88 protein-coding genes, 2 pseudogenes and 1 riboswitch (2 of these 91 cut by a window edge) are annotated in these 115,343 nt (G+C 71.4%); of the genes and pseudogenes, 42 read left to right on the plus strand and 48 right to left on the minus strand.

Going from position 1 to position 115,343, the window contains the following annotated elements:
• Positions 1 to 1,428, minus strand: partial view of a DEAD/DEAH box helicase gene (locus tag ACFV9D_RS04525; protein ID WP_385140769.1) — the 5' portion only. 1,146 nt of this gene lie to the left of the window's left edge; the window shows 1,428 of its 2,574 coding nt (coding positions 1–1,428); its start codon is at positions 1,426 to 1,428; its stop codon lies beyond the left edge, outside the window.
• Between the two features lie 71 nt (positions 1,429 to 1,499).
• On the opposite strand from ACFV9D_RS04525, the gene ACFV9D_RS04530 reads away from it, so the two are divergent.
• Complete coding sequence (locus tag ACFV9D_RS04530) at positions 1,500 to 2,291, plus strand: metal-dependent hydrolase (protein ID WP_385140772.1); 792 nt, start codon at positions 1,500 to 1,502, stop codon at positions 2,289 to 2,291.
• Positions 2,292 to 2,382: 91 nt separating this feature from the next.
• Here ACFV9D_RS04530 and ACFV9D_RS04535 read toward each other — a convergent pair whose 3' ends face one another.
• The gene (locus ACFV9D_RS04535) at positions 2,383 to 3,132 is read right to left on the minus strand and encodes a TetR/AcrR family transcriptional regulator (RefSeq protein ID WP_385140775.1); all 750 of its coding nucleotides are present in this window, start codon (positions 3,130 to 3,132) and stop codon (positions 2,383 to 2,385) included.
• A 117-nt stretch (positions 3,133 to 3,249) separates the two neighbouring features.
• On the opposite strand from ACFV9D_RS04535, the gene ACFV9D_RS04540 reads away from it, so the two are divergent.
• Positions 3,250 to 3,957, plus strand: coding sequence for an NAD(P)-dependent oxidoreductase (locus ACFV9D_RS04540; RefSeq protein ID WP_385140778.1), 708 nt, complete (start codon positions 3,250 to 3,252; stop codon positions 3,955 to 3,957).
• A 62-nt stretch (positions 3,958 to 4,019) separates the two neighbouring features.
• Here the strand turns inward: ACFV9D_RS04540 and ACFV9D_RS04545 are convergent, their stop codons facing one another.
• Both ACFV9D_RS04545 and ACFV9D_RS04550 read right to left on the minus strand, forming a co-directional pair.
• A complete protein-coding gene (locus ACFV9D_RS04545) occupies positions 4,020 to 5,801 on the minus strand; it encodes an ABC transporter ATP-binding protein (RefSeq protein ID WP_385140781.1) in 1,782 nt (593 codons plus the stop codon).
• The gene (locus tag ACFV9D_RS04550) at positions 5,798 to 7,600 is read right to left on the minus strand and encodes an ABC transporter transmembrane domain-containing protein (RefSeq protein WP_385140784.1); all 1,803 of its coding nucleotides are present in this window, start codon (positions 7,598 to 7,600) and stop codon (positions 5,798 to 5,800) included. Before ACFV9D_RS04550 ends, ACFV9D_RS04545 begins: the two co-directional genes overlap by 4 nt.
• A 166-nt stretch (positions 7,601 to 7,766) precedes the next feature.
• On the opposite strand from ACFV9D_RS04550, the gene ACFV9D_RS04555 reads away from it, so the two are divergent.
• Together ACFV9D_RS04555 and ACFV9D_RS04560 are read left to right on the plus strand one after the other, a co-directional pair.
• Positions 7,767 to 9,371, plus strand: coding sequence for a peptide-N4-asparagine amidase (locus tag ACFV9D_RS04555; RefSeq protein WP_385140787.1), 1,605 nt, complete (start codon positions 7,767 to 7,769; stop codon positions 9,369 to 9,371).
• A 171-nt stretch (positions 9,372 to 9,542) separates the two neighbouring features.
• Entirely contained in the window at positions 9,543 to 10,943 is a 1,401-nt protein-coding gene (locus tag ACFV9D_RS04560) for a cation:dicarboxylate symporter family transporter (protein ID WP_385140790.1), read from the plus strand.
• A 46-nt stretch (positions 10,944 to 10,989) separates the two neighbouring features.
• On the opposite strand, the gene ACFV9D_RS04565 is transcribed toward ACFV9D_RS04560, so the two are convergent.
• The 3 genes from ACFV9D_RS04565 to ACFV9D_RS04575 all read right to left on the minus strand — a co-directional run bounded on the left by ACFV9D_RS04565 (position 10,990) and on the right by ACFV9D_RS04575 (position 16,019).
• Positions 10,990 to 12,426, minus strand: a complete 1,437-nt coding sequence (locus ACFV9D_RS04565; protein WP_385140793.1) for a Gfo/Idh/MocA family protein — start codon at positions 12,424 to 12,426, stop codon at positions 10,990 to 10,992.
• A gap of 170 nt (positions 12,427 to 12,596) precedes the next feature.
• Positions 12,597 to 15,521: an FAD-binding and (Fe-S)-binding domain-containing protein gene (locus tag ACFV9D_RS04570; protein ID WP_385140796.1), complete on the minus strand. Its 2,925-nt coding sequence runs from the start codon at positions 15,519 to 15,521 to the stop codon at positions 12,597 to 12,599.
• Between the two features lie 36 nt (positions 15,522 to 15,557).
• Positions 15,558 to 16,019, minus strand: coding sequence for a MarR family winged helix-turn-helix transcriptional regulator (locus ACFV9D_RS04575; protein ID WP_385140798.1), 462 nt, complete (start codon positions 16,017 to 16,019; stop codon positions 15,558 to 15,560).
• A gap of 95 nt (positions 16,020 to 16,114) precedes the next feature.
• Between ACFV9D_RS04575 and ACFV9D_RS04580 the strand changes: the two genes are divergently transcribed.
• The gene (locus tag ACFV9D_RS04580; RefSeq protein WP_385140801.1) at positions 16,115 to 17,950 is read left to right on the plus strand and encodes an ABC transporter ATP-binding protein; all 1,836 of its coding nucleotides are present in this window, start codon (positions 16,115 to 16,117) and stop codon (positions 17,948 to 17,950) included.
• 331 nt (positions 17,951 to 18,281) lie between these two features.
• Positions 18,282 to 19,148 carry an endolytic transglycosylase MltG gene (gene mltG, locus ACFV9D_RS04585; RefSeq protein ID WP_385140804.1) on the plus strand — a complete coding sequence of 289 codons (867 nt, stop codon included), beginning with the start codon at positions 18,282 to 18,284 and terminating at the stop codon, positions 19,146 to 19,148.
• A gap of 4 nt (positions 19,149 to 19,152) precedes the next feature.
• Here the strand turns inward: mltG and ACFV9D_RS04590 are convergent, their stop codons facing one another.
• The 5 genes from ACFV9D_RS04590 to ACFV9D_RS04610 form a co-directional block, all read right to left on the minus strand.
• Positions 19,153 to 20,241 carry an NAD(P)-binding domain-containing protein gene (locus ACFV9D_RS04590; RefSeq protein WP_385140806.1) on the minus strand — a complete coding sequence of 363 codons (1,089 nt, stop codon included), beginning with the start codon at positions 20,239 to 20,241 and terminating at the stop codon, positions 19,153 to 19,155.
• Positions 20,242 to 20,315: 74 nt separating this feature from the next.
• On the minus strand, positions 20,316 to 21,527 hold the full coding sequence (locus tag ACFV9D_RS04595) for an LLM class flavin-dependent oxidoreductase (RefSeq protein ID WP_385140809.1): 1,212 nt from the start codon (positions 21,525 to 21,527) through the stop codon (positions 20,316 to 20,318).
• Positions 21,527 to 22,552, minus strand: a complete 1,026-nt coding sequence (locus tag ACFV9D_RS04600) for an ABC transporter substrate-binding protein (protein ID WP_385140811.1) — start codon at positions 22,550 to 22,552, stop codon at positions 21,527 to 21,529. The genes ACFV9D_RS04595 and ACFV9D_RS04600 overlap by 1 nt, the downstream gene beginning before the upstream one ends.
• Before the next feature lie 18 nt (positions 22,553 to 22,570).
• A complete protein-coding gene (locus ACFV9D_RS04605; RefSeq protein WP_385140813.1) occupies positions 22,571 to 23,305 on the minus strand; it encodes an ABC transporter ATP-binding protein in 735 nt (244 codons plus the stop codon).
• Positions 23,278 to 24,141, minus strand: a complete 864-nt coding sequence (locus ACFV9D_RS04610) for an ABC transporter permease (protein ID WP_385140816.1) — start codon at positions 24,139 to 24,141, stop codon at positions 23,278 to 23,280. The genes ACFV9D_RS04605 and ACFV9D_RS04610 overlap by 28 nt, the downstream gene beginning before the upstream one ends.
• A 280-nt stretch (positions 24,142 to 24,421) precedes the next feature.
• Here ACFV9D_RS04610 and ACFV9D_RS04615 point away from each other — a divergent pair, with 280 nt between their 5' ends.
• Positions 24,422 to 24,838 (plus strand): YjbQ family protein, encoded by a 417-nt coding sequence (locus ACFV9D_RS04615; RefSeq protein WP_385140818.1) that lies wholly within the window; start codon positions 24,422 to 24,424, stop codon positions 24,836 to 24,838.
• A gap of 71 nt (positions 24,839 to 24,909) precedes the next feature.
• On the opposite strand, the gene ACFV9D_RS04620 is transcribed toward ACFV9D_RS04615, so the two are convergent.
• On the minus strand, positions 24,910 to 26,841 hold the full coding sequence (locus ACFV9D_RS04620; RefSeq protein WP_385140821.1) for a right-handed parallel beta-helix repeat-containing protein: 1,932 nt from the start codon (positions 26,839 to 26,841) through the stop codon (positions 24,910 to 24,912).
• Positions 26,842 to 27,163: 322 nt separating this feature from the next.
• On the opposite strand from ACFV9D_RS04620, the gene ACFV9D_RS04625 reads away from it, so the two are divergent.
• From ACFV9D_RS04625 to ACFV9D_RS04640, 4 genes are all read left to right on the plus strand, one after another.
• The gene (locus tag ACFV9D_RS04625) at positions 27,164 to 27,469 is read left to right on the plus strand and encodes an ATP-binding protein (protein WP_385140824.1); all 306 of its coding nucleotides are present in this window, start codon (positions 27,164 to 27,166) and stop codon (positions 27,467 to 27,469) included.
• 101 nt (positions 27,470 to 27,570) lie between these two features.
• The gene (locus ACFV9D_RS04630; protein WP_385141528.1) at positions 27,571 to 28,080 is read left to right on the plus strand and encodes a SixA phosphatase family protein; all 510 of its coding nucleotides are present in this window, start codon (positions 27,571 to 27,573) and stop codon (positions 28,078 to 28,080) included.
• Positions 28,081 to 28,157: 77 nt separating this feature from the next.
• The gene (gene polX, locus ACFV9D_RS04635) at positions 28,158 to 29,897 is read left to right on the plus strand and encodes a DNA polymerase/3'-5' exonuclease PolX (protein WP_385140827.1); all 1,740 of its coding nucleotides are present in this window, start codon (positions 28,158 to 28,160) and stop codon (positions 29,895 to 29,897) included.
• Between the two features lie 304 nt (positions 29,898 to 30,201).
• Entirely contained in the window at positions 30,202 to 32,100 is a 1,899-nt protein-coding gene (locus ACFV9D_RS04640) for an FHA domain-containing protein (protein ID WP_385140829.1), read from the plus strand.
• 43 nt (positions 32,101 to 32,143) lie between these two features.
• Here ACFV9D_RS04640 and ACFV9D_RS04645 read toward each other — a convergent pair whose 3' ends face one another.
• Both ACFV9D_RS04645 and ACFV9D_RS04650 read right to left on the minus strand, forming a co-directional pair.
• Positions 32,144 to 37,264: a tetratricopeptide repeat protein gene (locus ACFV9D_RS04645; RefSeq protein ID WP_385140832.1), complete on the minus strand. Its 5,121-nt coding sequence runs from the start codon at positions 37,262 to 37,264 to the stop codon at positions 32,144 to 32,146.
• On the minus strand, positions 37,261 to 37,767 hold the full coding sequence (locus ACFV9D_RS04650; RefSeq protein WP_385140835.1) for a hypothetical protein: 507 nt from the start codon (positions 37,765 to 37,767) through the stop codon (positions 37,261 to 37,263). Before ACFV9D_RS04650 ends, ACFV9D_RS04645 begins: the two co-directional genes overlap by 4 nt.
• 264 nt (positions 37,768 to 38,031) lie before the next feature.
• Between ACFV9D_RS04650 and ACFV9D_RS04655 the strand changes: the two genes are divergently transcribed.
• Complete coding sequence (locus ACFV9D_RS04655) at positions 38,032 to 38,970, plus strand: tetratricopeptide repeat protein (RefSeq protein ID WP_385141531.1); 939 nt, start codon at positions 38,032 to 38,034, stop codon at positions 38,968 to 38,970.
• Between the two features lie 113 nt (positions 38,971 to 39,083).
• Here the strand turns inward: ACFV9D_RS04655 and ACFV9D_RS04660 are convergent, their stop codons facing one another.
• The 3 genes from ACFV9D_RS04660 to ACFV9D_RS04670 form a co-directional block, all read right to left on the minus strand.
• Positions 39,084 to 39,740, minus strand: a complete 657-nt coding sequence (locus ACFV9D_RS04660) for a class I SAM-dependent methyltransferase (RefSeq protein ID WP_385140838.1) — start codon at positions 39,738 to 39,740, stop codon at positions 39,084 to 39,086.
• A 111-nt stretch (positions 39,741 to 39,851) separates the two neighbouring features.
• Positions 39,852 to 40,370: a DUF2716 domain-containing protein gene (locus ACFV9D_RS04665; RefSeq protein WP_385140841.1), complete on the minus strand. Its 519-nt coding sequence runs from the start codon at positions 40,368 to 40,370 to the stop codon at positions 39,852 to 39,854.
• A 91-nt stretch (positions 40,371 to 40,461) separates the two neighbouring features.
• Positions 40,462 to 41,022, minus strand: coding sequence for a hypothetical protein (locus tag ACFV9D_RS04670; protein WP_385140843.1), 561 nt, complete (start codon positions 41,020 to 41,022; stop codon positions 40,462 to 40,464).
• A 273-nt stretch (positions 41,023 to 41,295) separates the two neighbouring features.
• Here ACFV9D_RS04670 and ACFV9D_RS04675 point away from each other — a divergent pair, with 273 nt between their 5' ends.
• Positions 41,296 to 43,344, plus strand: coding sequence for an FG-GAP repeat domain-containing protein (locus tag ACFV9D_RS04675; protein WP_385140846.1), 2,049 nt, complete (start codon positions 41,296 to 41,298; stop codon positions 43,342 to 43,344).
• A 139-nt stretch (positions 43,345 to 43,483) separates the two neighbouring features.
• A complete protein-coding gene (locus tag ACFV9D_RS04680) occupies positions 43,484 to 44,227 on the plus strand; it encodes a dienelactone hydrolase family protein (RefSeq protein ID WP_385140849.1) in 744 nt (247 codons plus the stop codon).
• Positions 44,228 to 44,349: 122 nt separating this feature from the next.
• Here ACFV9D_RS04680 and ACFV9D_RS04685 read toward each other — a convergent pair.
• Both ACFV9D_RS04685 and ACFV9D_RS04690 read right to left on the minus strand, forming a co-directional pair.
• Positions 44,350 to 45,914 (minus strand): annotated as a pseudogene (locus tag ACFV9D_RS04685) (DUF4139 domain-containing protein).
• Between the two features lie 8 nt (positions 45,915 to 45,922).
• The gene (locus tag ACFV9D_RS04690) at positions 45,923 to 48,043 is read right to left on the minus strand and encodes a DUF4139 domain-containing protein (protein WP_385140851.1); all 2,121 of its coding nucleotides are present in this window, start codon (positions 48,041 to 48,043) and stop codon (positions 45,923 to 45,925) included.
• A gap of 377 nt (positions 48,044 to 48,420) precedes the next feature.
• Here ACFV9D_RS04690 and ACFV9D_RS04695 point away from each other — a divergent pair, with 377 nt between their 5' ends.
• Positions 48,421 to 50,697, plus strand: coding sequence for an FUSC family protein (locus tag ACFV9D_RS04695; protein ID WP_385140854.1), 2,277 nt, complete (start codon positions 48,421 to 48,423; stop codon positions 50,695 to 50,697).
• Positions 50,698 to 50,771: 74 nt separating this feature from the next.
• Here the strand turns inward: ACFV9D_RS04695 and helR are convergent, their stop codons facing one another.
• On the minus strand, positions 50,772 to 52,940 hold the full coding sequence (gene helR / locus ACFV9D_RS04700; RefSeq protein WP_385140857.1) for an RNA polymerase recycling motor ATPase HelR: 2,169 nt from the start codon (positions 52,938 to 52,940) through the stop codon (positions 50,772 to 50,774).
• 319 nt (positions 52,941 to 53,259) lie between these two features.
• Positions 53,260 to 54,078, minus strand: coding sequence for an SDR family NAD(P)-dependent oxidoreductase (locus tag ACFV9D_RS04705; protein ID WP_385140860.1), 819 nt, complete (start codon positions 54,076 to 54,078; stop codon positions 53,260 to 53,262).
• A gap of 152 nt (positions 54,079 to 54,230) precedes the next feature.
• On the opposite strand from ACFV9D_RS04705, the gene ACFV9D_RS04710 reads away from it, so the two are divergent.
• Positions 54,231 to 55,157: a MurR/RpiR family transcriptional regulator gene (locus ACFV9D_RS04710; RefSeq protein WP_385140863.1), complete on the plus strand. Its 927-nt coding sequence runs from the start codon at positions 54,231 to 54,233 to the stop codon at positions 55,155 to 55,157.
• Positions 55,158 to 55,416: 259 nt separating this feature from the next.
• Here the strand turns inward: ACFV9D_RS04710 and ACFV9D_RS04715 are convergent, their stop codons facing one another.
• A complete protein-coding gene (locus ACFV9D_RS04715; RefSeq protein ID WP_385140865.1) occupies positions 55,417 to 55,818 on the minus strand; it encodes a hypothetical protein in 402 nt (133 codons plus the stop codon).
• 101 nt (positions 55,819 to 55,919) lie between these two features.
• Positions 55,920 to 57,491 carry a polysaccharide lyase family 1 protein gene (locus ACFV9D_RS04720; protein WP_385140867.1) on the minus strand — a complete coding sequence of 524 codons (1,572 nt, stop codon included), beginning with the start codon at positions 57,489 to 57,491 and terminating at the stop codon, positions 55,920 to 55,922.
• Positions 57,492 to 57,856: 365 nt separating this feature from the next.
• Here ACFV9D_RS04720 and ACFV9D_RS04725 point away from each other — a divergent pair, with 365 nt between their 5' ends.
• Positions 57,857 to 59,314 (plus strand): basic amino acid/polyamine antiporter, encoded by a 1,458-nt coding sequence (locus ACFV9D_RS04725; protein WP_385140870.1) that lies wholly within the window; start codon positions 57,857 to 57,859, stop codon positions 59,312 to 59,314.
• A 76-nt stretch (positions 59,315 to 59,390) separates the two neighbouring features.
• A complete protein-coding gene (arcA, locus tag ACFV9D_RS04730; RefSeq protein WP_385140872.1) occupies positions 59,391 to 60,653 on the plus strand; it encodes an arginine deiminase in 1,263 nt (420 codons plus the stop codon).
• 109 nt (positions 60,654 to 60,762) lie between these two features.
• On the opposite strand, the gene ACFV9D_RS04735 is transcribed toward arcA, so the two are convergent.
• The 5 genes from ACFV9D_RS04735 to ACFV9D_RS04755 all read right to left on the minus strand — a co-directional run bounded on the left by ACFV9D_RS04735 (position 60,763) and on the right by ACFV9D_RS04755 (position 66,083).
• On the minus strand, positions 60,763 to 61,509 hold the full coding sequence (locus tag ACFV9D_RS04735; protein WP_385140875.1) for an ABC transporter ATP-binding protein: 747 nt from the start codon (positions 61,507 to 61,509) through the stop codon (positions 60,763 to 60,765).
• A 131-nt stretch (positions 61,510 to 61,640) separates the two neighbouring features.
• The gene (locus ACFV9D_RS04740) at positions 61,641 to 62,627 is read right to left on the minus strand and encodes an ABC transporter ATP-binding protein (RefSeq protein ID WP_385140878.1); all 987 of its coding nucleotides are present in this window, start codon (positions 62,625 to 62,627) and stop codon (positions 61,641 to 61,643) included.
• The gene (locus ACFV9D_RS04745) at positions 62,624 to 63,502 is read right to left on the minus strand and encodes an ABC transporter permease (RefSeq protein WP_385140881.1); all 879 of its coding nucleotides are present in this window, start codon (positions 63,500 to 63,502) and stop codon (positions 62,624 to 62,626) included. Before ACFV9D_RS04745 ends, ACFV9D_RS04740 begins: the two co-directional genes overlap by 4 nt.
• A complete protein-coding gene (locus tag ACFV9D_RS04750; protein ID WP_385140884.1) occupies positions 63,499 to 64,452 on the minus strand; it encodes an ABC transporter permease in 954 nt (317 codons plus the stop codon). Before ACFV9D_RS04750 ends, ACFV9D_RS04745 begins: the two co-directional genes overlap by 4 nt.
• Positions 64,449 to 66,083, minus strand: a complete 1,635-nt coding sequence (locus ACFV9D_RS04755) for an ABC transporter substrate-binding protein (RefSeq protein WP_385140887.1) — start codon at positions 66,081 to 66,083, stop codon at positions 64,449 to 64,451. The genes ACFV9D_RS04750 and ACFV9D_RS04755 overlap by 4 nt, the downstream gene beginning before the upstream one ends.
• Positions 66,084 to 66,213: 130 nt before the next feature.
• Here ACFV9D_RS04755 and ACFV9D_RS04760 point away from each other — a divergent pair, with 130 nt between their 5' ends.
• Positions 66,214 to 67,482: a LacI family DNA-binding transcriptional regulator gene (locus tag ACFV9D_RS04760; protein ID WP_385140890.1), complete on the plus strand. Its 1,269-nt coding sequence runs from the start codon at positions 66,214 to 66,216 to the stop codon at positions 67,480 to 67,482.
• A gap of 2 nt (positions 67,483 to 67,484) precedes the next feature.
• On the opposite strand, the gene ACFV9D_RS04765 is transcribed toward ACFV9D_RS04760, so the two are convergent.
• Positions 67,485 to 69,119, minus strand: coding sequence for an amidohydrolase (locus ACFV9D_RS04765; RefSeq protein ID WP_385140893.1), 1,635 nt, complete (start codon positions 69,117 to 69,119; stop codon positions 67,485 to 67,487).
• A 98-nt stretch (positions 69,120 to 69,217) separates the two neighbouring features.
• Here ACFV9D_RS04765 and ACFV9D_RS04770 point away from each other — a divergent pair, with 98 nt between their 5' ends.
• The gene (locus tag ACFV9D_RS04770; protein ID WP_385140896.1) at positions 69,218 to 69,919 is read left to right on the plus strand and encodes a TetR/AcrR family transcriptional regulator; all 702 of its coding nucleotides are present in this window, start codon (positions 69,218 to 69,220) and stop codon (positions 69,917 to 69,919) included.
• A 141-nt stretch (positions 69,920 to 70,060) separates the two neighbouring features.
• Positions 70,061 to 71,455, plus strand: coding sequence for an NAD(P)/FAD-dependent oxidoreductase (locus ACFV9D_RS04775; protein WP_385140899.1), 1,395 nt, complete (start codon positions 70,061 to 70,063; stop codon positions 71,453 to 71,455).
• Between the two features lie 54 nt (positions 71,456 to 71,509).
• Here the strand turns inward: ACFV9D_RS04775 and ACFV9D_RS04780 are convergent.
• Together ACFV9D_RS04780 and ACFV9D_RS04785 are read right to left on the minus strand one after the other, a co-directional pair.
• Positions 71,510 to 71,974, minus strand: a pseudogene (locus tag ACFV9D_RS04780) (ATP-binding cassette domain-containing protein); the annotation flags it as partial.
• Between the two features lie 153 nt (positions 71,975 to 72,127).
• Positions 72,128 to 73,351, minus strand: coding sequence for an MFS transporter (locus ACFV9D_RS04785; RefSeq protein ID WP_385140901.1), 1,224 nt, complete (start codon positions 73,349 to 73,351; stop codon positions 72,128 to 72,130).
• Between the two features lie 177 nt (positions 73,352 to 73,528).
• Here ACFV9D_RS04785 and ACFV9D_RS04790 point away from each other — a divergent pair, with 177 nt between their 5' ends.
• Positions 73,529 to 74,062 carry a MarR family winged helix-turn-helix transcriptional regulator gene (locus ACFV9D_RS04790; RefSeq protein WP_385140904.1) on the plus strand — a complete coding sequence of 178 codons (534 nt, stop codon included), beginning with the start codon at positions 73,529 to 73,531 and terminating at the stop codon, positions 74,060 to 74,062.
• Between the two features lie 152 nt (positions 74,063 to 74,214).
• Positions 74,215 to 74,703: a DM13 domain-containing protein gene (locus tag ACFV9D_RS04795; protein WP_385140907.1), complete on the plus strand. Its 489-nt coding sequence runs from the start codon at positions 74,215 to 74,217 to the stop codon at positions 74,701 to 74,703.
• 47 nt (positions 74,704 to 74,750) lie between these two features.
• Here the strand turns inward: ACFV9D_RS04795 and ACFV9D_RS04800 are convergent, their stop codons facing one another.
• On the minus strand, positions 74,751 to 75,170 hold the full coding sequence (locus ACFV9D_RS04800) for an arsenate reductase ArsC (RefSeq protein ID WP_385140909.1): 420 nt from the start codon (positions 75,168 to 75,170) through the stop codon (positions 74,751 to 74,753).
• Positions 75,171 to 75,243: 73 nt separating this feature from the next.
• On the opposite strand from ACFV9D_RS04800, the gene ACFV9D_RS04805 reads away from it, so the two are divergent.
• A complete protein-coding gene (locus ACFV9D_RS04805) occupies positions 75,244 to 75,558 on the plus strand; it encodes an ArsR/SmtB family transcription factor (RefSeq protein WP_385140912.1) in 315 nt (104 codons plus the stop codon).
• A gap of 58 nt (positions 75,559 to 75,616) precedes the next feature.
• Positions 75,617 to 76,393 carry an aquaporin gene (locus ACFV9D_RS04810; protein WP_385140915.1) on the plus strand — a complete coding sequence of 259 codons (777 nt, stop codon included), beginning with the start codon at positions 75,617 to 75,619 and terminating at the stop codon, positions 76,391 to 76,393.
• Positions 76,394 to 76,426: 33 nt separating this feature from the next.
• Here the strand turns inward: ACFV9D_RS04810 and ACFV9D_RS04815 are convergent, their stop codons facing one another.
• Positions 76,427 to 76,798, minus strand: coding sequence for an ArsR/SmtB family transcription factor (locus ACFV9D_RS04815; RefSeq protein ID WP_385140918.1), 372 nt, complete (start codon positions 76,796 to 76,798; stop codon positions 76,427 to 76,429).
• 112 nt (positions 76,799 to 76,910) lie between these two features.
• Here ACFV9D_RS04815 and ACFV9D_RS04820 point away from each other — a divergent pair, with 112 nt between their 5' ends.
• Positions 76,911 to 78,272: an NAD(P)-binding domain-containing protein gene (locus ACFV9D_RS04820; RefSeq protein ID WP_385140921.1), complete on the plus strand. Its 1,362-nt coding sequence runs from the start codon at positions 76,911 to 76,913 to the stop codon at positions 78,270 to 78,272.
• A 101-nt stretch (positions 78,273 to 78,373) separates the two neighbouring features.
• Positions 78,374 to 79,102 (plus strand): sortase domain-bontaining protein, encoded by a 729-nt coding sequence (locus ACFV9D_RS04825; protein ID WP_385140924.1) that lies wholly within the window; start codon positions 78,374 to 78,376, stop codon positions 79,100 to 79,102.
• A gap of 86 nt (positions 79,103 to 79,188) precedes the next feature.
• Here ACFV9D_RS04825 and ACFV9D_RS04830 read toward each other — a convergent pair whose 3' ends face one another.
• Complete coding sequence (locus ACFV9D_RS04830; RefSeq protein ID WP_385140927.1) at positions 79,189 to 81,372, minus strand: hypothetical protein; 2,184 nt, start codon at positions 81,370 to 81,372, stop codon at positions 79,189 to 79,191.
• A gap of 111 nt (positions 81,373 to 81,483) precedes the next feature.
• Entirely contained in the window at positions 81,484 to 82,107 is a 624-nt protein-coding gene (locus ACFV9D_RS04835) for a dihydrofolate reductase family protein (RefSeq protein ID WP_385140930.1), read from the minus strand.
• A gap of 286 nt (positions 82,108 to 82,393) precedes the next feature.
• Between ACFV9D_RS04835 and ACFV9D_RS04840 the strand changes: the two genes are divergently transcribed.
• From ACFV9D_RS04840 to ACFV9D_RS04860, 5 genes are all read left to right on the plus strand, one after another.
• Positions 82,394 to 83,839 carry a glyceraldehyde-3-phosphate dehydrogenase gene (locus tag ACFV9D_RS04840; RefSeq protein WP_385140933.1) on the plus strand — a complete coding sequence of 482 codons (1,446 nt, stop codon included), beginning with the start codon at positions 82,394 to 82,396 and terminating at the stop codon, positions 83,837 to 83,839.
• Positions 83,840 to 83,948: 109 nt separating this feature from the next.
• Positions 83,949 to 84,146, plus strand: a riboswitch (cobalamin riboswitch).
• A gap of 11 nt (positions 84,147 to 84,157) precedes the next feature.
• Positions 84,158 to 85,216: an ABC transporter substrate-binding protein gene (locus ACFV9D_RS04845; protein ID WP_385140936.1), complete on the plus strand. Its 1,059-nt coding sequence runs from the start codon at positions 84,158 to 84,160 to the stop codon at positions 85,214 to 85,216.
• The gene (locus ACFV9D_RS04850) at positions 85,213 to 86,226 is read left to right on the plus strand and encodes a FecCD family ABC transporter permease (protein ID WP_385140939.1); all 1,014 of its coding nucleotides are present in this window, start codon (positions 85,213 to 85,215) and stop codon (positions 86,224 to 86,226) included. Before ACFV9D_RS04845 ends, ACFV9D_RS04850 begins: the two co-directional genes overlap by 4 nt.
• Complete coding sequence (locus ACFV9D_RS04855; RefSeq protein ID WP_385140942.1) at positions 86,223 to 87,002, plus strand: ABC transporter ATP-binding protein; 780 nt, start codon at positions 86,223 to 86,225, stop codon at positions 87,000 to 87,002. The genes ACFV9D_RS04850 and ACFV9D_RS04855 overlap by 4 nt, the downstream gene beginning before the upstream one ends.
• 95 nt (positions 87,003 to 87,097) lie before the next feature.
• Positions 87,098 to 90,274 carry a BTAD domain-containing putative transcriptional regulator gene (locus tag ACFV9D_RS04860; protein ID WP_385140945.1) on the plus strand — a complete coding sequence of 1,059 codons (3,177 nt, stop codon included), beginning with the start codon at positions 87,098 to 87,100 and terminating at the stop codon, positions 90,272 to 90,274.
• Positions 90,275 to 90,285: 11 nt separating this feature from the next.
• Here the strand turns inward: ACFV9D_RS04860 and ACFV9D_RS04865 are convergent, their stop codons facing one another.
• Positions 90,286 to 91,338: an ABC transporter ATP-binding protein gene (locus ACFV9D_RS04865; protein ID WP_385140948.1), complete on the minus strand. Its 1,053-nt coding sequence runs from the start codon at positions 91,336 to 91,338 to the stop codon at positions 90,286 to 90,288.
• Between the two features lie 264 nt (positions 91,339 to 91,602).
• Between ACFV9D_RS04865 and ACFV9D_RS04870 the strand changes: the two genes are divergently transcribed.
• From ACFV9D_RS04870 to ACFV9D_RS04885, 4 genes are all read left to right on the plus strand, one after another.
• On the plus strand, positions 91,603 to 93,441 hold the full coding sequence (locus ACFV9D_RS04870) for an APC family permease (protein WP_385140951.1): 1,839 nt from the start codon (positions 91,603 to 91,605) through the stop codon (positions 93,439 to 93,441).
• Between the two features lie 237 nt (positions 93,442 to 93,678).
• Positions 93,679 to 93,900, plus strand: a complete 222-nt coding sequence (locus ACFV9D_RS04875; RefSeq protein WP_385140954.1) for a hypothetical protein — start codon at positions 93,679 to 93,681, stop codon at positions 93,898 to 93,900.
• 75 nt (positions 93,901 to 93,975) lie between these two features.
• A complete protein-coding gene (locus ACFV9D_RS04880; protein ID WP_385140957.1) occupies positions 93,976 to 94,335 on the plus strand; it encodes an ArsR/SmtB family transcription factor in 360 nt (119 codons plus the stop codon).
• A gap of 95 nt (positions 94,336 to 94,430) precedes the next feature.
• On the plus strand, positions 94,431 to 95,786 hold the full coding sequence (locus ACFV9D_RS04885; RefSeq protein WP_385140960.1) for an MFS transporter: 1,356 nt from the start codon (positions 94,431 to 94,433) through the stop codon (positions 95,784 to 95,786).
• On the opposite strand, the gene ACFV9D_RS04890 is transcribed toward ACFV9D_RS04885, so the two are convergent.
• From ACFV9D_RS04890 to ACFV9D_RS04910, 5 genes are read right to left on the minus strand one after another with little or no spacing between them, the layout of a single operon-like run.
• Positions 95,749 to 98,805: an alpha-mannosidase gene (locus ACFV9D_RS04890; RefSeq protein ID WP_385140963.1), complete on the minus strand. Its 3,057-nt coding sequence runs from the start codon at positions 98,803 to 98,805 to the stop codon at positions 95,749 to 95,751. The two genes, ACFV9D_RS04885 and ACFV9D_RS04890, sit on opposite strands and share 38 nt — an antisense overlap.
• Before the next feature lie 34 nt (positions 98,806 to 98,839).
• Positions 98,840 to 100,099: a glycosyl hydrolase gene (locus tag ACFV9D_RS04895; RefSeq protein WP_385140966.1), complete on the minus strand. Its 1,260-nt coding sequence runs from the start codon at positions 100,097 to 100,099 to the stop codon at positions 98,840 to 98,842.
• A 26-nt stretch (positions 100,100 to 100,125) separates the two neighbouring features.
• Positions 100,126 to 100,971, minus strand: a complete 846-nt coding sequence (locus tag ACFV9D_RS04900) for a carbohydrate ABC transporter permease (RefSeq protein ID WP_385140969.1) — start codon at positions 100,969 to 100,971, stop codon at positions 100,126 to 100,128.
• Positions 100,972 to 100,973: 2 nt separating this feature from the next.
• Positions 100,974 to 101,846: a carbohydrate ABC transporter permease gene (locus tag ACFV9D_RS04905; protein WP_385140972.1), complete on the minus strand. Its 873-nt coding sequence runs from the start codon at positions 101,844 to 101,846 to the stop codon at positions 100,974 to 100,976.
• A gap of 57 nt (positions 101,847 to 101,903) precedes the next feature.
• Positions 101,904 to 103,187, minus strand: coding sequence for an ABC transporter substrate-binding protein (locus ACFV9D_RS04910; protein WP_385140975.1), 1,284 nt, complete (start codon positions 103,185 to 103,187; stop codon positions 101,904 to 101,906).
• A 125-nt stretch (positions 103,188 to 103,312) separates the two neighbouring features.
• Here ACFV9D_RS04910 and ACFV9D_RS04915 point away from each other — a divergent pair, with 125 nt between their 5' ends.
• The 4 genes from ACFV9D_RS04915 (at position 103,313) to ACFV9D_RS04930 (ending at position 108,414) form a co-directional block, all read left to right on the plus strand.
• The gene (locus tag ACFV9D_RS04915) at positions 103,313 to 104,344 is read left to right on the plus strand and encodes a LacI family DNA-binding transcriptional regulator (protein ID WP_385140978.1); all 1,032 of its coding nucleotides are present in this window, start codon (positions 103,313 to 103,315) and stop codon (positions 104,342 to 104,344) included.
• Positions 104,345 to 104,515: 171 nt separating this feature from the next.
• Entirely contained in the window at positions 104,516 to 106,945 is a 2,430-nt protein-coding gene (locus tag ACFV9D_RS04920) for a discoidin domain-containing protein (protein ID WP_385140981.1), read from the plus strand.
• Between the two features lie 215 nt (positions 106,946 to 107,160).
• Entirely contained in the window at positions 107,161 to 107,961 is an 801-nt protein-coding gene (locus tag ACFV9D_RS04925) for an HAD-IIA family hydrolase (RefSeq protein ID WP_385140984.1), read from the plus strand.
• Positions 107,962 to 108,069: 108 nt separating this feature from the next.
• Positions 108,070 to 108,414 (plus strand): hypothetical protein, encoded by a 345-nt coding sequence (locus ACFV9D_RS04930; protein ID WP_385140987.1) that lies wholly within the window; start codon positions 108,070 to 108,072, stop codon positions 108,412 to 108,414.
• Between the two features lie 48 nt (positions 108,415 to 108,462).
• Here ACFV9D_RS04930 and ACFV9D_RS04935 read toward each other — a convergent pair whose 3' ends face one another.
• From ACFV9D_RS04935 to ACFV9D_RS04950, 4 genes are all read right to left on the minus strand, one after another.
• Positions 108,463 to 108,915 (minus strand): SRPBCC family protein, encoded by a 453-nt coding sequence (locus ACFV9D_RS04935; RefSeq protein WP_385140990.1) that lies wholly within the window; start codon positions 108,913 to 108,915, stop codon positions 108,463 to 108,465.
• 94 nt (positions 108,916 to 109,009) lie between these two features.
• The gene (locus ACFV9D_RS04940; protein ID WP_385140993.1) at positions 109,010 to 109,630 is read right to left on the minus strand and encodes a DinB family protein; all 621 of its coding nucleotides are present in this window, start codon (positions 109,628 to 109,630) and stop codon (positions 109,010 to 109,012) included.
• A gap of 112 nt (positions 109,631 to 109,742) precedes the next feature.
• Positions 109,743 to 110,447 carry an HAD family hydrolase gene (locus ACFV9D_RS04945; protein ID WP_385140996.1) on the minus strand — a complete coding sequence of 235 codons (705 nt, stop codon included), beginning with the start codon at positions 110,445 to 110,447 and terminating at the stop codon, positions 109,743 to 109,745.
• Positions 110,448 to 110,492: 45 nt separating this feature from the next.
• Positions 110,493 to 110,975, minus strand: a complete 483-nt coding sequence (locus tag ACFV9D_RS04950) for an Lrp/AsnC family transcriptional regulator (protein ID WP_385140998.1) — start codon at positions 110,973 to 110,975, stop codon at positions 110,493 to 110,495.
• Positions 110,976 to 111,284: 309 nt separating this feature from the next.
• Here ACFV9D_RS04950 and ACFV9D_RS04955 point away from each other — a divergent pair, with 309 nt between their 5' ends.
• On the plus strand, positions 111,285 to 112,787 hold the full coding sequence (locus tag ACFV9D_RS04955) for an FUSC family protein (RefSeq protein WP_385141533.1): 1,503 nt from the start codon (positions 111,285 to 111,287) through the stop codon (positions 112,785 to 112,787).
• 110 nt (positions 112,788 to 112,897) lie between these two features.
• Entirely contained in the window at positions 112,898 to 113,947 is a 1,050-nt protein-coding gene (locus ACFV9D_RS04960) for a lactonase family protein (protein WP_385141001.1), read from the plus strand.
• Positions 113,948 to 114,041: 94 nt separating this feature from the next.
• On the opposite strand, the gene ACFV9D_RS04965 is transcribed toward ACFV9D_RS04960, so the two are convergent.
• A complete protein-coding gene (locus ACFV9D_RS04965) occupies positions 114,042 to 114,962 on the minus strand; it encodes a sirohydrochlorin chelatase (RefSeq protein WP_385141004.1) in 921 nt (306 codons plus the stop codon).
• 87 nt (positions 114,963 to 115,049) lie between these two features.
• Positions 115,050 to 115,343 carry the final stretch of an N-acetylglucosamine kinase gene (locus tag ACFV9D_RS04970; protein WP_385141007.1) on the minus strand. The gene runs 678 nt beyond the window's last position, so only the last 294 of its 972 coding nucleotides appear in the window; its start codon lies off the right edge, out of view; its stop codon occupies positions 115,050 to 115,052.

The following is a 115,343-nucleotide window of genomic DNA, read 5'->3' on the forward strand; positions in this document are numbered from 1 at the left end:
CTCGAGGAGCTTGCGCATCGCCTCGAAGGCGTTGCCCGGGCGGGCGATCACCGAGAGCAGCATGATGTTGGTGACCTTGAAGCGCGAGGTCAGCGGCTCCGGCTCGGCGGCGATCAGCTTCTCGAAGGTGGTGTCGCTCCAGGCGACGAAACCCTCCGGAGCCTTCTTGCGGACGACCTTCCGGCGCTTCTTCGGGTCGTCGCCGGCCTTGGCGAGCGCCTTCTCGTTCTCGATGACGTGCTCGGGCGCCTGCGCGACCACGAAACCGGCGGTGTCGAAGCCCGCCCGGCCGGCCCGGCCCGCGATCTGGTGGAACTCCCGCGCGCGCAGCGTGCGCACCCGGTTGCCGTCGTACTTCGTCAGCGCCGTGAACAGCACCGTACGGATGGGGACGTTGACACCCACGCCGAGCGTGTCCGTCCCGCAGATCACCTTCAGCAGGCCCGCCTGCGCCAGCTTCTCGACCAACCGCCGGTACTTCGGCAGCATGCCCGCGTGGTGCACGCCGATGCCGTGGCGGACGAAACGCGAGAGGTTCTGCCCGAACTTGGTGGTGAAGCGGAAGTTGCCGATCAGCTCGGCGATCTTGTCCTTCTCCTCCCGCGTGCACATGTTGATGCTCATCAGCGACTGCGCCCGCTCGACGGCCTGCGCCTGCGTGAAGTGGACGATGTAGACCGGCGCCTGCTTGGTCTCCAGGAGCTCGGTCAGCGTGTCCGTGATCGGGGTGAGCCGGTACTCGTACGAGAGCGGCACCGGCCGGGTCGCCGAGCGGACCACCGAGGTCGGGCGGCCCGTGCGCCGGGTCAGGTCCTTCTCGAACATCGACACGTCGCCGAGCGTCGCCGACATGAGGACGAACTGCGCCTGCGGCAGTTCCAGGATCGGGATCTGCCAGGCCCAGCCGCGGTCCTGCTCCGCGTAGAAGTGGAACTCGTCCATCACGACCTGGCCGATGTCGGCGTGCTTGCCGTCCCGCAGCGCGATGGAGGCCAGCACCTCCGCCGTACAGCAGATGACGGGCGCGTCGGCGTTCACCGACGCGTCGCCGGTCAGCATGCCCACGTTCTCGGTGCCGAAGAGCTTGCACAGGTCGAAGAACTTCTCCGACACCAGCGCCTTGATCGGCGCGGTGTAGAACGTCACCTGGTCATTGGCGAGCGCGGTGAAGTGCGCGCCGGCCGCGACCAGCGACTTTCCCGAGCCGGTAGGGGTCGACAAGATCACGTTCGCACCGGAGACGACCTCGATCAGCGCCTCCTCCTGGGCCGGGTAGAGCGTGATGCCCCGGCCCTCCGCCCATGAGGAGAAAGCCTCGAAGAGGGCGTCGGGGTCGGCGTTCGGCGGCAGCTGATCGATAAGGGTCACGCCCCCATCTTGCCTGGATTCCGCCCGGATGAGGGAACCGGCCATCGGCGTGAAGATCACGGACGATACGCTGCCTTGTCGACCGGTCGTCAACTGAGCGCCGGCGCGGGAGGAATGGGGCGGGAACGACCATGATGGGACCGGCGCACTCGCTGTCCGGAGCGGCGGCCTGGCTGGGCGTCGGAGCGGCGGCCGCGGCCGCCGGTCACCCGATGCCCTGGCCGGTGGTCGTCGTCGGGGCGCTCATCTGCGCGGGCGCGGCGCTCGCCCCGGACCTGGACCACAAGTCCGCGACCATCTCGCGCGCCTTCGGCCCGGTCTCCAAGGGCCTGTGCGAGATCGTCGACAAGCTCTCGTACGCCGTCTACAAGTCCACCCGCTCCACCGCCGACCCCCGCCGGTCGGGCGGGCACCGCACGCTCACCCACACCTGGCTCTGGGCGGTCCTGATCGGCGCCGGAGCCTCGGTCCTGGCCATCACCGGCGGCCGCTGGGCCGTCCTCGCCATCCTCTTCGTCCACCTCGTCCTCGCGGTGGAAGGCCTGCTGTGGCGGGCCGCCCGGATGTCCAGCGACGTCCTGGTCTGGCTGCTCGGCGCCACCAGCGCCTGGATCCTCGCGGGCGTTCTCGACCAGCCGGGCAACGGCTCGGACTGGCTCTTCACCGGCCCCGGCCAGGAGTACCTCTGGCTCGGCCTGCCGATCGTCCTCGGCGCCCTCGTCCACGACATCGGCGACGCGCTGACCGTGTCCGGCTGCCCGATCCTCTGGCCCATCCCGGTGGGCCGCAAGCGGTGGTACCCGGTCGGCCCGCCGAAGGGGATGCGGTTCCGCGCGGGCAGCTGGGTGGAGCTGAAGGTGCTGATGCCGGCGTTCATGCTGCTCGGCGGCGTGGGCGGCGCCTCGGCGCTGGGATACCTCTAGCGGGTGCGGGGCGGGCGGGCCGGGCGGCTTGTCCCAGTCGCTCCGGGGGGCGCCCGCGTCGTCGCTCCGGGGGACGCCCGCGTCACCCCCTTCAGCCGGAGCGGGGGACGCCCAGCGTCGTCACGAGCCGGTTCAGCTCCTCCTGGAAGAGCTTGTCCGGGCTCGCCGTCTGGCGACCCAGATGCCCGTACACCTCCAGGGCCACCAGTCCGTGCAGGTGCCCCCAGACGCGGAGGGCCAGCGCGACACCGGCCGGCGGCAGCTCGGGGAAGGCCGGGCGCACCTTGTCGAGGAGGCCGGCGTCGAAGTCGGACCAGGTGAACGCGCTGTCCCGGTAGAGGGGTTCGGCGAACGGCCAGGCCGCTGCGGCGAGCCCGGCGAGGCCGGTGCACACGCGGCGGGCCGCGTCCGGGGCGGGGCCGCCTTCCGGGGCCTGGTAGCCGGGTACCGGGTCGCCGTAGACGAGCCGGAAGCCCTCGGGGTTGGTCAGGGCCCAGGCGCGGAAGGCGCGGGCCCAGGCCAGGATCCGGGCGGCCGGTTCCTCGGCGGGTGCGTTCGCCCAGGCCGCGTCCACGGCGTCGGCCAGCGCCGCGTACACATCGGCGACGAGGGTGGTGACCAGGTCGTCGCGCGTGGCGAAGTAGCCGTAGATCGCGTTGGCCGTCATGCCCATCTCGCGGGCGATGGCCCGCAGTGTGATGGCGTCCGGCCCGCCCGAGGCCATGAGCCGCAGCGCCGTGTCCTTGATCTCGGCCGTGGTCTCCACCCGCAGTCGCTCACGGCGCCCCCGGCCCGCCGGAGCCGCCGCCGTGTCCGTCCCGGTCCCTGATCTCCCTGTCACGCGGACACTCTACAGCGTCACTTCTCTTCACGGCGTACGGAAAATGCACGGCGTGCACTTCACGGCGTATAGTTTTCGCACGGCGTTACGTCAGAGATGTGATCACAGGGGAGAGTCATGCACATCGGAGTCATCGGAGCGACAGGAACCATCGGCAGCCGCGTCGTCGCGGAAGCCCTGGAGCGCGGGCACCACATCAGGGCGTTCAGCCGCGACGCCACGGCTGCGGCGGTGGACGAGACCCGCGAGAACATCACCTGGGCGAGCCTCGACGTGCTGGACGCCGACGGCATCGCCGCCGTCCTGCCCGGGCTCGACGTTCTCATCAGCGCCTTCCAGCCGGGGAACGCCGCTCAGGACCTCGGGGACACGGTGCGGCGCTCCATCGCCGACGCGACCGTCTACGCCAGAGCGGCGAGGGCCCTGCTGAAGGCGCTGGAGAGCCACCCCAGAACCCGGCTGATCGTGATCGGCGGCGCGGGCAGTCTGGAGGTCGAGCCCGGTGTGGTGCTCGCCGACGCGGAGGAGCGTCTCCACGAGACCCTCGACGCCGTCGGGCTGCCCCGCGCCTACGCGGCGGCGGTCCGCGGCCACCGGGACGCCCTGAACGTCCTGCGCGCCTCGAACCGCCGATGGACCTACTTCAGCCCCGCCGAAGACATCGCCCCCGGTGAGCGCACCGGCCGCTTCCGCGTCGGCGACGACCAGCCGGTCCGTGACGCCGACGGCCGCAGCCGCGTCTCGGCGGAGGACGCGGCCGTGGCCCTGATCGACGAGGCGGAGCTACCCCGCTTCGTCCAGCGCCGCTTCACGATCGGTTACTGAAGGCGGGGCGGGCCGGCCCGACGGGCGCCGACCCGGCCGGTCGGCCCGCCCCGCCCCACTGGTCAGCCGTGCCACGACCGCCACAGCGCCGCGTACGCCCCGTCCGCCGCCACCAGCTCGTCATGGCTGCCCAGCTCGCTGATCCGGCCCTCCTCGACCACCGCGATCACATCCGCGTCGTGCGCGGTGTGCAGCCGGTGGGCGATCGCGACGACCGTACGGCCGTCCAGGACCCGTGCCAGCGAGCGCTCCAGATGGCGCGCCGCCCGTGGGTCCAGGAGCGAGGTCGCCTCGTCGAGGACCAGCGTGTGCGGATCGGCGAGGACCAACCGGGCCAGCGCGATCTGCTGGGCCTGCGCCGGCGTGAGCGCGAGCCCGCCCGAGCCGACCTCGGTGTCCAGTCCCTCGTCCAGCGCCCGCGCCCAGCCGTCCGCGTCGACCGCGCCGAGCGCCGCCCACAGCTCCCCGTCCTCGGCGCCCGTGCGGGCGAGCAGCAGGTTGTCGCGGAGCGAGCCGACGAAGACGTGGTGCTCCTGGTTGACCAGGGCCACGTGCTCGCGGACCCGCTCGGCCGGCATCTTCGCCAGCTCGGCGGCGCCGAGCGTGACCGACCCGGTGCGCGGGGCGTAGATGCCCGCCAGGAGCCGGCCGAGCGTCGACTTGCCCGCGCCGGACGGGCCGACCAGCGCGAGCCGGGTGCCCGGGGCGACGTCCATGGACACCTGGTGCAGCACGTCGACACCCTCCCGGTAGCCGAACCGCACCTCGTCCGCGCGGACCGTCCGGCCCTCGGGCCGTACCTCGCCGTCTCCGGCGTCCGGCTCGATGTCCCGGACGCCGACCAGCCGGGCCAGCGACACCTGGGCGACCTGCAACTCGTCGTACCAGCGCAGGATGATCCCGATCGGCTCCACCAGCATCTGGGCGAGCAGCGCGCCCGTGGTCAGCTGCCCGACGTCGATCCAGCCCTGCAGCACGAACACGCCGCCCAGCATCAGGACACCCGCCAGGACGGTGGTGTGCGTGAGGTTCACGACCGGGAAGAGCACCGAGCGCAGACCCAATGTGTACCGCTCCCACGCGGTCCACTCCGCGATGCGCCGGTCGGAGAGGGAGACACGGCGCACGCCGAGGCGGTGCGCCTCGACCGTCCGGCCCGCGTCGACCGTCTCGGCGAGCGCCGAGGCGACCGCCGCGTATCCGGCGGCCTCCGAGCGGTAGGCCGACGGCGCCCGCTTGAAGTACCAGCGGCAGCCCACGATCAGCAGGGGCGCGGCCAGCACGATCGCCAGCGCCAGGGGCGGCGCGGTCACCGTGAGGCCGCCGATGAGCAGACCGGCCCAGACCACCCCGATCGCCAGCTGGGGTACGGCCTCCCGCATGGCGTTGGCGAGTCGGTCGATGTCCGTGGTGATACGGGACAGCAGGTCGCCGGTCCCGGCCCGTTCCAGTACGCCCGGCGGCAGCCCGACCGACCGTACGAGGAAGTCCTCGCGCAGATCGGCCAGCATCTCCTCGCCCAGGATCGCGCCGCGCAGCCGCACCATCCGCACGAAGAGCGTCTGGATCACGAGCGCGAGCACGAACAGCCCGACGGTGAGCTCCAGATGGAGCTCGCGCGCTCCGTCGGAGAGCCGCTCGACGAGCGAGCCGAGGAGGTACGGACCGACCATCGAGGCGATCACGGCGACCGCGTTGACCCCGACGAGCAGCGCGAACGCCCTGCGATGGCGGCGCAGCAGGTCGCGTACGTAGCCACGTACGGTCGCGGCCGTGCCGACGGGCAGGGTCGTCGCCGACTGCGGGGCCGCCGGGTCGTACGCCGGTGGCGCGAGGCCGATCATGCCGACTCTCCTTCCAGCTCTGCTTCCAGCTTGTCCGCCGACGTGGCTTCCACGGCCTGTTCCTCGTCGGTCTCGCGGGTGACGACGGCCCGGTAGCGCGGCTCGGTGCGCAGGAGGTCCCGGTGCGTGCCGACCGCCACCACCTCGTCGTCGTCGATCAGCACCACCCGGTCGGCCCGGTCGAGGAGCAGCGGCGAGGAGGCCAGCACGACCGTCGTACGGCCCTCGCGCAGCTTCCGCACCCCGGCGGCGACCCGTGCCTCGGTGTGCGAGTCGACCGCCGAGGTCGGCTCGTCGAGCACCAGCACCTCCGGGTCGGTGACCAGGGATCGGGCCAGCGCCAGACGCTGTCGCTGCCCGCCCGACAGGGACCGGCCGCGCTCGGTGATCCTGGTCCGCATCGGATCGCCCCCGGTGTCCACGGAGGCCTGCGCCAGCGCGTCCAGGACGTCGCCGCACTGCGCGCCCTCCAAGGCCGCCTCGGCGCTCACGGCACCGGAGGACGGCACGTCGAGCAGCTCGCGCAGCGTGCCGGAGAGCAGCACCGGATCCTTGTCCTGGACCAGGACGGCGGTACGGGCCGCGGCCAGCTCGAGCTCGTCGAGCGGGACACCGCCGAGCAGGACGGAGGTGTGACCCTCCGCCGGCTCCGCCGGATGGCCGCCGAGCCGGTCCGCGAGCCGTCCCGCCGCGTCCGGGTCGCCGCACACCACCGCCGTGAAGTGGCCCGAGGGCGCGAGCAGTCCGGTCGCCGGGTCGTACAGGTCGCCGCTCGCCGCTCGGTCCTCGCCGGAGACCGTCGTCGTGCGGGACAGTGCCAGCACGCGGGCCGCGCGCTTGGCGGACGGCCGGGAGAAGGAGTACGCCATGGCGATCTCCTCGAAGTGGCGCAGAGGGTGCAGCATCAGCGCCACCGCGCCGTAGACGGTGACCAGTTCACCGACCGCGATGCGGCCGTCGAGGGCGAGCCGCGCGCCGTAGGCCAGCACGCCCACCAGGAGCAGTCCGGGGAGCAGGACCTGGACGGCCGCGATGAGGGCCCACATCCGCGCACTGTGCACGGCCGCGCGGCGCACCTCCTGGGAGGCTGCGCGGTAGCGGCCGAGGAACAGCTCCTCGCCGCCGATGCCGCGAAGCACCCGGAGTCCGGCCACGGTGTCCGAGGCCAGCTCGGTGGCCTTGCCGGCCTTCTCGCGCTGGATGTCCGCCCGTCGGGTGGCGCGGGGGAGCAGGGGCAGCACGGCCAGTGCGAGGACCGGCAGGCCGATCGCGACCACCACGCCGAGGGCCGGCTGGTAGACCACCAGACCGACGCAGACCAGGACCATCGTCAGCGCGGCCGCCGCGAACCGCGACAGCGCCTCGACGAACCAGCCGATCTTCTCGACGTCCGAGGTGGAGACGGCCACGACCTCGCCGGCGGCGACCCGCCGGGTGAGGACCGCGCCCAGCTCCGCCGTCTTGCGCGACAGCAGCTGCTGGACGCGGGCGGCGGCGGTGACCCAGTTGGTGACGGCGGTGCGGTGCAGCATCATGTCGCCGACCGCGATGGCCGCTCCGAGCACGGCGAGCAGTCCGCCCACGAGCGCAAGCCGACCGCCGGAGCGGTCGACGACGGCCTGGACGGCCAGGCCGACGGCGACCGACAGACCGGCGATGCCGAGCTGCAGGAGCAGGCCCCACAGCAGCGCCTTCACCTGTCCGCCGAGTTGGTTGCGGCCGAGCCAGACGAGGAACCGGGTGCCCGAGCGGACATCGGGGACCCCTGGATCGGCGTACGGTAGATCGCGAATCTGCATGGCTTCCCAGGGTCTTCCGGTTTTTCGGCAGATGGCTCAAACCGTGCAAGGTTCGCGTTCCGGGACCGCGGGCGGCAATCGATTTATTCGCATCGGGGCACAGAACGCGCCAAGGTCGACCACCCCCTCTGGACGCCCCGGGTGCCCCGCGCTTCACTCCGGTCCCATGAGACATCAGAAGATCATGAGCATGATCGGCGGCCTCGTCCTGGCCGCCGGAGCGCTGCTCACCGCCCACCCGGCGGGCGCCTGGGCTCCGTACGAGACACCCCCTCCGGAGTTCACGAGCGACTGGCACGACCCGGTCACCGCCGCGCCGCCCGTCGCCAGGCCGGACGCCCCCTCCTGCGAAGTGACCCTCGCCGAGGCGCAGTTCCGCGACTTCACGCCGTACAAGGGGAGTTACTCGCCCCCGAAGGAGTGCGGCACGCGCTGGAGCAAGGTCGTCCTCCGCCTCGAAGGAGAGGTGAAGGGGCGTCAGTACGACCGGCTCGGCCATCTCACCGTCGGCGGCGTGGAGATCTTCCGCACCTCCACGCCCCAGCCCTCGCCCGACGGCATCGCCTGGTCGGTGGAGAAGGACGTCACCCGCTACCGCGACACCCTGAGCCGTCCGCAGCCGGTCGAAATGCTCATCGGCAATGTCGTGAACGAGACGTACACCGGCGTCTTCGACGTCCGGGTCACCCTCACCTTCTACGCGGCCCGGGCGCACGCGAAGCCGGCCGCCGGCACCCCCGACCGGGTGATGCCGCTCGACTCCACGAGCCTGACCACCCCGCGCAACACCGAACGCGTCCTCGCCGAGGTGTACGCGACGGGCTCCGGCGGCGGATGCGAGGAGTACTGGTACCTGACCGTGCCCGACGCGGCACCGTACTCCTGCAAGGCGACCGACGGGCCCTACCGCGAGGTGCAGGTCTCCGTCGACGGACGACTCGCGGGCATCGCCGCCCCCTTCCCGACGGTGTGGACGGGCGGCTGGTCCAACCCCTTCCTCTGGTACGTCACCCCCGGCCCGCGCGCCTTCGACATCCAGCCGATCGTCTACGACCTGACCCCGTTCGCGGGCATCCTCAATGACGGCCGCGCCCACCGGGTCGAGGTGTCGGTCGTCGGCGTTCCCGCGGGGCAGACCGGCTGGAGCACGCCCACCAACATCCTGCTCTGGCAGGACGAGGGCCGCGCCGTGGTCACCGGAGCGCTCGACCGCCACGAGGAGACCGCACCGCGCAACTCCTCGGTGCACACGGCGGGATCCGAGCACCGGCTGGACACCGAGGGCGGGCACGCGCTCACCGTCGCCGGCCATCTGAACACCTCGCACGGCCGCGTCGACACCACGGTCACGCGGACCCTCGCCCACACCTCCGTGCACCGCTGGGCCGAGGGCGAGAACCCGGACGCGCTCACCGCCCGGTGGGCCGACGACGAGACCGTGACCGTCGGGCGCACCAGCACCCGCACCCACCGCACGTACACGATGGACGGCGAGACGACGATCGGCGCGGGTGACCGCCTGCGGACCGTCCTTTCGCTCGGCGACCGCGCCCGCACGGAGGTCGTGCGGGGCGGGAAGCGGCTCTCCTGGTCCGACCTCGATCACAGGTACGCCGGCAATGCCACGTACACCACGGGTGTGCCCCGCGATCAGCGGCACGCGGTCGGGACGACGGCGGAGCGGTACCGACTCTTCGGCTCCGACGGGTGCTACGACCGGAGCGTGAGGACGGCGCAGGGCACGGTCACGGAGGACCGTCTGCGCTGCTGAGCGGCGTGGGCGGGGACTTCATGACGTGAGTGACGGGCGGGTTTGGAGCAAGATCCAAGATTTACCTGGATGTTGCATGGGGTCTTCTGTGGAATACACAGCTCCGCCATAGTGGCGCGCACTGCGGAAGTTCGTTTCCGCATGACAGAAGTCCGCTACGGAGGAGTGCCCGTGCCGCACGCCGCCCCACCAGCACCGCCCGCGCCGTCCCTCGCGCGCCGCGCAGCCCGTCTGCTGCGCACCTCGCTCTTCGCGCAGGTCGCCTGCGCGCTCCTGCTCGGAATCCTCGTCGGGCGGCTGTGGCCCGAGGTCGCCTCGGCCGCCCAGCCGCTCGGCGAGGGATTCATCCGCCTCATCAAGGCGATGATCGCCCCGCTCGTCTTCTGCGTGGTCGTCGCCGGCATCACCAAGGCCGGTGACCTCAAGGCCTTCGGCCGCATCGGGATCAAGGCCCTGATCTGGTTCGAGGTCGCGACCACCGTCGCGCTCGTCTTCGGTCTGCTCGCCGGCAACCTCTTCGGGCCCGGCACCGGGATGAACATCGACCCGGCCACCCTCGACGCCTCCGCCGTCGACGCCAAGACCGGAGGCGGGGAGCTCCCCTCGACCTCCGAGTTCCTGCTGCACTCGCTGCCCGACAGCGCGGTCGGCGCCTTCGCCGAGAACTCGCTGCTCCAGGTGCTCGTCCTGTCCTGCCTGGTCGGCGCCGCGCTGCTGCACCTCGGTCACACCAAGGTGCCGGCCATCCTGCCCGCCGTCGAGCAGGCCCAGGAGGTCGTCTTCGCCGTCGTCGGCTTCATCATGAAGCTCGCCCCGCTCGCGGTCTTCGGCGCCACGGCCCACCTGGTCGGCCAGTACGGACTCGGCGCGCTCTCCACGTACGGCAAGCTGATCGCCGTCTGTTACGGCGTGGCGCTGCTGTTCCTGCTCGTCCTGGCCCTCGCCCTCAAGGCGCTCACCGGGCTCAGCCTCTGGAAGTTCGTCCGCTACACCCGCGAGGAGATGCTGCTCGCCCTCGGCACCGCGTCCAGTGAGACCGTGATGCCGCGCATGATGCAGAAGCTGCGCGCCGCCGGCTGCCGCGACGACGCGGTGGGCCTGGTCCTTCCGACGGGCTACTCGTTCAATCTCGACGGAGCCTCGATCTACCTCTCCATCGGTACGCTCTTCATCGCCCAGGCCGTCGGAGTGGACCTCAGCCTCGGCCAGCAGATCACCGTCGTCCTCGTGCTGATGCTCACCAGCAAGGGCATGGCGGGCGTGCCGGGTTCGGCGTTCCTCGCGCTCTCCGCGACCGCCGCCGCCCTCGGCGTCATCCCGGTCGCGGCCGTGGCCCTGCTGCTCGGCGTCGACCGGATCATGGACGCGATGCGCGTCGCCACGAATCTGCTCGGCAACTGCGTGGCCGTGTTCGTGGTCTCCCGCTGGGAGGGGGCGCTGGACCGGGTGACGGCCAAGGCCGTCCTGAACGGCGAGATCCCCTTCGTACCGGAGCAGGCCGAGGTGTCTGCCAAGGACTCCGCCAAGGACTCCACCGAGGAGTCCGCGGGGGAGCGGCAGCCGGCGAGTTGAGCGACCGCGGGGCCCGGCTGGTGCGAGCCGGGCCCCGCGCCGCCTGTCACGTGGCCGGCTTGACCGAGTCCACGCCGGAGCGGGCCTTCTTCCACTCCCCGCGGGTGAAGTCGGGGATCGCCTGCGGCGCGCCCTTGGCCCTGATCGAGGCGTGGCTGAGCGGCACCGGGGCCGTCCAGGTCGCCGCGTCGTACACGTCGAAGTCGGGGACGAGACCGAGCTGCATGCACTGCATCAGCCGGAAGATCATGATGTAGTCCATGCCGCCGTGGCCGCCGGGCGGATTGGCGTGCTCCTTCCAGAGCCAGTGGTCGAACTCCGCGGCGTACGCGGCGAAGTCGCCCCACTGGTGGCCCTTGTGGTCCGGCTCCAGATAGATCCTGGCCGGATAGTCCTCGAACACCCCCCGGGTGCCGCCGAGGCTGTTGATCCGGCTGTACGGGTGCGGGGTCGAGACGTCGTGCTCCAGCCGGATCACACGGCCCTTCGCCGTCTGCACCAGACTGGTCGTCCGGTCGCTTCCGATGTACGACTCCCGCCAACTCGGGTCGCCCGGCGGCATGTTCTCGGCCCGGTACTCGGCGAGCCCGAGCGCGGGCGTCCCGAAGCTGCTGATGCTCACCACCCGGTCACCGCGGTTGACGTCCATGTAGTTGGCGACCGGACCGAAGCCGTGGTTGGGGTAGAGATCGCCCCGCAGCTGGGTGTGCCAGAGCCGGCGCCAGGGCCCCTCGTAGTACGTGGGCGAGAACAGCAGCTCGCGCAGATCGTGGTTGTACGCCCCCGCGCCGTGCAGCAGATCGCCGAACTTGCCCGCGTGCGCCATCCGCAGGACCCGCATCTCGTTGCGGCCGTAACAGCAGTTCTCCAGCTGCATGCAGTGGCGGCGGGTCTGCTCGGAGAGGTCCACGAGCTTCCACAGGTCCTCGAGCGTCATGGCGATCGGACACTCCACGCCGACGTGCTTGCCGTTCAGCATCGCCGCCCTGGCCATCTCGAAATGGAGGTGCCAAGGGGTGGCCACATAGACGAAGTCCACGTCGGAACGCTTGCAGAGGTTCTCGTAGTCGTCCTCGCCGTGGGTGTACACCGCCGGGGCGGGCTGTCCGGCGGCGACGACCTTGGCGGTCGCCCGCTCTGCCTTCGCCTTGACCGGGTCGCAGACCGCGACCACGCTCACACCGGGGACGGCGAGATAGACGTCGAGCATGCTGTCGCCGCGGTTTCCGAGGCCGAGGATCCCGATGCGGACGGTGGGGCGTCGCTCGAAGGGGACGCCCGCCATGGTGGCGCCGTTGCGCAGGGGCGCCTCGGCGTTCTGCCCGGCGTTCTGCTCCGCGTTCTCGGCGGCGGCCGTGACGGCCCCGGCGGCCTCGGCGGGCCCGGCGCCCAGGGCGCCGAGGCCGATGCCCGCCCCCGCGACGCCGGCCGTGGTCCGAAGGACGGAGCGACGGCTCGGCGGCTGCGGTGCGTTGTCGTTCATGGAACCTCCAGTAGCTGTGGGCACGGCTGGCTCATGAATCCCGCTCAGGACCCTGGCCGTTGAGACTGGTGGTGCGCAAGGGCGCGGATTGGACTCTTGCGACGGGTAGTTGGACTCTTCGCCTCCGCTTCCGCCACCGCTTCGGCGGGGCGCGCGGAGGACGCGGGGCGTCACGGACGCGTCGCGTGCTCCAGGGCCAGGAGCACGTGGTGATAGCTCCGCCCGGTCGCCCGGTCCATACCGATCTCGCACATCCGGTTCGCCGACAGATGCACGTCGAAGGAGCGCGCCGTCACCTCGGCGGCCTCGCGCGCGGTGGCCGAGGCCGTCAGCTCCGGATGGAGCATTCCCCGGTCGCCGGCGAAGGCGCAACAGCCCGCGTCCTCGGGGACCACGACCTCGTCGGCGCAAGCACGGGCCAGCGCCGTCAATTGCTCCTCGTCCCCCAGATGCCGCATCGAGCACGTCGGATGCACCACCGCAGAGCCCACCGCGCGCCGCACATCGAGCCGCGGCAGCAGCTCGTCGGCCGCCCACACCAGGGAGTCCAGGACGGTCAGCTCGGCGTGCAACTCCCGGTTGTCGTCGGTGAGATACGGCACCACCTCGTGGGCGATCCCGAGCGTGCACGAGGAGGCGTCGACGACGAGTGGCAGACGCCCGCCCGCCGTCCAGCCCCAGGCCGCCTCCACGATGCGGTTGGCCATCACCTCGTTGCCGCGCTCGTACCCCTTGGAGTGCCAGATCGTCGCGCAGCACGTCCCGGCCACGTCGTCCGGAATCCACACCGGCTTGCCCGCCCGCGCGGAGAGCGCGACCACCGCCTCGGGGAGCGACGGGCCCGACAGGCCCTCGGGCCCGCCGAAGATACGGTTCACACAGGCCGGGTAGTAGACGGCGACGGCCGCCGGACGGTGGGTCCGGGGGAGACGGCGGGCCGCCGCGCCCGGGATCTCCGGCAGCCACTCCGGTACGAGATCGGGCCGCACCGCCTTGCGCGCCAGGCCGGTCACCGACTCCAGGAGCCGGTCCCCGATCCGGTCCGCCGCGGCGACCGCGAGCCGGGCGGATGCCTCCACGGCGCGGAAGTTCCTGGCCGCGAGCGCCGCGACGCGCTCCTCGCGCCGCGAGTGGCGCTGATGGCGGAAGTCCTTCATCAGTGCACCCGTGTCGATGCCCACGGGGCAGGCCAGCTTGCAGGTGGAGTCGCCGGCACAGGTGTCCACGGCGTCGTAGCCGTACGCCTCCAGCAGGCTCGCCTCCACCGGTGAGCCGTCGCTCTGCCGCATCATCTCCCGCCGTAGCACGATGCGTTGGCGCGGAGTGGTCGTCAGGTCATGGCTGGGACAGGTCGGTTCGCAGAAGCCGCACTCGATGCAGGGATCGGCGATCGCCTCCACCCTCGGAATCGTCTTCAGGCCGCGCAGATGGCCCTGCGGGTCGCGGTCGAGGACGATCCGCGGCGCGAGCACCCCGTCGGGATCGATGACCTCCTTGATCCGCCACATCAGTTCGGTCGCCCTCGGCCCCCACTCCAGCTCCAGGAAGGGCGCGATGTTGCGGCCGGTGGCGTGCTCAGCCTTCAGCGAGCCGTCGAACCGCTCCACGGTCAGCTTGCAGAACTCGTCCATGAACGCCGCGTACCGCTCCACGTCGGCCGGATCGGCGGCGTCGAACGCGAGCAGGAAATGCAGGTTGCCGTGGGCGGCGTGACCGGCCACGGCTGCGTCGAAGCCGTGCCGGGACTGCAGCTCCAAGAGGTCCGCACAGGCCTCGGCGAGCCGGGCCGGCGGTACGGCGAAGTCCTCGGTGATCAGCGTCGTACCCGAGGGGCGCGAGCCGCCCACGGCGGTCACGAACGCCTTGCGGGCCTTCCAGTACCCGGCGATCGTCCCCGGGGCGCGGGTGAAGGCATTGCGCACCGAGGCGACGGGCGCGACCAGCTCCAGACCGTCGAGTACGGCGTCCGCCGCCCGCTCGTACGCCTCCTGCGCGGCCGCGTCCGGCGCGCGGAACTCCACGAGCAGCGCCGCCGTCTCCTTCGGCAGCTCCGCCCAGTCGGCCGGCACGCCTGCGACGCTGACCGAGGCACGCAGTGTGCTGCCGTCCATCAGCTCGACCGCCATCGCCCCGGCGTCGTTGAAGCGCGGCACGGCGGCGGCCGCGGCCGGCAGCGAGGGGAAGAAGAGCAGTGCGGTGGAGACCTGCCGGTCCAGGGGCAGAGTGTCGAAGACGACCTCGGAGATGAAGCCGAACGTGCCCTCCGAGCCGATCATGAGTCCCCGCAGGATCTGCACGGGCGTGGCACCGTCCAGGAAGGCGTCCAGGCGGTAGCCGTTGGTGTTCTTGATGGCGTACTTGGCACGGATGCGGGCGACCAGCTCCGCGTCGGCCTCGATCTCGGCCTTGAGCGCCATCAGGGCTTCGCAGAGGCGGGGCTCGGCGCGCGCGAGCTCCGCGTCCGCCGCCGGGTCGCCGGTGTCGACGACGGTGCCGCTCGGCAGGACGAAGGTGAGGGAGGCGACGGTCCGGTACGAGTTCCGCGTCGTCCCCGCCGTCATGCCGGAGGCGTTGTTGGCGACCACCCCGCCGATCGTGCAGGCGACGGCGCTCGCCGGGTCGGGCCCGAGGACCCGGCCGTGCCGGGCGAGGGCGGCGTTGGCCCGGACGACCGTGGTGCCGGGCCGGATCCGGGCCCGGGCGCCGTCGTCGAGCACCTCGACGCCCACCCAGTGCCGGCGCACGTCGACCAGGATGTCCTCGCCCTGCGCCTGGCCGTTGAGGCTGGTTCCGGCCGCCCGGAACACCACCTCGCGGCCCTTGCCGTGCGCGTACGAGAGGACCGCGGAGATGTCGTCGATGTCCTCCGCCACCACCACGACCTGCGGCACGAACCGGTAGGGGCTGGCGTCGGAGGCGTACCGCACCAGGTCGGAGATCTTGGAGAGCACCTTCTCGGGACCGAGGAGCGCGGTCAGCTCCTCCCGCAGGTGTCGTGGCGTGCCGCGCGACTGGAGATCGGGGACGCGGTCGGGGGCCGGGGTCCGCTCCGTCCTCGGACGCAGGGCCTGCGGGTTCGGCTCCAGCAGTGGCATGTCACGGCTCCCCTCGGCGCTCCCTGCGCCCCTCGGTCAGCAGCGACGCTCCGGCACGTGGTCGACCAGAGCGGACAGCAGACCTCCGAGCACCTCGCGCTGATCGACGGTCAATGGCGCAAGGATGTCCTCTGCGGCCGCCCGACGGGCGCTTCGCAACGCGCGCAGCGTGGCGCGACCCGAGTCGGTGAGCTCGATCCGCACCACCCTGCGGTTGGTCGGATCGGGGACCCGGCGCACCCGGCCCGCGGCCTCGAGACCGTCGACGAGGCTGGTCACGGCCCGGGGGACGACCTCGAGCCGCGCGGCGAGATCCGCCATCCGGGGCGGATGGTCGTAGTGCGCGACCGTGCGCAGCAGCCGAGACTGCGCGGGGGTGATGCCGACCGGCTCCAGCTGCTGTTTCTGGCTGCGCTGCAGGCGTCGGGTCAGGCGCAGCAGCTGCTCGGCGAGAAGGCCGTCGGCGTCGGGTCCGCTCGGACGGTCGGGGGTGTTCATGCCGGAACAATATCAGGACCAGGTTCATTGTGAGTATAGGTAACAATGAGCTATGCTCTGATCGACTTGACTGCTCACACCCCTCGTAGGAGCCCATGCGTCCCCATGAAGAGTCCGACTGGACACCTCCACCGCGCGATCCCGCGCAGCCGAAGGAGCCCGCGCAGATGCGGCGCATCCTCCGGCTCTTCCGTCCGTACCGCGGCCGACTCGCCGTCGTCGGCCTGCTCGTCGGCGCCTCGTCCCTGGTCTCGGTCGCCTCGCCCTTCCTGCTGAAGGAGATCCTCGACACCGCGATCCCGCAGGGCCGCACCGGGCTGCTCAGCCTGCTCGCGCTCGGCATGATCGTCACCGCCGTCATGACGAGCGTCTTCGGCGTGCTCCAGACCCTGATCTCCACCACCGTCGGCCAGCGCGTGATGCACGACCTGCGCACGTCGGTGTACGCCCAGCTGCAGCGGATGCCGCTCGCCTTCTTCACCCGTACGCGCACCGGCGAGGTCCAGTCCCGGATCGCCAACGACATCGGCGGGATGCAGGCGACGGTCACCTCGACCGCCACCTCCCTGGTCTCCAATCTCACCGCCGTCGTCGCGACCGTCGTCGCGATGCTGGCGCTCGACTGGCGTCTCACCCTCGTCTCGCTGCTCCTCCTCCCGGTCTTCGTCTGGATCAGCCGTCGCGTCGGCCGCGAGCGCAAGAAGATCACCACGCAGCGCCAGAAGCAGATGGCCGTCATGGCCGCGACCGTCACCGAGTCGCTCTCCGTCAGCGGCATCCTGCTCGGCCGCACGATGGGCCGCGCCGACTCGCTCACGAAGTCCTTCGCCGAGGAGTCCGAGCGCCTCGTCGACCTCGAAGTGCGCTCCTCCATGGCCGGACGGTGGCGGATGTCCACCATCGGCATCGTCATGGCCGCCATGCCCGCGCTGATCTACTGGGCCGCCGGCCTCGCCCTCCAGACGGGTGGGCCGACGATCTCGCTGGGCACCCTGGTCGCCTTCGTCTCGCTCCAGCAGGGCCTGTTCCGGCCCGCCGTGAGCCTGTTGTCCACGGGCGTCCAGATCCAGAGCTCCCTCGCCCTCTTCCAGCGGATCTTCGAGTACCTCGACCTTCCCGTCGACATCACCGAGTCCGCGAACCCCACCCGACTGGAGAAGATCAGCGGCGAGGTGGCGTTCGAGAGCGTCGAATTCCGCTACGACAGCGAGGCGCCCGGCCGGGCGACGCTCGACTCCCTCGACCTGAAGGTCCCGGCCGGAGGCAGCCTCGCCGTCGTCGGACCCACCGGCTCCGGCAAGTCCACGCTCAGCTATCTGGTGCCCCGGCTCTACGACGTGACCGGCGGACGAGTGCTGCTCGACGGCGTCGACGTCCGCGACCTGGACTTCGACAGCCTCGCCCGGGCCGTCGGCGTCGTCTCCCAGGAGACGTACCTCTTCCACGCCTCCGTCGGCGACAACCTGCGCTTCGCCAAGCCCGACGCCACGGACGAGGAGATCGAGGCCGCCGCCCGCGCCGCCCAGATCCACGACCACATCGCCTCGCTGCCCGAGGGCTACGACACCCTCGTCGGCGAGCGCGGCTACCGCTTCTCGGGCGGTGAGAAGCAGCGCCTGGCGATCGCCCGCACCATCCTGCGGGACCCGCCCGTGCTCATCCTCGACGAGGCGACCAGCGCGCTGGACACCCGTACGGAGCACGCCGTACAGCAGGCCATCGACGCGCTCTCCGCCGGCCGCACCACCATCACCATCGCCCACCGGCTCTCCACCGTCCGGGACGCCGACCAGATCGTGGTCCTCGAAGCCGGCCGGATCGCCGAGCGCGGCACACACGAGGAGCTCCTCGAACGGGACGGCAGATACGCGGCCCTGGTGCGCCGCGACGAACACACGAACGTGGGAGCGGTTGTTCCCCAGAACGTGTGATCGTCTCCGTATTCGTTGCTCAACTCCCTTGTGACGGCTGATGATTACGGTGCGCAAGCGACGGGCTGCAGACCGCGACCGCGCACTTGTCCCACAGATGCACTTGCACAAGGAGAAGCACCACCATGAACGTCATCACCAACCTGCTCGCCGGCGTCTTCCACTTCCTCGGCTGGCTCGTCTGACCCTGGTTCCTTCGGCACTCGCCGTGCCCGGCGCCGTCGGTCCCCCGTCCCAGGGGGCCGGCGGCGCCGCCGTATGGCGGAGCGCACCGTGCGGGCTCCGTGCGGGGCTCCGCGGATTCGCGGGCGACCCGGGTTAGCGTGCGCCCATGACGTACCGGTCCTGGCAGCCCGAACACCGTCGCCGCCGCTCGCGGCTCACCCGCCGGGGCAGATTCGCGCTGCTCCTCGGCGCCACTCTCGCGGTGGCCGCGGCGATCACCGTGCCGCTGCTGCTCCTCGGTGAGGACAAGCGCGCCCCCGAACCCGAGAAGCAGCGGACCCTGCTGATCCCTGAGGGCTGGCGGGCAGGCCAGGTGTACGCGGCCGTCGACCGCACCCTCGGCCTCGCCGAAGGCACCACCCGCAGCGTCGCGACCGCCCCGGCCACCGTGCTCAAGCTGCCCGCGGCCGCAGCGGGAAACCCCGAGGGCTACCTCTTCCCCGCGACGTATCCCGTGGACTCCTCGGCCACCCCCGCGAGCCTGCTGCAGTACATGGTCGACACGGCGGGGAAACGCTTCGGCACCGATCACATCGGCGCGGGCGCCCAGCGCCACGGCCTGAGCGTGCACCAGACGGTGATCATCGCCAGCATCGTGCAGGCCGAGGCAGACACCCCCGAGGACATGGGCAAGGTCGCCCGGGTCGTCCACAACCGCCTCGCCCAAGGCATGGCCCTCCAGATGGACTCGACCCTCAACTACGCCCTGGGGCGTTCCACCGTGGACACCACCCACGAGGACACCAGGATCGACAGCCCCTTCAACACCTACGAGCGCCCCGGGCTGCCGCCCAGTCCGATCGGGAACCCGGGCGAGCAGGCGATGACGGCGTCGATCGCACCGGCGAAGGGCGACTGGCTCTACTTCGTGACCGTACGGCCGGGGGACACCCGCTTCACCGCCGACTACGCCGAACACCAGGCGAACGTCGCGGAGTTCAACGAGAACCGGCGCGCGGCGAAGACTCGGTGATCCTTCAGGCGCTCGGCACGGGTTCCCGCTCCAGGAGGCGTCGGATCTCGGTGACGGCCGCGCGCCCGGCCCGGTTGGCGCCGATCGTGGAGGCGGAAGGCCCGTACCCGACCAGATGGACGCGCTCGTCCCGTACCGCCCGTGTCCCCTCCACGCGTATGCCGCCGCCCGGTTCACGCAGCTTCAGCGGGGCCAGGTGGTCGATCGCGGCACGGAAGCCGGTCGCCCAGAGGATCACATCCGCGTCGAGGGTCCGGCCGTTGTCCCAGGCCACGCCGGTCGGGGTGATGCGGTCGAACATGGGGTTGCGGTCCAGGACGCCCCGCTTCCGGGCGCTCCGGATCGCGTCGGTGAGCGGGAGACCGGTGACGGAGACGACGGACTGCGGCGGCAGCCCCCGCCGTACGCGCTCCTCGACCATGGCGACGGCCGCACGGCCCTCCATCTCACCGAAGGGACCCTCGCGGTAGACGGGCTCGCGCCGGGTCACCCAGGTCGTCTCCGCCGCTACGTCAGCGATCTCCATCAGGTGCTGGGTCCCGGAGGCGCCACCGCCGACCACGATCACCCGCTGACCGGCGAACTCCTCGGGGCCCGGGTAGTTCGCGGTGTGCAGCTGGCGGCCGCGGAAGGTCTCCTGGCCCTGGTAGCGGGGCCAGAAGGGCCTGTCCCAGGTGCCGGTCGCGTTGATCAGGGCGCGCGTGGCGTACGTCCCCTCCGAGGTCTCGACGAGGAGCCGGCCGTCGCTCTCGCCCTCGCGGACGGCGCTGACCTCCACCGGCCGGTGCACGCGCAGGTCGAAGCGCTCCTCGTACGCCGTGAAGTACTCGCCGATCACCTGGGAGGAGGGCCGGCGGTCGTCGGCGCCGGTCAGCTCCATCCCGGGCAGCGCGTGCATCCCGTGGACCTTGCCGTAGGTGAGGGAGGGCCAGCGGAACTGCCAGGCGCCGCCGGGGCGCGGGGCGTGATCCAGCACGACGAAGTCCCGGTCCGGCTCCAGGCCGGTGCGCCGCAGATGGTAGGCGGCGGAGAGCCCCGCCTGCCCTGCACCGATGACGACGACGTCCACATCTCGTACCCCGAAATCGTTCACGATTCCACTAACTGTGGTGGGGCCCGAGATCTTCCCGGGCCCCACCTCTCACACCGGTCCGCCCCTGCGACCGGCTACCGCCCGCCGCCCACAAGCAGCGGGGCTCCGCCGGGCGCGGAGGCCGGACGGCCGTTGGCGGCCGGGACTCCGAGCAGTGGCGATGCGGGGTTCCTTGCCAGCAGCCCGCGCGCCGCGAGCTCCGGGGTGACGCCCTCCCCGAACCAGTACGCCTCCTCCAGATGCGGGTACCCGGAGAGCACGAAGTGCTCCACGCCCAGGTCGTGGTACTCCTCGATCCGGTCGGCGACATCGGCATGACTGCCCACCAGCGCCGTGCCGGCCCCGCCCCGTACGAGCCCCACACCCGCCCACAGGTTCGGCGAGATCTCCAGCTTGTCGCGCTCCAGCGAACCGCCGCCGTGCAGCGCCAGCATCCGCTGCTGACCGACCGACTCGCTCCGGCCGAGCGTCGCCTGGGCCGCGGCGATCGTCTCCGGGTCCAGATCGGCGAGCAGCCGGTCCGCCGCCGCCCACGCCTCGCGCGAGGAGTCCCGCGAGATCGTGTGCAGCCGGATGCCGAACCGCACCTCGCGTCCGCGCTCCTCGGCGAGCCGCCGGATCCAGTCGATCTTCTCCTTGACCTGCCACGGCGGCTCGCCCCAGGTCAGATACACGTCCGCGTGCTCGGCCGCGACCGGCCCGGCCGCCGCCGACGACCCGCCGAAGAAGATCTCCGGCAGCGGGTCCGGCGGCAGCGCGGTGAGCGCGCCCCCCACCTGGTAGTGCGTGCCGGCGAAGTCGTACGGCCGCCCGCTCCACGCGCCCCGGACCACCTTCAGGAACTCGGCCGTCCGCTCGTAGCGCCGGTCATGGTCCAGATGGTCGCCGAAGCGGCGCTGCTCCACCGAGTCGCCGCCGGTCACCACGTTGAGCAGCAGTCGGCCGCGAGTGATCCGCTGGTACGTGGCCGCCATCTGCGCCGCCAGGACCGGCGAGACGACCCCGGGGCGGAACGCCACGAGGAACTTCAGCCGCTCGGTGTGCTGCGCGAGCGCCACCGTCGTCAGCCAGGCGTCCTCGCACCAGGTGCCGGTGGGCGTCAGCACGGCCTCGAAGCCCAACTGCTCCGCCGCCTTGGCGATCTGTGTCAGGTACTCGATGTCGGGAGCGCGTACCCCGCTCACGGTCCCGGACCGGGTGATACCGCCGTCGGTGTAGGCGTGCCGGTCGACGAGCGTGCGGCCGTCACCGCCGGTCGGCAGGAACCAGTGCAGATGGACGGTCATCAGGAGGAGCCCTTTCCGTAGCTACGCGCCGGGGTGGTGGACGGCGGCAGGTTCTTGTCGAAGCGGTTGTCGACGTAGTCGGCGAAGTCGAACGTCCGTGGAATCAGCTTGAGTTCGGCGAAGGTGTCGACGATCTCCTGCTCGGAGGCGATGGCCTCCTTGTCGATCGCGACCGGGATCCGGGTGCCGTTGCTGCGCTTCACGGCGGCGAGCGCCACCTCGTACGGCAGCCCCGTCTCCTTCGCCCAGACCTTCGCCCACGCGTCCGGGTGCGCGTAGACCCAGTCCTGCGCGCGGCGCAGCCGCTCGATGTAGTCGCCGATCGCGGCGGCCTTCTCCTTGTCGGCGAGCGCGGCGGGCGCGGCGACCTGGAAGCCGAGACCGTTGACCACACCCCGGCCGTCCGTGAGGACGCGGGCCTTGCCGCTCGCGAGGACCTGCGAGGTGTACGGGTCCCAGACCGCCCAGGCGTCGACCTTGCCGCTGGTGAACGCGGCGAGCGCGTCCGCGGGCTGGAGCAGGCTGACCTTGATGTCGGCGAGGGTGAGCCCGACCCGCTTCAGCGAGGCGATCAGTTGGAAGTGTGCGGAGCTTCCCTGGGCGACGGCGACCGTCCGGCCCTTCAGATCCTCGGGCTTGCGCAGCGGGGAGTCCTCGGCGACGAGGATCGCCTCGCCGGCCGCATCCCCGTGTGTGGCCGCGACCACGGTGATCTTCGAATCGGCGCCGGCGGCGAAGACGGGTGGCGTGTTGCCGACGGAGCCGATGTCGACGGCCTTGGCGTTCACGGCCTCGAGAAGGGGTGGGCCGGAGGTGAAGGTCGACCATTTGATGCGGTACGACAGGTCGTCGAGTTCACCCGCGGCGCGCAGGACGGCCTCCGCGCCGCCCTTCTGGTCGCCGACGTCGAGCACCAGGGAGCCCTTGCCGTCGGTGTCGGTCGCGGCGGACGAAGGGGAGGAGCAGGCAGAGGCGAGGAGGGCGAGCGGGAGGAGCAGGACAGCGGGCAGGAGAGAACGGTTCATGGGGTCGAGGTCTCCGTGTCAGGCGGCGTGCTGGACGGTGGAAGTGCTGTCGTCGACGCCGAGTTCGGCGAGGAGGCGGGAGCGCAGGGCGGCGAAGCCGGGGTCACCGGGAGAGCGGGGACGGTCGAGGGCGACGGGTGTGTCGTACGCGATGACGCCGTCGCGCATCACCAGCGCGCGGTCCGCGAGCTGCAGCGCCTCGTCGACGTCGTGCGTGACGAGCAGCACCGCGCAGCCGCGCCGCTGCCACAACTCGGCGACCAGGCGCTGCGCCTTGATCCGGGTGAGCGCGTCGAGCGCCCCGAACGGCTCGTCGAGCAGCAGAAGGTCGGGTTCACGGACGAGCGCCCGGGCGAGGGAGGCCCGTTGGGCCTCGCCGCCGGAGAGGGTCTTGGGCCACGCGCCCGACCGGTGACTGAGCCCGACCTCCTCCAACGCGCGCTCGGCGACGGCCCGTTCGGGCCTTCCGGGCAGCCCGAGGAGGACGTTGCGCCACACCCGCTTCCAGGGCATGAGACGGGGCGCCTGGAAGGCGACGGCCCGGCGCTTGGGGACGAGGACGGTCCCGGAGATCTCCCGGTCGAGCCCGGCAAGGACCCGCAGCAGCGTGGACTTGCCGCAGCCGCTGTGCCCGAGGAGCGCGGTGAACTCCCCGGCCCGCAGGGTCAGATCGAGCCGGTCGATGACCGGGCGCCCGTCGAAGGAACGGCTCAGTCCCTGGACGGTCACTGCCCGGTGAAGGTCGGTCGCCATTGCAGCAGCAGCCTTTCGAGAGTGCGGACGACGGCGTCGGCGAGGAGGCCGAGGAAGGCGTAGACGACGAGGCAGACCACGATGACGTCGGTACGGAAGAACTCCCGCGCCTGGTTCATGAGGAAGCCGATGCCGGCGTCGGCGTTGATGGACTCGCCGAAGACGAGCGCGAGCCAGGCGGTCGCGAGCGAGTACCGCAGTCCGGTCATCGCGCCCGGCAAAGCCCCGGGCAGCACCACGTGCCGCACGAGCCCCCAGCGCCCGAGCCCCAACGACTCGCCCGCCTCGACCAGTTGGGCATCGACGCCGCGGATCCCGGCGTACACGTTCAAGTACAGATGGAAGGCGACACCGAGCGCGATCAGCGCCACCTTCGGTGCCTCGCCGATCCCCAGCCAGATGATGAACAGCGGAATGAGTCCCACCCAGGGAACGGTCCGCAGCATCTGCACGGTCGCGTCGACGAGATCCTCACCGAGCCGCGAGAGCCCGGAGACCAGCGCCAACGAAACGCCGATCGCGCCACCCAACAGCAGCCCCACGGCGACGCGTTGGAGCGACACGCCCATGGCGTGGGGCAAGGTGCCGTCGACGACCAGGTCTCCGCCGGCCCGGGCGATGGTCCCGGGGGAGGCGAGTACGTCGGCCGGCAGGACCCCGGCCGAACTGAGCACCTGCCAGACGGCGAGCAGAAGCAGCGGCCCGACCGCTCGGCGCAGCCAGCGGGGCACGGCGGATCGCCGGGAGCCGGCGCGGGAGGCGGGCGCAATCTCCTCGAGCTCTGAAATAGGAGAAATATCCGTCAGGGATTCGGGTGGGGCATGATCGACCGTCATGAAGGAACTCCGGGGGAGGGAGGAAGACACGCCTCAGCGACCGTGAGCGCGCCGAGGGCGCGCGGACACGGGTGTCAGCGCAGGAAGATCAGAGGTGAGAGGGCGTCAGCAGCCGCGACGACACGCGGCGGAGGCCACCCGCAGCAGGTCGATGTGACCGCGCGTGGTGAGCAGGGCTGTACGCAACATGGCGCGAACGTAGCGACTCGTTCCGGTGGCGGTCAAAGGTGTCTCGGAGCGTGGACGCGCAATCCCGCGGTACGAACGGCAGGATGCCCCCATGGCATTCACCACCACGATCCTCACCCTCACCACAGGCGCCACCGAAACGGTCACTGACCTGACCTCGGCCTGCACCGACTTCCTCACCCGCGCGGCCCCGGGCACCGACGGCCTGCTCAACCTCTTCGTCCCGCACGCCACGGCCGGCCTGGCGATCCTCGAAACGGGCGCGGGCAGCGACACCGACCTCCTGTCCGCCCTCCACCACATCCTCCCGGCCGACGACCGCTGGCAGCACCGCCACGGCTCCCCGGGCCACGGCCGCGACCACGTCCTCCCGGCCCTGGTCCCGCCACACGTCACGCTGCCGGTGATCGCGGGGCGGCTGGAGCTGGGGTCCTGGCAGTCGATCTGCCTGGTGGACACGAACAAGGACAACCCGGAGCGTCAGGTGCGGCTGAGTTTCCTGGGCTGATCAGGGGGCGACGCGCCCCCTCGTGCACCCGCCCGCCCGGTCGGCAGACCGGGCGGGTGAGGGCGGTCCGGTCAGGCCGTGCCCAGGTGGAGGTCGTCGCAGTGGGCCGTGCCGCTGCCCGCGCGGAGGTAGCAGTAGACCGTCGCGGTCGTCGCCGTCGGGCCCGTGGTGAAGGTGACACTGCTGGGCTGGTAGGCGGTGTCGGTGGTGGAGGGGGCGCGCAGTTCCGGGTTGCCGTGGTTCTTGACGCCGAGCGCCACCTCGTTGCCCGCGCCGGACACCTTGGTCCATCCGGCCAGCACGTACGTGGTGTTCGGCTGGACCGCGACCACCTGCTCCACGGAGGCGGGCGCCGGTCCGACACGGGCGGAGTAGCTGCCGGTGCGTGCGTTGCCGGTGGTGGCGGAGGCCGAGTTGTAGGCGGTCCACGGGGTGAGGGCGGCGGACTCGAAGCCGGGGTTGGTGAGCAGGTTCGGGTGGGCGCAGCTGCCGTCGTGGAAGGCCTCGGCCTGGTGGGCGCCGACGTCCGGGCGGCACTGCTGCGGGAGGCCACCGCCGTAGTAGTCCTTGCCGCCGTTGCCCGCGACCCGCACGCCCGCCTTGTGGGCCGGGGAGCCCGCACCGAGGTGGACGTCGCCGGTGGCGGGGGCGGCCAGCAGCGGGTCGGCGGTGATCTTGCCGGGGTCGGCCGGCTCGTTGGCTGCGTGGTAACCGTGGAAGACGTTGTGCTGCCAGCTGTGGTCGGATGCGGTGTAACTGAAGCCGCCGGTCCCGTAGTTGGCGAAGACGTTGTTGGACCAGCCCACCTTCGTCCCGGCGATGGTCTGCTCGACGATCTTCGCGGTCGAGCCGGACGGGAAGTAGAAGGTGTTGTTGTAGAAGTGGGCGCCGTCCTCGCCCGCCGCGAGCAGCACGCGGGAGCGGTCGTTGACGCTCACGTTGTAGCGCACGACGGTGCCGGTGGACTTGGAGCCCGCCCCGCACTTCCCGCAGAGGAGCATGAAGCCGCCCTCGTTGTCGTGGCTGTAGTTGTACTGGAAGAGCGCGTTCTGCACGCCGAAGTCGGAGTCGAAGGCCATCCCGTCGTTGCCGCTGGGGCGGCGGACCTTGTAGACCTCGTTGTACTGGATGACGGGGTAGTCGCTGTTGATCGTCCAGATGCCCGCGTTGTTGCCCGCCGAGCGCATCCAGATGTCGTACGCGGTGTTCCGCTCGACCAGCCCGCGGTGGGTGACGCGCAGCACGATGCCGTCGCCGCCGATGTCGTGGATGATGTTGCCGCGGAAGACGACGTCGGTGGAGGCGAGCCAGTTGCGGGTGGAGGCGCAGCCGTCGCCGGTGCCGTAGATCGCGCGGCACATCTGGCTGGATGTCGTGGTCAGGCCCTCGCGGTCGACGCGGTAGATCTCGTTGTTCTCGACGAGCACGTCGTCGAACCGGGTGGGCACCGCGGTGCCGGAGACCCGTATCTGGATGCCGTTGGAGCGCTTGGAGTCGTCGCCGGAGACGTCGTGGACGTAGAGGCCGGAGAGCACGTAGTGGTGGCCGGTGCCGAAGTTCTCCAGCTCGACGAGGACGCCGTTGCGCTCGGCCTTGGTGGCGCTGGTGTTGGTGACCTCCAGGTCGCGGACCTCCCAGTGCTCCACGTTGTACAGGTGCACCGCCGCGTAGACCTGTCCCTGCCCGGCGATCACCGGCCGCGCGCCGCCGCTGCCGTAGGCCCCGGCCGTGACCGGGGAGCCGGCGGTACCGGAGCCCTTGGGCTTCAACTGCCCGGCACAGGTGGCGCCGCGCTTGAACAGGAGCTGATCGCCGGGCGCGAAGGTATGGGCGTTGACCGAACCGAGGCCGTTCCAGGGCGAGGCGCTGCTGCCCGAGCCGTTGGCTGCCGCCGAGCAGTCCACGTAGTACGCGGTGGCTGCGGGGGCAGCTGCTGCCGGGGTGACGAGCGCGAGAGCGGAGGCCGCCAGGGCCATGACGATCAGGTGTATCAGCCGTCTCAAGTGTGGGTCCTCGGTGGGTAGTTGACGTGGGCGAAGGGGGTACCGTGCGCCTCGGCGGTGATCGCATCGGTCAGCCGGACGCCGACTGCCCTGCCGACGGAATTCGTTCTCCAGAGTCACGGGGGGCGATGCCGGGTTCGGCCACCGCGCGGGTGAGCGTCCGGCGTACCAGCTCGACCGCCCTCGCCCGCCGTCACCGTCATCCCTTCATCTGACTGGGAACCAGTCAGTTTGTTTGTGCCGGGACTGTAGGGCTGGAGTCGTGGGTCGTCAACGTTGAGGGAAAGGGCTTACTGCCGTGTGGGGACGGTGGCCTGACCACATGGCCGCCCTGCTCCTGACCGAGGTGGTCTCCAACGCGGTGCGCCACTCCAGCGGGGCCGCCATCGAGGTCGCTGTCGGTTACGACCGGTCCGCCGGTGTGATCACGGGCGCCGTCTTCGACGCCGATCCCTGCATGGGCGGAGGCGCTCGATCGAGCCGGCCCGAGACGGTCGACGAGGGAGCGGACATGGAGAGGGAGACCGGGCGTGGCCTGGACCTCCTGGACTCGGTCGCCGGCGCCTGGGGCGTGGCGACGGTGGGCGGACGGGGCAAGTGGGTGTGGTTCCAGGTCCCTGCGGCGTGAAGGGCCTCGGCTCGGCAGGCGGAGCCGCGTACCGTTGAACGAGTGGAGCACCCTCGCGAAAGAGACCGCCCGCGCCGTTCCGGAGGCGCCGGGTGAGCCCGCTGCGGCGGCTGGTCGTCCTGCGGCACGCCAAGAGCGCGTGGCCCGAGGGCGTGCCCGACCATGACCGCCCCCTGGGGCCGCGCGGCCTGCGCGACGCTCCCGCGGCCGGCCGCTGGCTGGTGGATGCCGCGTGCCTGCCCGAACTCGTCCTGTGCTCCACCGCCCGGCGGGCCCGCGCGACCTGGGAGCTGGCCGCCGCCGAAATGGACGGCACGCCGCGCACGCGTCACGAGGATCGCATCTACGCGGCGGACTGCCACAGCCTTCTCGACGTCGTACACGAAGTGCCGCCCGACGTCGGGACGCTGCTGTTGGTCGGACACAACCCGGGCCTGCAGGACCTGATCCTGCTGCTTGCCGGCGAGACCCTCGGCGACGCATTGCAGCGCGCGCAGACCAAGTTCCCCACCTCGGCCATCGCCGTGCTGACACGGCCCGGCGCATGGTCTGCGTTCGAGCCGGGCACCGCGCTCCTGACCGACCTCGCCGTCCCGCGCGGACAGCGGTGAACCGGCCCGAGGACGGGTGAGGCGACGGCGCGAACGCCCGGCATGCCTGTCCGGCGCGCGCGGGGCACCCTGGAGGCATGGCCCGAGCCAACGACCAGGTCGAGGCGCTGCTCCAGGAGTACGCCGACCTCATCGCGATCCGGGGCGGGGAGTCCTTCAAGGCGCGCGCCTACGAGAAGGCCGCACGTGCCGTCGCGGGCCACCCGCAGGACGTCTCGAAACTGGACGCGAAGGGGCTGCTCGAGATTCCGAACGTCGGCAAGTCCGTCGCCGACAAGATCGTGGAGTATCTGCGGACCGGCCGCATGTCCGTCGTCGACGAGGCCCGGACGTCCGTGCCGGTCGGAGTGCGCGAGCTGATCGCGATTCCCGGGCTCGGGCCGCGCAAGGCCATGATCCTCTACGAGGAGCTGGGCGTCACCACCGTCGACCAGCTGATCGACGCCATCCACCAGGAACGGCTGCGCGACCTGAAGGGCTTCGGGGAGCGGACCGAGGAGAACATCCTCCACGGCATCTCCGTCCTGCAGAAGGCCGGCGAGGGTCGGATCCTCGTCAGCGCCGCCATGGACGTCGCGGAGCAGCTCGTCGCGGAACTGTCGGACATCCGCGGCTGCGTCCGGTGCACGTACGCGGGTTCCCTGCGCCGTATGAGGGAGACCATCGGCGACATCGACATCCTGGTGGCGGCGCGCCGGTCGGCCCCGTTCATGGATGCCCTCGCCGCCCATCCGCACACGGCCGAGGTCATCGCGCACGGTGAGAAGAAGACCTCCGTACGGACCGTCACGGGCCTGCAAGTGGACCTACGGGTCCTTCCCCCGGCCTCCTGGGGCGCGGGACTGCAGTACTTCACCGGCTCCAAGGCGCACAACATCCGCACGCGCGAACTCGCGGTGCGGCAAGGCCTCAAGCTGTCCGAGTACGGGCTCTTCGACGCCGAGAGCGGCGAGAGCATCACGTCCGAGACGGAAGAAGCGATCTACGAGAGGCTCGGACTGCCCTGGATCCCGCCGACGCTGCGCGAGGACCGCGGCGAGATCGCGGCCGGGCTGCGCGGCGAACTCCCCGAGCTCGTGACGGAGAAGGACATCCGCGGCGATCTGCACACCCACACCGACCTCACCGACGGGCTGGCCCCGCTGGAGGACATGGTCGCCGCCGCTGCCGCCCGCGGATACGCCTACTACGCCGTCACCGACCACGCCCCGAACCTGTCCATGCAGCGCATGACCAGCGAGAAGATCCTCGCCCAGCGCGAGCAGGTCCGCGCACTCGACGGCGCGCACCGCAGGATGCGGCTGCTGCACGGCACGGAACTCAACATCGGCCCGGACGGCTCCCTGGACTGGCCCGACGAGTTCCTCGCGGACTTCGACATCTGCGTGGCCTCGGTCCACTCCCATTTCAACCAGAGCAGGCGGGAACTCACCCGTCGTCTGATCCGCGCCTGCGAGAACCCGCACGTCTCCGTGATCGGCCATCCCACGACCCGCCGGATCGGCAAACGCCCGGGCATCGACGCCGACTTCGACGCGGTCTTCAAGGCCTGCGCACGGGCGGGCACCGCTCTGGAGATCAACGCGCATCCCGAGCGGCTCGACCTGTGCGACGAGGACATCCTGCGCGCGAAACAGTACGGGGTGAAGTTCGCCGTGAACTCCGACGCGCACGCCACCACGCATCTGCCGTACATGCGCTACGGGGTGGCCACGGCCCAGCGCGGCTGGCTGACGACGGACGACGTCATCAACACGTGGCCGGTGACGAAGCTGCGCCGGTTCCTGGGCAAGAGGGGCCTGCGCAGTAAGGCCTGAAGCGTGACGCCCGCCAGTGGGTTCGGCGCATATGCCTTCCGCATTCGTTGTCACACGAATTCATTCCTGCCGCATTCCTTACATCTGACCCAGCAGCCCCCGATCGGACCTGCGCTGTTACATCTTCACGGAATGGGCACCGTGTGATGATCAGTCGGTCCGAACGACTTCTCATCGGCCTCACGGCAGGATTAAGATTGCTCTGCGTGCCGGTCGACTCGCGGTGTGTGATGCAGGTGCTGTTGTCTGGTGACCGGTTTCGCATGTCGTCATCGGATCCGTGACTCATGGAATTGGGTGACCCATGCCTCCTCGGCTCGTTGGCCATCAAGGCTCTCTGGCAGGACAGCAGTTCCCGATCGGCGCCACACCGGTAACCCTGGGCCGCAATGGCGACAACAGTGTGGTGATCACGGTGGGGAACGTCTCACGCTTTCACGCCGAGGTGCGTCGCGAGCGCCACGGATTCGTGCTGTACGACAGCGGCAGCAGTAATGGAACGCGGGTCAACGGGGCGCGTGTGACATCACATGAACTGCAGCCCGGAGATCTCATCGAGATAGGAACCGAGACCTTCCGATTCGAAGCGGCCGACGCGATGGAGACCATCCTCGACCTCTCCGTGCTGGCGCCGCTCACTCCCTCCAAGGCGACCCTGGCGGCAGGGCCCGTGCTGAACGTCACGGTCTCGGGTGGCGGCCCCGTCGGCCTGAGTTTCGCGCTGCTGCTCGAACACCTCATGGGGCCTCGCGTGGCCATCACCGTGTACGACGGTCGGTGGGTTCAGGACGGGGCGAAGGTCGTCTGGAAGAGCGAAGGACAGGGCAACGTCAGGCGGCAGCAGGTCGTCACCGTGCAGAGCCGCCAGTACTTGAACCTCCCCCAAGAGGTGCAGGAACGGCTGTTCCGCGGCGATGCCTACTCCGAAATGTGGCCGGTCGGCCCCGATTCGCTCCGTGGGTACAACCCGAGGAATCTGCGGATCGCCTACATCGAGGACACTCTCCTCGCATTGGCGAACGAAAAGCCGGACCGGATCCGGCTGGTGCCCACCGCGTTCGACCCGGCCGAGTACCACAAGGCCGAGGCGAAGGATCACGTGCTCGCCATCTGCGAGGGAGGCCGCTCCCGTACGCGGGAGTATTTCACCGACAAGTTCGGTACGGCCGACAAGTCCATCTACTCGCTGCACGGTCAGCACATTCAGGATGTCGTCCTGGGCCTGCGCGTCAAATCGACTCTGACGGACCCCATGACCGTCCTGTTGACCGTGGCTCAGAACCGCTTCCTCCTCAACGCCCTTCGCGGCGAGGGGTTTCTGAACATGCGGCTCACCGACGCCGAGGCCGCGGAAGTGGTCGGCATCGATCCGGTCCGGCACGTGTTCGAGGATTGCATCGCCTCACGACCGTGCGTCATGGGGCGGGACGATCACGGCGACTTCCAGTGCTCCACGCACAGCACGCTCTTCCTGCCCGCCATGGTCAGGGGTTCGGCCCTGTGGAAGCGGGTGTTGGAGGGGCTGGCGCTGTTCGGAGTCGCCGAGGGGGACCTGAGCGCCGTCACGGCCTTCCGTCTCGACATGGTGCAGCGGCCCAGGTTCACCACCCGGCTGCGCTCGGCCACGTCGACCGCCCCGGGGACGTACGGCTTCCTGCTCGGCGACGCCGCCAACGCCATCCACTTCTGGCCGGGACGCGGGCTCAACAGCGGACTGGGCTCTGCCATCTCGCTGGCCCGGTCCCTCAACGGCGCATGGACCGGCAGGCCGTTCCGAGACGCCGACTTCGCCCGCCACGAAGCAGCCATGTCCATGCTCCAGTACCGGCACAAGAGCCGAGCCTGGAACACGATGATCACCACCGACGAGAACGGCGTCAGCTGCGCGATCAAGGAGAAGATCGCACAGAGCATCGAAGAGTCGGAAGGGATGGAGCTGGACAGGAAGGCGGACACCGACGCGCTCATGGAACGGCTGCGGGGAATCCGTGACAGGTTGGCATCACGCGTTCCCGGCATGCCTGACGACTCGACTCTCCGGAACCACCTGGAGACACTCAACTCCGGCACCCTGCGCACCCTGTTGGAGAGCGGAGCGTGGGACACCCTGATCGTCGGGGGCGAAGAGGTGGACATCGACATCTTCTACCAACAGGACTCGCAGGCCACGACCGTCCCCACGAAGACCCCCGCCGCGAAGTGATGACGGAAGCCCGGCCAGGCTCCCAGTAGGGCGTTGAAGCGCCCTAGCTGTCGCTGCGCCCCAGCGCGCGGAGTGCCTTACGCCGGTGGCTCAGGGCGAGCTCCATCGCGTCCGGGCTGCCGGCGTCGCGGAAGTGGTCGGCTGCCTGCCGATTGACCGTGACGGCCTCCTCGTACCGCCCCACATCCACCAGGAGGCCGCCGAGGAGGAGCAGAGCCATGCCCTCTCCTTCGCCGTCCGCGGTCTCCCGGCAGATCTCCAGGTACCGCTCGAACGCGGGAACGGAGTGCTCGTACTGCCGGAGATCAACGGTGACGATGCCGAGCCGGAACAGCGCCTGACCTTCGTTGGCGCGGTCCCGTCGGGCGCGGAACAGTTCCGCGGCGCGCCGGTAGGCGGGGACGGCGTCCGCGGATCGCCCCATCTTCTCCAGTACCTGGCCGAGGTGGAAGTGGACCTGGCACTCCCGGTCGCGGTCGTCGGTTCGGGGATAGACGGTGGCGGCCCGCCGGAAGGCGATGACGGCCTCCTCGTTCCGGTCCAGTGCTCGTAACGCGCGGCAGAGGTTGAGGAGCGCGGATCCCTCCAGGTCGGGGAGGTCGAGTTCCTTGAAAAGGTCGGCAGTGCGCTGGTACGCGGCGATGGCCTCCGCGAACCGGCCCTCGTCGATGAAACCCTCGCCCAGGCGGTAGAGGGCCAGCCCTTCGCCGCGTTGGTCGCCCGACTCCCGGGAACGGACGGCCGCCTGCTGCACGGCGGCGACGGACTCCGCCTTCCGCCCCGCCGCGAAGAGGGCGCTGCCGAGATGGCGCAGGGCTTCGGCCTCGCCGCGGCCGTCGCCGGTCCCGCGTAAGAGCTCGACGGCCTGCGTACAGAGGGCGATGGCCTTCCGGGGCATTCCCTGCCCGTTCAGGCCGCGCCCGATGACGGTGAGCGCGTGGGCCTCCCGGGGGCGGTCGCCGGACCGCCGGTGGATCTCGGCGGCTCGCCGGCCGGCGGCGACGGCTTCCGCGTGCCGCCCCAACCGGACCAGAGATTCACCGAGTTCGCCGCACGCCGCTCCTTCGCCCGGTACGTCACCCGCAGCACGGAACGCGGTGACGGCCCGCTCGCGGGCGGCGACGGACTCCTCGACGCGCCCCAGCTCCATCAGCACCGACCCGAGCCGGTCGAGCAATTCGCCCTCGCGGCCCCGGTCGCCGGCCTCGCGGTAGCCGGAAGCGGCCTGCTCGCAGACGGGTACGGCCTCGGCGTACCTGCCCTCGTACACGAGGACGAGGGAGAGGCTGTGCAGCGCGGTCCGCTCGCTGCCGCGGTCGCCGATCTCCCGGCAGATCAGGAGCTCCTGCTGGTACGCGGTGATCGCCTCGGCGGTCCGGTGCACCTGGAAGAGATGGGTGCCGAGGACGTGCAGCACCACGCGCTCGCGCTCGCGGTTGCCCGCCCTGCGGTAACCGGCGGCGGCCTGTTCGCAGGCGGTGACGGCCTCCTCGAGCCGCCCCGCCCTGGCCAGGGCCTCGCTGCGGTTGGAAAGCGCATTGGCCTCGCGCTCGTGGTCGCCGGTCTCCCGCAGGAGTGCGGCGGCCTTCCCACAGGCGGTGGCGGCCTCCGCGTAACGGCTCGTCTCCGTCCAGGCGTTGCCGAGGTTGATCAGCGCCGAGGCCTCGCCGGTGCGGTCGCCGACCTCGCGGAAGAGAGCGGCGGCCTGCTGCGTGGCGGTGACCGCCTCGTCGTAGCGCCGCGTACGCAACAGGACGGCGCCCAGCCGGCCGCGCACCCGGGCTTCCTTGCCGCGGTCGCCGGTCTCGTGGAAGAGCGTGGCCGAACGCTGGTAGGCGCTGATGGCCTCGTCGAGCCGGTCCGTCTCGTACAGGGCGTCGGCCAGATTGCTGAGGGAGTCCGCTTCGCGGTGGTGATTGCCGTTCTCGCGGTAGATGGCCGCTGCCTGCTGCGTGGGGACGATGGACTCCTCGTATCGCCCCTGACTGAGAAGTGCGTTGCCGAGGTTGTGGAGCGGTGGCCCCTCAGGGCTGCCGTCGCCGGTCTCGTCGGAGAGAGCGGAGGCACGCCGACTGACCTCGGCGGCCTCGGCGAACCGCCGGGCGACCGTCAGCGCATTGCTCAGGTTCGTGAGCACCGCTGCTTCGAGGTGCCGCTCGCCGGTGCCCCGGAAGGTGGCCGCGGCCCGTTCACAGGCGGCGATGGCCTCGTCCGAGCGGCCCTCGTAGGCCAGGGCGGTGCCGAGGTTGGTCAACGCGGCGCCTTCCAGGCTGCGGTCACCGGTCCGGCGGAAATGGCCGGCGGCTCGCTCGAAGAGGGCGGCCGCGTCCTGGTACCGCCGCATGCCGATCAGCGCGTGGCCCGATTCGAGGAGCAGCTCCGCCGCGCGACGGCGGTCACCGTTGTCGACATGGACGGCAGCGGCCCGCTCCACGGCCGTGACGGCTTCCTCGAAGCGCCCGAGACGGGCCAGGGTCCCGCCCACCTTGCCCAACGATGAAGCCAGATCAGTGAGTTCGGTCCCGGAGGATGTGTCGGTCAGCTGCCGGTACAGCTCGGTCGCCTCGCGCGTAGCGGCCAGGGCCTCCTCTCGGATCCTGCTCGGGGCCCGTGCCAGTCGGTTGCGCACGTCAGCGTGCTCGGGGAGGTCGACGGTGGGGTGGGCGAGCGCCAGCTGCCGGTACAGGTCGTCGGCTTCCCGCGTGACCGCCAGGGCCCGTTCCTCATGGCCCAGGGCGAGGAGCCGGGTGCCGAGGTTGTTGAGGACTCTGGCGAGATCGAGGCAGTGGGCGGCGAAGTCGGCCTCGGCCAGCCGCCGTTGGATCACCACCGCCTCCTCGGCCGGGGCGAGGGCCTCCTCCCCACGGCCCAGGTCCGCGAGGAACGTCCCGAGGTTGATCAGCGCCGTCGTCAGGTCGGGTTGGTGGGCGGCGGGGTTGGCCTCCGCAAGCTGCCTGTACAGGTCGGTGGCCACCTCCGTGACCTCGAGGCCCTCCTCGGAGCGGCCCGAAGCGCGCAGCGCCGCCCCGAGGTTGGCGAGGGACATCGCGAAGTGATGCCGCTCGGCGTCGGGGTCGGCGTCGGACAGGCGCCGGTACAGTTCGGCCGCCTCCTCACTGGCGGCCAGGCCCTCATCGGAGCGGCCCGCGTCGATCAGGCGCAGGCCCAGGTTGCTGAGCAGCCCGGCCAGCTCGGGGCGGTACCCGGGGTCGGCTTCGGACAGACGCCGGTACAGCTCTGCCGCCTCCTGTGTCACGGCCAGGGCCTCCTCACGCCGGCCGTGTCGCGACAGCCGGTTGCCGAGCCCCGTCAACGAGTCCGCCAGGCGGTCCTGGTGGGCGGCGGGGTCGGCGTCGGCCAGGCGGCGGCTGATCGCCACGGACTCCTCGGCGTGGAACAGCGACTCCTCCCAGCGGCCCGCGGCGGACAGCCGGTCGCCCAGTACGCCAAGGGAGTTCGCCAGATGGGCAAGGTGGCCGGGGTTGCTCGCGGCGAGCTCACGGTGCAGGCGCACGGCCTCCTCGGCGGGGGCGACCGCCTGCTCCCGGCGGCCCGCATTGGCCCGTCGCCACGCCAACGTGCCGTACAGCCACGCACGTTGGCCAAGGTCCGTGGTCGCGGCCAGCCGGTGCGCGATCAGCGTCTCGACGACGGCGAGGATCCCGTTGTCCAGGTCCACGTGGCGGCCCGAGGGCAGCTGCGACTCGACCGCTTCCAACACCGCGAGCAGGTCCGGGTCGATGCCCTCCTCGGCCCCGCCGCCCGCGTCGGCGAGAGCGGCGAGCGTGGTCAGGGCGGGGCTGCCCGCGGCGATCGCGAGGCCGGGCTCGGCGCGCAGCAAGGGGTAGAGGACCCGCTCGCCGATGTGGGCCCAGCGGCCGGCGGCGGAGGCCAGGAACGTCACGGCCCGCGGGGCCACGGCGGTCGTCAGTTCGCCGCCCAACAGGGTGGCCGGGACACCGCTCGCCCACGGGTCGGGGTCATACGCGCTGATGTCGTGCCCGGGGGTGAGCAGGCCGAGGAAGTCCTCGGCGAGCCGGTCGGGGTAGAGCGGCTCCAGAACCAGTTCGCGGTCGGAGGGCGGGTAGCAGAACCGGTGGTCGAGGAGGAGTTCCTGCGGGTGGCCCGGCAGGTCGAGGGCGCGCAGCGCTTGCGTACCGGTGTCGTGGCTCACCGCTCCGGTGAGGGCGGCGGTGAACACCGTCCTGGCCATGACCGCCGGCCGGGTCCGGTAGTCCTGCCCGTGCCCACCGGCGTCGAAAAGCCGCTGCCACGCCCGGTATTCGCGGTCCAGCAGGTACGCCGACAGCTCGTGCGGCTCCGCGAGGGACAGCCGCTCACCGCGCGTGTGGGCGTCGACGGAGACCAGGGCGGCCATGTGGACGTTCAGCGTCAAGCCGAAGTCGCGGCGGTCCAGGGAAGCGGGTGGTTCGACGCTTGCGGTGTCCGGCAGGTCGTACAGGTCGCGCGCTCCGTAGCGGTCGCGAGCGGCGGTGAACATCCGCTGCCGGTCCGCGTCCAGGGAGGGGAGGAGCAGGTCACCGATGGCCGCGCGACGGTCGGCGAGCTCACCGCGCAGGGCCGCGAACCAGCGGACCGTGCGGCCGATCAGGAGGACGCGCGTGGGTCGCTGCTGGTGCAGGACGGGTTCAGACAGCAGGCGCTCCAACTCGCTGTGCGCCCAGCGGTCGGCGTAGTCGACGACGAGCAGCACGCCGGCCCCCTCGGTGGGCGGGGCGGCCACGGGGCCGGGGGTCGCGGCACCGCCTCGGAAACCCGCCTGCAGGACCTGCCAGCGCTCGGCCTCCGGCAGGTCCGGGCTCCGGGACCGTTCGGCGAACTCCATGGCGAGCCGGGTCTTGCCCTGCCCGCCCGGACCGTGGAGCAGCAGCACCGAAAGCCGCGCGTCCTGGGCGTCCCGCCACTGCCGCAGCCGCTCCAGTTCGGGTTTCCGGCCGACAAAGGGGACGACGTGGCTACGAGCGTCGAGGAGGCGACTGGGCTGCGCCATCAGCCACGCGGTGTCCGGGGTGGCAGGGGCGGGTAACGCCTCGATCGTGGGCAGCCGCGTCCCGTAGTAGTGGTTGACGGTCGCGGTTGCGTTCGGGCCCTGCGCCGCCGCCGAGCCGGCGGCGAGATGCTGTTCGTAGCGTGGCTCGGTCAAGATTCACCAGTGGGAGCCGGGGCGGGTGAACTGCCGGTCGCGTAATGGTGGTTGTTGATGGTCACGCTTGCCCCCGGGCCCTGTGCGCCCGCACCACCGTTGTGGATCACCTGGCTGTAGACGCCGCCGGTCTCCGTCCGGCGCAGCGCCCTCACGAGGGCGCGGATCTCCCCGTCGGCGCGGGGCTGCCCGGCGATCAGTTCGCGCAGCAGCCCCTCGTACTCGGCCGAGCGATCGGCGTTCGCCTCCAGGACCGCCGCGAGCCGCGCCGCCCAGTCGCCGTGCGCCGCTCCCAGGACCGACTCGTCGCCCCGCTCGTAGGCGCTGAGTACGGTCTCACGCGCCTGATCCAACTCCGCCTCGGCACTCGCACCTTCGTCGTCCCGGCCGAGCCCGAGCAGGCGGACGAAGCCCCGCTTGGTGTGCCCCCAGGCGTCCGTCGTCATCGCGGTGACGAGCGTGGTCGCGGCGGTGGCGGCGACAGCCGCGACAGCGGGATCCAAGACGGTCTCCTTCTCCAGAGGCACTCGACCACTCCGAGAGCACAAGTGTGCCATTGGGCCGCCGTTCATGGCTTCGTTCACTGCAAGCGGTGTGAGCGGGGCTGTCCAGGATGCTTCCGACGCCGCAACCACTCCTGCCACACAAGAGCACGGCAGGGTGTCCGGCGAGCCATGGGGGCGGGCCGACGGCGCCTGCCGGACCAGGGATACCCTCGGGCGGTGTCGAATCGAGCGATAGCAGCTGAAGTGGGTCTCGCGCGGGTGATGGCGCACTGCGGGGGCAGCCCGGCGGCAGCCGTGCACCATCTGGCGAGTGCCATCGCCTCCGCGCCTGAGGATCCCGAGCCATATGCGGTGCTGGCCGAGTTGTGGCGGGAGAAGCAGTCGGAGCTGGCCGAGGTCGTTCGGGACGCCGACTCCTTGAGGGCGGTACTGGCGCAGTCGTACGTCAGATTCCTCGACGGCGACATGGACGGCGCGGCGCTGGCGATCGGATCGGTCACGGGTGTGCAACCGGGCATCGCATGGGCCAAAGCCCCCTGGTTCGGCGATGAACGATTTCTCGGTGCGGTGAGTGCTGACGCGCTGGCCGAGGCCGCCATGCGGACGATGGACTATGGCCATGGTCTGGACACCGAATCCATGCGGGAAGGGTTCCAGCCCTGGTTCCAAGCCATCGACGTGGTCTCCGCCCGCGAGCCGTTGCCGGAGGCGTTGGCCAAGATGGCGATCCTGCTGCGGGCATGCGGTCTCATCGATGCGTCGTTCGCCCTCTGCGACCAGGCGGACGTCGTTGAGCGGAGCATGCTGACGGAAGTCGTGCGAGCGGGTACGTGGCGCAAGCTGGGTGATCCTCAACAGACCGCGGCGGCGTTCGAGCGCGCTCTGGCCCTCGACCCGGCCAACTGGTCGCTCTATCTCGACCTGGCCGACGTGCACGCCGAGCAGGGCGACTTCACCGCCGCCGTCCGGCTCATCGATCAGGGAATGAAGCACGAGCCGACTGAGCTGACACTTCGCGCGGCCGGGGCCGCGTACCGGGCGCGGCTCACCGGCTCACCTGCCGACCTGAGCGAACTCATCGAACTGGCGCGGCAGCTGCCGAACGACTCGTACCGGGGCCTGCTGATCGACCACGCATGCGCGGGTCCCGCGCTGCCTGCCGAACTCGTGGCTGAGGCCCGCCGCATCCAGAACAGCTGAGCTGGTCAGCACCCCGAAGCCCACCCGAACTGGGCACTCATCGCCACCCCGCCCCGGCGTCTGACCCGCAAAAGCCCCCGCACCGACACGTGGTCGAAGGAGCCACCGGCTACTCAGGGCTGATTCCATACAAGCGTATAGCGCCAGAACAATCGTCGTCGCAGCCGCGCGCCGGGGAGGACGGCTCTGGCTTCACGGACGATGTCGTCAAAGGTCATGTCCGCTGAGCGAGTGCGGGCCGTCATGGAGACGGGCCGCGGTGAGGGGCGGCCCTGGTTCTTCAGCCAGCCCATGGCAGCGTTGGCCGGAATGGCGACAACGCCGAGCAGGTGGTCCACAGGGGTCTGGGCGCGGGACAGGCCGACGATCACCAGGGTCCCTCCCGGAGCCAGATGACGGCGGAAACGGGTGAGCGCCTGGGCGAACGGCATGTGGTGGATCGTGGCGACGCACGTGATGACGTCGTAGGAGCCGGCAGGGAACTCGGTTCTTGCATCCGCCACGCTGAAGGTCACGGGAAGCGCAGTAGAACTCAGCTTCTGGGCTTGAGAGGTGATCACTGGATCGGAATCGACAGCCTTCACGGCGTCGGCTCGTCCAGCCAAGAGCCTTGCAAGATCACCGCTGCCGGAACCGACGTCCAGGGCGCGTTCGAAGCGCCTCGGCAGCTGACGCAGGATCCAGCGATGGTAGTGAGCGTTGTGGTCCCAGGGATATGCAGCGTTGAACCGTTCAAGAGCCCGCAGAACACGAGACGACAAGATCTTCATCGCTCCAGTCCATCAAGTCCCTGCGGCAGGCACACCCTGTTCTGGAACAAAGATCAACCGCTCCCGGCTGCCGGACGCAGCCCAAGGAAGCGAGTTGAAAAACACCTACTCTCAGGTGGGATCAACTGCCTTGCCGGCCCGGCGGATCGGAGGCCCCAGAACCTTGTCGACCTCCGTTGATACGGCATCGAGAAGATTCTCACCGAACAGGCAGAGGGACTCTTCCCAAGGGTGCCCAAAGCTGCCCATGCGGAAGTCTTCCGAAAGGTAGATGTAGTAGTCCCCGTCGGGGTACGGGCTCAGTGGCCAAGCCGGTCGCCCAGGGCCGCCGACCTCCTGTGGGACAAAGCGGTACGACGTGTGCTGCCAGTCGAGCGCGAACAGCGCGCCCTGCGGGCGGACGCAGGCGGCCAGCCCCTGCTGGACCACCTCGACCAGGCGGTCCAGACGCTCGTCACTCGGATCGTCGTCCAGCGCAGCAAGGCTCCAGGTGGCCGACTCGACGGGCTCCTTGATGGCCGGCCACGTGAAGGAACTCATACTCGGCCGGAAGCTGAACTCCTCGTAGAAGCAGTCCCAGACGCGTCGGTACTCAGCCTCTGGCAACGCGACCACGGGTTCCTCCATCATCCGTCGATCCTATCGACCTCCTGAGGAAGGATCGCTGCTGGATCGTCGGCGGAGGTCTCACGACCGTGCGGCAGTGCCGGCCAGCGGGTAGTCAGGAGGGGTATCGCTGCGGTTCCACAGCCGTGAGCAGGCACTCGCGGTCGTCTGCGCTGATCAGTCCGTCCGGAAGAGTCTCGTCCTCCAACAACGCGTGCAGGGCAGAAGCGTGTGCGGCGAAGGCGGCCCTGCACCACTCGCGTTCCGGGTGGTCGCAGTCCTTCCCGAAGAGCAGCACCTGGCGTTCGTCGTCGGCGTCGACGGGCTGAGACAGCTCCGCGGCAACGACCAAGAGGTCAACCAGGCCGGGCCGCACCGCGATGTCAGGGACGGCTGCCAGACGGATCAGGAAGGGCAGGGCCGCCGGCATCGCCGCGCTCACGTGGAAGACGCTGTTCAGCAAGACATTGTCCAGCACGGGCAGGGCCTTGGGGCCGGCTACCTCATCCAGGAGACCGCGGAGCAGGACCGGAATCCCGGCAGGGCACCCGGGAATCTGTGACCAGTCGACATCGGCGCAGCCCAGCAGCGCGGGGTGGTCGCATGCAGCTCGCTCCATCTGCGGATATTCGCGGAGGAACCGAGCGACGGCAGCCTCATTGACCGCCGCATCCATCACACACATCTCTCTGTCCCTGCCCCTGCTCCCACCACATGGCCCCTAACGGCGTCCGCAGAGCGGAACTCTTCCCAGGACGGGCGTCGAGCGCAAGCGCCAAGGCCAGAAGCGCGGCGGCGGACGGGCCTTCTCCTCCATCGAGGACTGCCCGCCGCGAAGACGCGTGACCCGTGAAGCTACTGTGCCCTTCTGTTTCCAAGATCTTTGAGTAGGAGTGCGCGAAGAATGCTTATACGGAGACGCCGTGGTCGTCTCGCGGGAGCTCTCGTGATGGCCGTGGCGCTGCTGGGCGGGCTGCCGCAGTCGGCCGGTGCCGCGCCAGTGTCGAACGGCTCGGTCGTTTCGGCCACGGTCACCCCGCTTCTGGTCGCCGACGAGACCGACTGGGCCATGGCATCCACCGAGTCGGGACCCGTTGCGGAGGACCAGAGGACTCGGTTCGCGCAGGACATCGCCGCGGCCGAAGGTGCCGGCGTGCGGAGTGTGGGGCTCTCCAGCGTCCTCGGGGATCTGAACGTCACGGCTCGGCCCCTGTGCCATCAGACCAACGCCGCAGGCGCCGAGGGTTTCTGCTGGAACGACGCCTACGGCGACGACAGCAAGTTGTTCTACACGCCTCAGGGAATCACCGGGTCCGGTGAGTCGCGCGACAACGAGCGCCTCGTGGGTGGCCGACGGATCCTGGTCACCAGCTGGCACAGCGACGAGGATCACTCGAGCGGCGCCGACCAGCTGATGCGCGTCACCTTCGCCGACGTCACCGTACCGACGAACGTGACCTACCGTCATGTCCTGCTGGTGACGCCGACCGCGTCGGGATTCGCGGCGCTGCCTGGTCACGCCGACTCGGTCACGTGGTACCAGAACTACCTCTACGTCTCCAACGCCGGCGGGCTGGCGGTGTTCGACCTCACCAAGTTCTGGGTCACGGACGAGAGCGGGGGCGGCGTCGGCGCGTCGAACGGGAAGTACCACGCGGCCTGGCACAAGTACGCGCTGCCGCAGATCGACCGGTACCACTACATTCCGCCCACGCCGAAGAACTTCTGCGGCCATTTCAACGGGTACCCGCCGTGCTTCGCCGGGGCATCGTTGGATGACAGCGGCCCCGTTCCGGTTCTTGTCACCACCGAGGTGAACGGGGTCAAGAAGAGCCAACAGCAGACGTTCGCCGACAGTCAGGTGGTCGTGCGCTGGCCACTGGACAGGACCACTGGGCTGCCGTCGCTGAACGAGAAGCACGAGCTCCGCCCGGAGGCTGCCTTCACCTCGACGGTCAGTGGCGCCCAGGGCATCGCCATGAACCGCGGCCGATTCGTTGTCTCGGCGCCGTGCCCCGAATTCGTCGAGGGCGGGGAAAACATCCCCAGCTGCCTCTACCACGCGTGGCCCGGGGAACCGGTGCGCCTGTGGACCCGTACGGGCATCAACAACCAGAACGTCTCGTACTGGCCCGCGACGGACGACCTCTGGACGGTCAACGAATACCCGACCGGGCGTGTGGTCTTCCACATCCCGTGGCCCAGGCCCGACGTTCCCCTGCGGTCCCTCACCGGCACGTGGGGTGATCTCAGCGGCGACCAGCTGCCCGATCTGCTCGGGATCCGCCCCCACGCCTCACCGCTGGGCGGGACCGGCAACGGCGACCTCGTCCTCTACCCCGGCGCGCCCGACGGCGTGGGCACGCGCACGTCCATCGGGACGGGCTGGAACTCGATACGGCTGATGGCGGGTGTGGGGGACCTGAACGCCGACGGTCGGCCCGACGTCCTCGCGGTCGAGGACGTCACGGGTGATCTGTGGCTCTACCCTGGCGCCCCGGGCGGCCTGGGAGCCCGTGTCAAGCTTTCCACGGGCTGGAACGTCGTGCAGACGATGACCGGAGTCGGCGACCTCAATGCGGACGGCCTCCCCGACCTCATGGCGATCTGGACGGACGGAACGGCCCGCCTCTACCCCGGCCGGTCCGGAGGCCTCGGCGCCAGCACTCCGATCGGGACGGGCTGGAACTCGATGCGGCTGGTGACGGGTGTGGGGGACCTGAACGCCGATGGCCGGCCCGACGTCCTCGCGGTCGAGAACGTCACCGGTGATCTGTGGCTCTACCCTGGCGCCACGGGCGGCCTCGGGGCCCGCGTCAAGCTCTCCACGGGCTGGAACGTCGTGCAGACCATGGCCGGAGTCGGCGACCTGACTGCGGACGGCCTTCCCGACCTCGTGGCCATCTGGACGGACGGAACCGCCCGCCTCTACCCCGGCCGACCCGGAGGCCTCGGCGCCGGCACCCCGGTCGACCTGGGCTGGAGCGGTGGCCTCTAGATGACCGGATTCATGTCCCGCAGCATGGGGACTGAGTCATGGTGGACGAGGATGCCACCCACCGGCCCCAACACCCCCTTGTTCTGCCGACGGTGAAGACCGGCCCGGCCGGGCTCGACCATCATTACAGTCCAGTTTCATGACGACTGTTACCACGCGCACGGTCGAATACCCGGCCGACGGCCTCACGATGATCGGGCACCTCGCACTCCCCGCCGGTGTCGACCGCCGACCCGCAGTCCTGATCGGGCCCGAGGGGCCGGGCCTGAACGACTTCCAGCGCCGCCGGGCCGATGCCCTCGCCGAACTCGGGTACGTGGCGTTTGCGTTCGACCTCCACGGCGGGCGTTGGTTCACCGACCCACAGGAGATGTTGGCGCGCGTGACCCCGCTGCTCGCCGACCCCGACCGGATGCGGGGTATGGGCCACGCGGCACTCGATGTGCTGCGTGCCGAACCGCGGACCGACCCCGACCGGATCGCCGCCATCGGCTACGGCACCGGGGGCGCGATCGCGCTGGAACTCGGGCGCGACGGCGTCGACCTGCGTGCGATCGGGACGGTCAACGCACTGACCACGGGCCGACCGGGCGAGGCGGCGCGCATCCGTTGCCCCGTGTGGGCCGGGGTCGGATCCGAGGATCCGATCATGCCCGCTGAGCAACGGGACGCCTTCGCCGCCGAGATGCAGGCCGCGGGCGTCGACTGGCGCCTCGTGGTCTACGGCGGTGCCCTGCACGCCTTCCACCACCCGCCGGTCGACCAGACCGTGCTCCCCGGCATCGGCCACCACCCGCAGCACGCGCAGCGGGCCTGGCGCGACATCGTCGACCTGCTCGCCGAGTGCCTGCCAGGGGCAGTTGTCGGTCGTGAGTCCCACTGAGCCCGAGGTCGATCGCTCCAGGCCGGCCTGCTGTGTCGTCCCACAGGGACGACCCTGAGCGTCAGGTGCGGTTGATGGTCGTCGGGTAGCGGTAGCGGTCGCGGGCGGCCGCCGCACCGGGTTCAGAGGCCCGTGACCTTGGCGGTCGCCGAGAGTTCGTAGACCAGGGTGATCGTGCGGCGGCCGCCCGGCGGGAGGGGGACGTTCCAGTGGGCGATGCCCTCGGGGTCGACGGCGGCGGGTGGTGGGGAGCAGGCGTCCTTGTGGAGGCGGACTTCGACCGCCGAGACCTCGGAGACGGGGATCCGCTCCCGGAGGGTGACCATGCGCTCGTCGTGCTCCCCGGGGGCGGAGAAGCGGGACAGGTGCAGGCGTACCGTGCGGGTGACCACGGTCCGTTGGGTGATGCCGGTGGTGTCGCGGGACTCCTCGGCCTGGCGGACCACCCCGTAGTCGTCGCAGCTGCCGAAGGCCAGCTCGACGGGGGCGCCGAGCGCGGTGAAGTCCAGGGTGCCGCGGCCGCTGAATCCGCTGCCGCGGACCAGGTCCACGGGGCCGGCGAGGAGTACGTGGCCGGACTCGTTGTCGAACCGCACGACCTGGGTGACCAGGGGGAGAGTTCCGGTGAGCAGGCGTACTCACTGCGTGCGGCCGTGGTGAACGCGGAGAGCCGCACTCGGTGGGCGCGGCCGTCGCCCGGCACCGAGACCGGGGCGGGGGAGCTCAGCACCCGTGCCTCGCCGCCGTCGTCCACTCCCGGCAGGCCGAGCACCGGGGCCGGGCCGAGAGCGCCGATCTCCTCCTCGCGCAGCTCGACGTCGACCGTACGGCGCTCTGCCGGGGAGCGGTCCTCGAGCGTCAGTCGGTCCTCGCCCAGCCGTGGCGGATCGCTTGCCTGCGCCGAGCGGGCCGTCGACAAGGTCAGCCGTACGTTCGACCAGTCCTCACCGGTGCGCTGCCAGACCACCGCGTCGGTCTCCAGTGTCAGGGAGTCCCCGTCGAGCACGGCCCGGTACGCGGGCCGCCACAGCGCACACGGGGTGAGGTGACTCAGGCGCAGCCCGACCGGACCGGCAGCCGTGGCCTCCACGGTCAACTCGACATGGCCGACCAGCTCGGCGGGCTCCTCCTCGGACAGGGCAACGGCCCGGTGGGCCGCCGCGAGTTCGGCGGTCACGGCAGCCGACCGGGCCTCCACCGAACGGAGTTGCTCGCTGTACGTGTCGCGCTCCTCGTCCGCCCGGTCCAGTTCACGGGCCCAGCGGGGCCGTTCGGACTCCCCGGAGCCGGCGCCCTCGCCGATCTCCCGCAGCAGATCGGCGGCGAGGCGGCCCAGCAGGTCGAGGCGCGCACGCAGCCGGTCGCGTCGCCGGACCAGCGCCAGTTGCTCCTCCTCGAGGGCGTGGATGCGCAGGCGCAGGGCGGAGTCGTCGTCGGCGTCCGGCAGCGGTCCGCGCGGCGTCCAGCTGCGGACGATCCGTACGTCGAGCACGGTCGCGCGGTGCTCGGCGGTCAGTTCGGCATGGAGGGTCCGGTCGACGGCAAGCGCGCTGACCGGGCCGAGACGCAGCCGCTGGACCCCGGCCTCCAGGTCGAGCACGGCGGCGCGCTCGACGTGGGCGCGGTCCTCGAGGCAGGTGACGGCGGTGACGGGGAGGGCGATCGGCTCGGTGGGGGCCGTGGACATGGCGGGTGTCAGCTCCTGCGGTTGCCGCCGACCAGGGCCTTGCCGGTCGGGATGCGGATCTCGTAGCCGCCGTCGAGGGCGGCGGTGACGCCTGCGGGCAGCTCCAGTCGCCAGACGCGGGTGCCCGGCGCATGGCGATCGGGGCCCGTGCCTTCCCCGGGCGCCCTCCAGTCGGCCCGTTCCTCGATCCGGACGTCCGGATCGGAGGTCACCGGCACCCGCTCGCGGACTTCGACGGTGACGGGCCTCGCGAGCCGGTTGGCCAGCTCCACGTGGACGCGGTGGTCGAGCACGGTGGTGTTGTTGCGCAGGCCCGAGGTCGACTCGTGCAGGTTCGTACGGCGGGTGACCCGGATGCCCTCGGCAGGCCCGAGCCCCACCCGGCGGACACCGCCGGGGGCGAGCGTGGGCAGCGCGGCGGTCAGCAGGTAGTCGTCGTCGACGGTGACCTCCACCGGGCCGGCCAGGAGGGCCTGGTCGGTGGCGTTGGAGAGCACCAGCGTCGCGTACACGGTCTGCTCCACGGACGGAACGCAGAGGTACTCGGTGCGCACGCCGACCGGGATCTCGCCCACGGTGACGGTGTGCCAGGTGCCGTCGGACGGGATGTCTGCGCGGGCGGCGGCATCGAAGCGGTGGTCGAACGAACCCGCCGACTCGCGCGGCCGCACGGCCTGTCCGGGCAGCGGCAGCGCGGCCACCGCTTCGGCGCGGCGGCGGTACTCGGCCGCCATCGGGTCCAAGGGCGAGCCGGGGAACAGCCGGCCCCTGCGACTGCCTTGCTCGTCCGGGCCGCACAGGACGAGGGCGGCGTAGTCGAGTTCGGCGCCGCTCGGCTGCGGTGGACCGGACGACGGAGGAGGGGGTGGCGGTGGCGGCGCAGCCGCGCCGGGAGCAGCGGGGGCCATGGGGGTCGGGGCACCCGCGAACCCACCGCCGGCACGCGGCCTGGCACCCGGTCGTGCCCCGCCCGGCTGCGCGGGGGCGGGCATCGCGGGGGCGGGCATCGCGCTGCGGACGTCCGCCGAGGGAGCGCCGTACGTGCCGCCGGGCACCGGGAGCGCGGCCGGCGGAGAGCCGTAGCCCTGCGGTGCCGACGGCAGCGGCGGTGGGGGCGGTGGTGGCGGTGGTGGCGGAACAGGTCGGGGTACGCGCACCTGCACGGCAGGGCGAGGGCCTGCAGCGTCGTAGCCGGAGAACAAGTCGGTGAGCCCTGCCGGAGGCTCGCGCCAGCCGGAGGGCGCGGGGGCGGGCTGGCGCCGTCCGATCCGGATCGATCGGAGCCTCGGCAGGTCCGTGCGGCGGCGAAGATCGGCCGTGGCCAGGGCGACGCGTACGCCGGTCCAGTCCTCGCCGGTCCGCTGGGCGACGGAGGCGCGCAGCACCAGACGCCCGCTGCCGTCGCCCTGACGGTGCGTGAGACGGTACGTCGGCACCCAGACGGCACCTGGCACGCCGTACTCCAGCTCCAGCTCCAGCTCCATCTCCACGTCCGCGTCCCCCGAGCCGTCACCGGCACCGTGCCCGGCACCGTCGAGAGTCAGGACCGCGCAGACCGTCGTCTCCACATGCGCCGACGTCGCGTCGGTGGAGGCGCGGGCGAGTCTGTCGGCGGCGACGGTGAGTTCGTGCTCGACGTCGCGCAGAGCCTCCTCCAGCTCGACGAGGCGGGTGTGCAGTCCCGTCAGCCGCTCGTCGACGAAGTCGGCGAGCTCCAGCCACGCGTCGACCGGGGTGCGGCGGTGCGGGTCCTCCGGCGTGCGGGCAGGCGGGACCGGGTGGAGGGCCCTGATCTCCTCGATCAGGCTCAGTTGGCGGTCCCGGCGTCCCTGCGCCGCCCCGTACGCGTCGCTCAGCCGCTCGACCTCGCGCCGCAACTCATCGGGCGTGCCCGCGCCGAGCGGCTCGGCCTCGACTTCCACCCGAGCCTCGGTGACGCGCACCCCGGGGGCGCCCAGGACGCGGGCCCGCAGCGATCCCGGGTCCAGCGAGCGGGGCAGTCCCGTCACCCGCACCCGGCCGTCGGGCGGCACGGCGCCCCGGGCCAGCCGGCGACAGAGCGCGCCCTGCGCGTACACCACGACCGAATCGAGGGTCGATTCCCACCTGTGTGCCGACTCAGCCGTCATGTGCTCCGCCCCCCGCCGTGTCCATGCAGAGCGAAGCCTACGCCCGGGCGGTGTGCTGACGCTCTCTCAGCCCTGGAGGTGCGTGCCGATCGTGAGGAACGCCTGGCCGGACCCGCGTAGCCGTGGGCGGCGCGGCCCAGAGCATCGCCGTGTGCGTCGCGGGCTGCGCGATGGCGGCGTTCTCGTTCGTCGACGCGTCCGGTCCGCGTCTCGTACTGATCGCGCCGGTCTTCGGAAGCGTCGCCGTCGCCAGCCCCCGCCCGGAGCGGGACGCACAGCGCCCCGGGCACGCACCCGCGGCGCACGCGGGAAGCGGGCGTCAGTCGGTGGGACGGGCGCGGGGTGCCGGGGCGTGGCGCGTGGTCGATCCTGGTGGCATGGGTGCCAACGGTGGCCGCGGCGGCGCGGGCGCCACGGGGGGCGGCCGGCCGAGCGGTCTGCTCCGGTTGCCCGCCGCCTACGCGGACGCGGCCCGCCGCTCGCTGCGGGTCACGCTGGCCGCGGGCGCCGGGTTCTACCTGTTCCTGTACGGGTTCGGGCAGCCCGTCGCGGCGACCTACGCGCTGTTCGCCGCGGTGGCCCTGGCCGGTCTTTCACGCATCCCGGGCACCGGGCGCCAGCGGGCCGCCGTACTGCTGCGGCTGCTCCCGGCTGCCTGGTTGCTGGTCGTCGTCGGCACGTACCTGGCCGTGAGCACCTGGAGCGCGGTGGCCGGAATGCTCGTCATCGGCTTCGCGCTCGCCTTCGTCGCCGTGGGCGGGCCCCGCCCGGCCGGTGCGGCGCCCGGACTACAGCTGCTCTACATCCTCCCGTCCTTCCCGCCGTACGCCCCGGACACCCTGGGAGAGAGGCTGACCGGGACCACCACCGGGATCCTCCTGCTGATCCTCGCCGAAGCATGTCTCTTCCCCGATCCGCCGACCGTGTCGTACCGGGAACTCGCCGCCCGCGCCGCGGTCACGGCCGAGCGCTGTACCGGGGAACTGGCCAGGCCGCCGTTCGTCCTCTCCCCGGCGACGCGAGAGGCGGCCGGGTCGGCAGCCGCGGCGTTGCGGCCCTCGCGGGTGCCGGAGGCGGAGCGACCGGCCGGGCCGGGGGTCCGCTCCCGCGGCCTGGCCCATACCGGTCTCGCGGCACGGACGCTGTTGAACCGGCTGGCACGGCTGCCGTCCGTTCCGCCGGGCCAGGACCCCGCGGTCGCGGGCCTGGACCTCCTGCGCGCCGTCGGGCGGTCCGCGGCGGATACCGCCGCGCTGCTGCGTGGTGCTCCCGGAGCGGAGACGGCGGCACACCCCGGTCCGGAGCGGGAGCGAGCGCTGCTGGCCACGGCTCCGACCCGGCCTGCCGTCCCGGCGGCGCTGCGCCGCCGTGCGGCCCTGCTGGAGCTGGCCGACGCCGCGCTCGCGCTCTCGGCGGCCGCGGGACTCGCGGTGCGAGGGCGGATCGCCGGGACCGAGCTGCCCCTCGGCCGGTTCTGGTACGCGCGACAGCGGGCGCCGCAGCTCTGGTGGCGTCGGCTGGTGGGGAACGCGGGGAGCAGGTCGGTCTTCTTCCAGAACGCGGTGCGGATCAGTCTGGCGCTGGCAGCCGCCCGGGCCGTCGCCGGCCTGGACACGCTCCCGCACGGCTTCTGGGCGATGCTGGCCACGCTGACACTGACCCGGACGACCCTGGTCGCGACCCGGGCCGGCGTCCGCCAGGCGGCGGCGGGGACGCTGATCGGAGCGTTGTGCACGGCTGCGATTCTCGCCCTGGTCGGGACGGACACCACGGTGTACGCAGCGGTGATGCTGCCGTTGTTGCTGGTCACCTTCACGGTGGGTCCGGTGAAGGGTGTCGGCTGGGCACAGGCGCTGTTCGCGCTGGTGGTCTCTCTGGTGTTCGCCCAGCTGGCGCCGGCCACGTGGCGGCTGGCCGAGATCCGGCTGCTCGACGTCCTGGTCGGATGTGCGATCGGCCTGGTCTTCGGGCTGCTGGCCTGGCCGCGCGGCGCACAGGAGGAGGTACGGCGTTCGGGGGCGGCGCTCCTGCGGTCCGCCGCCGAGGCCGTGGTCGCCACCGCCTCGACGGTCGCGGCAGGTGGGCCACGGGATCGGGACGCAATGCCGGAGAACGGCTCGCTGCGGCACTCGCTCATCCTGGCGGAGTCGGCCTTCGCGCAGTTCCAGAGCGAACCGCGGGGGCGGGTGGCGGAGGAGTCCGGATCCGGGCGGCCGGCCGGGGAGGAGCCGCGTCCGGTCGACTGGCAGGCGGTGCTGCTCGCCGGTCACCACGCGCTCTGGGGCGCGGATCGGTTGCTCGCGCCGCCCGTGCCGTCGGAGGGCCCGCGCGTGCCCGTCGTCGTACCTCCGCTGGAGCCCGCGGTGGCTGCCGCGTTGACCCGGCGAGGGGACCGGGTGGCGGGGCGGATGCTGCTGCTGTCCGCCGTACTGGACCCGACCGGGGACACCCCGCAGATGCGGGCGCCGGGCCCGGCCCTCGACGCACCGGGCCAAGCGCTCGACGCGCCGCACGACGGGCCCGACGCGGCAGGCTCCGTACCGGCCGGGGCACCGAACAGCTACTACGCTGCGGACGCCTGGCTGGAGGCGCTGCTGGTGGACCTGGACCGGATCACCGACGGCGGCCCGGGGCGGGACGGACCGCAGTCCTGAGCCCGCCCCCCGGATTGCCGCCGACACCGACACCGACACCGGCACCGGCACCGGCACCGATCCCGCCCCCGACGTCAGGAGCTCGTGAGGATGACGAGCTGCTGGGTCGCTCGGGTCATCGCGACATAGCGGTCGACCGCTCCTTCGACACCCTCGCCGAACTCCTCCGGGTCGACGAGGACGACCAGGTCGAACTCGAGCCCCTTCGAGAGCGTCGGCGTCAGCGACCGGACGCGGGGCGTCTCGCGGAACGTGCCCTCGCCGATGTCACCCGGGCCGATCACGCAGGCGACCCCGTCGGCGTGGGCGGCGAGCCAGGTGTCGAGGATCGAGTCCAGGTCCGCGACGGATCCGTGGACGACCGGAATGCCGTTGCTGCGGATGGAGGTCGGCACGTTGGCGTCGGGGAGCGCGGCCCGGATGACCGGCTCGGCTTCCGCCATGACCTCTTCCGGCGTGCGGTAGTTGACGCTCAAGGAGGCCATGGTGACCCGGTGCATGCCGATCCGTTCGAGCCGCTCCTCCCACGACTCCGTGAACCCGTGCCGGGCCTGGGCGCGGTCCCCGACGATGGTGAAGCTCCGGGACGGGCAGCGGAGCAGCAGCATCTGCCATTCCGCGTCGGTCAGTTCCTGGGCCTCGTCCACGACGATGTGCGCGAACGGGCCGGCCAGCAGGTCCCGGTCGGTGGTGGGCAGTGCGGAATCGTCGATCAGGCTGTCCTGGAGGTCCTTGCCGCGCAGCATCGTGACCGCGCCCTCACCGTCGTCATCGGCGGCGAGCACGTTGTCGATGACGCCGGCCATGCGCTCGCGTTCGGCGGCCACGGCGGCGTCGTGCCGGCGCTTGCGCAGGGACGCCTCCGGGTCGCCGAGCCGCTGACGTGCCGCGTCCAGCAACGGCAGGTCGGACACCGTCCAGGCCTGGGGGGCCTCCTTGCGCTGCAACTTGCGGACGTCGTCGCGGTCGAGCCAGGGCGCGCACATCCGCAGGTAGGCAGGGACCGACCACAGGTCGCCGACGAGGTCGGCCGCTTCGAGCAGCGGCCACGCGCCGTTGAGGGTCCTGACCAACTCCCTGTCCTGCATGAGCGACTTGAGGAACTGTTCGGGCGAGACGTCGCCGTCGAACTTGTCCATGAGGATCGTGACCAGTTCCTCCCAGATCTGCTCGCGCGCCTCGTTGTGCGGGGTGCCCCGCCCCGCCGCCTCGAACGCCTCGGCCCAGTCGTCGGCGCTCAGCCAGATGTCGGCCCAGTCGGTCGTGACCGTCATCCCCTCGGCGGGCGGGTCCTCGTAGAACCTGACGGCCATCTCGACCGTCTTCACCATGTTCGCGGACGACTTCAGGAGGGCCACCTCCGGGTCGGTCTCGACCACTGCCGTGGCACCCTCGTCGACGAGGTCCCGCAGGGTGCAGGTCTGTACGCCCTCCTCGCCCAGGCTGGGCAGGACGTCTTCGACGTACGCCAGGTACGGCCGGTGCGGACCGACGAACAGGACGCCACCCCGACTGTGACCGAGACGGGGGTCGGAGTAGAGGAGGTGGGCGGTGCGGTGCAGAGCGACGACGGTCTTGCCCGTACCCGGCCCGCCGTCGACGACGAGCGCACCCCGGGATTCCGCCCGGATGATGGCGTCCTGGTCGGACTGGATGGTGGCGAGCACGTCACGCATCCGGCTCGACCGGTTGGTGCCCAGGCTGGCGATGAAAGCGGACTGGTCGTCGAGCGCGGCATGCCCCTCCCGCCCGTCGGCGGAGAACACCTCGTCCCAGTAGTCGCTGATCCGGCCGCGGGTCCAGCGGTACCTGCGGCGGCTCGCCAGCCCCATCGGATTGGCGTGGGTCGCCGCGAAGAACGGCTCGGCCGCAGGGGAGCGCCAGTCGAGCAGCAGCCGACGCCCGGTGCTGTCGGTGAGGCCGAGCCGTCCGATGTACACGGGCTCGGCGTCGTCCGCGCCGACGATGTGTCCGAGGCACAGGTCAAGTCCGAAGCGACGCAGGGCGCGCAGACGACCGCTCAGCCGGTGGATCTCCGCGTCCCGCTCCATCGCCTCCCGGCCGGCGCCGCCAGGGGCCTTGCGCACGGCATCGAGGCGGTCGGACAGTTCGGCGATCGCCTGCTCGAGGCTCTCCGCGATGGCGGCGAAGTGCTGCTCGTCGCCGGCGATCAGTGTCGGGTCGGCCTTGGGGGAGAGGTGGTCGGGCAGGTCGAACGAGCTGGTGGTGGTCAGGGGGTTCACGGCATCAGCTCCGTCAACAACACGCACTTCGTGGGTCTCCCGTTTTTCCGCAGGTTCTGGACTAGGCCAGTGATTCTGCGGCACCACCGGGGCCTTGCCGCAAGCCCCCCAGTGCGCTATAAGTTAAGAGTGGCAAGGAGTGGGGATTCCTCCTTGGCCTTCTCGCCCGCCTCTGGGCCACACTCTCTCGACCTTCGCGCACAGCGAGCTGACCGGCTTTCGCATGCGGCCGGTCCTCGCTTCCGACGGCTCGTCAGCCGTACGGCCCGTCAGTAGTACGGCTCATGAGCTGTACGGCGGCCGTCAGCCGTACGGCCCGTCAGCTGTCCTGCGCCCGTGGTTCGATCCGGAAGTCGAAGGCGAGCGTGCCCGGGTCGAGGGCGGTCACGCCGCCGTCGACCGTCAGCACCGCTCCGTTGACGAAGGACGACGCGGGTGAGAGGAGCCAGGCGACGGCCTCGGCGACCTCGCGCGGTTCGCCCGGCCGGCCGGCCGGCAGCACCCGGGTGACCTCCTCGTACGCTGCGTCGACACCGCCCTTCCCCAGCCCCGCTTCGTCGGCGAACCGGCTCATCCGGCGGTCCGCCATGTCGGTGCGCACCCAGCTCGGGCACACCGTGTTGGCGCGCAGGCCGGCGCCACCGTAGTCGACGGCGAGCGAGCGACAGAGCTGGAGCAGCGCCGCCTTGGAGGTGGCGTAGGCGGCGTTGCCCACGCCGTTGCGGAGGGCGGACACCGAGGCGACCGCGACGACCGCGCCCCGTGCGTCCAGCAGATGGGGGAGCGCGGCGCGCAGCAGATGGAACGGGCCCGTGAGGTTGGTCCGCATCACCGCGTCCCAGTCGTCGAGCGTCACCTCGCCCACCCCGCCGCCACGCCCGATACCGGCGTTGAGGACGAGGCCGTCGAGGCGGCCGTACGCGGCGACGGCCGCGTCGACGAGTGCGCGTACCGCGTCGGGGTCGCCGATGTCGGAGGGGACGGGCAGGGCCCCGGTCTCCTCCGCGACGAGATGCAGCGGCTCGGGTCGGCGCCCGGAGATCACCACATGGTGACCCGCTTCGCGCAGCAGTCGGGCGGTCGCGGCGCCGATGCCCGTCCCGCCGCCGGTCACGAGGTACACGCGCTGGTCCGCCATCGTCGTCGAGCCTCCGTCGTCGTCTGCCGTCCTCGTGATCATATGCACCGGAACAACGGCCTGTTCGGTCCGTGCGGCAGCGTCTCGAGCCCGTAGCAGCCCAGCCCGTGTGAACTATCTTGGGCAGCAGAGAGACGAGAGGGAGGCACCTCGTGCCATCTGGGCAGCAGGCGCGCGCACAGGCAGCCGCGATCACACCGGGCAGGCTCTCGGCGGAGGCGGAGGCTGCTTCGCCCGCCGAGCGGGTGCGGGCGCTGTTCGGCGGCCACCGGCTGTCCCCCGGGCAGCGGCGCATCGCCCAGTTCCTGATCGACCACCTCACCGAGGCCGCGTTCCTGTCGATCACCGAGCTCGCGGAGCGCGTCGGCGTCAGTCAGCCGTCCGTGACCCGGTTCGCCGCGTCGCTGGGGTTCAGTGGGTACCCCGCGCTCCGGGAGGCCCTTCAGCCCATCGCGCTCAGCGCGGTCGCCGGCGCGCCGGACGAGGGGGAGGAGCGGCTCCGCAACGAACTCCAGTCGGCGGTCGACGCCGAGATCGAGAACCTGACGTCCTTGCGGCGCGTGCTCGCCGACCCCGACCAGATCCTCGACATCGGCCGCGAGCTGGCCCGATCCGTCCCTCTGACGGTCCTCGGACTGCGGATCTCCGTGTCCCTCGCCGAGTACTTCGCTTACGCCGCGCGGCGCATCCACCCCGATGTACGGGTGGTGACGCGTGGCGGCAGCGTTGCTTACGACGGACTGCTCCAGGCGCGCGAGGCGGGCGGGACGTGGGCGCTGGCCTTCGCGATGCCCCGCCACGCCAAAGAGACCCTCGCCGTCGTCCGAGCCGCTCGGCGTGCGGGGCTGCGCGTGGCGCTGATCACCGACCTCGCGCTCGGGCCGCTCGTCGACGAGGCCGATGCGGTGTTCACCGCCGGCACGGGGTCGCGGCTCGTCTTCGACTCGTACGCGGCGCCCGGGGTGCTGTCCGCGGCCCTCCTCCAGGCCATGGCGGACGCGGATCCGGAGCGGACGCAGACGCGGCTGGAGAAGTACGAGCAGGCGGCGGAACAGCACGATTTCTTCCTGGACGACTGACGGGGCCGACCGAGGCCCAGGTGCATGAAATTTTTCATGCCCTTGCGTACTCGACGGTATATATATTTACTGATGCTGCCCCCACGGGCCCGAACAGAACATGCTGGGTCGCCCCCTCCTCCTCAGACGACCCTCGTGTTTCAACGGCGGCGCCGCGCTTCGCGCGGCTGCTCTGTGGCGGCTCCGGTCAACCCCTGGGCCGGAGCCGCCGGACAGAGCGGGTGCCGAGGCCGGTCCGGGGCTGTGAGGCCGCCGATGGCTACGCGTAGGGGACGACCACGACCTGGACGTCGTCCTCGTAGATGACCCGCCCCGGATCGGTGCTGCGCATCATCCGGCAGTCGACGCCGTGCGCGGCGAGAATCTGCAGGTAGCCGGGGATCCGCGCGATGAGATGAGCGGCGGCCGACGGCTTGAACCACGCCGCGGCGCCCGGGTTGATCTCCTCGTCGTACACGGTGGGGTCGACCGTGGAGGGATCGGGGTACGTGGCGTCGTACCACCTGTTGTTGTCGCGCCGGAAGGACTCCTCGTCCTCCGAGAGCCTCCCCTCCCGCGCCAGCGTGTTGATCAGCCCGAACACGCCGGTGAAGTGGCCTCGCCCGTTCCGGTGCGGCGACTGGAACCGTACGTACGGGATGGCCTCGTCGGCGCGGCCCATGCGTGTTGCCTCCTGATCCGAGGTGGGGTGCGGTGAGGGGAGCTCAGTAGCGGTGCCTGGGCCAGTATGGGCGGGCGGACCGCGGAGGGCGGACCGCGCCGCTACTGGGCGTACGTCTCGTACTCGGCGACCTTCGGCGTGCCGGTCGAGCTGGTGATCTCGAAGGTGATCTTCTGCAGCGAGGTCCGGGGGAAGGTGATGGCCCCCGCCCCGCTGCCCGTCGTCAGGACGGAGCCGGTGTCGGCGTTGACGACTCGCCATGACCCGATGCTGCCCGCGGAGCCCGACGCCTCCCGGATGGTGATCGCGGACACGGTGGTGGGCGCGCCCCACTTGATCGAGACGGAACCGGTCGAGCCGGCCGGCGACCAGTAGGTGCTCAGGTCACCGTCCCGTACGTTGCCGTAGCTCGTGCCGTCGGCCTTGCTGGAGCCGTCGGAGCCGGCCCCGATGCTGAGGTTGGTCCCGCTGGGCGGGGTCGTCGTGGTCGGTCCCGGCGTGGGAGTCGTGGGGGACGGCGCAGGGGTGGTGGGCGACGGCGTGGGGGTGGTCGGGGACGGGGTCTGCGGCGTGCAGTCACCGTTCGACACCTGGAGGCCCTTGTTCGCGCCCGCCGTCCGGCTCACGACGTCCGGCACGCAGCCGGCCTCGTCGAGACTGTAGGAGTAGGGGATGCCGACCGTCGTGTTGGACTGCGGGTCGGGGCCTGCCGGGTTGTTCTCGCTGCTGGGGCTGGACCAGGTCACGTTGTCGAAGATGTTGCCGCCGACCTGCCAGTAGCCGGCCGCGTCGGTGTAGAACGTGCCCAGGACGTCCTTGGAGTCCTCGAAGTAGTTGTTGTCCACCTTGGCGCGAGCGCCGGCTCGGGAGTTGATGCCCGACTCGTTGAGGCTCACGTAGTGGTTGTTGTAGATGTGGGCCGTACCGCCACGCAGCAGGGGTGCGCGCGAGTCGATGTTCTCGTACAGGTTGTGGTGGTACGTGATGAAGCTGTTCGAGAGGTCGCTCTCACTGGATCCGACGAGTCCACCGCGGCCGGAGTTGCGCAGCACGCTGTAGGACAGGGTCACGTACTGGGTGTTGTCCTTCATGTCGAAGAGGCCGTCGAACCCCTCCGACTCGCCGCCCGACGCCTCCAGGGTGGTGTGGTCCACCCAGACGTTGCGGACGTTGCTCTCCATGCCGATGGCGTCACCACCGTTGGACGTGGGTGAGCCCGACTTCTTGACGTTCCGGACGGTCGCGTTCTGGATGATGATGTTGCTGGATTCGCGAATGTGGATGCCCAGCTGGTCGAAGACGGCTCCGCCGCCGACCCCGACGATCGTGACGTTGCTGATCTGCTTGAGCTCGATCACACCGTCGGCGGTGTTGCAGCTGGCCCCCGACACCTTGGAGGTGTTGGCGTGATTGATGGTCCCCTCGACCTCGATCACGACAGGGGTACTGCTGCTGGCCCGGCCGCACAGCGCCGCGTGGATCGCGGTCCCCGTGGTCGCCCGCACCGTCTGTCCGCCCGCACCGCCGGTGGTCCCGCCGTTCTGCGTCGCGTATCCGGTTGCGCTACCGGTCGCTGCCGATGCCTCGGGCATCGACAGAACCACACCGGCCGCGGCCGCCATGGCCGTCGTGGCCAGCGCCGCGCCGAGTCGCAGTGCGACTGGTCGTCTCATCCTGGTCTCCTCATTGGTTCGTGTCGGCCGGCCGGCCGCTCTGCCCTGACGTGCAAGGTCGCCAGTCCCCACAAGGGGGAAAGCGCTTTCTGTCGGGCGACAATAGGGTGGCTTCCGTCGAGCCGGCAAGGCTCTGGACGGCTCCGGAGTGGCCAACTCCCCTGCGTTGTAAGTCAGTTGCTGACCGTGGTCAGGCGGGAGGGGGTGGTGCCTCGCGGTGCGAGGAGGCCGGGCAGGCCGCCACCTCGCAGCCTCGTCGGTGGTTCATATCGGGGCAATTCGGTAGATCACGCTAGATTCCCTCTCGTGCCCCGCCGGTTCAGGGGTGACCGCGCAATGAACCGAGTACGTGGACGAGGTGGGCCATGAGCGACGCAGAACCCGTGACCGCGGAGAAGGAGGAGTCCCAGCCCGCCGTCAAACTGACCCTGCTGACCCTGACCGCGATGGTCGTCGGCTCCATGGTCGGCGCGGGCGTGTTCTCGCTGCCCCGGCGGTTCGCCCAGGAGACGGGTGTCGCGGGCGCGCTGATCGCCTGGGCGGTCGCCGGCGTCGGGATGCTGATGCTCGCCTTCGTCTTCCAGACCCTGGCCGTCCGCAGGCCGGACCTGGACGCCGGCGTGTACGCCTACGCGAAGGCCGGCTTCGGCGAGTACCTGGGCTTCTTCTCGGCGTTCGGCTACTGGGCGAGCGCCTGCGTCGGCAACGTGACGTACTGGGTGCTCATCATGTCGACGATCGGCGCGATCGCCCCCGCGCTCGGCGACGGCGACACCGCCCTCGCCATCGTGCTCTCCTCGGCCGGGCTCTGGGCGTTCTTCCTGCTGATCAAGCGGGGCGTGAAGGAGGCGGCCGCGATCAACAGGATCGTGACCGTGGCGAAGCTCGTGCCCATCATCGTCTTCATCATCCTGGCGCTGTTCTACCTCGAACCGTCCGTGTTCGCCGACAACTTCGGCGGCGCGGACTACGCCGGCTCCCTCTTCAACCAGGTACGCGGCACGATGCTCGCCACCGTCTTCGTCTTCCTCGGCGTCGAGGGCGCCAGCGTCTACTCCCGGCACGCCAAGCGCCGGGAGGACGTCGGCCGGGCCACGCTCCTCGGCTTCCTCAGCGTCTTCGCGATCTTCGCCTCCGTCACCATCGTGTCGTACGGAATCCTCCCGATGAGCGAGATCGCCGAGCTGCGCCAGCCGTCCATGGCCGGTGTCCTGGAGGCCGCCGTCGGCACCTGGGGAAACGTCTTCGTCAGCGTCGGCCTCATCGTCTCCGTCCTCGGCGCCTATCTCGCCTGGACGCTGATGGCCGCCGAAGTGCTCTTCGTCGCCGCCAAGGACGACGACATGCCCCGCTTCCTCGGACGCTCCAGCGGCGACGACGTACCCGTCCCCGCCCTGCTGATGACCACGTCCCTCAGCCAGGTCGTGCTGGTCGTCACCGCCTTCTCCGACGACGCGTTCAACTTCGCCCTCGACCTCACCAGCGCCCTGAGCCTGATCCCGTTCCTGCTGGCCGCGGCGTTCGCCGTGAAGATCGCTCTGAGGCCGCGTCAGGAGCGGGTCGCCGGGGAGAGCACCCGGTGGGAACTCGTGGTCGGCATCCTCGCGACGCTGTACACGGCCTTCCTCCTCTTCGCGGCCGGACTGAAGTTCGTCCTCGTCTCCTTCATCCTCTACGCCCCGGCCACCTTCCTGTTCATCAAGGCACGGCGCGAGCAGAACCGGCGTCTCTTCTCGCCCGCCGAGGCCCTCCTCTGTGCCGTGTCCGTGGCAGGAGCGGTCGTCGGCGTCATCGCTCTCGCGGCGGGCTGGATCGAGCTCTGACCCGACGAGCCCACGCCCGCCGTCCTACGTCCCCCTCGCCCGTCGCTTCCCCGCGCTCCCTCCGAAAGGCATCACCATGACGAGCAACGACACTGCCGCCGGTCCGCAGCTCGGCGTCCACTCCGAGGTGGGACGGCTCCGGAAAGTACTGGTCTGTTCGCCGGGCCTTGCGCACCGCCGGCTGACCCCGACCAACTCGGACGACCTGCTCTTCGACGACGTCATGTGGGTGGAGAACGCCCAGCGCGACCACGCCGACTTCGTCAACAAGCTGACGCAGCGCGGGGTCGAGGTCGTCGAACTGCACAACCTGCTGGCCGAGACGATGGCGCTCCCCGACGCCAGGACCTGGCTCCTGGACCGGAAGATCGTGGCCAACGAGGTGGGTCTGGGGCTCGTGGACGACACACGGGCGTTCCTGGAATCCCTCGCCCCGCGCCAGCTCGCCGAGTTCCTGATCGGCGGTCTGTCGACCGCGGACCTCCCGGACGCGTTCCGCTCCGGTTACGTCGCGCTGGCCAGGGAGGGCGTCGGAGCGCGCGAGTACCTCATGCCTCCGCTGCCGAACACCCTGTACACCCGCGACACCACCTGCTGGCTCTACGGCGGGGTGACGCTGAATCCGCTGTACTGGCCGGCCCGGCACGGCGAGACGCTGCTCATGAAGGCGATCTACACCTTCCACCCGGACTTCAAGGGCTCGACGGTGTGGTGGGGCGACCCCGAACAGGACTGGGGCCAGGCCACCTTCGAGGGCGGAGACATCATGCCCGTCGGCAACGGTGTCGTCCTGATGGGCATGAGCGAACGGACCTCGCGCCAGGCCATCACCCAGGTCGCGGCTTCGCTGTTCGCCAACGGCGCGGCCGAGCAGGTCATCGTCGCCGGCATGCCGAAGCTGCGGTCGGCGATGCACCTGGACACCGTCTTCACCTTCGCCGACCGCGATGTCGTCACCCTCTACCCGAAGATCATGGACGCGGTCCACACCTTCTCCCTCAGGCCCGACGACAAGGCTCCGGGCGTCGGGATCACCGACGAGGGCACCACCCCGTTCACCGACGTCGTGGCCAAGGCCCTCGGTCTGCCGAAGCTCCGGGTGATCGAGACGGGCGGCGACGTGTACGCCTCCGAGCGGCAGCAATGGGACAGCGGGAACAACGCGGTCGCGCTCGAACCCGGTGTCGTCTTCACGTACGACCGCAACACCCAGACCAACACGCTGCTGCGGAAGGCCGGTGTCGAGGTCGTCACCATCGTCGGCGCGGAACTCGGCCGCGGCCGCGGCGGCGGTCACTGCATGACCTGCCCGCTGATCCGCGACGCCGTCGACTTCTGACCCGGCCCGCGCGCCCGGCCCCATGACGACGGGGGCGGTACGGAGACTCTCCGCACCGCCCCCCGTCGTCGCATCGGCGGCCTTGGGCCCGGACGGTGTCGGCGTGACCTCAGTCCAGTGAGCGGCGGCCGGCCGCCGCATCGGTCGGGTTCCAGCCGCGGCGGGGGACCGAGGCGAGCAGCAGGCGTGTGTAGGCGTGGGCGGGGGCGTCCAGGAGGTGGGGCGTGGGGCCCGCCTCGACCACTCGGCCCGAGCGGAGGACCATCAACTCGTCGGTGATGTGCCGGACGACGGCGAGGTCGTGGGTCACGAAGAGGAAGCCGATGCCCGTCTCGCGCCGGATGGTGCCGAGGAGTTCGAGCACCTGCGCCTGGATGGACACGTCCAGCGCCGCCACCGCCTCGTCGAGGACCAGGACCCGCGGTTCTGCGGCGAGGGCACGGGCGATCGCCACCCGCTGCCGCTGACCGCCCGACAGCTTGCCCGGCAGCGCCGCCGCCTCCCGCTCGCCGAGTCCGACCTGGTCGAGGAGTTCGGCGACGCGGGCCCGCCGGGCCTCGGCCTCCATCGGGAAGTGGAGGCTCAGGACCTCCTCGACGCACCGGCCCACCGGAACGCGTGGATCGAGGGAGAGGTACGGATCCTGGAAGACCATCTGGATCTCGCGGGCGCGGGCCAGCCGCTCGGCCCGGCCCCGGGCGGGCGTCGAGCGGTCGCGGCCGCCGATGCGGACCGTGCCGCCGTCGGGCCGCTCCAGGCCGACGAGCATCCGTACCGTCGTCGTCTTGCCGCTGCCGGACTCGCCGACGATGCCGAGGGAGGCGCCCGGCGCGAGCGTGAACGACACGTCGTCCACGGCCGTGTGGTCCCCGTACCGCTTGCACAGCCCCTCGACGACGAGTTCCCCTGACGATCCGGTCCTCGCAGGGTGGTCGGTACCGACAGAGCGATCGGCAGGGCGATCGGCCCTCGCAGTGCGGTCGTTCCTCACAGTGCGATCCCTTCGTCGGCGCGGTGGCAGGCGGCCAGACCGGCGCCGTGGCGCGCCAGTACGGGTGTCTCCTCCGCGCACTGCGGCTGCGCATGGGCGCAGCGCGCCGCGAAGGCGCACCCCGGCGGTGCCTCGGCGAGGGAGACGGGCCGGCCCGGGATGGGCCGTGGGGCGGAGGCCTCGGCCTCGATCCGGGGCGTGCAGGCCAGCAGCCCCGCCGTGTACGGGTGGCGCGGACGGTCGAAGAGGTCTTCGGTGCCCGCCGTTTCGACGATCCGGCCGGCGTACATCACGTACACGCGGTCGCAGATCGCCGACGCCAGCTCCAGGTCGTGGGTGACGAACAGCATGCCGGTGCCGCGTTCGGCCTGCAGCCGGGTGAGGATCGCGATGATCTCCGCCTGCGTGGTCACGTCGAGGGCGGTCGTGGGTTCATCGGCGACCAGCAGCTCGGGCTCGCCGGCCAGCGCCGCCGCGATGACCACGCGTTGCAGCATGCCGCCGGAGAACTGGTGCGGGTAGCGCCGCAGCGCGCCCCGCGGATCGCGGATGCCGACGGCGTCGAGGAGTTCCTCGGCCCGTGCGAGCGCCGTGGCGGCCGGCGTGCCGGCGCCGCGCAGCCCCTCGGTGAGGAAGTCGCCCACGCGCCGCAGGGGGTTCACCGAGGCGCGCGGATCCTGGTAGATCATGGCGACCTTCCGGGCGCGCAGCCGGGTCAGTTCGGCGCGGTCCATGGTCAGGACGTCGCGCCCGCCCACGCGTACCTCGCCGGAAGTCCGCGCCGTGGCCGGCAGCAGGCCAAGGACGCTGCGGCAGGCGACCGACTTGCCCGAACCGGACTCGCCGACCAGGCCGACGGTCTCGCCGGCCGCGACCCGGAGGGTGACGCCGTCGAGGATGGGGCGTGCCGCCCGCTCGTCCGGCAGCCGGACACCGAGCCCGTCGATCTCAAGGACAGGAGACTGCTTGATCATGGTGCTCATCGCTCCCGCTTCGCGATCCGGTCGGCGAGTCCCTCACCGACGATGCTGAACGCCACCACGGCGAGGACGATGCAGACGGACGGCGCCAGCGCGGGCAGCATCGCCCCCTGCTGGAGGGCCGACTGACCCTCGTTGATCATGGCGCCCCAGTCGGCCGTGGGCGGCTGCACACCGAAGCCGAGGAAGGAGAGCGCGGCCAGGTCCATCAGGGCGTACCCGAAGTTCATCGCGGACTGCGCGAACACCGTCGGAGCGATGTTGGGCAGCAGATGGCGCAGACAGATCGTCCAGCCCGACCAGCCCTGGACCCGGTACGACTCGATGTACGGCCGGGCCTTCTCCTGGCGGGCGATCCCGCGCACGAGCCGCCCCACGTACGGCGTGTACGCCACGGCCATGGCGATCACGGGCGCGGTCATGCCCGAGCCGAGCACGGCCACCAGCAGGATCGCGAGCAGCAGCCCCGGAATCGCGAAGGCCATGTCCATCGAGCGGGACAGCACCGTGTCCGCCCAGCCGCCGCGCCAGGCGGCGACCGTGCCGAGCAGCGTGCCCAGCAGGGTCGAGACGGCGACGACGAGGAGTGGACCGAGGAGTCCCGTCCGGGCGCCGTACAGCAGCCGCGACAGGATGTCCCGGCCCGACTGGTCGGTGCCGAGGAGATGGTCGCCGGTGGTGCCCACGAGGCTCGCCGACAGGTCGAGCGCTTCGGGATCGTACGGCGCGAGTACGGGAGCGAGTGCGGCGACCAGGACCAGCGCGGCCAGCACGGCGACGGAGGCCGTGAACAGCGGGCCCTGCCCGAGGACGCGCAGCGCGCGCAGGCCCGGGCGGCGGCGCAGTGAGCCGGACGCGGGGGAGAGGGTGGTGGTCATCGGGACGCCTCCCCGTGGAGCGACAGCCGGGGGTCGACGAGCGGAACGAGCAGGTCGACGACGAGATTGACGACGACGAACGCGGTCACGCTGAGCAGGGTGATCGCCTGGACGACGGCGAAGTCCTTGGCCGTCACCGACTGCACGAGCAGCGAGCCGATACCGGAGACATTGAAGGCGGTCTCGACGATCGACGTACTGATCAGCAGCCCGGCGAGCATCGTGCCGCCGACCGTGACGATCGGGCCCAGGGCGTTGCGCAGCACATGCCGGCGGACCACGGCGCCGCCCGCGACCCCGCGGGCGCGCGCCACCTCGACGTGCTCGCGCCCGAGTTCGTCCACCATCGCGGAGCGGGTCACCCGGGCGAGCAGCCCGGCGAAGGTGATCGCCAGCGCGAAGGCCGGCAGCGTCAGGTGGTACACCCGGTCACCGAAGGTCTCGGGAGTGCCACCGGGCCCGGGGAACCAGCCCAGTTGGACGGAGAAGAGCGAGACGAGCGCGATGGCGCTGACGAACGAGGGGGTCGCCGTCGCCACACCGGTGCCGAGCAGCACCGCACGGTCCACCGCGCCGGGCCGCAGGGCGGCCAGCACGCCGGCGGACACGCCGAGGACGGCGACGAGCAGCGCCGCGTACCCGACGAGCACCGCCGTGCCCGGGAGCCGCGAACCGATCAGGGAGCCGACGTCCTGGTGGAACTGCGAGGAGCGGCCGAAGTCCCCGTGCAGGACCCCGCCCAGCCACTTCGCGTACTGGACCGGGAGCGGGTCGTCCAGGTGGTACTGGGCGCGCAGCGCCTCGACCGTCTCGGGGGTCGCGGGGCGGCCGTGGAGCAGGAAGGACACCGGGTCGCCGGGTGCGAGGTGCACGGTGCCGAAGACCACGACCGAGGTCACGAGCAGCACCGTCGCCAGGCCGAGGAGCCGGCCCGCCAGATAGCGCGTCATGACTGCGCGGCCCCGATCGTCGCGGCCCACGGGTAGTACAGCTGGGCGATACCGGTCGGAGCGCCCGTGACGCGGTTGCCGAGGAAGACCGAGAAGGGGGCTTCGTAGAGCGGGATGATCGGGAGCTCGCGGACGGCGATCTTCTGGAGTTCGGCGGTCAGGTCCGCCCGGCGGGCCGGGTCGGGCTCGGCGTTCGCCCGATCGAAGGCTGCGTCGTACTCGGCGTTCGACCAGTTGCCGTAGTTCCCGAAGTCGCCCGTGCGCAGGTACTGGTAGAACTCCAGCGGGTCGGGCGTGTTGTCGTACCCGTTGGTGATGACCAGGTCCAGGCCCTTGCGGGCGTTCGGGTCGACGAAGATGCTGCTGTACGCCTCCGGGGCGACGGCCTTCAGCTGGACGTCGAGGCCGATCTGCTTGCCGGCCGCCTGGACGGCGTTGGCGACCACGCTGATCTCCGGCGCGAGCGTGCTGGTGACGAGGGTGACCTTGCGCCCGGTGGCACCGGCCTCCTCGACCAGCTTCTTCGCGGCGGCCACGTCGTACACCGGATCCGGCAGGGCCTTGAAGTAACCGTCGGTCTTCTCCGGCACCAGCGCCCACGCGCCCTGCGCGGAGGGCGCCTTCGCCGGGATCCCGACGCCGCCGGCCGCGGCCTTGACGATGTTCTTCCGGTCGAGGGCCATGGAGAGGGCCTGGCGGACCTTCAGATCGCCGAGCGTGCCCTTGAAGTCGAGGACGGCGAGGTCGGCCGCCGCCGTGTTGGGGCCGAAGTACACCTTCCCCTTGGGCGTGTTCCGCAGCTGCCCCAGCGAGGAGGAGGGCACCATGTACCCGCCGTCCGCCGTGCCCGACAGGAAGGCGCTGGTGCGTGCGGCCGGGTCCTCGATGAAGGTGAACTTCACGGTGTCGGTCTTCGGAGCCAGCGAGGTGTCCCAGTACGCCGGGTGCTTCTTGAGGGTGACGCTGTCGCCCTGGGCCCAGCTGTCGAGCGCGTACGGGCCGGTGCAGTTCACCTTCCCCTTGGGGCCGCCGTAGTCCTTGCCGGTCTTGGCCAGGAAGGCGGCGCTCTCGACGGTGCCGGGGGAGGCGGCCATCAGCTCGTTGAGCAGGACGTCCGGCTTGGTGAGCTTGATCGTCACCTCCAGCGGGCCGCTCTTGGTGATCGAGGCGACGTTCTTGAACGCCGATCCCCACGGGGAGCCGGTGGCCGGGTCCATGTGGCGCGTGAGGGAGGCGACCACGTCGTCCGCCGTCATGGTGGTGCCGTCGTGGAACGTCACGCCGGAGCGCAGGGTGTACACCCAGGTCTTCGGGTCCGGGTTCGCGTACTTCACGGCGAGACCGGGCTCGATCTTCAGGTCGGGGGTGACCCGCAGCAACTGCTCACAGACGTTCGCGAGCACGGTGTTGGGCGGGTAGTCGTAGGCGAGCGCGTAGTCGAGCGTGTACGGCTCGGCGTACAGCGACCAGGTGAGGGAGTCGAGCGCTCCCTTCGCCGCTGGGGAGGTCGGGGTGACGGTGTAGGCGGCGGTGCCGCCGGATCCGGATCCGGTCGCGCCGGAACAGCCGGCGGTTCCGGCCGCGACGGCGGCGGTACAGAGGAGCAGTGCGGTGGCTCTGGACAGGCGCAAGGAGACCCACCCCTTTACGGGTGTAGTGACGGGCGCTGGGGGATGGAGCGAGTATTGATGCGGGAACGTTCCCGCACAAGGCTTTGCGGGAACGGTTTTGCCGAGGTCGCGAGGGTGGCAGCATCAGTCCATGACCGAAGCTCCGCGAAGCGGCGGGCACGCCTCGCCGACCCCCTCGCGCCCCGCCACGCCCCGCGTGCGTCTCGTCGACGTCGCCCGCGAGGCGGGGCTCTCCAAGACGACCGTCTCGGCCGCTCTCAACGGCACGGGACGGCTCTCCCCGGCCGTACGGGAGAAGGCCAGGGAGACGGCGCGCAGGATGGGGTACCGGCCCAACGCCACCGCGCGCCAACTGCGCGCGGGACGGGCCCGGTTGATCGGGTACGTGGTGGGGGAGTTCGCCGGAAGGCCGTGGGCCTATCTGGAGTCGCCGTACTTCGCCCAGCTGACCAGCGCCACCGCCGCGGCGGCACTTCGACGCGGATACGCGCTGGTCATGCTGCCCGCGGGCTCTCTGCAGAGCGAGTGGGCCGACCTGCCGTTCGAAGCGGTGATCGTCGCCGATCCGGTCGCCGACGACGCCGTCGTCGAGGACCTGCTCGCCGCCCGCATCCCGGTGTTCAGTGACGCTTCCGTCGAGGGCAGGACAGGGGCGCACTGGGTGGACGTCGACGCCGGGGCGGCGGTCCGCGAGACCCTGGACCATCTGCGGGAGCAGGGCGCGCGGCGGACCGCGATCGTCCTGCCCGACAGCACCACCCGCTTTCACCGCGCTGTCCTCTCCGCCTACCGCGACTGGTGCGCCGCGCACGGCGCCACGCCCCGGGTGACGCTCGCCGCCGATGTCGGCAACGGCCCGGTCGTACGCGCGGTGGACGAGGCGCTGTCGGGCGGCGAAGGGGCCGGCGGCGAAGGGGCCGGCGGCGAAGGGGCCCGCGGCGAAGGTGCCCGCGGCGAGGGTGTCGGCGCCGGAGGGCCGGCTTCGGAGAGGTCCGCCTCGGGGAGAGCCGGTTCGGGGAGGTCCGCTTCGAGGAGGTCCGCCTCCGGGCGATCCGCCTCCGAACGGCCCGACGCGCTCTTCGTGGTCGCGGAGTTGAGCCCCCCGCTGGTCCTCGAGGCGGCGCGCCGCCACGGCTACGACGTGCCCCGTGACCTGCTGGTGGTGTGCGTCAGCGAGGACACGACCGCCGCTCACTCCGACCCCCCGGTCTCGACGCTCAGTCTCCAGCCGCAGGAGGTCGCCGAGACCGGCATAGAGCTCCTCGTGGCCGCGCTGGAGACCGGCGGCGAGGAGCCGTCGGGGGTGCTGGTGCCGACCCGTCTGCTGGTGCGGGAGTCCTCGCGACGTAACGCCGGGGCGGGCGGGGCGGATGGGGCGGGCGGGGCCGCGTCGGTGTGACATCAGGCGGAGTGCACCAGGGTGCCGCCGACGTAGGTGCTCAGGACCCGGGCCTCGGCGATCTCCTCCGGCGGGCCGGTGAAGATGTCGCGGTCGAGCACCACCAGGTCGGCGAGCATGCCCGGGAGCAGGGCGCCGGTGTCGTCGAGGCCGTTCACATGCGCCGAGCCGGCCGTGTACGCGGCGACGGCGGTCGTGAGGTCGAGGCGCTGCTCCGGCAGGAAGACCCGCTCGTCGGTGGTGCCGGGCTCCTTCCGGTTCACGGCGACGTGGAGACCCGCGATGGGGTCGGGGCTGCTGACGGGCCAGTCGCTGCCGGCCGCCAGGGTGGCCCCGGCGCGCAGCAGTGAGCCGAACGGGTACTGCCAGGAGGACCGCTCCGGACCGAGGAAGGGAATCGTGAGCTCGTCCATCTGCGGCTCGTGCGCGGCCCACAGCGGCTGGATGTTCGCGATGGCGCCGAGCCGCGCGAATCGCTCCACGTCCTCGGGGTGCACCACCTGCAGATGGGCGAGGTGGTGGCGGTTGCCCCGCCGCCCGTTGGCCTCCACGGCGGCCTCGACGGCGTCCAGGGCCTCGCGCACCGCCCGGTCGCCGAGGGCGTGGAAGTGCACCTGGAAGTCGAGGGCGTCGAGCTCGGTGACGTACGAGCGGAGCGCCACCGGGTCGACGAAGCTCAGGCCCGAGTTGGCGGTGGCGCAGCCGCAGCCGTCCAGGTACGGAGTGGTCATCGCGGCCGTGAAGTTCTCCGCGACGCCGTCCTGCATGATCTTCACCGAGCCGGCCCGGAACCGTCCGTACGACAACTCCCGGCGCCGCGCGACGAGTTCCTCGATCTGCTCCGCTCCCCGCTCGCGGTCCCACCACAGCGCCCCGCTGACCCGGGCGGTGAGCGTTCCCGCGCGGGCGGCCGCGAGATACGCGTCGGAGGGATCCGGGTTGCTGCCGAACTGCCCCAGCATGGCGTCCTGCCAGCCGGTGATGCCGAGGGAGTGCAGAAGCCTCTGTGCGCGCAGCAGGCCGGCGAGCCGGTCGGCGGCGGTGCTCGGCGGTGCGAGCCGGGCGACCAGGGCGGTGGCGCCCTCCTGCAAGGTGCCGCTCGGGGTGCCGTCCGGCTCCCGCTCGATCCGGCCGTCGGCGGGATCCGCGGACTCCCGGGTGAGTCCGGCGAGTTCGAGGGCACGGGTGTTGGCCCAGGCGCCGTGGTGATCGCGGTTGAGCAGGTAGACCGGGCGGTCCGGCACCACCGTGTCGAGGAGCTGCCGGGTGGGCAGGCCGCCCTCGAAGCTCTCCATGGACCAGCCGCCGCCGGTGATCCACGGGCGGTCCGGGTGTGCCTCGGCGAACTCCCGGATCAGGGTCAGGTAGTCCTCGACGCCGACCGTGCCGGACAGATCGCACTCGGCCAGCTCCGTCCCCCCGGACACGGCGTGGATGTGCGCGTCCTGGAAGCCGGGCAGGAGCAACTTGCCCCGCAGATCCACGACTTCCGTGCTCGGGCCGATGAGCTCGCGTACGTCGTCGTGGCCGACGGCGGTGATGCGCTCCCCCGTGACGGCCAGGCCGGTCGCCCGCGTGCGGGCGGGATCGCCGGTGTGGACAGGGCCATGGGTGAAGACCAGATCGGCCTTGGTCATGGGGCGCTCCAGAACGAGTGAAGGAGGCGGGTGTGGTGAACGGACATGCAACTGGGCCGTCCATTTACATGTCAATGGTGTTGTCATAAGGTGGATCCATGGTTGAGCGAGTGGTCCCCGAGGGGCAGCGGCGCCGCCGCAGGCCCACCAAGCAGGGCGCCGTCCTGTCGGAACGGCTGATCATCGAGACCGCCCTGCGGCTCGTCGCCGAGCACGGCGCGGACGCCCTGTCGGTACGACGGCTCGGCGCCGCCCTGGGGGCGGACCCCAGCTCCCTCTACCGCTACTTCCGCAACACCGACGATCTGCTGCTCGCCCTGGCCGACGAGTTCGTCGGCCGCGCGCAGGAGAGCTGGGCGCCCACCGGCGACTGGCGCGCCGACCTCCGCGAGATGGGGCTCCGGATCCACGCGGCGTACCTGGCCAATCCGCAGGTGGCCCTGCTCGCGGCGCACCGGACGACCGGTCGCACCCACGAGACGGCGGCGGTGGAGCGGATCCTCGGGATCCTGCGCCGGGCCGGCTTCCCCGACGCGACCGCGGTACGGCTCTACCACGCCTTCGTCGACCAGGCGCTGGCGTTCGCGGCGCTGGACTCCGCCGCGCTCGCCCTGCCGGCACCGGCGCGCGAGGCCGACGAGGAGGTGTGGCTCGCCTCGTACGGCAAGCTCCCGCCGGAGACGCATCCGAACATCGTGGCGACGCTGCCGCTGCTCGCCACCGACATGAGGGACAGCGGATATCCCTTCGCCCTGGAGCTCACGCTCGACGCGGCGGCGGCACGGTTGGCGGCCTCCTGAGAGCGCCGGCCTTAGGGCCCCGGCTTATGTTCCCGGCTTACGTTCGGGCGTTATGACAACACCATTGACGTTGTCGGGAGCGCGAGGTCTCATGGCGGCACTTCGGAGGCCCGATCCTCCGCGATCCGAAGGAGCCGCCCCATGGACCCCCTCGTCTCCCTCCGGGACGCCGTGCCGACCCCTTTCTGGCTGGACGACCCCGACCGCCCGCAGGCCGCCCCGGCCCTGACCGGCGGTACACGCTGCGACCTGCTCGTGGTCGGCGGCGGATACAGCGGACTGTGGACCGCCCTGATCGCCAAGGAGCGCGACCCGTCCGCCGACGTCGTCCTGATCGAGGCCCAGGAGGTCGGTGGCGCGGCCTCCGGTCGCAACGGCGGATTCTGCGAGTCCAGCCTCACGCATGGTCTGCACAACGGACTGCACCGGTGGCCGGACGAGATCGGTCTCCTGGAGCGGCTCGGCCGCGAGAACCTCCAGGCCATCGAGGACACGATCGATCGACACCGCATCGACTGCGCCTGGGAGCGCACCGGTTCGCTCGTCGTGGCGACCGAGCCCTACCAGGTCGCGGGCCTGGCGGAGGAGGTCGAGACGGCGGCCCGATACGGCGGTCGGCCGGTCCTCCTCGACGCCGAGGCCGTACGCGCCGAGATCGACTCGCCCACCTTCCTCGGCGGCCTCTGGAACAAGGACGACGTCGCCATGGTCAACCCGGCCAGGCTGGCCTGGGGTCTGAAGCGGGCCTGCCTGGACCTCGGAGTGCGTGTCCATGAGCACACCCCTGCCCAAGCCCTCGTCGAGACCGGCTCCGGGATCGCCGTCCGCACCCCCTACGGTCGCGTGCACGCCGCGCGTGTCGCCCTCGCCACCAACGCCTACCCCTCCCTGGTCCGCCGCCACCGGCCGTACACCGTCCCGGTCTACGACTACGCGCTCATGACGGAACCCCTGACGGAGACTCTGCTCGCCTCGGTCGGCTGGCGAAACCGCCAGGGGTTCGCCGACAGCGCCAACCAGTTCCACTACGTACGCCTGTCCGCGGACAACCGCATCCTGTGGGGCGGCTACGACGCCGTGTACCGCTACCGGGGCCGCGTCGGCGCCGAACACGACCAGCGGCCGGAGACCTTCGCCACCCTCTCCCGGCACTTCTTCCGAACCTTCCCCCAGCTGGAGGGCGTCCGCTTCACGCACGCGTGGGGCGGGGCCATCGACACCAGCACCCGCTTCTGCGTGTTCTTCGACACGAGCCATCGAGGGAAGGTCGCGTACGCCGCCGGATTCACCGGACTCGGCGTCGGCGCCACCCGCTTCGGAGCGGAGGTCGTGCTCGATCTGCTCGCGGGAGACCGCACCGAGCGCACCGCACTGGAGATGGTCCGGCGCAAGCCGTTGCCCTTCCCGCCGGAGCCGGTCCGTTCCATGGGCATCGGCATCACCAAGTGGTCCCTCGCCCGCGCCGACGAGAACGCCGGCCGGCGCAATCTCTGGCTGCGGACGCTCGACCGCTTCGGTCTCGGCTTCGACAGCTGACGTACCGACGTACCGACGTACCGACGTATCGGCGTTGCGCCGTACCGACGTTCGGAGGTTCTGCGCCCCGGCCGCCACGCACCCCATGGCCCGTGCGAGGTACATGCGCTGCAACTGGCCTCCGGAGAGGGTGTGCAGCGGCCGACGGCTCAGCTCGGCCACCCCCACCCGCTCGGCGGCCTCCGATGCCTCGACCGGGGCGGTGCTACCGGCCAGCAACTCCTCGCCCAGCAGCGGAGAACGGCCCCTGGCCGGCTTCTCGGGGATCCAGGCGCACACCCGCCGCCGCCAGGCCCACTCCGCCGGCGACCCGGCGCCCCGCCCGCCGACCTCGATCGAGCCGCTCACCTGCCGGTGCAGCCCCAGCACGGCCCGCAGGAGGGTGGTCTTCCCGGAACCGTTCGTCCCGGTCAGCGCGACCCGCTCACCGGCCGCGATCTCCAGATCCACGTCGGTGACGGCCTCGACCCGGCCGTGCCGGCACGCGCCCCCCCGCATACGTACATCCAGACCGCCCATCCCACGCCTCTCCGTCTCCCAAGCCACGCGCGCGCTCCTGTAGTCGGACGGAAGGGCGGCCGAGTTCCCGAAGAGGGGAACTCGGCCGCCGGACGTCGGACTTCAGGGCAGGTCGGACTTCAGGGCAGGTCGGTCCTCAGGGCAGGTCGGTCCTCAGGGCAGGACGAGGAGTGCGGAGAGGGCCGGTCCGAGGGCGCCGCCGAGTTGGTAGAAGAGGACGAAGAGGCCGATGGCCGCGGGTCGCTGAGAGGCCGGGGAGGGCTGGGAGGCGCGGACGGACAGGACGGCGTTGCTGCCGGTGGCGACGAACACGGCGCCAGCGGCGGCCAGGAGCAGTCCGGGCCCCCAGGAGGCGAAGGCGGCGGTGAGGGGTGCGGCCGTACCGAGGACGACGAGCAGGGTCACGACCTTGCGGTGGCCCAGGCGCGTCGCCGTGGCCGCGAGGATCCAGGACAGCGCGGAACCGGTGAGGAGCGCGACCAGCTGACCCGTGCCGATGGCCTCGGTGCTCCAGCCCGTTCGCCGCTGCACGATCTGCGGGAGGGCGAACAGGAGGATGAAGTAGGAGGTGGAGAACGCGAAGGCGAGCAGCGCGGAGCCGAGGAAGGCGCGCGAGCGCAGGACGGCGGCGGGCACGAACCCGTCCGGTCGGCGCCGTATGTGGAGCCCGAGGGGGACGGCGACGGCAGCGGCGGTGAGACCGCCCGCGAGGGGAGCGGTGGGGATCAGGACGAGCGCGGAGACGAGAGCCACGACGAGCCCGGCCCCTGCGGCGTCGAACTGCGCGGCGTGCGGGGAGCGTTCGGGTGCGGAGTTCGCGGTGTGGCGCCAGATCGCGGGTACGGCGAAGAGGGCGAGCGAGGAGAGGGTGAGCGAGGCGCGCCAGCTCGCCGCGTCCGCGAGGACGGAGCCGGCGAGGGGCCCGGCGGCGCCCAGCACCCCGAACCCGGCGGTGATCGCCCCCATGCGCCGGGTGGATCCGGCGAGGTTCATCGCCACGGCCACCAGCCCGGCGCCGCCCGCGGCCTGCGCGGCCCGGCCGACCAACGCCATCGGGAACCAGGGCACGGCCGCGACGATCACGGTGCCGGCCAGGACGGTGACCGCGCTGGTGACGAGGGCCGTCCGTAACCCCCGGTGCCGGACGAGGGCCGCGCACAGGGGAGTTCCGACCGTCATGGCCCAGGCGAAAGCGGTGACCATCCATGTCGCCTGCGCGGTGGAGACCCCCAGTGCGTGGGCCATGTCGGGGAGGATGAGCACGGGCGCATTGGCCCCGGTGGCGATGGGCGCGGCGAGGAGCGCCAGCCACAGGGCCGGGACTTGGCGGCCGGTCGGCGCCCCGGCGGTGAGACGTCGTGTGGATATGGCCGACATGGTGCCCCCTGGTTGGTGGTGACCTCTGCGGGTGGTGCCGCCCGGCAGGAGCGGCGTCATCCGTTCAACGTCGATAATTTCAACGTTGAGATAAAATCACCGATGTTCGTTCAACGTCAAGTGATTCAACGTTGAGATATTCTTGGTGGGATGCAGGAGTCACCGAGGAGGCAGGTCATGGGCGATGTGGAGCGCGGTGGAGCGGGTGCCGACGCCGTGGACGGCATCGTCGGTCAGTGGGTCGACGAGCGACCCGACTTGGCCGACGCGCTGTGGCCCGTGGAGGTGCTCGGCCGGGTCCAGCGTCTCGGCGTGGCGCTGGAGAAGGAGTTCCGGACCTTCGCCGCCGAACGCGGGCTGGAACTGGGCGAGTTCGACGTCCTGTCCACCCTGCAACGCTCAGGCCCCCCGTACGAACTGACCGCCGGGGCCTTCCGCAAGGCGGCCATGGTGACCTCCGGGGCGATCACCAACCGCATCGACCGCATGGAGGCCAAGGGTCTGGTCGAGAGGGTCCGCGACACCGAGGACCGCCGTTCGGTGAAGATCCGTCTCACTGAGCGCGGACACGAGATCACCCGTGCCTATATGCAGGACCACCTCCTCAACGAGGCGCGCATGCTGGAAATCTTCGACCGCGACGAGTGCGACGACCTGGCGGCGAAACTGCGGCGCCTGCTGATCGCTCTCGGAGACACCACGATCAGCTGACGCGCTCCCGGACGTAAGACTTTGGTCATCCCCTCAGGTGTGGTCGACGGGTCTTCTGACGTCGTTGAATGGCGAAGACAAGTCGGTCGGTGCGAGAGGGATGAACTGTGGCTCGAGACGGTGGACGACGTAGGCCGCTGGTGGCAGGAGCGGTGATCGCGGCGACCGTACTGGCAGTGGTCGGGCTCTACTTGTTCCAGCCCTGGAAGCTGTGGCAGGACGAGACCGTGGACGAAGCCCCACCGACCGGGGCCCCGGCGGCCTCCGCACGTCCCGGAACCTCGGCGGAGGAGCCGCGGACGGTCGCGCAGGGAACCCTGATCAGCCATGAGCACACGACCACGGGCACGGTGAAGCTCATCCGTCTGCCCGACGGATCGCACACCGTACGGCTGGAGGACCTGGACACCAGCAACGGCCCCGCGCTGCGTGTCTGGCTGACCGATGCGCCGGTCAAGGAGGGCAGCGCCGGCTGGCACGTCTTCGACGACGGACGGTACGTCAGCCTCGGCGAACTGAAGGGCAACAAGGGCGACCAGAACTACACCGTCCCGGCGGGCGTCGATGTCTCCGGCCTCACCAGCGTCACCATCTGGTGCGACCGCTTCAACGTCTCCTTCGGCGCGGCGCGCCTGGCCTAGGCCGGCGACCGGATCATCTCGCCCACCCGGCGCGGCGGATAGTGCGCTCAGGCGTCCCGCTTCGCGTCGATCTCGGCGATCAGGCCCTCGATGAGGGCCTTGATCTCGTCGCGGATCGGGCGGACCGCCTCGACGCCCTGGCCGGCCGGGTCCTCCAGGACCCAGTCCAGGTACGTCTTGCCGGGGAAGTACGGGCAGGCGTCGCCGCAGCCCATGGTGATCACGTAGTCGGAGGCCTGAACGGCCTCCGGGGTCAGCACCTTCGGTCGCTGGTCGGAGATGTCGATGCCCAGCTCGGCCATCGCGGCGACGGCCGCCGGGTTGACCCGGTCGCCGGGCAGGGAGCCCGCGGAGCGGACCTCCACGCGGTCGCCGGCGAGGTGGCGCAGGAAGCCCGCCGCCATCTGGGAGCGGCCCGCGTTGTGGACGCAGACGAAGAGGACGGAGGCGGCAGGTGCGGAGGGCATCGGTTCTTCCTGGGTACGGGATTCCATCAGTCTGGAATGGTGTCAGCTTCGGCTGATGTGACAGTATCAGCGCATGATGACGTCCGTCGACACTGACCTGATCCGGGTTCTGGCCGACCCGCTCAGGCTCCGGATCGTGACCCTCCTCGCCCAGGAGACGCTCTGCACCACCCACTTGGTGGAGGAGACGGGTGCCCGGCAGACCAACCTCTCCAACCACCTCAAGGTGCTGCGTGAGGCCGGGGTGGTGGAGACGGAGCCCTGTGGGCGATTCACCTACTACCGCCTGCGCCCGGACGTCATCGATGCGCTCGCCGGTCAGTTCGCCGACCTCGCCAGGACCGCTCGCGCCACCGCCGAGGCGAACCTCAAGCGCTCCTGCCCGTAATCCCCCGCGACCCCTGCGAGCTTCCGCGCTCGTCCCCGCCTGCCCAGGAGCACCTGCCTTGATCTCCACCGAGCCCGCCGGTACGCCCATATCCGCCGACGCGCCTCAGCCCGCACCCGGCGCGACACCACCCCGCCCCCCGCTGATCGCCCGCGCCGCCGCCGAGTTCGTCGGCACCGCCGCGCTCGTCACGGTCGTCGTCGGCTCCGGCATCCAGGCGACCGAATTGACCGACGACGTGGCCCTGCAACTCCTGGCCAACTCCACGGCCACCGTCTTCGGCCTCGGGGTCCTCATCGCGCTGCTCGGTCCGGTCTCCGGCGCCCACTTCAATCCGGCCGTGACGCTGGCCGAGTGGTGGACGGCGCGGCGCGGCGGTGCGGGGTTCACCGCCCGCGAGGCCGCCGTGTACGTGCCCTCCCAGATCGTCGGCGCGATCGCGGGCGCGATCCTGGCGGACGCGATGTTCGGTGAGCCGCTCGTGGCGTGGTCCACCCACGACCGGTCCGCCGGGAACCTGCTCCTCGGCGAGGTCGTCGCCACCGCCGGTCTGATCCTGCTGATCTTCGGGCTCGCCCGCACCGACCGGCTCCGCTTCGCCCCCGTGGCGGTCGCCTCGTACATCGGCGCCGCCTACTGGTTCACGTCCTCCACCTCCTTCGCGAACCCGGCCGTGACGATCGGGCGCGCGTTCACCGACACCTTCGCGGGCATCGCCCCCGCCTCCGTACCGGGCTTCATCGGCATGCAGCTGGTGGGCGTGGTCGTGGGCCTCGCGCTGGTCGCGGTCATCTTCCTGCGCGGCCGGACCGGCTCCGTTCCGTCCGAGGCCTGACCCGAGGAGTGCCGCGAGCGGTGACCGCCGTGCTCACGCTGCGCCGGCGCGGGCCAGAAGCTGCCCCATGGCGGCGAGCGCCGACGGCTCCACCCGGTAGTACACCCAGGTTCCCCGGCGCTCGGAGCTGAGCAGCCCCGCCTCCTTCAGCTTCTTCAGGTGGTGGGAGACCGTGGGCTGGGAGACGCCCACGTCCGAGATGTCGCACACGCAGGCCTCGCCGCCCTCGTGCGAGGCGACCAGGGAGAAGAGCCGCAGCCTCACCGGGTCGCCGAGGGCCTTGAACATCAGGGCGCTCCGCTCGGCCTCGTCGGCCGTCAGCGGGCGTTCGGTCAGCGGCGGGCAGCACGGTGCCGTGGGCCCTTCGGGCTCCAGCAGCGGCAGCGCGGTGTTCACAGTGGCCATGCCCCCATCATCGATCCAGATTCGATGAATGTCTATGTTGACGGATGTCGATACAGGGTCCAGTCTGGTGGCACAGAACATCGACGGTCATCGAATCAAACGGGAGTCCGCCGTGACCGAATCCCTCGCATCCCTGCCCGTCGTCGTGATCGGCGCCGGGCCCGCCGGCCTCGCCGCCGCCGCCCACCTCGTCGACCGCGGCCTGGAACCGTTGGTCCTGGAAGCCGGACCGGTCGCCGGATCGGCTGTACGGGAGTGGGCGCACGTACGGCTCTTCTCCACCTGGGGCGAGCTCACCGACCCGGCCGCCGAGAAGCTCCTCGCTCCCACCGGCTGGGTCCGACCCGACGCCCGCACGTACCCCACGGGCGGAGACTGGGCCGACTCCTACCTCCAGCCCCTCGCGGGCAGGCTCGGTGACCGTGTCCGCTACAGCGCTCGCGTCACGGGCGTCTCGCGCGCCGGCCGCGACCGCATCGTCGACGCCGACCGCGACACCCAGCCCTTCGTCGTCCACTTCACGACGGCCGACGGCGGCGAGGCCCGGGTCTTCGCCCGCGCGGTCATCGACGCCTCCGGTACGTGGTCCACCCCCGGCCCGGCCGGTGGCAGCGGCCTGCCCGCCCTCGGTGAGAAGGCCGCCGCCGACGCCCTCGTCCACCGCGTTCCCGACCTGAACGACCCTTCCGTACGCGCCCGTTACGCCGGAAAGCGCACCGCCGTCATCGGATCCGGCGCCTCCGCCTTCACCGCACTCACCTCGCTCGCGGACCTGGCACGGGAGGCTCCCGGCACCCACGCGGTCTGGATCCTGCGCCGTGGGATCAGCGGCTCCACCTTCGGCGGCGGCGCCGCCGACCAGCTGCCCGCCCGCGGCGCCCTCGGACTCGCCGCGAAGGCCGCGGTCGACGCCGGCCACGCGGACGCCGTCACCGGCTTCCGTACCGAGGCCGTCGAGAGGACCGACGAAGGCCGCTTGGTCCTCGTCGGAGAGGACGGCCGGCGCCTCGCCCCGGTCGACGAGGTCATCGTCCTCACCGGCTTCCGCCCCGACCTGAGCTTCCTCTCCGAGCTCCGCCTCGGCCTCGACGACCGCCTCCAGGCTCCCGTCGCGCTGGCCCCGCTGATCGACCCCAACCAGCATTCGTGCGGCACCGTCTACCCGCACGGGGTGAAGGAGCTGTCCCACCCGGAGAAGGATGTCTATCTCGTCGGCATGAAGTCCTACGGCCGGGCCCCGACCTTCCTCGCGATGACCGGCTACGAGCAGGTCCGCTCCGTCGTCGCCGCCATCGCCGGCGACCGCGCGGCCGCCGAACGCGTCGAACTGACCCTTCCCGAGACCGGCGTCTGCGGCGGCGCCGGCCTTTTCGACCAGCCCGAGGCCGAGCGGTCGGCCGACGGCGGCTGCTGCTCTGCCCCCGCCACCCTTCAGATCGGCATCGGCGCCCCGACCTCCGCCGGAGGCTGCTGACCACGCCAGGCCGATGTTTGCCGCCCGCGTGGGAATATGTGCTCGATTTCTGTCGTTTTCGCAGCTGAAACGACCTTTGTCGAGCAACCCTTCGGAAGGCCATGCACAGAGTCCGAGCCGCACACTGCGCCCTTGCCGCCACCGTCGTCGCCGCGCTCGTCGGCTGCGCAGCCGTGAGTGGCGGCGTCGATGCGTCCGCCACACCGGCGACACCGGCGACATCGGCGGCGATATCAGAGGCGGCGATATCGGAGGTGACGGCAGCCGCGACATCGCCCGCGCCCTCGTCGCAGGCCCCCGAGCCGGACCCCAGCAAGCGGACCCGTGCCGCGGAGATGGCCATACCGTCGATCGGTGTGGCAGCGCTGACCGTCGTGCCGTACGAGGGCACGACCGACGATCCGGCGGGCACCCGCATCCAGGATCGTGGCGTGGCCGCCAGCCCCTACGGAAAGCGGGGCGGCGTCGGCCCGGGCGAGATCGGCAACTACCTGGTGACCGCCCACCGGCTCTCCGCCGGCGGGCCCCTGCGTGATCTGCCCTCGGTCGACGTGGGCGACTCGGTCTTCGTCACCTTCGGGGACACCGTCTACGAGTACCGGATCACCGAGACGCGGACGACGTCCTTCCGCTCCGCTAGTTCCCTCGCCGAGCAGCGGGCTGCGGTTCCAGGGGCGCCGGGGGAGAAGCCCACCCGGGCCATGATCACGCTCTCCACCTGCGCGACGCCGGAGGACGACGCGGCGGGCAACTTCTGGCGGGACGCCCAGGGCAATCCGGAGCACCGCATCGACAAGATCGGCGTCCTGACCGCGACCCGGCCGGCGTAAGTCGAGGGCGAGGAAAGCGAAGGGACTAGTTCATTGGATGGGAGAAGGAAGCCCCTTCATGGCCTCGCCGCCGCTCACGATAACAGTCACTCGGGGATCAGGTCGCGCAGATTTTCCGGGGTGAGAATCCGCGAGTCCGGGTGCAGACCCTCCGGGCGCTGCAGGCCGATGTAGGTGACGGGACCGTCCGGGACCGTCGTTCCGTCCCACACCGTGATGGCCGCCGGCGTCGTCGTGTTGTCGTCGGCGAGCAGGCCGACGAGGTAGCGCACCGTGAGGGGCGTGCGCTCGACGATGCCGCGGAGCAGCGTCGCGACGGAGACCTGGTTTCCTTCGACCTGGTTGGCCGTCGGATGGCCCTTCAAGTACAGGTGCAGCCAGACGGCGCGCCACCGGCCGTCGTCGCCGCGCACGAACGCCAGCGGCAGCGCGACCCTGCCGGGGCCGCGCAGTTCCGACTTCATGCGTACCGTACGCGCCTCGAAGGGGCGGCCCTGCTGTTCGGCGTCGCGCAGCATGAAGCCGAAGAACGACTCCTCGACCTCCTCGAAGCCCTCCCCCGAGTAGATGTCGACCTGCGGCACGATGAACGTGCAACGGGCGGCTCCCAGGCGCAGGTTGATGAACTCCGAGGCGCCGTCGGACGCATCGGTGATGTCACCCGAGTGCTCGCCTTCGAGTTCGGTGAGGTTCGTGTACGACAGCCAGGACAGGGTCGAGTAGTCGGCGTTCAGCATGAGCGCGGACAGGTCGTAGTCGGTGCTGCGGGCCGTCTGCTTCCAGTGGACGAAGAAGCGCAGCAGTTCACCCTCGACCGGGGTGACGGACCCCCGCGGCAGGACGCCGAGGCCGGCCGCGGTGGCCCGGCCGCTGAGCGGGAGCGCCACGTCGAGCACGTCGGGGTCGATCAACAGGTGGCCGGGGGAGGGGAGTCGGCGGCGGATCTCGTCGTCGAGCGTGGCGATCAGACGGTCGCGCTCGGGCGGCAGCACGGCCCGACGGGTGTCGGAGGCGACCCAGGCGCGGCCCAGGCGGTTGACGAACACCCGGCGTTCGCCCGCCTTCTCGTGTCGGTTGAGGAGGTGTTCCCGTACCGCCAGCACGACGCGGCCGGACACCTTCGGCGCGACCTCCATCGCGGCCGCCACCACGGCGTCGCGTTCGCCCTGGCCGGACGCCATGCGCAGCAGCCGGTCCAGGGAGCGGAACAGCCTGCCCGGCGCGGACTTCAGCAGCTCCGCCGCACCGATGACGTCATGACGGCCGAGCATGTCCTCGACGCGGCTGTCGAAGGAACGGGCCTTCTTCTCGCCCCGGGCGACGGCGAACACCTCGGCGGCATGCGGCCAGCGCGGGTACTCGTGGGGGTGGAGGCGTTCGCCGAGACGCTTCCACGCCTCGCGGTGCACGCCCACGTCGGCGAGCTTGGCGGGGGCGGCGGCGACGACGCTGTCCAGGCCCGCGAGCAGCGCACGGCGGCTCGGGCGGGACAGGGCCCGGAACCGTGTCGGCTCTTGGAGCGTGACATCGCCGTCGGACAGCGCGCAGGCCAGCCGGAGCACATCGGTCACGGTGTCGAGAAGGAGGCCGGCCCCGGCGGACAGACGGGCGCGGTTGACGACGGCGAGGTTCTCCCGGATCGGGACAGCCTCGGGCTGGGGGCCGTCGACGCAGTGGCCGGCGAGCGCGGCCAGGTCACGCAGGTCGTCCTCGCCCAGAGGCGTGGTGCTGCCGGCGAGGGCCAGGTACAGGGCGGTGACCTCGGCGTCCGCGTCGCCGCCCAGGTGAAGGACCGTCAGACGGTCGCCGGCCGCGGCGGTCAGCTCGTCGTGAGCGGCGAGCATCTCGGCGTACGTGTGCCGGTAGTTGCCGTACGTCGGGAGGGTGAGCAGGTCGAGCACGCCGCTCTCGAGCTGGGCGACCGTGCGTTCGTGGGAGGCGTCGTCGCTCAGCGCGTCGGCGATGCACCGCATCCAGAAGTCGAAGGTGTCGGGCACATGGGCGGGGAAGTCGACGAAGTAGACGTTGTGCTGGACGTGGTCCCCGACCATCTCGCGGACCACCCGCAGCGTCCGTACAGCGGTGGCGGTCACCGTGTCGTCGGACAGGCCCGACAGATGGGTCAGCAGTTCCGCCGAGAGTTTGAAGCCCACGGACATGAGCGCGGCATCCAACTGCCGCGCGGCGACCTGGCCTTCCCCGGCAGGCCCGGTGGGGGCGGGGAGGCGGTGCGTGTGGCGGATGACCAGGGGTTCGAGAAGGTGGGCCATCCCCGCATGATCACAGAACCGCGCGGCCCGGTGCACGCGGGTTTCGCACCGGGGCCGAGGGGTCCGGCCCGGCGGATCATGCCCGGCAGCCCGGGCCGGGCCGGCCGTGCGTCAGTCCTCCCGGTCGGCGCGGGGCAGGTGGGTCTTGGCCTCGTCGTAGCCCGCCTCGCCGGCCGGGGCCGCGGGGGCGTACACCAGGTTGAGGACGCCTGTGGCGAAGGTCTCGGCGGAGAGCAGCTTCAGCGGGGTCGGCGTCCCGGCCTCGTCGAACAGTCGCAGGCCCTTGCGTACGGCGATGGGGTGCACCAGCAGGTTGAGCTCGTCCAGCAGCCCGGCGTCGAGGAGCTGCCGCACCAGGGACACCGAGCCGCTGATCGCGATGCGGCTCTCTCCCTGCTCGCTCTTCAGAGCCCTGACCGCGTCGAGGAGGTCGCCCTGGTGCTGCTCGGAGTTCCGCCAGGTCAGATCGAGCGACTGACGGGAGACCACGATCTTCCGCGCGTCGCCGAGAACCTTGGCGAAGGGGGCGTCCTCGCCGCCGGCCGCCTCGCGCTCGGGCCACGCCCCGGCGAAGCTGTCGTACGTCCGGCGCCCCAGGAGGAGCGTGTCCGCCCGGCCCAGGACGGCGTCGACCGCGACGCCCATCTCGTCGTTGAAGTAGGGGAAGTGCCAGGTGTGGGGGTCCTCGACGACGCCGTCGAGCGAGATGAACAGCTGGGAGACGATCTTCCTCATGTGACGCTCCGTGGGGGTTCCGACGATGTGTGCCTTCCGCACGGTAGACGCCGCGACCGCCCGGAACTCATCGCCGGCCGCAGGCGCGCCGGGGGCGTTGTCCGTGGGTTCGGCGCCCCGTCCGTACAGCGACGGATTCCGTGGGTGCGGGCCATGTCACTGGCGCGCATAACGGGACGAAGTGCGACTAAATGGGGTGCCAGTGTTCGGTCCCGAGGGACCCCTTGAACGATCAAAGGAGGGGCGGGTTAGCATATGAGCGCCGCCTAGCTCGAAAGATAAACCTGTGACTGTCAATGATGACTCGTTCACCAACTGGAAGACTCGCGAGGAGATCGCGGAGTCGATGATCCCCATCATCGGGAAGCTGCACCGCGAGCGGGACGTGACCGTCCTGCTGCACAGCCGCTCCTTGGTGAACAAGTCGGTGGTGAGCATCCTCAAGACCCACCGGTTCGCCCGGCAGATCGCCGGTGAGGAACTGTCCGTCACCGAGACGATGCCCTTCCTGCAGGCGCTCGCCGCGCTGGACCTGGGTCCCTCGCAGATCGACATCGGCATGCTCGCCGCGACGTACAAGAACGACGACCACGGTCAGTCGGTGGAGGAGTTCACCGCCGCGGCCGTCGCCGGCGCCACCGGTGCCAACAAGATCGAGCGCGGCGAGGGCCGCGACGTCGTCCTCTACGGCTTCGGCCGCATCGGCCGCCTCGTCGCCCGCCTGCTCATCGAGAAGGCCGGCTCCGGCAACGGCCTGCGCCTGCGCGCCATCGTGGTCCGCGGCGGTGGCGACCAGGACCTGGTCAAGCGCGCCTCGCTGCTGCGCCGCGACTCCATCCACGGTCAGTTCCAGGGCACCATCACGGTGGACGAGGCGACGAGCACGATCGTCGCCAACGGCAACACCATCAAGGTGATCTACGCCAACGACCCCTCCGAGGTCGACTACACGGCGTACGGCATCAAGGACGCCATCCTCATCGACAACACGGGCAAGTGGCGGGACCGCGAGGGCCTGTCGAAGCACCTGCGCCCCGGTATCGACAAGGTCGTCCTGACCGCTCCGGGCAAGGGCGACGTCCCGAACATCGTCCACGGCGTCAACCACGACACGATCAAGCCGGACGAGCAGATCCTGTCCTGCGCCTCCTGCACCACCAACGCGATCGTCCCGCCGCTGAAGGCGATGGCCGACGAGTACGGCGTCCTGCGCGGCCACGTGGAGACCGTCCACTCGTTCACCAACGACCAGAACCTGCTGGACAACTACCACAAGGCCGACCGTCGCGGCCGTTCCGCGCCGCTCAACATGGTCATCACCGAGACCGGAGCCGCGTCGGCCGTCGCCAAGGCGCTGCCCGACCTCAAGGCGCCGATCACCGGCAGCTCGATCCGCGTCCCCGTCCCGGACGTCTCGATCGCCATCCTCAGCCTGCGCCTGGGTCGCGAGACCACCCGCGAGGATGTCCTCGACTACCTCCGCGACGTCTCGCTGCACTCGCCGCTCAAGCGCCAGATCGACTTCACCACCGCCCCCGACGCCGTCTCGATGGACTTCGTCGGCTCGCGCCACGCGTCGATCGTCGACGCCGGCGCCACCAAGGTCGACGGTGACAACGCGATCCTCTACCTCTGGTACGACAACGAGTTCGGCTACTCCTGCCAGGTCATCCGCGTCGTCCAGCACGTGTCCGGGGTCGAGTACCCGACCTACCCGGTGCCCGTGGTCTGACCTCGGCGGTCCGGCACGTCCGGGCCCCGGTGAACGGGGCGGCGGTGGAGTGGTGCGGCAGATCCCGAAAGGGCTCGCGCACCCTCCCACCGCCGCCCCGTCGGCGTTCTGGTAGCTTGCGGTAGCCAGTCGAACTCACGTGCGTGACGCACGCGAGTCAGGGAATCCGGTGCGAATCCGGAGCTGACGCGCAGCGGTGAGGGCGACGGGCGGGGCACGAAGCCACTGGACCGGGGAACCGGTCCGGGAAGGCGCCCCGTCCGGATGACCCCGAGTCCGAAGACCTGCTGGCGGTTCCGTACGAGACGGGCCCCGCGCATGGGCCCTCGACGCCGAGGACGAGCCGTGCCATTCGCCCGTACCCCCCTTCCCTTCGCGCTGCTCGCGTCCGGGGCCCTGCTCCTCACCGGCTGCGCCGGCCCCGCCGACGAGGCCGGGTCCGCACCGTCCGCCTCCGCGCGGACGCTCGAGAACTGCGGCCGCACCGTGGAGATCCCGCCCGGCGGGCCGCGCCGGGCCGTGTCCCTGAACCAGGGCACCACCGAGATCATGCTGTCCCTCGGTCTCGGCGACCGGATGGTGGGGACCGCGACCTGGACCGACCCGGTGATGAAGGGCCTGGAGAAGGCCGCCTCCGGAGTCCCGAGGCTGGCGGAGAACAACCCCTCCTTCGAGAAGGTGCTGGACGCCGAACCCGACTTCGTCGCCGCCTCGTTCGGCTCCACGCTCGGCAAGGGCGGGGTCGCCACCCGCGAGCAGTTCGAGAAGCTCGGCGTCCCCACCTACCTCTCCCCGTCCGACTGCGTGGGCAAGGACAACAGCGATGGTGGCGACGGCAAGCGCACCACACCGCTGGCCATGGACGCCGTTTACGGTGAAGTCCGCGACCTGGCCCGGGTGTTCGGTGTCGAGGAGCGCGGCGAACAGCTGATCACCCGGCTCAAGGGCCGGGTGACGAAGGCCACCGACGGTCTCCGCGCCGCCGACGTCAGCGTCCTCTACTGGTTCTCCGACGCCAAGTCCCCCTACATGGCGGGCTGTTGCGGAGCACCCGGCGTCATCACCCGGGAGACCGGAACGAAGAACGTCTTCGACGACACCACCGAGGAATGGCCACAGATCGGCTGGGAGTCGGTCGCCGACCGCAACCCCGACCTGCTGGTGATCGGCGACCTCACGCGCAAGGCGCAGTCCGGGGAGAGCGCCGCGAAGAAGATCGAGTTCCTGGAGTCCGACCCGGTCACGAAGAACATGGACGCCGTACGCCACAAGCGGTACGTGCTCCTCAGCGGTCAGGCCATGAACCCGACCATCCGCACCGTCGAGGGCATCGAACAGGTCGCCGCCGCCCTGCGCGCGCACGGCCTCACGAAGTGACCGCCGCCCTGCTGCGCATCACGGCCGGATGCGCGGCGCTCCTCCTCTCGCTGGCCGTGGCGATCACCATCGGACCGGCGGACATGGGCGTCGGCGACGCGGGGTCCGTCGTCGCCTCCCATCTCGGCGGCGCCCCCTCCGGGATCGGCCCGATCCGGGACGGCATCATCTGGAACCTGCGACTGCCCCGTACCCTCCTCGCCGCCGTATGCGGGGCAGGCCTCGCCGTCTGCGGAGCGGTCATGCAGTCCCTACTGCGCAATCCGCTCGCCGACCCCTTCGTCCTCGGCGTCTCCTCCGGCGCTTCGACCGGAGCGGTCGTGGTGGTCGTCCTCGGCGTCGGCGGGGGAGCGCTGTCCCTCTCCGCGGGCGCCTTCGCGGGCGCGGTGTGCTCGTTCGCCGCGATGCTCCTGCTGAGTCACACGCTCGGCGGCACGCCCGACCGGGTCGTCCTCTCCGGCGTCGCGGCGATGCAGCTCTTCTCCGCCCTCACCTCCTTCGTCGTCGTCACCTCCGCCGACGCCGAGACGACCCGCGGCGTGCTGTTCTGGCTGCTCGGGTCGCTGAGCGGCGCCGGCTGGAGCGACGTATGGCTCTGCCTCGCCGTCCTCGTGCTCACCCTGGCCGTCTGCCTCGGCTACGCCCGTACCCTCGACGCCTTCGCGTTCGGACAGGACGCGGCGGCCACCCTCGGCGTACGGGTCGCCCGCACCCGGCTCGTCCTGCTGTGCGCCACCGCGCTGCTCACCGCCGCACTGGTCAGCTCGGCGGGCGCGATCGGTTTCGTCGGCCTCGTCCTGCCGCACGCGGCCCGTGCCCTCGTCGGACCGGGACACGGCCGACTGCTGCCCGTCACCGCCCTCGGCGGTGCGGTCTTCCTGGTCTGGGTGGACACCCTCGCCCGGACCGTCCTCGAACCCCAGGAGGTGCCGGTCGGCGTCGTCACCTCACTCGTCGGAGTCCCCGCCTTCGTCCTCGTCCTGTACCGGAGCAGGAGGGCCCACCGATGACACTCGGCGCCGAACGCGTCTCGCGCACCGCCGGCGGGCGGCTGATCCTCGACGGGGTCGGCATCGCCCCCACGCCCGGCACCACGACCGCCCTCCTCGGCCCCAACGGGTCCGGGAAATCAACCCTGTTGCGGCTGCTGTGCGGCGTCCTCGCGCCGTCCGCCGGAGTCGTCACCCTCGACGGCCGGCCGCTGGCGGAGCTGCGACGCCGGGACGTCGCCCGGCGCGTGGCGGTCGTCGAGCAGCAGGCCGACACCCTCGTCGAGCTGAGCGCCGCCGACGTCGTACGCCTGGGCCGCATCCCCCACCGGCGGGCCTGGTCGCCCCCGACGACCGCCGACGAGGACGCCGTACGGGACGCCCTGCACCGCACCGGCCTGACCGACCGTGCCGAACAGCCCTGGCACACCCTGTCCGGCGGCGAACGCCAACGCGTCCAGATCGCCCGGGCCCTCGCCCAGGAGCCGAGGGAACTCCTCCTCGACGAACCCACCAACCATCTCGACATCCAGCACCAGCACGACCTCCTCGACCTGGTGTCCGGACTGCCGGTCACCACGATCGTCGCCCTCCACGACCTGAACCTGGCCGCGATGTACTGCGACACGATCGTCGTGCTCTCCGGCGGACGGGTCGTGGCCGCCGGCGCGCCGCGCGAGGTGCTGACCGCCGAGCTGATCGCGGAGGTCTACGGCGTACGGGTCGAGGTCAGCCACCCGGACGGCGACGACCGGCCGCACCTCCGCGTCCTGGGCACGCTCCCTCGTTCCCGGTGACGAGACTCGTCGCGGACGCTCGACGGGTCGATCGCTAAGATCCACTCGCGGTCCGGAACCGCGGATGCGGTCGGGGCCAGGGGGAGGCTGAAGCTGTGAGGATTGTCCTGTTGGGGCCGGTCGGAGCCGGTACGGACGACGCGACACCGATCGACGTCGGAGGGGTCCGGCTGCGGATGCTGCTGGCCCGGCTCGCACTCGAGGGAGGCCGGCCGGTGTCCGTCGACGCGCTCGTGGACGGGCTGTGGGGGACGGAGCCGCCGGCCGAGGCGGGCAACGCCCTCCAGGCTCTGGTGTCCCGGCTGCGGAAGGCCCTGCGCGGCGCCGGCACGGTCGAGTCCGGTGCGGGCGGATACCGGCTGTCGGTGCGCGACGAGGACGTGGACGCGTACCGGTTCGAGGAGTCGGTGGCACAGGGGCGGCGCGAGCTGGCGGCCGGCCGCCTCGAGGAGGCGGCCTCCGTGCTCGACGCGGCGCTCGCGCTGTGGCGCGGCCCGGCCCTCGCGGACGTGCTGGACGCCCCCTTCGCCAGGGCGGCCGCCACGCGCCTCGACGACGTGCGGGCCGCCGCGGCCGAGGACCGCTTCGACGCCGAGCTGCGACTCGGACGGCACGCCGATGTCCTCGCCGACCTCGAATCGGCCGGGACGGAACGCCCGTTGAGCGAACGGATCGCCGGCCTGCGGATGCGGGCACTGTCCGCTGCGGGACGGCAGTCCGACGCGCTCGCCGTGTACGAGGAGATGCGTGGCAGGCTCGGCGAGGAACTGGGTGTCGACCCCTCGGCCGAACTCCAGGAGATCCATCTGGCCTTGCTCCGAGGTGAGTTGACCGCTCCCTCCGCCCGGAGCGAGTCCGCGCCCAGCCGCCTCCCGGCCCGGCTGACCAGCTTCGTCGGCCGCGACCGCGAACTCGACCGGGTCGCCGACCTGATGGCCGCATCCCGGCTCGTCACCATCGTCGGCTTCGGCGGCGCGGGCAAGACCAGGCTCTCCCTCGAAGCGGCGACCCGGCACCGGGCTTACGGACGCGGCCGGGTGTGGTTCGTGCCGCTGGCCGGTGTGGGACCCGGGGACCAGCTCGCCGACGCGGTCCTCGGCACGCTCAGCTCCAAGGAGGGCCGCCTCTATGACAGCGGCCAGGCCCAGCGCGTGACGCCCGTCGACCGGCTGGCCGAACTGTTCGACGTCGGCGAGGCGGTGCTCGTCCTCGACAACTGCGAGCACCTCGTCGAGGCCGCCGCCGAGCTCGCCGAGGAACTCCTCGACAGGCTCCCGCAGTTGAGGATCCTCGCCACCAGCAGGGAAGCCCTCGCCATCACCGGGGAGGCGCTGTGCCCGCTCGGCCCGCTGGAGCTGCCCGGACCGTCGCGTGAGCTCGCCGAGGCCGGAGACTCGGCCGCCGTGCGGCTGTTCGTCGACCGCGCCGTCGGGATCCGGCCGGACTTCGCGCTCGACGACTCCACGGCGGGCGCCGTGGTGGAGATCTGCCGGCGCCTCGACGGGATGCCGCTCGCCCTCGAACTGGCGGCGGCCAAGCTGCGCTCGATGAGCGTCGAGCAGATCGCGCGCCGCCTCGACGACCGGTTCCGCCTGCTGACCTCGGGAAGCAGGACGGCACTGCCGCGCCAGCGCACGCTCCTCGCGCTCGTCGAATGGAGCTGGGACCTCCTCGACGAGCCCGAACGGACCCTGGCACGGCGGCTGTCGGTGTTCCCGGGCGGGGCGACGGTCGCGGCGCTGGAAGGGGTCTGCTCGGACGCGTCGCTGCCGGCGGACGACGTGCTGTACGTGCTCGGCTCGCTGGTCGAGAAGTCCCTGGTGGAACCCTCCGGCGACAACGAGCCGCGGTACCGGATGCTGGAGACGGTCCGCGCCTACGCGGCCGACCGGCTCGTCCAGGCCGGGGACGAGGTCGCCACACGGTTCGCCGACCACTTCCTCGCCCTGGCCGAAGAGCTCGAACCCCTGCTTCGTACCGGCGAACAGCTGCGCGCGATCGCGGTCTTCGACGCCGATCACGACAACATGGTCGCCGGGCTGAGGTCGGTGCTCGACGCACGGGACGCGCCGCGGGCTTCCCGGTTCGTCCGGGCGATGTTCTGGTACTGGGGGATCCGGGGCATGACCACCCAGTTCGAGACCTTTCTGGCGGAGGTCCTGGAACTCGGAGACGTACTGCCCCCGGAGGTGCGGGCCGCCTTCGGCCTCGTACGGAGCGCGGCGGGCGCCCCGGATGCCGAGGGTGCAGCCGTCGCCCCGGCGGAGGAGGACGTCGACAAGCCCGAGGTGCTCGGCTTCCACCCGGCACTGCCGCTGCTGCGCATGTCCCAGCTGGCGGGTGACAAGGAGGAGAGGGAACGCGGGCTCCAGCAGTCCCTGAAGTCCCCGGACCCCTGGGTGCGGGCCAGCGCGCACTGGGCACACGACTTCGTCCTCTGCGAACAGGGCGACCTGGAGACCGGGGCCGAGGCACGCCGGGAGGCGTTGCGCGGTTTCGAGGAGGTGGGCGATCGCTGGGGGCTCGTGATGAGCCTGCTCCCCACGGGCGGGAGCCACTCCATACGGGGCGAGCACGGTCCGGCCCTCGCCGCCTTCGAACGAGCCGTCGCGATCAGCACCGAGCTCGGCACCGAGGAACACCTGATGTGGACCAAGTACAGGCTCGCCATGGAGCGGATCCGCACGGGCGACCTCGACGGAGCCCTGAGGGACGTCCAGGCCGCGCTGCGGCAGGCCGAGGAGCGCGGCCAACGGCGTCTCGAGGTAGGGCTGTTGCCGGTGCTCGCCGCCGTGCATCGGGCCGAGGGGGATCTGGCCCGTGCCGACGAGGCCCTGGACCGGATGGATTCGCTGGTCCACCGGCTCCCCTACCCGGAGGAGACGAGCCGGGACATCATCGCCGCCAGCAGGATGGAGAACCGGCTCGCGGAGGGAGCGGCCGACGAGTCCCGCGCGCTGCTGGTACGGGCCGTGCGTGGCCTCGGAGTACGAGGGGACAGCAACGGCCTCGCGGCGGTCGCTCAGCAATTGGGCAGGCTGCGCGCGCTGGAGGGTGATCCGGCCGGTGCGGCGATCGCCCTGGGGATGAGCCACGCCATCCGCGGCGCGTTCGACCACGGCAGTCCGGAGCTTCGCACCCTGATCGCCGAACTCACCGAGAGGCTCGGCGAGGACGGCTACGACGAGGCGTACCGGCAGGGCGCCGCCATGCCGAGGCAGGACGCGCTGGACTCGCTCACCAGGGAAACCGGCCGGTCCGCCTTGTCGTAGCCGGTACGTGCTCAGGCCACGTTCCTCTCGGCCGCGCCCGCCCGGTCCGCCTCCGCGCCCGCCCGGTCCGCCTCCTCGGAGGGCCGGGCCGTCAGCGTGAGCAGGACGTCGTTCAGGCCGGGCAGGCGCAGGCCCAGTTCGTCGGTGGCGATCCCGGCCCCGTCGAGGCGGCGCACGAGCGCGGAGATCAGCATCGGGTCGGAGATCGGCACGGTGAGCAGGCCTGTCGACGCCTCACGGTCGGGGGTGGCGCCGGTCAGCTCGGACAGGATGCGGGCCACGGTGTCCACGTCCGCAGTCAGCGTCGGCCGCACACGCAGCGTCTGGCTGCCGTCCCTCCGCTTGAGCTCGTCCGGCGCCCCCACCGCGAGGACCCGGCCCCGGTCGAGCACGAGGATCCGGTCGGACAGCCGGTCGGCCTCCTCCGCGGACTCCGTGGTGAACAGCACGGTCGTCCCGTCCGCCGCCAGCCGCCGGACCATGTCCCCGATCTCCTCGCGAGCCCGGGACGCGAGCCCGGCGGTCGGCTCGTCCAGAAGCACCACCGGCGGCCGGCCGACCACGCTCACCGCGAGGTCCAGCCTGCGGCGCAGCCCGCCCGAGAAGGCGCTGAGCGGACGAGTCGCCGCGTCGGTGAGCTCGAAGAACGCCACGAGCTCGGCCGCCCTCGCCCGGGCGTCCCTCTTCGCCATGCCGAGCAGGCGCCCGCGGAGCACCAGGTGCTCGGCACCGGACAGGTGCTGCTCCGCCGCGGCGAACCGCTCCGGCGGTTCCGTCCGTCCGGCCACGGTGATCGGCGCGGCCGGTCCGGTCAGGCCGCACACTCCGACCAGGCCGAGCACCCGGGCCTCGTCCGCCACCACGTCGCACCCGACGACCGCGGCACGGCCCGCGTCGGGCGGCAGCATCCCGGCCAGGATCCGCACGGTGGTGGTCTTGCCCGCCCCCTTCGGGCCGAGCACGCCGACCACCTCGCCGGCGGCCACCTCCAGATCGACCCCGTCCAGGGCGACGGTGTCCTCGTACTTCTTGACCAGAGCCTCGGCCCGGATGGCGTACGACATGGCTTGTCCCCGTTCTCGTCCGACGCGTCTGTCTCGTGCGTCGTGTCGTTGTGGTCGTTGTCGACGGAGACGACAGTGCCCGGCGGCGCTGACACGGAGCTGACGACGCCGTGACAGCGCCGACCGGTGTCCGTCAGGCGACCGGGCGCGTCAAGAACGCGTACGGACCGGACAGGAAGCCGTCAAGACCGCGCGAGGACCGCTCGGCAGGGAACACACGCGGCCCCAATCTGAGGCGGAACAGTCACGAAAGGATCCAGACAGATGGCCGTCCTGACCACCGAGAACGGTGCAGCGCCCAGCGCAGAGGAACCCCCCGATACCGGCTCCCGGCATCGGCTGACCGCTGTCACCGGGCTCGCCGCGCTCTCGCTCGACGCGATGGCGTCGGTCGCGTACGGCCCCGAGGCCATCGTCCTCGTCCTGGCGGCGGCCGGCGCCCACGGGCTCGGCCTCACCCTGCCGGTCACGCTCGGCATCGCCGGCCTGCTGGCCGTGCTCGTCGCCTCGTACCGTCAGGTCATCGCCGCCTTCCCGGACGGCGGCGGGTCCTACGCGGTGGCCAAGGCCCACCTCGGCCGGCGCACCAGCCTGGTCGCGGCCGGCTCGCTCGTCCTGGACTACGTCCTCAACGTCGCCGTGGCCGTCACGGCCGGCGTCGCGGCCCTGACCTCGGCCTTCCCCGAGCTCTACGGCGACCGGCTGTGGATCTGCCTCGCCGTCCTCGTCCTCATCACCGCCGTGAACCTGCGCGGCATCGTCGACTCGGCCCGCGCCTTCATCGTCCCGACCGCCGTGTTCATCGGCGCGATCCTCACTCTCATAGCCGTCGGCCTGTTCCGCGACGCGCCGGTCTCCACGGCCGCGTCCGCCGGCCACGCCTCCGTCCTCGCCGACAACGCGACCACCGTCGGCGCCCTGCTGCTCCTGAAGGCCTTCGCCTCCGGATGCTCCGCCCTCACGGGCGTCGAGGCGATCGCCAACGCCGTGCCGTCCTTCCGCGCCCCCGCCGCCAAGCGGGCGATGCGCGCGGAGGTCGCCCTCGGCGCGCTGCTCGGCGTGATGCTCATCGGCCTGTCCGTGCTGATCTCCCGCTTCGGGCTGCAGCCGGTCGAGGGGGTCACCGTCCTCGCCCAGCTCGCCGACGCCTCCCTGGGCCACAACTGGGCCTTCTACGTGGTCCAGTTCGCCACGATGGTGCTGCTGGCGCTCTCCGCGAACACCTCCTTCGGCGGCCTTCCCATCCTGCTGAAGCTGCTCGCCCGGGACAACTACCTGCCGCACGTCTTCGGTCTCAAGGCCGACCGCCAGGTCCACCGGCACGGTGTCGTGTGGCTGTCCGTGATCTCCGCGGCTCTGCTGGTCTTCTCCGGCGGTGACACGAACACCCTCGTCCCGCTCTTCGCGATCGGCGTCTTCGTCGGCTTCACCATCGCCCAGACCGGCATGGTCCTGCACTGGCGGCGCGAACGCGGCCCCCGCTGGGCGGGCAAGGCCCTGCTGAACGGCCTCGGCGCGCTGCTCACCGGAGTCTCGGCCGTCGTCGTCACGGGCACCAAGTTCCACGACGGCGCCTGGCTGATCGTGATCGCCCTGCCCCTGCTCGTGCTCGCCTTCGAGACCGTCCACCGCGCCTACGGCAGGATCGGCGAGCGGCTCGGCGTCGGCCGCATCCCCGAGCCCCCGCACCGCGAACGCTCATTGGTGCTCGTACCGGTCTCCTCCCTCACCCGCGTCACCAGTGCGGCCATCACCGCCGCCGTCTCCCTCGGCGACGAGGTCCGTGCCGTGACCGTCTGCCATCCGGAGCCGGAGGACCGCGCGCAGACCGAGGCCCTGGAACGGGACTGGGCCCTGTGGAACCCGGGCGTGGAACTCGTCCGGCTGACCTCCGAGCGCCGTTCGCTCGGCCGCCCCATCACCGCGTACGTCCGCGGACTCGAGACGACCGAACCCCTGACGCGTGTCACCGTCCTCATCCCGGAGGCGGAGCCCGAGCGCCTGTGGCAGCGCCTCCTGCAGAACCAGAGGGGCGCGGTCGTCGCCCACGCCGTCCGCCGGGACACCGACGCGGTGATCTGCCGCCTCAGGTTCCGCTGCTGACGTACGGAGCCGAACGGCATGTCGACCTCGGCGTCACTGATGTACAGGTAGTAGCGGACCCGATACATCCGTTTCTCTCCCGCGGTGGAGCGGAGATTTCCCGCCGAATCCGCCCCGAAATCGGGGTACTTGACATCGGAGGCGTCCGGCCGGGCGCCGGCCGGACCCGTGGGTCGGACACCGGGCGGGCGCTCGAGTCTGTGCTGAGGCCATCGCGGGGGGCATACTGGCTTCACGATGACGAACCGATCCGCGCCCCGGCGCCACCTGTCCACCAGCCCCTTCGCGGCTCCCACCGATCCCGTGATCAAGGAGTTCGCCGTCGGTGACCGCGTCTCCCACGATCGTCACGGCCTCGGGAAGGTCCTCGGCCAGGAGCCGACGGGTGCGCTTCTCGTCGACTTCGGAGCCACCCAGGTCCGCGTCCTCAGCCCGTACAAGGGGATGCACAAGCTCTGACCGTTCGCTTCCCCTGATCCGCCCCCGGTGCCCCGCGCCAGGGGCGGTCGTCTTTTCCGTGCCTACGATGGCCCCATGTCAGAACGCGAGGGACCCCCAGGAGCGAGTGTTGTGCATCAGCGCACGCCCGGCGCTCCCGAGCTCGCCGCCGCGGCCGGCGTGTTCGCGCTGCTCGCGGACCCGACCCGACTGCATCTGGTGTGGCTCCTGACCCGCGGGGAGTCGGACGTCGGTGCGCTCGCCGAGGCGTGCGGCGCGGCCCGGCCCGCGGTGAGCCAGCACCTGGCCAAGCTCCGGCTCGGCGGCCTCGTCCAGCACCGGAAGGACGGCCGGCGGGTGGTGTACACGCTGCCGGACGGACATATGCGGCGCCTCGTGGTCGAAGCGATCAGTCACGCCGATCACCAGGTGACGGGGGAGCCCTGGCACGACTGACGGACCGCCCCTCCCTCGTAGCATCAACATGTGCGCAATCATGCACGCGTCGGCTACGGTGGTGACGACCCCGTCGCCGAGCGAGGGCGTGCCTCATGCTGTCCGTGCTGCGCAACCGCACCTACCGTCGTCTGTTCACCGCACAGGTCGTCGCCCTGGCCGGCACGGGACTCGCGACCGTCGCGCTGAGCCTGCTCGCCTACGACCTCGCGGGCGCCGACGCCTCCGCAGTCCTGGGTACCGCCCTCGCGATCAAGATGGTCGCGTACGTCGGCATCGCCCCGCTGATCAGCGCCTTCGCCGACCGAATACCCCGGCGTGCGCTCCTGGTCGCCATGGACCTGGTACGCGTGGTCGTGGCCGTCGCGCTGCCGTTCGTCACCGAGGTGTGGCAGGTCTACGGGCTCATCCTCCTGCTGCAGGCCGCCTCCGCCGCCTTCACACCCACCTTCCAGGCGACGATCCCGGACGTGCTCCCCGAGGAAGGCGATTACACCCGCGCTCTGTCGCTCTCCCGGCTCGCCTACGACCTGGAGAACCTCTTCAGCCCGGCCCTCGCCGCCGCCCTGCTCACCTGGGTCTCGTACGACTGGCTGTTCGCGGGAACGGCCGCCGGCTTCCTCGCCTCGGGCGCGCTGGTCGTCTCCGTACTGCTCCCGGGACCCGAACCGGTCGAGCGCGTCGGCGGCCTGTACGCCAAGGCCTCCTTCGGCACCCGGCTCGCCCTCGTCACCCCCCGGCTGCGCGCCCTTCTCGCCCTCGACCTGGCCGTCGCCCTCGGCGGCTCGATGGTCCTCGTCAACACGGTCGTGCTGGTCCGCGACACCCTCGGCCGTTCCGTCGGCGACGTGTCCATCGCCCTCGGCGCCTACGGCGCGGGCTCCATGGCCGTGGCACTGCTGCTGCCCCGAGCCCTGGACCGGGTCGCGGACCGGGCCCTGATGCTGCCCGCGGCCTTCGTGATCAGCGCTGTCCTGGCACTGCTGCCGCTCGGCCTGCGGACGGGAGTGGCCGGCTGGACCTGGCCCGCCCTGCTCACGGTCTGGTTCGTCCTCGGGGCCGCCACCTCGGCCGTCCTGACACCCGGCGGACGCCTGCTGCGCAGATCGGCGCGCGCCGCCGATCTGCCCGCCGTGTTCGCCGCCCGGTTCTCCCTCACGCACGGCTGCTGGCTGCTGGCCTACCCGCTCGCCGGCTGGACGGCCGCACGCGCCGGTCTGCCGACCGCGGCCACCGTGCTCGCGGCCGCCGCGCTCGTCGCGGCCTTCGCCGCCGTACGGCTCTGGCCGCGCACCGACCCCGCAGGGCTCGAACACCTTCATCCCGAGCTGGCGCCGGACCATCCGCACCTGGCCGGTGCGGACGGCCGCCACGCTCACGACTTCAGGGTGGACTCCCTCCATCCGCGGTGGCTCACCGCGCGGCCCCGGAGCGGGCGAAACGCAGCGTGAGCAGCTGGAAGGGCCGCAGCGTGAGCCGGAGCGCTCCGTCAGTCACCGTGACCGCTCCGGCCGGGACGTCGTCGAGCGGACGCTCCAGCAGGTCGCACACCGTGACGCCGCCGAGGTCGAGCTCGGTCGTGAGCCGGGCGCCGGCCCGGCCGCCGCGCGACTCGTAGAGCCGGACGACCACGTCGCCGCTGCGGTCGTCGGCGAGCTTCACGGCGCTGACCACCACGGCGTCGTCGTCCACGGCGACCAGCGGGACGACGTCCGCGTCCCCGGGAACCCGGCGCTCCGGCAGGTTCACGCGGTAGCCCTCGCGGACGGCGTCGCCGACGGAGGCGCCCGGCACCAGGGCGTGGGTGAAGCGGTGCACGCCCTGGTCGGTGTGCGGGTCCGGGAAACGCGGGGCGCGCAGCAGGGACACCCGTACCGTCGTCGTGGTCCCGCCGTCCTCAGGCCGTACGGTACGGGTCACGTCGTGCCCGTACGTGGACGCCGTCACCAGGGCGACGCCCCAGCCGGGCTCCTCGAAGTGGACGAAGCGGTGGTTGCACGCCTCGAACTTGGCCGCCTCCCAACTCGTGTTGGTGTGCGTCGGGCGGTGCAGATGGCCGAACTGGGTCTCGGCGGCGTAGCGGTCGGCGTGGACGTCCAGCGGGAACGCGGCCTTCAGGAACTTCTCCGTCTCGTGCCAGTCGACCTCGGTCTCCAGATCGAGCCGCTCCGCACCGGCGGCCAGCGTCAGCGTCTGGACCGCACGCGAGGCGCCGAAGGAGCGGGTCACCCGCACCGAGACGGCCTGCGCCGTCTCGGTCGTCACCGTCACCTCGTCGGCCACGGTCAGATCGGTCACGGTGTTCCGGTAGAACTGGTCCACGTCCCAGGCGTCCCACATGTTCGGGAAGTCGGGGTGGATCTGGAGCAGGTTGGCGGCCGCACCCGGCGCGATCGTCTCCCGTCCGTCGGCGAGATCGACCACCGAGACCACCAGACCCCGCTCGTCCACGACCACTCGCAGCAGCCCGTTGGCGAGCACGAACCCGCCGCCGGGCCGGGCCTCCACCGTGCAGCCGCTCCCGCGCGGGCCCACGACCCTGCGGGCCCCGCCCGCCGGAACGCCCGCCCGCTCGTGCGGAGCCGCGTTGAAGACCACCTCGCCGCCCGCCACCGCGTCACCGGCCAGCACGCGCTGCGCCCGTCCGATGATCCCGGTCAACTCCTCGGCCACCGCCGCGTACGTCCGCTCCGCCTCGCGGTGCACCCACGCGATCGAGGAACCCGGCAGGATGTCGTGGAACTGGTGCAGCAGCACCGTCTTCCAGATCCGGTCCAACTCCTCGTACGGATACGGGACTCCGGAGCGCACCGATGCCGTCGCGGCCCACAGCTCCGCCTCGCGCAGCAGGTTCTCGCTCGCCCTGTTGCCCTGCTTGGTCCGTGCCTGGCTCGTCAGCGTCGCCCGGTGCAGCTCCAGGTACAACTCGCCCACCCAGACCGGCGGATGCCGGTACTCGGCCTCGGCCTTCGCGAAGAACTCCGCCGGCCGCTCCCAGCGCACCCGCGCCGAACCCTCCAGGTTCCGCAGCCGGGCCGCCTTCGCGATCATCTCGCGCGTCGTGCCGCCGCCCCCGTCGCCCCAGCCGGTCGGCGCGATCGAGTGCCGCGCCCGCCCCTTGTCCTTGAAGTTGCGGACGGCATGGGCGATCTCCTTTCCCTTCATCGAGCAGTTGTAGGTGTCGATCGGCGGGAAGTGCGTGAAGATCCGCGTCCCGTCGATGCCCTCCCACCAGAAGGTGTGGTGCGGGAACGTGTTGACCTGGCTCCACGAGATCTTCTGCGTCAACAGCCACTTGGACCCCGCCGCCTTGATGATCTGCGGCAGTCCGCCCGCGAAACCGAACGTGTCCGGCAGCCACGCCTCCTCGTTCTCGACGCCGAACTCCTCCAGGAAGAACCGCTTGCCGTACACGAACTGACGGGCCATCGCCTCCGAGCCCGGCATGTTCGTGTCCGACTCCACCCACATGCCACCGGCCGGCACGAACCGGCCCTCCGCGACCGCCTTCTTGACCCGCGCGTACACCTCCGGCCGGTGCTCCTTGATCCACGCGTACTGCTGCGCCTGCGACATCGTGTAGACGAACTCCGGCTCGTCCTCCAGGAGCGCGGTCATGTTGGCGGTGGTCCGCGCCACCTTGCGTACGGTCTCGCGCAGCGGCCACAGCCAGGCCGAGTCGATGTGCGCGTGCCCGACCGCGCTGATCCGGTGCGCCGACGGCTCGGCCGGCGATGCGAGCACCGCGACCAGCTGCTCACGGGCGGCCGCCGCCGTGCCGTTCACGTCCTGGAGGTCGATCGCGTCCAGGGCCCGCTCGATCGCCCGCAGGATGTCCCAGCGACGGGCGCCCTCCACGGGGAGCTCCGCCATCAGCTCCCCGAGCACCTCCAGATCGATCACCAGCTGCCACACCCTCTCGTCGAAGACGGCCAGATCCATCCGCTCCAGCCGGTACTGCGGTCGGTCGCCCGCCGTCTCCTTGTCGCCGAGCTCGGTCGGCAGGAAGGGGTGGTAGTCGAGGATCACCGGATTGGACGCCGCCTCGACATGCAGCAGCACCTCCTCCCCACCGGCCGCCGGGGCGGCGATCCGCACCCACTGGTTGCGCGGGTTGAGGCCCTTCACCGGCGAACCGTCGGGCCGGTAGACCAGCCCCTCGCACTGGAACCCGGGCATGTTCGCGTCGAAGCCGAGGTCGATCAGCGCCTCGACCGTCCGGCCCGACCAGGCCGCCGGCACCGTGCCGGAGACGGTGAGCCAGCTCGTACCCCACGGCGCTCCCCAGGCGTCGCCCGCGGCGATCGGCGTCCGCGGGGCGGCGATCCCCTCGGCCACCGGCACCGGCTCGTCGGGGGCGGTCCAGATCCCCACCTCCAGGGGAACCGACTCGGGATGGATCGCCGGCCGGATGCGCTCGTCGAGGACGCGCCGGAGACGGGACTCGATCAGGGTGCGGTCGTCATGCATGGCAGTCGCTCCATCACGTAGAGAAGAGGGTTGGTCAGGCCCGGCCGACGTCGTCGACGGTGACCGTCTCGGTGATTCCGCGTGCGGTGAGATGATCGCGGTCGGACGCCCGCGACGCCAGTACGACCGCGGGCCGCGCGCCGTCCGAGGCCAGCCGCATGAACGCCTCGAAGAACGCCCCGCCGGGGGCGCACGTCGAACGCTTCGGCGCCTCGTCCGGCAGGTCCAGGACCAGCGCCGTGGTCCGCGGACGCGGGCGACGACCGCGCGCACGGGCCTCCGTCACGGCCTCGGCCAGCGCCAGGCCGGCCGGCTTCGCTTCCCGATCGGTGGTCAACAGGCCCAGGGTGTACTCGAGTTCGGGAAAGTCGGCGAGCGAGCGGTCCACGTCGTGCGAGCACCACCAGGTGATGCCCCAGAGGTCCGGGCAGTCGAGCGCGGCCTCGACCGTCGTACGGGTGAAGGCGGCCGCCCGGTCGGCGGCGATGTGCGGGGCGGGCGCCCCGACCTCCTGCAGCCACACCGGCCGTCGAGGGTCCTCGGCCCACGCCTTCGACAGCTCGACCAGGTACGCGGCGTGCTGCCCGGTCGCCACGGAGTCGGCGCCGTGACGCTGCGCGGTGCCGTTGAAGACCCAGGAGTGCACGGCGGTCACGGCCCCGAGCCGGGCCGCGTGCGCCGGCGTGAACGGGTGGTCGTCGAGGTACCAGGCGGCGTCGTACTCCGCGTGCAGATGCAGCCGGCCGGGCGCGCCCCGCTCGCACGCCTCCAGCATGCGGCGCAGCCAGCTCTCGGCCTCGCCCGGCGTGATCCGGTCCGGGTCGGGGTGCGGATCCCCGGAGAACTGGTTGATCTCGTTGCCGAGGGTCATGCCGAGGAAATTGGGCCGGTCGGCCAGGGCCGAGGCGAGGGTGCACAGATAGGCGGCCTGGCCGTCCAGCACCTCGGGGTCGGTGAACATGTTGCGCCGGTGCCAGGTCAGGGTCCACGAGGGCCGGAAGTCGAAGCTGGACAGATGGCCCTGCAGGCCGTCGACGGCGACGTCGAGCCCGCGCTCGGCCGCCGCGTCGACGAGCCGCACCAGCTGCTCGACGGCGCGCGGGCGGATCAGGGTCCGGTTCGGCTGGAAGACGGTCCACAGCGGAAAGACCCGGACGTGGTCCAGGCCGAGGGCGGCGATCGAGTCCAGGTCGGCGCGGACGGCGTCGAGGTCGAAGTCGAGCCAGTGGTGGAACCAGCCCTGGCTCGGGGTGTAGTTGACGCCGAAGCGGGGGGCGTCGAGCGGAGGGGTCATGCCCGGCATCGATTCCTTTCCGGAAGTCATCCCTTGATGGCGCCTTCCTCGACGCCCTTGAAGAAGAACCGCTGGAGCGCGGCGAAGACCGCGACGATCGGCAGAAAGGCGATCATGGTGCCCGCCGCGATCAGCCGGGGGTTGGCGGTGAAGGTGCCGTCCAGGTACTGCAGCCCGACGGTCAGGGTGTAGCGCTCGGGGTCGTTGAGGACGATCAGCGGCCAGAGGAAGTCGTCCCAGGCTCCGATGAACGTGAAGATCACGACGACGCTCAGCATGCCCCGTACGTTCGGCAGGCCCACGTGGATCAGCCGCTGCCAGACGTTGGCGCCGTCCACGAGCGCCGCCGCGTCGAGTTCGGGTGGCACTGCCTGGAAGGCGGTGTACATCAGCAGCACGTTCAGCATGGCGATCGCCCCGGGCAGCGCCACCCCGAGGAGGGTGTCCGTCAGGCCCATGCTCCGCACCGTGACGTACTGGGAGACGATCGTGACCTCGCCGGGCAGTACCAGGGTGGCGAGGAAGAGACCGAGCACCAGGCGCACCCCGCGGAAGCGCAGCCGGGACAGCGCGAACCCGGCGAGGGTGGCGCCCACGACATTGCCGGCCACGGCGATCGCCGCGACGGTCAGCGAGTTCAGCGCGTACGTCCACACCGGGATGGTGTCGGCGACCTGGGCGTAGTTGGAGAACGTCCAGTCGCGCGGCAGGAAGTCCGGCGTGCGGGAGTACACGTCCTCGCCGGGCCCCTTGAGGGAGGTGGACAGCTGCCACAGGAACGGGCCGATCGTGAGCAGCAGGACCACGGCCAGAAGCAGATAGCGTGCCGCCTTCGCGGCCGGGGTGGGCGTACCGAATCCCCGTGCGGGCATGGTCAGGCCGCCTTCCGGTTGAGCCGGGCCAGGAGCAGCATCGGGCCGACGGTGATGAAGAAGAGCAGCAGACTGAGGGCGGAGGCGTAGCCGATGTGCCCGGTGAAGCCGCGGCTGTACATCTGGATGAGCATCACCACGGACATGTCCCGGCCGCCTGGGCCGCCGGTGCCGTGGGACAGGACGTACAGCTCCGAGAAGACCCGGAGGGCGGAGACGGATATCAGGACGGAGACCAGCATCATCGTCGTCCGTACGCCGGGCAGGGTGACGTGCCAGAACCGGCGTACGGCGGAGGCCCCGTCGACGGCGGCGGCCTCGTGCAGCTCGCGGCCGACGTTCCCGAGCGCGGACAGGTAGATGACCATGTAGTAGCCGAGGCCCTTCCAGGCCGTGAGTCCGATGGCGCTGAAGAGCAGGAGCCAGCGGTCGGTGAGGAAGTCGACCGGCCGGTCGGCGAGGCCGAGCTGTCCGAGCACGCCGTTGAGCAGGCCGCGGTCGTCCAGGACCCACCCCCAGATCAGTGCGACCACCACGGCGGAGGCGACGACCGGGGTGTAGAAGGCGGTGCGGAAGAAGGTGATGCCCGGGAGCTTCTTCTCCACGAGGAGGGCGAGGAGCAGCGGCAGCAGCGTCAGCAGCGGCAGACAGACGAGCAGATAGACGATGCTGTTGATCAGCGCGTCGATCAACTGCTCGTCGTCCAGGGCTCGTTCGTAGTTGGTGAGACCGGTGAAGCGGCCGCCGCCCAGCGGTTTGGCGTTGGTGAACGACAGGATCACCGTGTTGACGGCGGGCCACAGGTTGAAGACGACGAGCCAGACCACGGCCGGCCCGGCGAGCAGCCACGGGGTGAACCAGCGCCGGTGTGTCATGGGGTGCCTTCCGGGAGGGGTCGGCGGCGCCGGGGGAAGACGGCGCCGCCCACCGGATCAGTCCTTCAGCATCTGGTTGGCGCGGTCGACCGCCGTGTCCAGGGCCTCCTTGGAGCCGGCCTGGCCGCTCAGGGCGAGGGCGATCTGCTGGTTGATCACCGTCTTGATCGCGTCGTTGGCCTGGACGGGCTCGAGCATCGTGGCCTGCGCGAGCGAGGTGAAGGCGGTGACCTTGGCGTCGCCGGCGTTGGTGCCGTCGCTCTTGCTGAAGAAGGGGTCCGCGGCCGATGCCTTCGTGGAGGGGAAGATGCTGGTGAGGCGGGCGAAGGCGGCCTGGTTCTCGGCGTTGGTCACCCAGCGGGCGAGCGCAAGCGCGGTGGCCCGGTTCTTGGTGCCCTTCGAGACCGAGAGGCCCTGGACGTACAGTGGCGGGGTGCCGATGGCGGGGGAGGAGACCACCTTGGGGGCGAGGCTCGGGTTGTCGGTGGCCAGCGAGGTGATGTAGTTGCCGCCGGCGGTGGTCCAGGCGGCCGTGCCGGAGCTGAACAGCTTGGTGTTGCCCGCGTACGTCTCGGTCAGGACGTCCTTGGGCAGCAGTCCCTCCTTGAAGGCGGCCCGGTAGGTGTCGAGGACCGCGGCGGCCTCGGGGGTGTTGAAGGTGAAGCTCGCGCCGTCGTCGGACATCAACTTCACGCCGGCGTTGGCGAAGTCCATGAGTCCGGGTTTGCGGCTCATCAGGTAGACCGAGCCGTTCGACTTCTGCTTGACGGTCCTGGCCGCCGTGATCAGCTCGTCCAGGGTGGCCGGCGGCTTCTTCGGGTCCAGGCCGTAGCGGGTGAGCAGCGTCGAGTTCCAGTAGTTCACGTCGGTGTTGAGGTACCAGGGGTAGCCGTACGTACCGTCGTGCCCGGCGAAGCGGTACGCGGCGGTGCCGCCGGCGACGTAGTCCGTGTCGAGCTCGGCGTCGGCCTTCGCCACGTCGAGCAGCATGTCCTGCTTGACCAGCGGAAGCGCGAAGTCCGGCGGCAGGTTGACCACATCGGGCAGGGTGCCGCCGGCCGCCTGGCTGAGCACCTTCTCGGAGTAGCCGTCACCGGGCTGGTCGAGCCACTCGACCTCGACACCCGGGTGCTTCTTCTCGAAGGCGTCGATCACGCCCTCCATGTACGCGGTGAACTTCGGCTTCAGGGCCCAGGTCTGGAGCGAGACCTTGCCCTTCACCTCGCCGCCGGCCGCCGCGCCCGTGTCGTCGGAGCCGTTCGGGTCGCCGAGGCCGCAGCCGGCGAGCGTCGCCGCGGCGACCGCGGCAACGGCCAGCCGCATCCAGTGGCTTGTTCGCATATGAGAGGTCTCCCGGTCTGTTCTGGCGGAGGAGGCAGAGCTACTAAACCGGTCTAGCGATGGGGGACTATGCTCCCGCTACACTCCGCTGTCAAGACAGTGCGCGAGACCGAGAGGGGCGCTGCGTGGCCAGACCGACGATCGCCGACATCGCCCGCCGGGCCGGGGTGTCCAAGGGCGCGGTGTCCTTCGCGCTGAACGGCCGGCCGGGAGTGAGCGAGGCGACCCGGGAGCGCATCCTGCAGGTGGCCGAGGAGATGAACTGGCGGCCGCACAGCGCCGCGCGCGCCCTGGGCGGTGCCCGGGCGGGCGCGGTCGGCCTGGTCCTCGCCCGCCCGGCGCGGACCATCGGTCTGGAGCCGTTCTTCGGCCATCTGCTGAGCGGACTCCAGGCCGGCCTCTCCGTGCGCGGCACGGCCCTGAACCTGCTGGTCGTGGAGGACACGGCGGCCGAGATCGAGGTCTACCGGCGCTGGACCTCCGAGCACCGGGTGGACGGCTTCGTCCTGGTCGACCTCCAGGTCCGCGACCCGCGCATCCCCGTCCTTGAGGAGCTCGGCGTCCCCACGACGGTCATCGGCGGGCCCGGCCGGCACGGCAGCCTGCCCAGCGTCTGGGCGGACGACCGCGAGGCGATGGTGTCGATCGTCGACTACCTCGCGGCCCTCGGCCACCGCCGGATCGCGCACCTGGCCGGCCTGCCGGCGTTCCAGCACACCCAGCGCCGCATCCGGGCCGTGCGCGACAGCGCCCGGCGCCTGGGCCTGACCGAGGCCGTCTCGCTGCCCACCGACTTCAGCGACGCGGAGGGCGCCGCCGCCACCCGGGCGCTGCTCGCCCGGCCCCAGCGCCCGACGGCGATCATCTACGACAGCGACGTCATGGCGGTGGCCGGTCTCGGGGTGGCCACCGAGATGGGCGTGGCCGTGCCCGGAGAGCTGTCGATCGTCTCCTTCGACGACTCCGCGCTCGCCCGGATCGTCCACCCCGCGCTCACCGCGCTCTCCCGCGACACCTTCGCCCTCGGCGAGCAGGTCGCGCGCGAACTGCTCGCGCTGATCGACGACCCGGCGGCGGCGCGCGACGTCAGGAACCCGACGCCGCGCCTGACGGTCCGTGAGAGCACGGCGCCACCGGCTCTTGACCCGTCCCACTAAAGCCGTTTAGCCTCCCGGGGCGTAACACCCGGCGCGCTCTGCACCTGCCCCACCCGTGCCACGAGCCAGCCGCAGCTCCTGCCGCAGCTCCATCCGCGCCGCAGCCCTCCCGTACCGCCGCACCTCCCGTACGCCCAGCACCCCCACCCTTCCGCTGGACCGGAGTAACGGATGAGACGACACCTCCCCCTTCTGTCGATCGCGGCGCTGCTCGGCGCCCTGTTCGGCCTCGCCCCCCTCACGCCCGCGGCGAGCGCTGAAGCCCCCGCGCGGGCGGCGGCAGCGGGCGACCAGCCGTACGCCTCGTACTGGCACCCGAACACGATCCTGAACTGGGACCCGGCCACCGATCCCGACGCACGGTTCAACCGCTCCCGGGTCCCGCTGCGGCCCCGCGTCTCCGACCCCGCGCTCAAGGCCAACGCCAACGCCCGCGTCGGCGAGGGGAAGATCGCGTCCCTTGTCTCCTTCGGCCCCACCTCGAACAACCCCTCGCAGGGCTCCACGAACCCGCACTACTACGCCTTCGGTCACTGGCAGTACATCGACAAGCTGGTCTTCTGGGGCGGCTCCGCGAGCGAGGGGCTGATCCTCGCCCCCAACGCCACCGTCATCGACGCCGCCCACCGCAACGGCGTGAAGGTCTACGGCACCGTCTTCTTCCCGCCGACCGCCTACGGCGGCCAGATCCAGTGGGTGCGCGACTTCGCCCGGAAGACCGGCTCCACCTACCCCGTCGCGGACAAGCTCGCCCAGGTCGCGCAGTACTACGGCTTCGACGGCTGGTTCATCAACCAGGAGACCGCGGGCGGCGACGCGGCCCTCGCGACCGAGCTGCGCAACGAGATGCGCTACGCCCGCTCCCTCGGCCCGGTCGAGTTCATGTGGTACGACGCGATGACCGAGTCCGGGGCGGTGAGCTGGCAGGACTCCCTGACCACCGCCAACGACTCGTTCCTGCAGGAGGGTTCGCTGCGGACCGCCGACTCGATGTTCCTCGACTTCGGCTGGAGCGCCTCCGGACTGAATTCCTCCCGTACGCTCGCCCGCAGTCTGGGCCGGAGCGAGTACGAGCTGTACTCCGGCATCGACACCGAGGCGAACGGCTCCAACACCTCCGTCCCCTGGGCCTCGGTCTTCCCCGCCGGACAGCCGCACGTCACCTCCCTCGGTATCTACCGGCCGGAGTGGACCTTCACCTCGTCCAGCGGGCGGGCCGACTCCCATGCCCGCGAGGCCCGTTACTGGGACGGCGCCAACGGCGACCCGTCGAACACCACGACCACCTCGGCATGGAAGGGACTCGCCCACTACGTCCCGGAGTCCTCGCCCGTCACCGTCAAGCCCTTCGTCACCTCCTTCGGCGCGGGCCAGGGCGACTTCTTCCACTCCGGCGGCGTACGGGTGGCGTCGACCGGCTGGAACAACCTCTCGCTCCAGGACGTGCCCCCGACCTACCGCTGGCTGGTCGGCTCCACCGGCACCAAGGTCACCCCGTCGATCGACTTCACCGACGCGTACGAGGGCGGTTCCTCGCTGCGGCTGACCGGCACCCTTGACGCCGTCAACACCGTCCGGCTGTACCAGACGAAGCTGCCGGTCGCGGCCGACACCAAGCTGTCCGTCGTCGTGAAGACCCCGGCCGCAGGACCCACCCGCCTCAAGGCCGCGGTCTCCTTCACCGACGCGCCGACCACCTTCACCACCCTCGACCTCGGCTCCACCGGCACGAGCGGATGGGAGCGCAAGACCCTCGACCTGTCCGCCTTCGCCGGCCGCACCATCGCCCAGATCGGTCTGCAGACCACCGGGACCGTCGCCTCCTACGACGTGAAGGTCGGCCAGATCGCCGTCTACGACGGAGCCGTGGACACGGCGGCCGCGCCGACCGCCGTCACCGTGCTCGGCGCCACCGATCTGAGCCTCACGCGCAAGTCGCTGCGTCTGTCCTGGACGGCGTCGGCAGCGGGCTCCGTCCACCACTACGAGGTGTACCGGCGCAACACCGACGGCAGCCGCACCTTCCTCGGCGCCACCCCCAACGACGCCCTCTTCGTCCCGCAGCTCGACCGGGTCGGCACGGAGACCACGACGACGCTCGACGTCGAGGCCGTCTCCACCGAGTACGGACGTTCGCCGGCCGCCACCACCACCGTCGGTTGGTCCGGCGCGACCGAGTCCAACCTTGCACTGAACCGGTCGGCCACCGCCTCCGGCCAGTGCAACGCCACCGAGACCCCGGCGAAGGCCGTCAACGGCACCGTCTCCGGCGGCAACGGCGACAAGTGGTGCACCACCACCGCCGCCAAGTGGCTGGAGGTCGACCTCGGTTCGGTCCGTACGCTGGACCGGCTCGTCGTGAAGCATGCGGCCGCGGGCGGCGAGAGCGCGTCGTGGAACACCCGGGACTTCACCCTCAAGGTACGCGGATCCACCGCCGACCCCTGGACCACCGCCGCCACGGTGACCGGCAATACGGCGGCCACGACCACACACCCCGTGGCCGCGTCGGCGCGCTACGTCCGCCTGGAGATCACCACGCCCACCCAGACCACCGACCCCGCCGCAAGGATCTACGAGTTCGAGGCATGGGGGTCTTGACGGGGGCGAAATAAGGAGGAAAATCCCTAATACACCAGAAAACCAGAGCGAGCCGCACCCGTCGGAGAAGACGTTCACCGACCCGCGTGACCCACTCGCTGGCTCTGGCCAGGCCCCCGGCAGATCCTCCCGGATCTCAGGGCACTCAGCGACGGCTGAGGAGCCCGAGTGCGGAGACGGACTACCGGGGACTGCTTGTGTGGAGGCTTCTCCCCGTGTCCCGTATCCGAGCGGCCCTGATCGACATCGACGGTGTGCTCACCGTCTCCTGGAAGGCGCTGCCGGGCGCCGTGGCTGCCATGGAGCGGCTGCGGACCCGGGGCGTCCCGTTCGCGCTCGTCACCAACACGACCTCGAGGACCCGCGCCTCCGTCGCCGCGAGACTGGCCGGGGAGGGCTTCCCCGTCGGTGTCGACGACATCCTCACCGCGCCCGCCGCCACCGCGGCCCATCTGCGGGAGCACTATCCGGGCGCGCGCTGTCTGCTGATCAACACCGGGGACGTCCGCGACGACCTCGCCGGCCTGACGCTCGTCGACGAGGGTGGCCCGGCGCCGGACGTGGTCGTCCTCGGCGGCGCGGGCGACACGTTCGGCTACGCCACCCTCAATCGCGCCTTCCGTCATGTCCTCGGCGGCGCACGGCTCGTCGCCATGCACCGCAATCTGTACTGGCGCACCGCCGACGGGCTCGACCTCGACACCGGAGCCTTCCTCCTGGGTCTGGAGCAGGCGGCCCGCGTCGAGGCGGAGATCACCGGCAAACCCTCCGGCACGTTCTTCGCCACCGCCCTCGCGCACCTCGGCGTCCCCGCGGGCGAGACGCTCATGGTGGGTGACGACATCGAGTCCGACGTCCTCGCGGCCCAGCGCTGCGGCATCACCGGCGTGCTGGTGAGGACCGGCAAGTACCTGCCAGAGACCCACGCGTCGGCCACCGGCGAACCGGACCACGTGCTGGATTCCTTCGCCGATCTCCCGGAGCTGCCCGAGCTACTCCGAACGGGCGACGGCTGATCGTTTCCGCAGGTCAGTACCCGTGTACGCGTGCCGGCCCCGGGGGAGGGAGGGCCCGGGGCGGGACACCACTCCGGCCCTGCACCGACGAACGATGGGACGACGTCCATGCGCCTGCGCGCCCTCGCCACCACCGCCGCCTGCGGCCTTGCCGTGCTCTTCGCCGCCGCGCCCTCCGCCTCCGCGGCGGAGGGGGAGTTCAGCTACGTCCACAACGATCCGAGCGGCACGCCGCACCTCGGATTCCTCGCGGACCCGCCGAGCGGGGTGTGCCTGACCCTTCCCGAGGTCGCGGACCCGTGGACCACGCCCGCGCACTCCCCGCGCAACCACACCGACTCCACCGCCACCGTCTTCACCGGCCCCGACTGCGAAGGCGACTACTTCAGCCTCAGGCCGCACGGCGGCCACGCCTCCGAGCGGCTGAAGCTCCGCTCGGTGATGTTCAGCTGATACGGCCACCACGGCCGCCCCGGGGTGCGCCCGGGGCGGTCGGATGGCTCACCGGGTGGCTCCCGCCTCCAGGATGCCCTTGAGTGTCTGCTCGTCCCTTGGCATCTCCTTGCGGACGTGCGGGCGTACGACGAGGGGGACCAGCGCCTTGCCGATGCCGTGGCCCTCGAAGTCGATGGAGAGCGTCAGCCGTGAGTGCTCCCCGTCGTCGATCGGCTCGATCGTGCCCTGGACGTCACCGCGCACCGGACCGTCGATGCCGTGGATGTGCCAACTCCTGGGCGGGTCGAGGTCGATGACCTGCATGATCGTGACCATCTGCCGACGCCCGATTTGCCGCGTCACGGCGACCTTCGCGCCGACGCCGATGGGTTCGCTGCCCAGGAGGCGGACCGAGACGGCGCTGTCCTGCCAGTCGGGAAGATGGGTCGGGTCGGTCACGTAGGTGAAGACCTCCTCGGGGCTGCGGGAAATGTCGATGGATTCCTTGATGGCAGACATTTCGCCCTCTTTGTTTGTCTTCGGCGTGCCTGTTGTTATTTCATACAAATAATCCCATGGGTGGGGGATCGTCGCCATCGAGTGCGCGGGCCGGCTACGCGGTGCGGGCCCGGTGGAGGTCTCGTAGCAGCGCGATCTCGGCGCCGTGGTGCAGCAGTTCCTGGTTGACCCACCACACGGTGTCCAGGAAGGGATCCTCCGGATCGCTGCCGTGCGGATAGGTGCTGTGCCCCACGGTGTCGAGCGCCTTGTCGTCGGCGGCGAGCAGCGCCTCCCGCCAGGCGCTCGCCGCGGCGTCGAAGTCCGCGATGGCGGACGCGGCGTCGCCGCTGCTCCGGTAGTCGTCACGGGTCAGGCTGTGGGTGCCGTTGGTGTGGTCCGCTCGGAGCGCCATGAGCTCGCTCAGGTGGCTCAGCCGCCAGGCGATCGTGGTGAACGGCGGTGGAGTCGGGTGCGGGGGCGGGGTGGCGTCCCGCCCCCAGTCGCCCGTGCCGGTCAGGACGGTCGCCCGCGGGCCCGGGCCGTCGGTGCGGCGGCGCACCGACCAGCAGCCCGGAACGGGCTCCCAGAGGTACTCCTCGTCGGTGAGCGGTGCGGCCGCGACGTCCGTGCCGTTGCCGCTGTCCACGAACGGCCCCGCCATGCGCTGTCGGAGCCGCAGCCGCGCGAAGTCGAACTGGTCGAGGAGCGGGATCAGACGGGGCGGCAAGGACATGGCATCTCCGGGGTGCGGCGGGACGAACTTCCGTACCCTGCCACGACGGCGCCGCACGGCGCCCGGATTTTCTTCTCCGCCAGTGGCGCACGCGCCGCGGAGGGCAGAAGGCCTACGGGAGGTCCGCGTGCCCGTTCGGCAGGTCGAGCCAGCTCAAGGCCGCCTCGGCGGTGAACTCCGCCTGCCCGCCCCGGAACAGCAGATCGGCCGCGCGGAACGCCGGATCGTCCACCGTCGCCGCCACGTACGGGAGCGCGACGCACCGCATCCCCGCCGCCCGCGCCGCCTCCGCGCCCGGGGCCGCGTCCTCGAACACCACGCACCGCGCCGGCTCGGCCCCGAGGCGGCGCGCCGCTTCCAGGAAGACGTCCGGCTCCGGCTTGCCGCGCCCGACCTCCTCCGCCGAGACCAGTGTGGTCAGCAGTGCGTCGAGGCCCGTTCCGCCGAGCACCGCCTCGATCGCCGCGCGCGACGAGCCGGAAGCCACCGCCATCGGCACCCCCACCGCGTACAGCCGCTCCACGAAGGTCCGCATCTGCGGATAGACCGGGGTCGAGGTCCGCGCCAGCTCCAGATAGTGCCGGTTCGTGGCGTCGAGCAGCTCGTCGACGGGCGCCTCGATCCGGTACCGCGCCCCGAGGATCTCCAGCGTCTCCCGCGTCCCGATCCCGATGAAGCGGGTGTGCCGCTCCCAGTCGAAGTCCGTGTCCCCGGCGAACTCCGAGAGGGTCCGCCGGGTGGCCTCGTAGTAGTTCGGTTCACTGTCCACCAGCGTTCCGTCGAGATCGAAGATGACCGAAGTGCGCCGAGTGCTCATGGGGTCAAGGATCTCAACCCGGGATCAAAGGATCTCAACCCGGGATCAACCGGGCCGGACCGATGCCCGCCCCACCGACTCCACCAGGGGCAGCAGCCGGTGCGGAACCCGCTCGCGCAGCGCCATCTCCGTACGGGTGCGGACCACGCCCGGCAGCTGGATCAGGTGCTGGATCACGTCCTCCAGGTGACCGTTGTCCCGGGCCACCACCCGCGTCAGCAGATCCCCGCCGCCCGTGATCGAGAACGCCTCGACGATCTCCGGCACGGCGGCGAGCGCGTCACCGACCTCGTCCAGATGCCCCTGCGTGACCTCGATGTGCACGAACGCGAGCACCGGGTGGCCGAGCGCCGCCGGGGAGAGGACCGGGCCGGTGGCGGTGATCACCCCGTCCCGCTCCAGCCGGTCGATACGGGCCTGCACCGTGCCCCGCGCCACCCCCAGGATCCGCGCGTACTCGCGCACGCTCGTGCGCGGCTGCTCGATCAGCAGCCGAAGGATGCGCGTGTCGAGCTCGTCCACGGCCATGGTCCGTTGGCCTCCTTCTGGCTGCGGTCTATTCACGCCGACTGTACCAATGGCCCACCCCCGCGCCGTTGAGTTGAGCCAGTGGGTGGCCAGGTGTTTTCCTCTGGAAGAGTACGAAGAGATGGCGCCGCGCACGCGCCGGACCGGCGACGCGGCCGGAACCGGACCCGCGGCGCCTTTCCCATGTCCAGGGCCGCCACAAGCAGGCCGGGGCACGAGATCACGCGAAGAGGGTGTGTGTACGTCAGCGGGGGCGGTACGACCGTCGTGAAGCAGCTCCGGGCGGCCGGGCGTCGGCTCGTCCGGCTCGTGTTCGTGGCACCCGACCCCGGCCGGGTCCGGCTGCGGGTCTCCTCGCGCGCCGTCCTCGCCGTCGCGCTCGCCGTCGCCGCGGCCGAGCTCGCCGGGCTCTCCCTCACCGCCTCGATCACCGGCGGTCTCGCCGCGCTGCTCGCGCTCTTCACCGTCGGCGACCCCACCGTGCGCCGCCAGGTCGTCACCACCGCCCTGCTGCCCGCCGTCGGCTTCCCGGTCCTCGCCCTCGCGACCGCCCTGCACGGCGCGCCGCTGCTGCGCGACGCGTCCTGGCTGCTGGTCGTCTTCGCGGGCGTGTACGCACGCCGCTGGGGCCCGCGCGGACAGGCGCTGGGCATCTTCGCGTTCATGATGTTCTTCGTCACCCAGTTCCTGCACGCGCTGCCCGCCCAGCTGCCGGAGCTGTACGCGGCGGTGGCCCTCGCCCTCGCGGCCTCGGCCTCGGTCCGCTTCGTCGCCTGGTGCATCGAGCGGCGCGTCCCGCCGCCCGCCGCACCGACCCCGCTGCCCGGCAGCGGCCTCCACCGGCCCACCACGCGGCAGGCGTTCCAGGCCACCGCCGCCTGCGCCGTCGCGCTCGCCGCCGGCCAGTTCATCTCGCACGAGCGCTGGTACTGGGCCGTCGGCACCGCCTGGTGGATCTTCGTCAACACCGCCTCCCGCGGGGAGACCCTGGTCCGCGGCTTCCGGCGGGTCGTCGGCACGGTCACCGGCATCGCCGCCGGGCTCCTCATCGCGATCCCGCTCGCGGGCGCCCCCGCCCCGACCGCCCTCCTGGTTGCGGTGTGCGTCTTCGGGATCTTCTACACCGCCCCGCTCTCGTACAGCTGGATGATGTTCTTCGTGACCGTCATGGCCGGGCTGCTGTACGGACTGCTCGGCGTCCTGCACCCCGGGCTCCTGCTGCTCCGCTTCGAGGAGACCGCGGTCGGCGCGTTCGGCGCGGCCGTCGGCGTCGCGCTGCTCCCGGTGACCACCCATGCCGCCACCAACGCCTGGATCGAGCGGGCCGTGACGTGCGTGCACGACTGCACCACCGTCGCGGCGCGACGACTCGCCGGTGACCCGCACGCCGACCCCGCGCCGCTCGCCGCCGAGCTCGAGGTGCTGCTCGGCCGGGTCCGGCTCTCACTGGCACCGCTCGTCCACCCGCTGAGCCCGCTGCGGGCCCGCAAGGCCCGCGCCCGCCGCGTCCTCGCCCTGCTCGACGACTGCGCCCGCGAGATCCGCGGGCTCGCCGCGGTCGCCGCCGACCCGGACGCCTCTCACGACGCCCGGCTCGCCGCCGCGTCCTGGCGCGTCGAGGCGGCCGTCCACGCCCTGGTCCCGCCTGCCCGGCCCGGGCGCTCCGCCGCCGTCGCGGCTGCGGCCCTGCCGCCCCACCACCCGGGCGCCGAGGCGGCCCTCGGGCACCTGTACGGCCTCGAACGCGCGCTGGTCGACCTGGCGGCGCCGCTGCGCACCGCGCCGAGCGCCCCGCTCGTCCCCGCGGCCTGACGGAAGGCTCCGTCCGCCGACTTGATCCAAGTTGGTCTAGACCGCCTGCTAACGTCGGCCCCGACGACGCGGGCGGTCGGCCATGACCGCCCGGCGGAGAGGGGAGAGCCATGGGCGGCGACACTGACGCACGGGAACCGGTACGGGCCTTCATCGGATCGTTCACCTCGGCCGGGGGCCGTGGGATCCTCGCCGCAGACGTGAACGCGTCCACCGGGGCCCTGACCGTCACCGGTACGACGACCGCACTCGCGGACCCGTCCTATCTCGCCCTCGCGGGCGCGGTGCTGTACGCCGTCTCCGAGACCGAGGAAGGCGCCGCGGCCGCCTTCGACGTACGCGGAGCAATACCCCGGCCGCTCGGCGCTCCCGTGGCCGTAGGCGGCGCGGGACCCACCCACCTCGCCGTGGCCGGGGGCCACCTCCTCACGGCCAACTACGGCTCCGGCAGCGTCACCGCCCTGCCCGTCGGACCGGACGGCTCCCTCGGCCCGGCCATCGACGTGGTCCGGCACGAGGGCTCGGGACCGGTCGCCGACCGCCAGGGCGGCCCGCACGCCCACCAGGTCCTGTCCGCGCCCGGCGGGCCCTGGGCGACCGCGGTGGACCTCGGCACCGATTCCGTACGGATCTACGCCCTGGAGGTCGGCTCCGGGGCGCTGCGCCCGCACGGGGAGACGATCCTGCGCCCCGGCACGGGCCCGCGCCACCTGGCCTTCCACCCGGCCGGCACCCACGCCTACGTGCTGAACGAGCTGGAGCCCACCCTCACCGTCTGCCGCTGGGACGGGACGGCGGGCGTCCTCGAACCCGTCGGGGAGACGTCCGTGCTCCCCGAGGGCGCCACCCGACCGAGCTACCCGTCCGGGGTGGTCGTCGCCCCCGACGGCCGCTTCCTCTGGGCCGCCGTACGCGGCGACGACAGCATCGCCGTCCTCGCCCTGGACGCGGACGGCGAGAAGGCCGCCCTCGTGGCCACCGTGCCCTGCGGCGGCCACTGGCCCCGCGACCTGGCCCTCGATCCCTCGGGGCGGCGCCTGTACGCGGCCAACGAGCGCTCCGGCGACGTGACCTGGTTCGACATCGACGCGGAGAGCGGCATCCCGCACCGCGCGGGCGCCCTGGACGCCCCGGCGGCCTCCTGCGTGGTCTTCGGCTGAACCCACGGGCCCGTCGGCCATACGCCTGCCGGGCATACGGGAGGGCCCGCACCGGACATGTCCGGTGCGGGCCCTCCCGTATGCCGTGGACCGATCAGACGGCCGGGGCACCCTGCTGCTGGGGGGCGATGCCCAGCGCGGCCGTGTACTGCGAGAGCACCAGCTTGCCGATCGCCGGGTAGGCGCCCAGCGGCTCGGCGGAGGCGCAGTCGGCCTCCTTGGCGGCCGCGTCGAGCAGGCCGTCGGCCAGCTCGGGACCGATCAGGTACGGGGCGAGCGCCAGCTGCACCGAGCCGGAGCCGCGCAGCTGCTCGGCGACCGCGGTGATGGAGCCCTCCTGGTCCAGCGCGGCGGCCATCACCGGGACGGCGAGGCGGGCGGCCAGCAGCATGCCGGTGATGCCGGCGGCCTGGACGGCCTCCTCGCCGCCGACCGTCGCCAGGACGATGCCGTCGGCGGCCGTGGCCACCGTGAAGAGCCGGGCGCGGTCGGCGCGGGCCAGACCGGCCTCCGAGAGGCGCACGTGCAGGGCCTCGGCGAGCAGCGGGTGCGGACCGAGGACGTCCGTCAGCTCGGCGAGGTTGCCGCTGTCCATCACGGCCTGGCGGACGCGCCGCATCAGGGCGCTGTCCGGGCCGGCGAGCAGCGGCACCACGACGGCGGCCGGTCCCTCGGGGGCGCTGACCTCGCGGCCGGCGGCCAGGGCCAGCTCGTACCGCTCGGTGCGCAGCGTCTCGGCCCGCGTCAGCACGGTCGCGAGAGTGGGGTACTCGGCGTCGTCCCCGTCGAGGTAGCCGATCGCGGCTTCCAGGCCCGGCAGCTCGGAGCGGGCGATGCTCACGACCTCTTCGGCCAGCGAGCGTATGGCGGCCGACGGGGTGCCGGGGACGGCGAGGACGAGTGCGGGAGCACCCTCGGGCGCCGCCGCGGGTTCAGGGCGACGGTGCCGTCCGGGCTGGCGGGGTCGCGGCATTCGTACAGGCAGGCCGGAAGCAGGCCCAGTGGGGGAGCTCATGGCGCCGCATGTTACTGGTTTCGCCCGCCGCGCAGTGCGGTGAGGTGCAGCAGAGAGTTATCTGCCCCTCTTTGTCCGAACCGTCGCTTACGAGGTCAAATGAAGCAACTGCGGGTCCGTGGGCAGCCGTAGCGTTCCCGTGGCCAGCGCGGAGGCGAGGAGCAGCGATCCGGCGAGCGGATCCCCGGCCGCCGACGTCGGGCGGGCGTGCGGCAGTTGCTCCGCCAGCTCGGCACGCAGCGGTACGAGCAGCGGATCACCCATCTTGAACAGGCCACCGGTCAGTGCCACTTCGTACGCTCCCGGGGACGGGCACACGGCGGCCGCGGCCTCGGCCACATGCGCGGCGGCCTGGCGCAGGATCGCCGTCGACACGGGGTC

Source organism: Streptomyces sp. NPDC059875 (assembly GCF_042731085.1).
Classification (GTDB): Bacteria; Actinomycetota; Actinomycetes; order Streptomycetales; family Streptomycetaceae; genus Streptomyces.

Coding starts and splice junctions, on each gene's coding strand:
- ACFV9D_RS04775 (WP_385140899.1), top strand. CDS start 70,061: ATGGACCCCCTCGTCTCCCTCCGGGACGCCGTGCCGACCCCTTTCTGG.
- ACFV9D_RS04555 (WP_385140787.1), top strand. CDS start 7,767: ATGAGACATCAGAAGATCATGAGCATGATCGGCGGCCTCGTCCTGGCC.
- ACFV9D_RS04845 (WP_385140936.1), top strand. CDS start 84,158: ATGGGCCCTCGACGCCGAGGACGAGCCGTGCCATTCGCCCGTACCCCC.
- ACFV9D_RS04595 (WP_385140809.1), bottom strand. CDS start 21,527: ATGACCGTCCATCTGCACTGGTTCCTGCCGACCGGCGGTGACGGCCGC.
- ACFV9D_RS04660 (WP_385140838.1), bottom strand. CDS start 39,740: ATGAAGATCTTGTCGTCTCGTGTTCTGCGGGCTCTTGAACGGTTCAAC.
- ACFV9D_RS04530 (WP_385140772.1), top strand. CDS start 1,500: ATGATGGGACCGGCGCACTCGCTGTCCGGAGCGGCGGCCTGGCTGGGC.
- ACFV9D_RS04740 (WP_385140878.1), bottom strand. CDS start 62,627: ATGAGCACCATGATCAAGCAGTCTCCTGTCCTTGAGATCGACGGGCTC.
- ACFV9D_RS04625 (WP_385140824.1), top strand. CDS start 27,164: ATGGCCGCCCTGCTCCTGACCGAGGTGGTCTCCAACGCGGTGCGCCAC.
- ACFV9D_RS04800 (WP_385140909.1), bottom strand. CDS start 75,170: ATGCCCTCCGCACCTGCCGCCTCCGTCCTCTTCGTCTGCGTCCACAAC.
- ACFV9D_RS04875 (WP_385140954.1), top strand. CDS start 93,679: ATGACGAACCGATCCGCGCCCCGGCGCCACCTGTCCACCAGCCCCTTC.
- arcA (WP_385140872.1), top strand. CDS start 59,391: ATGACGAGCAACGACACTGCCGCCGGTCCGCAGCTCGGCGTCCACTCC.
- ACFV9D_RS04545 (WP_385140781.1), bottom strand. CDS start 5,801: ATGATCGGCCTCGCGCCACCGGCGTACGACCCGGCGGCCCCGCAGTCG.
- polX (WP_385140827.1), top strand. CDS start 28,158: ATGGCCCGAGCCAACGACCAGGTCGAGGCGCTGCTCCAGGAGTACGCC.
- ACFV9D_RS04935 (WP_385140990.1), bottom strand. CDS start 108,915: ATGTCTGCCATCAAGGAATCCATCGACATTTCCCGCAGCCCCGAGGAG.
- ACFV9D_RS04670 (WP_385140843.1), bottom strand. CDS start 41,022: ATGGATGCGGCGGTCAATGAGGCTGCCGTCGCTCGGTTCCTCCGCGAA.
- ACFV9D_RS04785 (WP_385140901.1), bottom strand. CDS start 73,351: ATGTCGGCCATATCCACACGACGTCTCACCGCCGGGGCGCCGACCGGC.
- ACFV9D_RS04805 (WP_385140912.1), top strand. CDS start 75,244: ATGATGACGTCCGTCGACACTGACCTGATCCGGGTTCTGGCCGACCCG.
- ACFV9D_RS04550 (WP_385140784.1), bottom strand. CDS start 7,600: ATGCAGATTCGCGATCTACCGTACGCCGATCCAGGGGTCCCCGATGTC.
- ACFV9D_RS04825 (WP_385140924.1), top strand. CDS start 78,374: ATGCACAGAGTCCGAGCCGCACACTGCGCCCTTGCCGCCACCGTCGTC.
- ACFV9D_RS04815 (WP_385140918.1), bottom strand. CDS start 76,798: ATGGCCACTGTGAACACCGCGCTGCCGCTGCTGGAGCCCGAAGGGCCC.
- ACFV9D_RS04580 (WP_385140801.1), top strand. CDS start 16,115: ATGCGTCCCCATGAAGAGTCCGACTGGACACCTCCACCGCGCGATCCC.
- ACFV9D_RS04910 (WP_385140975.1), bottom strand. CDS start 103,187: ATGCGAACAAGCCACTGGATGCGGCTGGCCGTTGCCGCGGTCGCCGCG.
- ACFV9D_RS04890 (WP_385140963.1), bottom strand. CDS start 98,805: ATGCATGACGACCGCACCCTGATCGAGTCCCGTCTCCGGCGCGTCCTC.
- ACFV9D_RS04920 (WP_385140981.1), top strand. CDS start 104,516: ATGAGACGACACCTCCCCCTTCTGTCGATCGCGGCGCTGCTCGGCGCC.
- ACFV9D_RS04835 (WP_385140930.1), bottom strand. CDS start 82,107: ATGAGGAAGATCGTCTCCCAGCTGTTCATCTCGCTCGACGGCGTCGTC.
- ACFV9D_RS04745 (WP_385140881.1), bottom strand. CDS start 63,502: ATGACCACCACCCTCTCCCCCGCGTCCGGCTCACTGCGCCGCCGCCCG.
- ACFV9D_RS04690 (WP_385140851.1), bottom strand. CDS start 48,043: ATGACGGCTGAGTCGGCACACAGGTGGGAATCGACCCTCGATTCGGTC.
- ACFV9D_RS04880 (WP_385140957.1), top strand. CDS start 93,976: ATGTCAGAACGCGAGGGACCCCCAGGAGCGAGTGTTGTGCATCAGCGC.
- ACFV9D_RS04765 (WP_385140893.1), bottom strand. CDS start 69,119: ATGACCAAGGCCGATCTGGTCTTCACCCATGGCCCTGTCCACACCGGC.
- mltG (WP_385140804.1), top strand. CDS start 18,282: ATGACGTACCGGTCCTGGCAGCCCGAACACCGTCGCCGCCGCTCGCGG.
- ACFV9D_RS04855 (WP_385140942.1), top strand. CDS start 86,223: ATGACACTCGGCGCCGAACGCGTCTCGCGCACCGCCGGCGGGCGGCTG.
- ACFV9D_RS04930 (WP_385140987.1), top strand. CDS start 108,070: ATGCGCCTGCGCGCCCTCGCCACCACCGCCGCCTGCGGCCTTGCCGTG.
- ACFV9D_RS04865 (WP_385140948.1), bottom strand. CDS start 91,338: ATGTCGTACGCCATCCGGGCCGAGGCTCTGGTCAAGAAGTACGAGGAC.
- ACFV9D_RS04870 (WP_385140951.1), top strand. CDS start 91,603: ATGGCCGTCCTGACCACCGAGAACGGTGCAGCGCCCAGCGCAGAGGAA.
- ACFV9D_RS04715 (WP_385140865.1), bottom strand. CDS start 55,818: ATGGGCCGCGCCGACGAGGCCATCCCGTACGTACGGTTCCAGTCGCCG.
- ACFV9D_RS04960 (WP_385141001.1), top strand. CDS start 112,898: ATGGGCGGCGACACTGACGCACGGGAACCGGTACGGGCCTTCATCGGA.
- ACFV9D_RS04565 (WP_385140793.1), bottom strand. CDS start 12,426: ATGAACGACAACGCACCGCAGCCGCCGAGCCGTCGCTCCGTCCTTCGG.
- ACFV9D_RS04610 (WP_385140816.1), bottom strand. CDS start 24,141: ATGACGGTCGATCATGCCCCACCCGAATCCCTGACGGATATTTCTCCT.
- ACFV9D_RS04830 (WP_385140927.1), bottom strand. CDS start 81,372: ATGGCCCACCTTCTCGAACCCCTGGTCATCCGCCACACGCACCGCCTC.
- ACFV9D_RS04600 (WP_385140811.1), bottom strand. CDS start 22,552: ATGAACCGTTCTCTCCTGCCCGCTGTCCTGCTCCTCCCGCTCGCCCTC.
- ACFV9D_RS04695 (WP_385140854.1), top strand. CDS start 48,421: ATGGGTGCCAACGGTGGCCGCGGCGGCGCGGGCGCCACGGGGGGCGGC.
- ACFV9D_RS04950 (WP_385140998.1), bottom strand. CDS start 110,975: ATGGCCGTGGACGAGCTCGACACGCGCATCCTTCGGCTGCTGATCGAG.
- ACFV9D_RS04770 (WP_385140896.1), top strand. CDS start 69,218: ATGGTTGAGCGAGTGGTCCCCGAGGGGCAGCGGCGCCGCCGCAGGCCC.
- ACFV9D_RS04790 (WP_385140904.1), top strand. CDS start 73,529: ATGGGCGATGTGGAGCGCGGTGGAGCGGGTGCCGACGCCGTGGACGGC.
- ACFV9D_RS04965 (WP_385141004.1), bottom strand. CDS start 114,962: ATGAGCTCCCCCACTGGGCCTGCTTCCGGCCTGCCTGTACGAATGCCG.
- ACFV9D_RS04885 (WP_385140960.1), top strand. CDS start 94,431: ATGCTGTCCGTGCTGCGCAACCGCACCTACCGTCGTCTGTTCACCGCA.
- ACFV9D_RS04615 (WP_385140818.1), top strand. CDS start 24,422: ATGGCATTCACCACCACGATCCTCACCCTCACCACAGGCGCCACCGAA.
- ACFV9D_RS04605 (WP_385140813.1), bottom strand. CDS start 23,305: ATGGCGACCGACCTTCACCGGGCAGTGACCGTCCAGGGACTGAGCCGT.
- ACFV9D_RS04680 (WP_385140849.1), top strand. CDS start 43,484: ATGACGACTGTTACCACGCGCACGGTCGAATACCCGGCCGACGGCCTC.
- ACFV9D_RS04895 (WP_385140966.1), bottom strand. CDS start 100,099: ATGACCCCTCCGCTCGACGCCCCCCGCTTCGGCGTCAACTACACCCCG.
- ACFV9D_RS04720 (WP_385140867.1), bottom strand. CDS start 57,491: ATGAGACGACCAGTCGCACTGCGACTCGGCGCGGCGCTGGCCACGACG.
- ACFV9D_RS04665 (WP_385140841.1), bottom strand. CDS start 40,370: ATGATGGAGGAACCCGTGGTCGCGTTGCCAGAGGCTGAGTACCGACGC.
- ACFV9D_RS04675 (WP_385140846.1), top strand. CDS start 41,296: ATGGCCGTGGCGCTGCTGGGCGGGCTGCCGCAGTCGGCCGGTGCCGCG.
- ACFV9D_RS04575 (WP_385140798.1), bottom strand. CDS start 16,019: ATGAACACCCCCGACCGTCCGAGCGGACCCGACGCCGACGGCCTTCTC.
- ACFV9D_RS04655 (WP_385141531.1), top strand. CDS start 38,032: ATGGCGCACTGCGGGGGCAGCCCGGCGGCAGCCGTGCACCATCTGGCG.
- ACFV9D_RS04540 (WP_385140778.1), top strand. CDS start 3,250: ATGCACATCGGAGTCATCGGAGCGACAGGAACCATCGGCAGCCGCGTC.
- ACFV9D_RS04725 (WP_385140870.1), top strand. CDS start 57,857: ATGAGCGACGCAGAACCCGTGACCGCGGAGAAGGAGGAGTCCCAGCCC.
- ACFV9D_RS04945 (WP_385140996.1), bottom strand. CDS start 110,447: ATGAGCACTCGGCGCACTTCGGTCATCTTCGATCTCGACGGAACGCTG.
- ACFV9D_RS04900 (WP_385140969.1), bottom strand. CDS start 100,971: ATGCCCGCACGGGGATTCGGTACGCCCACCCCGGCCGCGAAGGCGGCA.
- ACFV9D_RS04750 (WP_385140884.1), bottom strand. CDS start 64,452: ATGACGCGCTATCTGGCGGGCCGGCTCCTCGGCCTGGCGACGGTGCTG.
- ACFV9D_RS04905 (WP_385140972.1), bottom strand. CDS start 101,846: ATGACACACCGGCGCTGGTTCACCCCGTGGCTGCTCGCCGGGCCGGCC.
- ACFV9D_RS04940 (WP_385140993.1), bottom strand. CDS start 109,630: ATGTCCTTGCCGCCCCGTCTGATCCCGCTCCTCGACCAGTTCGACTTC.
- ACFV9D_RS04640 (WP_385140829.1), top strand. CDS start 30,202: ATGCCTCCTCGGCTCGTTGGCCATCAAGGCTCTCTGGCAGGACAGCAG.
- ACFV9D_RS04570 (WP_385140796.1), bottom strand. CDS start 15,521: ATGCCACTGCTGGAGCCGAACCCGCAGGCCCTGCGTCCGAGGACGGAG.
- ACFV9D_RS04705 (WP_385140860.1), bottom strand. CDS start 54,078: ATGGCGGACCAGCGCGTGTACCTCGTGACCGGCGGCGGGACGGGCATC.
- ACFV9D_RS04760 (WP_385140890.1), top strand. CDS start 66,214: ATGACCGAAGCTCCGCGAAGCGGCGGGCACGCCTCGCCGACCCCCTCG.